This is a genomic window from Helicobacter sp. T3_23-1056 (genome assembly GCF_053654535.1).
On sequence record NZ_JBSIUU010000007.1, the window covers coordinates 1 to 115,069 of the forward strand.

Genomic DNA, 115,069 nt, shown 5'->3' on the forward strand with positions numbered 1-115,069 from the left:
TGAAAACAAATAGAGGTATTTCGGGCGTTGCCCTCAATATGACAAGCCAAAAACAAAACCTCAATATGACAAAAAGTAGCACACCAAAAAACCCCTAAAACTAGCCATTTTTAGCATTATAGCAAGTGTCGCTTTAGACGCATTAGTAGCCTTAGATTTGAGTGGCTCTATGAGTGCTAGTGCCGTGCAAAGCCGACTTAGCCTTACAGACTCTACTTACAATCTAGGCACAAAAGATAGCAAACTATATGTGGGGGCTGGCAATGTAACTAATTCATTTAGCAACCTTGCAAATATACATTTTGCCAATGTCTCTGCTACTAGCACGGATTTTATTTTTGAAGCGACAAATGTTAATCGCAACATTTATGTAACGCTAGATGGTGGCTCTAGCATACACTCTCTCACGCTAAAAGGCATAGGAATAGGAGATGTAAAAATCAGTGGTGGTGCAAATATCAGTAATGGACTCATACTAGATAGCACCACAGCGATAACCTCTCTTAGTATCACAGGTGCTGGGAGTTTTGTAAGCCAAATCACTAGCGGTAGTGGATGCAAGTATGCCAATAATACCACCACTGGTTGTGGCAAGATTGAAAGAATGGTGGTGGGAGATGCTGGTGTATTTTTGCCATTTATTGGGAGCAATTATATTAAAGCAGATATTACAAGCAACCTAACGATAAACTCTGTACCTCTTACGATAGATTCTAGCGACACTGCTTGGAATCAAAAAGCCACAACCGATGCGATGAAAGGACAACATATCACCATAGTCAATACGACAGAAGCAGATGTCAATATAATCACGCTAGGAAAAGGAAGTGTATATCTCTCTATCGGTCCAAACGCAACAAGAGGGGGGCAGTATAAGTATCAAAATCTGGTGCTAACAGGCGATGGAGACTATTACAATCCCGCTCAAGCAGCCGCCACTTCCAACTACGAAGCTATCACAGCAGCACCCGGCGTGCGTATAGAGAGAGGGAAAGATAGCTTTGTCTTGCAAGCAGATGTCGCCACAAGCTATGGTGCTTCTATGTATAGGGCTTTGGCACTAGGATATATGAGACGAAGCACGATGACGCAAAATCTACTAGACACAATGACTACCAAAACATTTCATAGCGATAGATACTACAATCAAGAAGTCGAGTTAAGGCTTTTGCAATACGATATGAATCGTCTAACAAATCGAAACTCCAAATTTGCCAAACACGCCCGCAAAAAAAACCAAAAAGAAATCGACAAAATGCGAGAAAAAATGGCAAGGCTAACTTTGGAGCAAAGCAAGGGACAGCACCTAGACAAAAGCTATAATAATTTTGAGCTAATCGATGAACTTGATGTGATATTTATCCCTTACACAGGCAGGCGCGATTGGAGGCTGTTTGCCCTATCCTATGCGACACATAGCTATGTGGATTTGGGCAATGACACCGCTATGGAATACGCAGGTGGCGCACTCTTTGGCATTCAAAGAAATTTGCGACTAAATGGAATCTTTGGCGGATATGTAGGCTATGAATTTGCCCATACTGATACCACTCTTGTAGGTGCACCCACACAAGTGCAAACAAACTCACTTCAAATAGGTGCAAACTATTACAAAGCCTACGCTGTGCCTGCAAAAGTGTGGGAAGGATTTATCAAGGCAAATATTCGTGGCGGGGTTGATTTGCCACGATTTAGGTTTGAAGCAGGCGGCAAAACAAATACGATAACTTCTAATAGCCCTGATTCTAGCGTGCCTCTTATGTGGAGTGTGGGCGCAGAAGTCAAAGGCGGGATAACTTTCTATCAATACAAACGAAATAGCTACCTAAGCCCTGAAATTTCGCTTAGCTATGATTTGCTATCTAGTCTAAAAATGAAATTTGAAAAACCTATCATCAATGTCGATGGGGCAAACTTTTTCCCACTAGGCGCAAATGAATACTACAAAAATATTTATTGGAGTTTGCCTCAGCTAGGAGCTTCGGTGCGCTACTACAAAATCTGGGGCAATACATTTCGCACCAACATAAAAGCTGGCGTGCGATACAATATCATAAACACACAAAAAGCAGAATTGAGGATTGGAGAGAATTTCACCGATGTCGGCACAATAACCCTGCCCGCTGTATATGGAAATCTAGCGTTTGATTTTGTGTGGATGATAAAGAAAAACCACGAGCTATCTTTTGGCTATGATGGGCTTTTCTATGCAAGCACATTTGAAAAAACCACTAATGCGTATGGCAAAAAAATCGCTACAAATGATTGGTTTAATGGCGTAACTACGACTTTAAACTTCAAATACGCGTATTGGTTTGGCGGAAGCGACTATGTAACCGACAAAGACGGCAATGCCGTAGCACGCTCCATAGCCGAGGGAGGCAAGAAAAAATCTAAGTCCAAAAAATCTAAGAAAAAGGTTTATTACATTGATGGGTAAGTCTTTTTCCCCTATCTCTTTGCAGAGAGGTTAGGGGTTGGGTTTTTTAGATTCCACCAATGTCATTATAGGCAATGATTCCGCCTCCGTCATTGCGAGATTCTAGGCGTGGCAATCCACTTTGTAATAAAAACAAAAATAGATTGCCACGCATTAGATTTTGCTAAAACGCAAAATCTAATTGCTCGCAATGACAAACTAGGTAGCGTTATTTGCTCCGCAATGACGGCAATGCAAAGTCTTTCAATGACAGGATTTCCCCCTCCCTTAGCACGAGAGAGGCTATGGGAAGTGTTTTTTATCCTAATAAGCATAAGCTAACTATCCAAAATCCTAATCCTTGTCATATTGAGGGCGTAGCCCGAAGTATCTCAAAATCTAAAAATGTAAGTAGAGATATTTTGCTCTCACGCGCTCAATATGACAAAAAAAATCCGTCATTGTGAGATTTTGCGACTTTGTTAAAAGTTGCAAAATCGTGGCAATCTATGTTTGCTATTGCGTTTTTTTGTCGTGGATTGCCACGCTCGTTTCACTCGCTCGCAATGACGATGGGAGGGTGGATTGCCACGCATTAGATTTTGCAAAAAACGCAAAATCTAATTGCTAGCAATGACAAAAGCAGAATCATTGCTTACAATGACAGCGGGGTGGATTGCCACGCGTTGCGTTGCAACGCTCGCAATGACGATGGGAGGGTGGATTGCCACGATTCTAGCCTTTTTGACAAAAGGCTAGAATCTCGCAATGACGGTAAGTTCTTTTTCAAAAAAAAAAAAAAAATAGTTAGTTTTTGTGGTGGGGATTTTTGTGATTTTGCGTAGATTCTAGCTTTTTGTGCGTAGTTTTTAAGAAAAACCTAGAATCTACGCCGTGCAAACAATAAACATAAACAAAATACAAGAAAGCACAGAAAACAAACAATAACATAACATAACAAAACATAACAAAACATAACAAAACATAACAAAACATAACAAAACATAACAAAACATAACAAAACATAACAAAACATAACAAAACATAACAAAACAAAGCAAAGCAAAGCAAAACAAAGCAAAACAAAGCAAAACAATGCAAAACAAAGCAAAAGACAAACAACAAAACAACACAAAAGACAAACAAAAAACAAAATGCAAAATGCAAAAAAAAAAAAAAAATACAAAACAATGCAAAACAACACAAAAAAACGAAAAATACAACAAAAAACAAAAAAAACGAAGCATAAAAGCAAGCACAAAAACAGCGCACAAAAGGCAAAAAAAGCAGCCTTTCATACGCGGTTTGTGCGTGTTTTTGCGTGGATTTAATGCGCCACTGCTTCGCTTATGCCTATGCCACTTTGGGCGCGAAAATCTTGTGCGGGGAATCCATCTTTATCGATTTTAGCTCGCTTGCTAGAATCTGATTTTGAAATCGCCCAAATTGCGATAAAAGTGAGAGGCATAGAAAAAATCGCGGGGTGATTGTATGGGAAAATCGCGCTCTCAAACCCTAGCACACTTACCCACACGCTAGGGCTTAGTAGCACAAGTGCTAGCACGCATACAAGCCCGATAATCCCGCCATAAAGCACGCCATTTGTAGTCAAGTTTTTCCAATAAATGCAAAGCAAGATTATGGGGAAATTCACACTTGCTGCGATTGCAAAGGCAAGCCCCACCATAAATGCGATATTTTGTCCCTCAAAGGCTAGCCCTAGCACAATGGCTAAAACGCCGATTCCAATGGTTGAGGCTTTTGTTACGCGCATTTCGGTTTGTGGGTCGCATTTTCCATCTTTGCAGACATTGACAAACAAATCGTGGCTTATCGCTCCAGCACCAGAAATCGTAAGCCCCGCCACCACCGCGAGAATCGTAGCAAAAGCCACTGCAGAAATAAAGCCTAAGAAAATATCGCCACCTAGCACTTTTGATAAAAGCACAGCTTCCATATTTGGCGGGATAAGGCTTTTGCCATCTTCGCTGATAAATTCAGGGTTGCCTAGCAAAAACGCAATCGCTCCAAAACCGATGATAAAGGTAAGAATGTAGAAATACCCGATTAGCCCTGTGGCGTAAAATACGGATTTTCGGGCTTCTTTAGCATTTTTGACCGTGAAAAATCGCATAAGAATATGGGGCAGTCCTGCTGTGCCAAACATTAGCGCAAGTCCTAGTGAAATCGCGCTCACAGGGTCTGGCAAGAAAGTGCCGGGCTCCATTATGGCTGCGCCTTTTGAGTGGTTTGAGATAGCCATCTCAAAATATCTATGCAAATCAAATCCGCTCATATACAAAATCATTATCGCCATAAATGTCGCTCCACCTAGAAGCAAGCAAGCCTTTATGATTTGCACCCAAGTGGTGGCGTGCATTCCGCCAAAGGTTACATAGCAAATCATTAGCACGCCTACGATGATAATCGCATAGGAATAAGGCAGTCCAAAAAGCACTTGGATTAGCCCGCCTGCGCCTACCATTTGGGCGATTAGATAAAACATAACCACGCTTAAACCAGAGATAGCCGAAATGGTGCGCACCTTTTTAGAATCTAAACGATAAGCGATAATATCTGCAAAGGTGTATTTGCCTAAATTGCGGAATTTTTCAGCGATAAGAAATAGCACGATAGGCCACCCTACCAAAAATCCAACCGAATAAATCAGCCCATCAAAACCATTTGCAAACACAAGCCCTATGATTCCAAGAAAGCTCGCCGCACTCATATAATCCCCCGCTATTGCGATACCATTTTGCATTCCCGTGATATTGCCCCCAGCGGTGTAAAATCCCTGCGCAGAGGTGGAAACTTTGCTTGAAAAATAAGTGATTCCAAGCGTGGCTAGGACAAATACTAGAAACATTCCAATAGCAAAGTAGTTGCGCTCGCCTTGCGTGAATCCCGCCGTATCAATCCCCGCCGCATTTGCAATGCCAAAAACTCCAAATATGCCAAATAATATAAATGTTTTCATCTTGCACCTCCGTTGATATTATGTCTCATTGTGCTTTGTGTGTCGCCTGCTATCATTTCTTCTAGCGCACCGCTATCTTGCAAATCCTCGATGATTTCGTTTTGCTCTTTATCAAAGTATTTGTTTGCAAAAAGCGTGTAAATGCCCGTGCTAGCGATAGATACCACGATGATTGTGATACCCCACAAAATCCCTAGCGTAACCGAGCTAGGTCCTAGCCGATAGCCTAGCATTTCGGGGAAAAATCCCACGCTCAAAACAAACGCATAATAACAAACCAAAATCACAAGCGAGAGAAAAACACAAAATCTATTTCTAAATGAAACAAATTTGTAAAATCTCTTTTTAGCGTCTTGCGCACTTGCTACTTTTCTCATTGTTTCTCCTTTTAGTGTTGGATTTCGCTTTAGCTTTTTGGCATAAAGCTTGATAAAGTTTAAATATTTTTTAACTATTTTGCAAAAAAATGCAACAAAAAATTGACAAAAAAATCATAAATGTTTCTAAAAGTAATATTTTTGTGTAGATTTTATTTATTTTTAATGGGTTTTGGGTAGTTTTTGTGAAGTTTGGTTTTTGGATTTTAGCATTGCGAATTTTGTGTGGTATTTATATAGATTTTTATGTGGATTTTGGGGTTTTTAGATTTTGAGTTTTTTTAGATTTTGGGGAGAGTTTGGAGGGTTGATTGTTTGGTTTGATTTTGTCGCTATGGGTTGCCACCCATTTTTATCTGCTCATTTTTTTGCCCATTTTTGCCCATTTTTTTACATTTTTGCAAAAAATCGCAACTTTTTAAGCAAAAACAAAAAAAAAAAAAAACGCATAATGCTAATCAACTAAATCCATAAAAAGATTTAGCAAATTCGTTGCAAAGGAGCAAAAATGACAAAAGAAATCAGTTTGCAAGAGTTGGATTCTCTTGCTGTGCAGGTAAAAGAGATAGATAAGTCTATGGCGCGAGTATTGATGGATATGGGCGTGCCTAGAGACATTGCCTACACGATAGATGAGTTAACCGACAAAGCAATCATCATCGGCAACAAACTCTATGACATAGGCAAAATCTTGTTGCTAAAAATCATTGAGTTTATCAAGGCAAATCCAAATCTTTCCGCAGGGATAGGATTGGGGATATGTATCGCCGCTTTTAATAGCGTGTTGGTTGGTATTGTTCCTTTTATCGGTGTGTGGTTAGCTCCCCTTGTAGCAAAACTTACCGCTTTGCTATCTATTCCACTAGGTGCAATAGTAGGTGCGTTACTTGATAAAAAAGGCGAAAACACTCCGCAAAACATAGAAGAGATGTTAAAAATGCCAAAAGGCTCTATTGTATCAGGCGCGATAGAAGCATTAAAAAAATTATGTCAGCTGTTTGCGGATATTTTTCAAACGCTCAAAAGCGAAATCAAAGAAGTCAAATAAAGGATAACAAATGGCAAAACTTACCAAAGAAGAAATACAAGAACAAATAGAAAAAGTCAAAAAAGAAAGAGAAAAATTGCAAGGCAATAGCTTTCAGACAAATAGCGCGCAAGCTATCGGCATAAGTGCTGGAACTGCCGCAGGTGCTGCGATAGGCGCGAGTGTGGGTGCAGGGGCGGCTACTGCTGCTGGACTAGGCACAGCCACAATCGCAGGCTCAACTACGCTAGCTAGCGTAGCAAGCACGATAGGGCTAGGCGGACTTGCTACGGTTACCGCACCTGTGTGGGCTGCGCCCGCTGGGATAGCAGCAGGTGCAGCAGCACTAGGCTATGCTGGATACGCGCTAATCAAATGGGCAGGATTGGGTGCAAAAAACGATAAAAGAATGGCAAATGACCGCAAAGAAATGGAAAAAGAGGTGCTAGAGCTACAACGACAGCTTGAGGAAATGGAAGCACAAGAAGCACAGCGCAAAATCCAAAGCGCGTTTTGTAGCCTAGCACTTTGCAAGCATATCATACGCGCTGATGGCATAGAGGACGACAAAGAAATAGCAAAAATGCTTGAACATTTTGATGATGGGAGTATGACGCAAGAGGAAATGTGTAATGTCATAAAAACATACTATGACATCGATATAAACGCAGAGGGAGCGCAGGTAGAAAATCTATGCGCAGAGCTAAAAATCCTGCTAGATAGTAGCGAAATCCAAAAGCTACTAAGCACGCTAAAAGGCATCATAGAAGTCCCACAGCAAAATAAAGAAGCGGGGTTTGCTAGCGCGATAAAATCTATGATAGGCAAAAACAAAGCCAAAGAAAAAGAGCTAGAATTGTTTAGCAAGATAGCTTTGCTAATGGCTTAAAAAGGCTAAGGATTTGCTATCTCGCATAAGATTTTGCGCAAAAAATGCAAAAAAAGCAGGGCTTAAAAGCAAATCTTGCAAGCCCTGCAAGCCCTGCAAGTCTTGCAAGATTTGCGATGAAAAAGATTTTGCGGTGGAAAATCTTTGCGATAATCGATTTTTTGGCGTTTAGATTTTGTGGTGATGGATTTTTGTGGCGTTTAGATTTTGAAGTTAAAAATCTTGCATAAATATCATTTTTTGCATTTTGTTTGTATTTTTTATCGCTTTTTTCGTTTTTATCATTGCTTTGTGTATCGCGTTTTTTATCGCGGATTTAGCACAACGACTTTGCGCCAAAATCTAATAAAATCAAAATATCGCAAAACCTCACAAAAAACCACGCAAAAAAATATCGCAAAAATTCACAAAATCCCAAAAAAAAAAAAATCGCAAAAATAACGCAAAATCTCACGACAACCAAACAAAAATCTAAGATTTTTGAAGTTTTCAAAAAATGTTTGGCTTTTTTTGCCTCTTTTTTTGCCTAATGTTTTTTAGATTTTTGGGATTCAAACTCTTGGGCTAAAAATTTTGCCGTGTAGCTTTTAGATTTTTTAGCGTTTTTGATGATGTCTGCTACCTTGCCACTATCAACTACCCTCCCACCTTTTGCCCCGCCCTCTGGTCCCATATCGATGATATAGTCTGCATTTTTGATTAAATCCAAATTATGCTCCACCACAATCACGCTATTTCCTAGCTCCACTAGGTGATGAAGCACGCGCGTGAGTTTGTCCACATCGCCAAAATGTAGCCCTGTGGTAGGCTCATCTAGCACATATAGCGTGCGTCCTGTGTCTTTGCGACTTAGCTCTTTTGCTAGTTTGATTCTCTGTGCTTCGCCACCGCTTAGCGTTAGGGCGTTTTGCCCTAGCTGGATATAGCCTAGCCCGACATCTTGGAGGGTTTTTAGCTTTTGGTAGATTTTGGGGATTTTGGCGAAAAACTCGCACGCGCTATCCACGCTCATCGACAAAACTTCGGCTATGGATTTTCCTTTGTATTTGATAGCTAGGGTTTGGGGGTTGTATTTCGCACCATTGCACAAATCACACTTCACCATCACATCGGGCAAAAAGTGCATTTCTATGCGGATTTCGCCCTCGCCTTGACATTTTTCACATCGCCCGCCTTTTAGATTAAAACTAAAGCGCGACACGCCAAAACCTAGCATTTTTGCTTCTTTGACTTGGGCAAAAAGTGCGCGGATTTCGTCCATCGTGCCTGTGTATGTGGCGGGGTTACTTCTTGGGGTGCGTCCTATGGGCGTTTGGTCTAGGTAGATGACTTTGTCTAAATGCTCTAGCCCTAGTATTTCTACGCCATCGCATTTTTTGATTTTCCTAGCGTTGTTTAGGATTTCTTGTGCGACAGGGAGGAGGGTTTGGAGGATTAGAGAGCTTTTGCCAGAGCCACTCACGCCCGTTACGCAGACAAAGTTGCGTAGGGGGATTTTGACACTTAGATTTTTTATGTTGTTTATGGTTACGCTTGAGATAGTTAGCCACTCTTTTTGTGGGCGATTTTGCGGGTAGAAAATGTTTTTTTTGCGATTGATATAGTCCGCTGTGAGCGTGCTTGCGTCTAGCATACCGCTCAAATCCCCGCTATAAATCACCTCCCCGCCTAGATGCCCAGCCCCCGGTCCTATATCCACGATAAAATCCGCGTTTAGTATCGTCTCTCTATCGTGCTCGACTACGATAACGGTATTGCCTTTTTCTTGCAAGTTTCTAAGGGTTTTTATGAGCTTTAGCGTATCTCGCTCGTGTAGCCCTATACTAGGCTCATCTAGCACATACATAACCCCTGTAAGCCCGCTACCGATTTGGCTTGCTATGCGGATTCGTTGCGATTCGCCACCGCTTATGGTGCGTGCGTCTCTGCCAAGTGTGAGATATCCTAGCCCCACATCGACTAAAAAAAATAGCCTCTCTCGTATTTCTTTTAAAATCGGCTCGGCTATCATCATTTCTTGCGCATTTAAGTGGGCGAAATTTGCCTCATTTGCAAAAAAATCATAACTCTCTTCAATCGGCATATCGATGACTTCGCCTATGCCTTTGGTAGAGACTTTTACGCTTAGGGATTCTGGTTTTAGCCTATGGGCTAGGCATTTATCGCAAGGCTTCTCACTCATAAAATCCGCCAAATCCCTCTCATCTCTAAACATATCGTGCGCTATGGCTAAAATCCCCTTCCATTCGCGCCTTAGCTTGCTACCTCGCCATTCAAAAAGCACTTCTTTGCCACTATTATAAAGCAGAGAATCTTGCTGTGCCTTCTCTAGCTCATCAAAACTAGATTTTATATCAATCCTCTCCGCCCTGCAAAACGCCCGAAAAAGCTCGGCATAATAGCTACGATTGTAGCCAAAAATGACTTTTATGCCACCTTCTAGCAATGGCAGGGAAGTGTTTAGAATCTTTTTTGTATCAAGCGTATATGTGCTACCTAGCCCGCCACACACTTCGCACGCACCTTTGGGAGAGTTGAAACTAAAGCTAAGTGGCTCTAATGGCTCAAAGCTCACTTTGCAATCAAAACAGGCAAAATGCTCTGAATAATGCACTAATTTAGATTCCGCGCTAGAATCTATGCGGGATTTTGCGTGGGCTTGCAAATCGTTTTGGGGAGAATTTTTTTTGGAGATTTTGGAGATAGATTCTTTGGAAATGGATTCTTTGGGGGCAAAATCTGTGGGGGCGGATTCTTTGGATTCTATGCTGTATTCGATTTCGACTTCGCCATAGGATTCATTTAGGGCTTTTTCTACCGCTTGGGCTAGTCGTGTCTTGTTTTCTTGCGTGTTTGTAAGCCTATCGATTATGACTTTTATGGTGTGTTTTTTGGATTTTGCTAGCTCGATTTCCTCATCAAGCCTAGTGAGGACGCCATTTATCTGTGCACGCACAAAGCCTTTTTGTCGCAAGTCTTGGAGTTTATCAGCAAATGTCCCTTTTTTTTCACGCACGATTGGGGCTAAAATCATCATTTTTGCATTATCTGGCAATGCTAACACTTGCGAAATAATATCGCTTGAACTCATCTGCGAAATAGGCTTGCCACAAAGATGACAATGCTGTTTGCCTACTCTTGCATACAATAATCGCAAATAATCATAGATTTCAGTAATCGTCCCAACGGTAGAGCGCGGATTTTTGGAAGTGGTCTTTTGGTCTATGGCAATCGCTGGGGTAAGCCCCTCGATTTTATCGACTTCTGGCTTGCCTACCCTATCCAAAAACTGCCTAGCATAGCTTGATAGCGACTCGATATATCGCCTCTGCCCCTCTGCATAAAGCGTGTCAAAAGCAAGGGTTGATTTGCCACTGCCTGAAAGCCCTGTGAAAACAACAAGCTTATTTTTGGGGATTGTTAGATTTAGATTTTTTAGGTTATTTTCTCTTGCGCCTATGATATGGATACAATCTTGCATTTTACTACTTTTCTATTTTTGTTTTATTTTTTTGGTGGGTAGATTTTGTGCTTTTAAATCTTGCAACGCTTGTTTTAAATCGATTTTGCATAGAATCTATGTTTAGATTTTACTCGATGATTTTTGGCACTAAGAAAAAATCATCTTTGGTGCTTGGAGCATTGCTTAGCACATCTTTTGCCACGCTTGGTGCGACATTTGATAAAGTGATTTCATCAGCCCTTAGCGGTGTTTTTTGCGTGCTTTGCAAGATTACAGAATCCGTATCCACGCTATTTAGATTTTCGACAAAATCCAAAATCTCACTTAGATTTTGCTCTACTTTTTCTTTTTGTGCCTCATCAATCTCTATCATCGCCAATCGTTGCAACTTACCCAAAAGCGCGTCATCAATGTGCATTTTTGCTCCTTATTTTTAAGCTATTTTGCGTTATTTTTCTAGCGTTTTGCGCGTTTTTTATACCATTTTGGAGGTTTTGACTCTAGGGCTGAGCCCTCAAACATATCATCTACATCGACCCCTTTATCTAGCTTTCCTCCCCACGCTTCCAAATCCTGCCTAAAAGATTCTGCATCAGAAAACATACTGCCCATACTCTCTATCGCGCTCACATCCCATTTGTTTAATGGCTGGTTAAAGGATTTTGCCCCTGCAAACATAGAACTCATATCCTCCACATTTTCGACATTCCACGAATTTAATGGCTGGTTAAAGGATTTTGCCCCCGCAAACATATAAGTCATAACCTCCACATTACTCGTATCCCATTTATCAAGCGGTTTGTTAAACGAACTTGCATTATGAAACATCGCGTGCATTCGCTCGACATTGCTGACATCCCAATCGTTGATATTTTGATTAAACGATTTTGCCCCTTGAAACATAAAACTCATATTTTCTACATTGCTCGTATCCCACAGCTCTATCCCGCTATAATCGCGATTTGCAAGCACATCATCGCCTTTAAGCCCCTGAATAGCAAAAAGCGAACTCATATCAGTTATCTTGCTTGTGTTGATTTCGCCTAGATTTACATTTGCCTTGCGCACAAGCTGCATTAGCTCGTTTTTGGTTTTGGGGAAATATTTATATTTTTTTGTGGCTTTGGTGGCTGCTTGTTGGCTGGCATTTGATTTTGGGTTGATTTTAGCCACTTCGCTTGCGATTAGGGCTTTTATCTCCTCGATATTGCATTTGCACGCACAGCCACTAAACCCAAATGCTAATAACAAAGTAAATAACATTGTCCATATTGTCCTTTGATTTTGCTTCATTTTCTCTCCTTTTTTTTCGCTTTTTTTAGCTTTTGTTGTTTTTCCATCAAAGTTGTCGTTGTGGCATTTCTAACATTTCTAAACGATATGCCTTTGCCATAATCATTAAATATCATTGCGATATTTTTATGTGAATCTTATGGCTTTAAAGCCTTTTATTATAGTCAAAAAATCTAATCCTTTGCCTACCCTCAAATATTTTTCCTCACATATTTTTCAAGCATATAGAGATTTATTTACGATTTTGGCTAGATTTTCTTTTGGGTTAAATCGTTGCGACTTTTTTGCAAAGTAGATTATTTTTTGCGTGCTTTTAGCATATCTGCGATAAGAAAAGCTAGCTCGATAGCCTGCGTGGCGTTTAGTCTTGGGTCGCATTGGGTATTGTAGCAGGTGGCTAGATTTGCCTCTGTGATGGCTTGAGAGCCACCGACACATTCTGTTACATTATCGCCCGTCATTTCTAGATGCACGCCCCCAGCGATGCTACCCTCTGCTTCGTGGATAGCAAAAAACGCTTTGATTTCGTTAGCGATTTTATCAAATGCGCGGGTTTTGTAGCCGTTGTTTGCTTTTATGGTGTTGCCGTGCATCGCATCGCTACTCCATAGTATAGCCCTGCCCTCTTTTAGCACCTCTCGCAGTAGCTTTGGAAATCTCTCTTGTAGCACGCCATCGCCCATTCGCACGATTAGATTTAGCCTACCCTCTTCATTTTTGGGGTTTAAAATATCACAGATTCCTAGCACCTCATCTTTTGAGGCATTTGGTCCTATTTTCACGCCCACAGGATTTTCCACCCCGCGCAAAAACTCCAAATGCGCCCCGTCCAAATCCCGCGTGCGCTCGCCTATCCACAGCATATGCGCAGAGCAGTCATACCATTTGCCACTTAGGCTATCTTTGCGCACAAGCTGTTCTTCGTAGTTTAGTAGCAAGGCTTCGTGGCTTGTGTAAAATTCTGTAATCTTTAGCGCAGGGGTATTAGCAGAATCTATCCCGCAGGCTTTCATAAAATCCAATGCTTTGGTAATATCCGTGGCTAGCTCTTCGTATTTTTGCCCTAGCGCGTTGTTTTTGACAAAATCTAGATTCCACCGATGCACTTCAGCTAAATCCGCTAGCCCACCGCTAGCAAACGCACGCAAAAGATTTAGCGTAGCGGCACTTTGATGATATGCTTTTAGCATTCGTTCAGGCTGTGGCTCTCGCTTTTCTTTGCTAAAATCTAGCTCATTTATAATATCCCCGCGATAGCTTGGCAAACTCTTGCCATCTAGCTCCTCAAAATCCGCACTTCTAGGCTTGGCAAACTGCCCCGCAAGCCTGCCTACTTTGATGATAGGACAACCCCCCGCAAATGTCAAAATCGCGCTCATTTGGATAATCACTTTAAACAAATCGCGGATTCCGCTTCCGCTAAATTGACTAAAACTCTCCGCACAATCCCCGCCTTGAAGCAAAAACGCCTCGCCTCTTTGGGCTTGCTTAAATCGCTCTTTTAGACTTCTAGCCTCGCCTGCAAATACAAGCGGAGGGTATGAGGCTAGCTCTTTTTGTATGGATTCTAGTTTGGCTTTGTCCGTGTAGGTTGGGTGCTGTTTTATGGGGAAATCTCTCCAGCTTGTTTTATCCCAGCTTGGGCTAGATTTGCCTGCGCTTTTAGCAAAATCTTGTTTTTTGGTGGAATCTTTTTTTGGCATATTTACTCCTTTTAGTCGCTTTTTTCACGCTATGTTTGGCATTAGTCGTGTTTTTTTATTAGCTCTATGTTTGGCTAGCATTTTATATTTGGCAAATGCAAACACAAATCATTGATTATAGCAAATGTCCTAGTTTGGCTTTTTTGGTGGCTAGATATTGCTCATTGTGCTTATTTGCCTGTATGATTATCTCACTTCGCTTCACTTTCACAAAGCGCGAAATCGCCTCAATCTTTTTAGGATTATTAGTAAGCAATTCTACTTCCTTTATCCCATAATACTCCAAAATCCTCCCCACAATCCCATACTCCCTATCATCGCTACGAAATCCTAGCGCGATATTTGCCTCCACCGTGTCATAGCCTTTGTCTTGCAGGGCATAGGCATTGACTTTGTTAAAAAGCCCGATTCCCCTGCCCTCTTGACGCAAGTAAATCATTAGCCCACCTTTGCCATCTTTATCGCTTGAAGCGATTTTTTGCATAGCTAGGGTTAGCTCTGCGCCACAATCGCATTTTTGAGAGCCAAACACATCGCCTGTCAAACACTCCGAATGCACTCGTAGCAGTGGCACAAACGCGCTAAAATCGCTATATTTTGCATTTGTATCTTGCGTGTTTTCATTCTCATTTTGGGCTAAGATTTTGGCTAGATTTTGGCTTAGCGCGACTAAATGCTCTTTTTGATTTTGCAAAAATGACTGAATCACAAAATCCCCAAACTTCGTTGGCAACTTTGCTTGAGTAGAAATATCTAAATCCATAAAAATCCTTTTTTTGTTTTAAAAACAAGTGATAAAAATAATAAAGCCGTGATTTTAGCACAAATAAAACATAAAATCCAAACTCTAATCACTATAAACACACCTTATAAAACGCAACAAACACACGAAAATCTAAAATCTAAACTTTTATTTTTACCAATAAATCCGCTTTGTCCAAAGGTTTGCTAGAGTCCAAGAGTCCAAGTAAAAAATTCTCTTGCTAAAGAAGGGGGTTTTAAAACTTCGGTGTGCAAAAAACAATCAAAAAACAAAGATAAAAAATAATGGTAAAAAGATAAAAAAAGTAACAATAAAAAGCAACCATAAAAAACGATAATAAAAAACGATTATACAGCGGGTAAAATATAAAGTGGTTCGCAAGGCGAGGTAAAAAGCGAAATATCTAACTTGCAAGGGAATCGAAAATCAAAAGAATAATCAAAAATCAATTTGGCTTGTTTTGCGTTCGTTTTTTTTGCATTAGATATTTTTTCATTAGATATTGTTGGATTAGATTTTTTTGTGGATATGATTTTGGATTTTCTTTTAGATTTTGTTGTGGCAACACTAGCGCAGTCAATAGATTCCGCACAATCAGCAGACTTCACAAAAATCGCAGAATCAGTAGAATCCATAAAATCCGCAGAATCAACAGAATCTATACAATGATTTTTATCCATATTTTCCGCCACATTCAAAGCAGTTTTTTTAAAACCAAAATCTTTATCCAAAAACACACATTCTATGCCCTCATCTTGCTTTATAAAATACCTTTTCCCATACGCAAAAATCGCCACATCACCAAGCAGGGCGAAACTATCGCAACTATGCAGTTTCACGCCCTCCACCACCGCTAGCGTATGCAAAAAAGTATGCGCTAGCTTTAGCGCGCTTAGATTGCCCGGACCGCGTGCATAATACACCGCCGAAATGTCGATTCTTTTTTCTTGCAATTCACACTGCATACTATGCAAACAATCCAAAATCTTGCCCTCTTTTTTTGCCTCAAAACAAAGCTCCCTATCTTTATATAGAGCATAATACATAGGTGAGTTTATGCAAAGCAATGCAAGCTCGTATATATGCTTTTTTGTTTTTGCAGATTTTGTAGATTTTGTCATTTGGGTTGCCTTTTTGTGCGTTTATTTTTGGAGTAGATTTTGATGATTTATGGGTATTTAAGTGTGCGCAAAATTATTGTTGAAAGATTAGTTTTTTAGCAAGATTCCATCATTATCTAGCTTTAGCTCTAGCACGCGAAGTTTTTTAAATCTATCGCTTAGCTCGCTAAAAAGTCGCTTAGAATCCTCCTCAAAACATAGATTTAAAAAGCTAGAGCCACTACCAGATAGCGTGCTTAAAATCGCGCCATTTGCTAGGGCGCATTTTTGCACGGCAAATAGCACGGGTGTAGCGCGCATCCTGTTCTCTTGGTGGAATCTATCTCTGCTAGCATAGCGCAAAAAATCCCATTTTTCTTGCATTATAGAGGCGACTAGAAGTGAGGCGTGAGAGAGGTTATACACCGCGTCATTAAAGCTGTATTTTTTGGGTAGGCTTTGGCGAGACATTTTTGTAGAAGTGCTTCGCTCTGGGATAACAATCACCGCACGCAAATAATCAGGCATTTTGTGTTTAATATGCAAGACTTTTCCCCGCTCTTTGCCCTCGCCTAGCATTGCGATATTTAGCCCGCCAAATGTCGCAGGCGTGATATTATCAGGGTGATGCTCATAATACAACGCCTTTTGCACGATACAATCCCTATCAAGTGGCAAATCTAACGCCCTATATGCCGCGCTAATCGCGCCTATGATGATAGCAGAGCTAGAACCCATACCGCGCGAAATGGGAATCTTATTTTGAAACACAAAGCGATATTTTGGATTTTCATCGCCACCGCTTAAGATTTTTATGGTTTTGTAAAACACCCTAACAAACATATTATCCGCGATAAATCGCTTTACCCCAGCCCCCTCGCCATAAATCTCTATGCTTGTCTCTTTTGCAGGTTGCAAGCAAAACTCATTGCGAAAATCTAGGCTAAGCCCTAGCACATCTAAGCCTGAACCTAGATTTGCGCTCGTAGCTGGCACGGTGATACAAAAAGCAGAATTTATAGGCATTTGTGGATTCTCCGTCTTGATTTTGGGTTTTTTCGCGGGTGGCGTTTCGCGGTTTTTGCATTTTTTTCACATAGTTTTTGGTTGCAATAAAATCTGTAAAAATATCATAAAAATAGGTAAAAAATGTAAGCCAAAATAAACGCACATTATAACGCATTCTTTTACAAATCTTAGATAAGATTGACAATATCTAAAAAATCTAAGGATACAAATGAAACACAAAACAAACATAACACCTAGCAAAGATTCTAACGCAAAATCTAACACAAAATCTATGCCCACGCAAAAGCGCGTAATTGCCACACCAAAGCGCGTAATCGCCACAAACGAAGCATTATCCCTCATAGAAAATTTACAAAGCCAAAATGGCGAAATCATATTTGTCCAAAGTGGTGGGTGCTGTGAGGGGAGCGTGCCGATATGCACGCTAAAGAGTGATTTTATACTAGGGGATTGTCATATATTGCTAGGAAAGATTGGCGGGGCAGATTTTTATTTGCACCAAAGTTTGCAAGAATACTACAAAAGCACACAGCTAATCATCAACGCAAAAGAGGGAAATGGCAATGAATACTCCCTAGAATACGGCAGTGGCTTTGCTTTTGAGCTAAATCTTAGGCTTTTTAGAGATGAGGAAGTAGCGATTTTGGGTAGTTTTGGCTAGTTTTATGAAAATGGCTAAAAATTTGGATAATTTATAAATTATGGTATTGTTTTTGCTAGCTAAAACGCATAAAAAACCTATAAGGAACTACACCAAATGAGGCTAAAAAAACTTTTAGCGATATGGGCAAACGCGCTTTTTGCTACGCTTTGTGTGGCGTTTGGGGCTAGCGAAGTGCGCGAAGTGCGGATTGACAATGCGCCTGCAAGTTCGTTTGCAGATGGATTTAGGCGCGGGCTTATCTATGGACACGCAGGGCTACTTTTTCAGCAGTCCATCGGCGCAAACCCATACTCTACTTATGGCGACATAAATCTAAGTCTAGGCTATGAGACAAGGCGATTTATGGGGTATAAATTTGGCGCAGAAATGTGGATAGTGCCAAAACTATACGAAGCAAATGCGGGGGATTTTGCCCGCTCGCAGACTTATTTTGAAGTCCCACAGATTTATGCGGATTTTTACAATGAATATGAAAATTTTGGCGGAATCATCGGGCGATTTAAAACCGATGAAGATTGGATAACAAACTACACAGAGGGTTTAAGCGCAAGCTATGATAGAGTCAAAAATCTATCGCTAAATTTTACTTGGGCATTGCGAAACGCGTTTTTTACAAATTATTTTGCGCAAAATTTTCAAAATTTTGGCGACTATCAAAGTGGCAAAATCGGTGGCTTTAGTGGCGGGGCGTTTTTGTTTCGCGCAGATTTTGCTATCCCAAAAGCCGCTATCACGCTAAGTCCGTATCTTTATATGGTGCCAGATTTTTTTGTCGCACCGGGGCTAAAAACAAAGCTAGATTTGCCTATCAATCAAAAACTTTTTTTTAGAGCGTTGATTCATCTAACTTCCTATGTAGGCGTAGGCAAACAGGCTAGCTCCACAAGTGGTGGGGGTGGGGGAATCATTTGGGGGGAGGCACAGATTGATTGGGGGAGGTTTGTGCTAGCGGGGCAAGAGTGGCAGAGCTTCCTTACCGCAGGGGCAGGCATCATAAACACCCCTAGCAAAGGTGCGCTATACATTGATAGCTTTGGGCAAAATACGCCATTTGAGAGGGCTGATGGCATTTTTTATTACAATTCCACCACGCCTTATGCGTTTGTCTCGGTAAATCTATGGAAATATGTAAGTTTATATGGGGCGTTTCGCACAAGTATTGTTTCCAGCAATGAAACCGTGCTAAATTGGGAAGGCAGAGTGGATTTTCGTCCTATCAAAAATGTCTTGCTAGGGGCTAGCGCAGTAGGTGTGAATAATTCTATAAATATACGAAACAATCGCGCTGTGCCAACTAGATTTGGTCCAAGCGGGGACTATACGATATTTCGCGGGTATGTGGAGTATAAATTTTAGATTTTGCGAAAAACGCTGTTTTGTTAATACGCGTTTTTTTAAGAATATTCGCAATGTAGCTTTGTTTGTTTTGTAGAGCAAAAATGCAAGGCTAGATTTTGCAAGATTTGGATTTTATAAGGTTTTGATTTTGCAAGGTGAGATTTTGCAAAGTGAGATTTTGAAAGGTTAGTTTTTGCAAGACAAAGTTTTGCAAAAACAGATTTTACAAGGATAAAAATGGAAAAATTAGTCAAATTTTACAAAATCTATGCGATAGCCTTAGTCGCACTCATCGCCCTAGCTAGCGTAATCTATCGCATTATAAACGGAGCTACTGAAGTGGGATTTGGCGGAATGTTGGCGTTATTTGGGCTGTTGCTGTGGTTGCCTATATTTGTGTATGGGACTTTTGTGTATTTGCCAAGCAGAATCTACAAAAAATTTCAATGCACAAAAGAGAAGCAAAGAGATTTCATCGCATTTGAAAACACCGCGTTTGAAATGCTTTATTATTTGTGTTTGTTTGTGTTTGTATTTGTCGCAGTAGTCGTGATAAAGGGGATTTTGTAGGGGTTTGTAGGATTTTATAGAATTTTGCTTTTTTGATTTTATGCTGTTTTGTCGTTGTGAGATTTTGTTAAAAAGGCGCGAGATTTTTGCAGGCAAATTTGTAGCAACCTATTTTGTGTCATATTTAGCGAATTATGTCTTTTTGCGCTAGATATATTTGCTCGATTTTGTATGATAAATCGCCTATTTTTATGATTCTCTCTCAAATCTCTTTTGTCAATTCTTTTTGGGCTACAAGACTTGCATTTTCAAGCAAATACAACGAAATAATCCGCAATCACGGGAATCTAAAAGGACTAAAAAAACAAAATGCCCAAAAGCAAATCAACAAAAAAATCCCCCTAAGATTCGCGCGACAAAATGGCAAGGCAGTCTTTTATTATTTCTTTTTTGAGCGTCTGCCACACCAGCCATTCCACCCTGTGCTATGGCTTATTAACACCACTGCTATAGTTTTTTCTTGGCTTTTTGCTTGTGAAAATCCAGCAAATGTATAGCGTATATCCCTCCCCGCATCACGGCTGCATCGTGAGCCAAAATGTAGCATTTCCCCACTTATAAAATCCGCATTAGAGAGGGTTTTTATCTTTTTATTGCCTCGCATTGCACGATATTTTGTTGTTTCAAAACATTCTTTAGAATCCCACAAATCGTCCTCTTCAGGCTCTTTTCTGCTATCGTAGCTCCACGCACCTTTATTTTTTGCGATGATTTTTGCCAATAGTTCATCTCTAAATGGACTATCACTCATTTCTATATCCTCGTAAAAATATATGCTATATAGTGCGTCTTGAAAGTTTTGTGCCTCGTTAAAAATATAAATTTTTGCCTTTGCATTATGTATCGTGCGACATTCATTAGAGTAATTTACCCAAAAAACGCGTATCGCACTAGGCAGAGTTATTTTTAGATTTTTATTTCCCGCGCTTATTCCCAAAATAGCTTTCGTTTCGCTAGATTCTCTCTCAAGGTAGTTGCTCAATCTTTTCTTTAAATAATCTCTTTTTTCATCATCTATAGCATCGATAAATGTATCTAGCAATTTTTCGTTGTGCGAGTCATCGCTCACAGGGAGTGTCAGCTCACGCTCTAGACATTCCTCCAAAAGTGGAAGTTGAGATTCTAATAAAGCATTAGAATCTAGCGCGGTTTTCATCTGTGATAGACACTTTTTGCCATTTTCCAAAACATTTGGCAATTTTTGGGCTTCTAGCTCTTGCAAGACAAGGCAACAAACTATCATTACTACAAATCGCATAAAAACCTCCATTCACAGCTGATATGGCGTATCTTGATATACGCAAAAATTCAGCCAATTTGCAAATATCACACTAGAATCCGCCCGCCAATCATAGCGCACCGCGCCATTTGCATAAAAATAATTTATCGGCGCGCTAATCTCTATGCCCTTTGCCTTGTCGCGCTCATATTCGCCCTGCAATGTGAGTTTGCCATACTCGGGGTGTCCTAGCATAAAGATGTCTTTTTCATCTTTTAGCACGCTTATGCCAGATTCCGCGCCTTTTAGCAAAATGTCTAAGTTTGATTCACCCGCCACGCGCTCCGCCACCGCTTCATCTACGCCACTATACCTTGAGTGCGGGATTTTCACAATGTCGCCTAGCCCCGATAGTAGCACATTTGGCGTGATGATGGAGTGCTCATAAATGCCTGAAAGCTTCGCGCTAAGCGCGACTTTTGGGACTTTGTGGAAGTGATAGAGCCCAGCCATCGCCCCCCAGCATAGATAGAGCGTAGAAGTGCATTTAGCGCGTAAAAAGTCCATTATCTCACACAATTCAGCCCAATACTTCACTTCCTCAAACTCCAAATGCTCGATAGGCGCACCCGTGAGTATCGCACCATCGAAATTGCGCTCCCTCACGCGCTCAAAATGCACATAAAATTTATCCAAATGGCTTTGTGGCGTATTTTTCCCCACATAGCTTTGCGTGGTAAGAAGCGTGATATTGATTTGCAAAGGCGAATTTGCCAAAAGCGATAAAAGCTGATTTTCGGTTTGGATTTTGGTAGGCATTAGGTTAATGATGAGAATCTCTAGCGCGCGAATGTCTTGGTGCTTGGCACGCGCCGTATCCATCACAAACGCGCTTTTTTCTAGCTCACTAAACGCAGGAATGTCCTTTGGGATAATAATTGGCATCGTTTTAACCTTTTTGTTTTATTTGGCTTGCGAATCGCTGATGATTTCTACAAATTTTGCCCACTCAAGTTTAAAGCTAAACGCAAAAAGCGCGATTAGCGGGATAATCACAAGCAGACTAAAATATGTCATACCAAGCCCAAAGCTAAGCCCAAAGCCCTGCAAAATCGATGGCTTTTTAGCGATGATTTTGTTTGCAATGTAAGAGAGATTCATTTGCCTTGCTCCTTGTCAATTTTTATGAGATTATAAAATACATCTGAATCTCTTACTTTATTTTCTAACTCGCCACAATTTTGGATATTGCGTATTATTAGGTATTTGGTAGGGTCATAGCCTTGTTCTAATTCTCTACTTATTGCATATCCACACACATCAAACTTTTCTTCAAGTATTATTTCAAATGAGCATCTCTTGTCAAAAAAAACAAGGCTATTTTTTGACTTCTTTTCATATAAATATGATTTGTTTTTTGCGCCATAAACTGCATTACCTTGTAAAAATGTCTTGTCATTCTCTTTTATTGTTATTTTATTCACTGATGACTCTTGTAGCTCTATTACTACTTCTATATTGTTTGTTATGGATTTGTAAGTGTCTGTATTGCCATAAAACATAACTTCCACACCAAACGCCACGCCACACGCCAAAATCACAAATGCTAGTAGTTTTTTCATCGTGTTTTTGCTCCAAATCATTTAAAAAGTTGCGAATGTGTGCCGATTCGCAATAGTCGAATTTCATCATTTTCAATCAAATAAATCACTAGCTTATCGCCACCGATATGAAATTCCCTAGCATCTGCATATTCCCCTTTTAGTGCGTGGTCATTTGCGCTTGGTGGCAGTGGTTTATCATTTGCTAATAATGAAAAATATTCCACCATTTTATTAAACTCGCTATCGCTTAATCGCACCTTTGATAAGTCATTGATAAATTTTTTCTCGCGTTTTAGATTCATCGCTTATGCCTTATTTTGTGCTTTTATTGCCTCAAATTCCGCCCTTAACTGCTCCAAAGTAAAACTCTCTAAATTCTCGCCTTTTCGTGCGTTTTCTATCGCCTTTTTGGTTTCCTCATTTGGTATCTCGCTTCTACCTTGCAAGCTAAATGGTATCGCATTTTCGCGTATCACAGCTTTGGCAAATACATTAAACGCAGAGCTAAGATTTAGCCCCATATCGCTTATGATTCGCTCAAATTGCACCTTGTCATCTTTATCCATTCTAAAAGTTACATTTATGGTTTGGGGCTGAATGGATTTTGTTGTTTGTATTGTTTGCATTGCAATCTCCTTATATTTGCTTTAATTTGAAAGACAAACAAGGCATTATGCCATAAATTTACTTAATTTATGGCAGTCTATATGGCGTTTGATAATGCAAAATCCAAATAGATTTTACAGCCATATTTTACAGCTCAATAGCGCGTTTTAAATCCGCGATTAAATCATCAGCATTTTCTAGCCCTACGCTTATGCGGACATCTGCGGGGTTGATTCCTGCGGATTTTAGCTCTTCGTGAGATAGTTGAGAATGCGTGGTGGAAGCTGGGTGAATGATTAAAGATTTGCTATCGCCGATATTTGCCGTAATCGAAAAAAGCGTGAGATTATCGCAAATCTTTAGCGCGTCCTCATAGCTTTGCGCTTCAAAGCTAAAAAGCCCGCTAGATAGCGAATCTGCAAAGTATTTTTTCACCCTTGAATGATACGGGCTAGATTCTAAGGCTGGGCAATCGACTTTTTTGATTTTTGGGTGGGATTCTAAAAATTTGGCGACTTTTAGGGCGTTTTCACTATGTTTTTTGATTCTAAGGGGGAGGGTTTCTAGCCCTTGCAAATGTATCCACGCCACTTGTGGGGCAAGTGTAGCACCGATATTTCTTAGCCATTCTGTGATGATGCGAATACTAAAAAAGGGCAAAGGCAAGTGCGAGTAAATAAGCCCGTGATAGCTCTCATCTGGCGTGTTAAAGGCTGGGTAGCGTGGATTATCTTTTAGCAATGGGCTTAGGCTTTGCCCCTCGATAATCGCCCCGCCAAGCCCGCTCCCTGCGCCGTTAATGTATTTGGTAAGGCTATAAACAATAATATCTATGCCATACTCAAACCCGCGAAACAAAAACGGCGTCCCGACGGTATTATCACAAATCGTAGCGATTTTGTGGCTTCTAGCGATAGATACGATACCCTCCACATCGGGGATAGAAATCTGCGGGTTTGATAGCGACTCAAAAAATATCGCCTTTGTCTTAGAATCTATAAGCGGCTCTAAAGTGCCCAAATCATCGACATCAAAGCACCTAGCCTCTATGCCAAATCGCTTTAGCGTATGCACTAGCAAGGTCTGCGTGCCACCATAGATTTTGTTTGCATAGATGATATTATCACCTGCTTGGGCTAGGTTTGCAAAGGCGTAAAAAAGCGCGGCACTCCCGCTAGAAGCCACCGTGCCAAAGCTCCCGCCCTCTATATCAGCTAGCCTGCGCGCTAAAATGTCGCAAGTAGGGCTTGTAAGGCGAGAGTAGATATTGCCTAGCTCTTGTAGTCCAAAGCGCGCTGCTGCTTGAGATAGGCTCTCAAAGCTATATGCCGCACTTTGATAAATCGGCACGCTAAGTGTGCGCTCTTTGTCGTAGTTATACCCTGCGTGGAGGGCAAGCGTCTCGGGGGCGTAGTTACTATGAGGTAGATTTGGCATTGTTGCTCCTTTTTGGTGTTAGATTTTGCGCTTTTTTAGCGGTTGCAAGCTATTTTTACGCGTTTTGTTGCGCTTTTTTGTGATTTTGCGCGATATAGATTCTGTGCGAAACTTTCGCGTAAAAACATTTTTGCAAAATCGATTTTTGCAGATAATGATTTTGCAAAATTTTGATTTATGCGTTTGAAAATATAGCATTAAAAATTAACAAACACAATATGTGTTTGCAAAAAATCACAAAATTTTATCAAATAAGCAAAATCATAAATCCCCTAAAACACAATCGTCTTATTCCCGCTCACAAACACCCTATCGTGTAGCACCAAATCAAGCGCGTGGGCAAACACGGACTTTTCCACATCTCTCCCCGCTTTTTGCATATCGCGCCAGCTATATGTGTGGTTTATGTGGATAATGTCTTGAGCGATGATTGGTCCTTCATCAAGCATATCGGTTACAAAATGCGCGGTCGCACCGATGATTTTCACGCCCCTTTTATGCGCTTGTTTATAGGGGTTTGCGCCCACAAACGCGGGCAAAAAGCTATGATGAATGTTGATGATTTTACCCGCGTAATGCGCCACAAAATCAGGGGACAAAATCCGCATATACTTCGCCAAAGCAAGCAAATCAGGGGAAAATCTATCGATAATCTCACGCAGCTTCGCCTCGTGCGCTTCAGGGCTCACCCCATCACTATCCACCCAAAAAAACGGGATAGCAAACCGCTCCACAAGGCTAGCTAAGTCGTTGCGATTTGCTATCACAGCCTTTATCTGTGCGTTTAGCTCGCCACTCTCTTCGCGCAACAATAAATCCCCCAAGCAATGATTTTCCTTAGTCGCTAAAATTATGAGCGATTTTTTTGCCTGCGTTTTTAGCGCGATATGCGCCCCGCGTGGCAAAATGGATTTTAGTTTATTTTGTATTTCGGTTATGATTTTGCAATCTAGCGCGGATTCTAAATCTTCCCCCTCCCTTGCGGAGGGGGCTAGGGGGTGGGTAGATTTACCGCTAGATTCCGCAAACTCCACCGCAAAGCAAGTCCGCAGGAAAAAGAGATTATGCTCCCTATCGACATATTCATCTTGCCGCTCGATATTTGCGCCCGCCTCATAGAGCACACGCGAGATTTGATACACCAGCCCCGCGCTATCATTCGTGGCGATTAGCAATGTATAACGCATCTTACGCCCCTTTAAATTTTAAATTCTAGAATTTAAACCCTGCAAACGCGCTTTTATTTAAGAGCGTGAGATTCAATAATTTTCCTCCAAAGTGGCGTTGTAAATGCTATACGCAATCGCGCAAAACGCCAAAAAAATCGCCCCAAAAATTACATATTCCATTATTTATCCTTAAAATCAACACTTGATACGCGATTATATCGAAAAATTATAATATCGCATTTATCGTAGCGGGATTTGCGCGATTTTGGATTGTATTTGCAAGGATTTATGCAAGGTTTTTATGACTCGCTCAAAGTGCGCATAGTCGATATTTTCGCCTTTGTGAGATTTCAAATACTTATCCAAAACAGCGTAGCCACCGATTTTATACTCCCACACTTCCGCGCTCACATTCTCAAAATACAAACTTGCATTGACAAAAAGCCGTTTAGATTCAGCATTGTAGGCGATTTTTTCTATCTTTTCATTGCGCTCATTAAGTAGCGTATTTTCACCCACACTAGAATCTAACTCATTATCCCTTAGCAAATGCAAATCGACTAGCTCACACCCAAGCGCACTTAATGCCAAAAAGTCTTTTTTGGACTTTACAAATGGCACTTTTGGGAAGTCGATTTTCAAAAAATCCACATATTTTTCTCTGTAATCTTTGTGATAAAGCACGGCGTAAATATATCCCAAAATCACTTCGGGCGCGTAAGATTCGCCGTATTTTGCGTCAATAAATGCGCGAAATTCGGGTGTAAAATTTTCGATTTTTGAATCGGATTCAATTAGGTAAAGTGGGAAAATATAGCCATTGCCCGTATTTCCTCCGCCCATTAGCGAAAAATCTACTAATGAATTAGTTATGCTTACATATTGCCAACTACCTTGAATCTTACTTTGTCTCGCTACATTTAACCCCACATTTTCATTTTGTGGATTGCCACGATTTGCCTTTGGCAAATCTCGCAATGACGAATCGGAGGGCAAAAAATGCTTCATTACTTCGCCACGCGGCATACAATGAAATCCCTTTGATTTGCCTGTGTAATATGTCCAGCGCGAATCAAAAGGGCGGTATTGAATCTTTATGTAATTGTTTGGATTATTGTTTGTGCTTTGCAATTCTTTTTGTGCGTATTCCACTTTCCAATCTCGCGAATCTTTTAAATCAAATTCTTTTCGTGCGGATTCACAATCCAAATTCATAAATTTTGTAATGTTGTTTTTGAGTTCTTGTAAGGATTCTTGCGAATCGGTTTTTGAGATACAAAAATCATCTCTACCGCTTACAATGCCCACGCTAGAAACCTTAAAAATATCCTTTACACTTATGCCCTTTTCATATTCAGCGCGTAAGGATTCATTTTGCGGGATAAAGAGATAAAATGGTGCTTTTGGTGCAAGTTCGCTCCACGCGATAGATTCAAGCCCATTGCCTTGCAAAAAGGCGTATTTGTCTTTGCGCTTGCCGTATAAATCGTAATGATAAAGTCGCGCTAATTTATCGTCATATTCAGCCTTTTTCCTATTGTCATTCTGAGCTTTCGTAGAAAGCGAAGAATCTCTATCATTTGATTTTTGAGATACTTCGCTACGCTCAGTATGACAAATAATAGTGGATTGCTTCGTTGTGTTCGCTTCGCTCACACTGCCTCGCAATGACGGGGAGTGGGATTCGTCATTGCGAGAATTTGCATTGCTCTCCACGCCGTCATTGCGAGAATCCGCGTTAGCGGATTCGTGGCAATCCAAATCTTTGTCATATTGAGCTTGTCGCGAGATAAGCGAAATATCTCTATTTTGTGCTTCTTTGAGATTCTTCGGTCGCTTCGCTCTCTCAGTATGACAAATAATAGTGGATTGCTTCGTTGTGTTCGCTTCGCTCACACTGCCTCGCAATGACGGGGCGGGTGTGGATTGCTTCGATTCACTGCGTGAATCTCGCAATGACGAATCAGGGCTTTTTGATTTGCCTCGCAATGACGGATTGTTTTTCGCGCCTGTTTTTACAAACACACTGATACACACGCCTTGCATAATGTCAAAGACATTGTCATCTTTATTGCCATCGGGGGCGACTTCTTTTTTGCGTGCGTTGCCGTGCAAATCTAAAATGTAGATTTTATCAAAGGTGTTTAGCAAATGATAGCGCATACCGCGAAATGTGGGATTGTCTAAAAAGCTATTGTTGCTGATAATAGCGATAATGCCACTATCTTGGGACTCGATTTTTGACTCGGCGAATCGAATGAATTTCACATAATCATCTAAAAGCCATTTGGGATTTTTCTCATTTTGGAGCTTACGCGATTCATAAATGCCCCTAAAATCCTTTTGCTTTGCCTTATCGCTTGGGTTTGCAAAATAGGATTTTATGATGCGCTGTGCTTCGCTGTTTAGATTCGCGCTATTTGGCTCTAAACCATAGGCGATTTTGACTTCGTCCTCATATAGCCCTTTGTTTGCACTCGCTCCGCTATATGGCGGATTGCCTGTGATGATTAAAATCTGCTGTTTTTTTAGATTTTGTGCGTCTGAAGACTCTTGGTTGAGTTCATACATACCTGCAACAAGGTTTGATTTTTCATTTTGCTCATCTTTGGCTGATTTGGCGTAGATTGTATTTGTAAGCAAAATATTTAGTTTTTCGTATTTATCTACCACCTTGCCTGTTTTTTCGTCTATAACTTTCACTATGCCTAATGGGGCGTTAAATTCCTCTTTGAAAGATTGTGAGATTTTAAGGTGTGCGATTGTGTAAGGGGCGATAAGATACTCAAAGCCACTGAAACGATTTAGTAGATTTTTGGGCGCATAATTAAGATTGTCTTTTTTAGCGGATTCTAACGCCTTGCGAAAGGCTTGTAGCAAAAATGTCCCTGTGCCTGTGGCAAAATCTAAAAGCGTGATATTGTCATTATTTAGTGCGCTGCCTAGTCCTTTTGCTTCGCCAAAGTCGCTTTTAAGCGTAGTGTCAATCGCATTTATGATAAAGCTCACAACCGCAAATGGCGTATAATACACGCCACGCAATTCGCGCAAATGCGGGTCGTATTGGCTTAAAAAAGTCTCATAAAAATGCAAATACGGGTCTTTATGCAAGTAGTCGCCAATCAAATCTTTATCCGCGATTTTGTTTAGCTCTATGGTAATCTGCGCTGGGTCAATGTGATTTATAATGCTTAAAATCTCTTTTATAAGCCATTTTAGCGAATCTAACTCATCTAAATTATCCAAAAATCCGCTCATAGCGCGAATCAGCGGGAAGGATTTGGGGATAAACTTTTTGGCATTGTATAAATCGATAAATTCGCCTTGCGTGGCGTTTGGCTCTGTGGAGTTGTTTAGCCGTGCTAAAAAGAGCGCGTAAGTGAGCGTTTGAGCGAAAGAGTCGCAAAAGGACTCAAAATCCAAATCCTTGTATAAAATATCTCTAAAATTTTGATAAAGCGTGGAGATTTGTGGATTTTGCGGGTTTTCTATGAGATTGTCTTTGATAAGTCGTGTGCGCTGTGCTAGGGTAGAAGCAAACTCCAACGCGCTAATAATGGGCTTTGGCGTGGAGCTAAAAAAGAGCGCGAAAAAATCTAAGATTTCGCTTTGTTTTGATACTAGGGCGGATTTGTTTTTGAGAATTGCTTGAATCTCATTTAGGGCGCAAATGGTGATTTCTTGGGTAATGATGATTTTGCCTTTGTCATCTTTGGCGATGCGTAAAAAGCGCAGATAATCGGTGAGAATGAGATTGTCGCTTAGCGTGAGATATTTGGCGATTTGGGCTTTTGGATTTTGATTTGATTCATCGATTAGTCGCGCTAAATCCGCATTCACGCGCTTATTTTCAATGTAGCCTAGTGATAAGCCGTTTTGTTGAATAAGAAAATCTGGCGCACCTGCCTTGTTTTCGCTTTTGTCATTGTTTGGCTCGTGGATAATGGCAATTTTGCTAAAATCTTTGTGGCTTTGGGTTAGATTTTCCAAAATCGCCTTAAATAAATTCTCCAACGCGCTTCGGTGTGTGTGCTCTTTGTCGCTCTCTTTTATCCCGCAAATCGCGGTTAAATAATCGTGTAAAATCTGCATTTGTCCCCTTATTTAGCCCTTTAAATTTTAAAATTTAAATCCCAAACTTCGCGCGATTTGACGCGATTAGCGCAACGAAAGCCCGCCAAATCCCTCAAAAATAGTGCCAAGCACGATACTCGCACTTGATTGCGCCAAGCTCTCCATAAAGGATTCAAATTTATCTTTTTGTAGCCACCGCTCTTGCTTGACTTGACTTAGGGCTTTTAGCTCATCTATGGCGTTTTGCTGTGAGCCTAGCGCGTCTATTAGCCCTAGCTCCAAAGCGGATTTTGCTGTGAAAATCTTGCCCTCTGCAAATTTAGCAGAATCTTCGCGCTTTAGCCCGCGCGCCTCCACCATATCACTCACGAAAGTATCATATTCCTCGTTTATGAGATTTTGCAAAAATTCGCGCTCTTTCTCGCTCCACGCGCGATAAGGCACGCCGATTTCTTTATACTCGCCTGCTTTTAGCACGGAGGGTTTGTAGCCGATTTTGCCAAGCAACTCTTCAATATTGCCCCCTGCGAAAATCACGCCTATGCTCCCTACCAAGCTTCCGCGATTTGCATAGATTTTGCGCGAATACGCCCCTGCGTAATACGCCCCACTCGCCATAGTGCCTTGCGCGTGGGCGACTACGGGGATTTTGGCATTAAGATCTTTGATTAAATCCGCGATTTCCACACTCGCACCCACCGCGCCACCCGGAGAGTCAATCACAAGCAGCACGCCTTTAATGGTGGGGTATTTGTTGATTTGCTCGATTTGCTTGCGGATAGCGTTTGCATCTAAAATCGCACCTTTTAGCTCGATTTTAGCAAGGTTTGGAATCTGCATAGGCTCGCCTTTTGGGATAATAATCAACGCCACGATAAACAAAAACACAAAGGTTTTAAAATATTTGGTAATAAAATCTAGCGCACCTATTATCGCCTTGCCCATCGCCCTACCGATAGGACGAAACACTTTATTAAAAATCCATATTTTATCAAAATACATTTGCACTCCTTATGACATATTGATAAAAGCCTTGTTTGCACCAAAAGCCACAAAATCTAATCTATCTGCCTAAAAAGCAGTCCCTGCATATCTCGTATCGCCCTCTCTAGCCCCACCATAACCGCCCTAGAAATGATACTATGCCCGATATTTAGCTCGCTAATATGCGGAATCTCTACGATACTTTTGACATTTTGATAGTTTAGCCCGTGTCCAGCAAACACGCCTAGCCCTAGCTCTTTTGCGATTTTGGCACAGGAACTAAGTGCTTGGATAGAATCGCTTAATTTGGATTCTAACTCCTCGTGGGTCAAAGTGAGGTAGTTTAGGGCGTTGTGCGTGCGCTCGATATTTGAGTAGATGGCTTCATAGATATTGGAGTATTCGCCTGTGTGTAGCTCTACGCCTAATGCCCCGTATTGCTTTGATAGCTCGATGGATTCTAGCTCGGGGTCTATAAAAGTAGAGACAAAAATCTTGCGTGCGTTAAACTCTTCAATGATTTCTTTTATGTTTTGAGAGCGCATATTTAGCCCGCCCTCTGTGGTTAGTTCCTCGCGCTTCTCTGGCACAAGCGTTATTTTAAAAGGTTTTAGTTCGCATAGCAAATCTACGATATGCTCATCGCAAGAGCATTCGACATTTACAGGGATATTTGAGCTAGTGATGACACGCTCGACATCATCATCTTGGATATGCCTGCGGTCTTCTCTCAAATGCAAAGTGATTTGCTCAACCCCGCAATTTTTGGCGATAAATACCGCTTCTAATGGGTCTGGGTAGTTGATTTTGCGGGCTTCGCGCAGTGTGGCTATGTGGTCGATATTTAGCCCTAGTGCGACTTTTCTAAACATAGATTCTCCTTTTGTTTGGGGGTTTTAGTTTGGATTTTGCGCTTTGAAAATAGAGTGTAATTCTAGCGCAATTTGTTGTTGGTTTTTGTTAGTGGGTGGGGATTTCAAAAAATCTAGCATAATGGCTAAATGCTCCGCGCTAATCCCCCCTACAAAGCGGAAAATCTCCTCCCCCTCTGCGTCCAAAAACATAAGCGTGGGCGTAGCACGCACCCCTAGTGCTAGGCTAAAATTTTTTTGGGTGGTTAAAAATGGCGCGGGATTTTGTGATGATTGATTTTGTATGGAGGGTTGATTTTGTGGATTTTGCGTGGCGTTTTTTTGTGCTAATGTCTTGGCGAAAAAAGGCAAGTTTATCTGCATAGATTCTTTGGATAAAATATTGATAAAATAGGCTTGGTAATGGGATTTTAGGGTGTGTTGGAGGGGGGTTGATTTTGCGATATGTTGAGAGATATTTTTGCAAGGTTTGCAAAAAGGCGAGCCAAAAAATAGCAAAATCGGCTTATGTGTATCGTGCCACAAAATCTCTAAAGAGGATTTAAAAACGCTAGATAGGCTAGAATCTATCTCGCTAGAAAAAAGCACAAAAGGACTTTTGGCAAAATCATTTGCGGTAGAATCTTGCGCATTTTGCGTGTTTGGGGCATTTTGCGTTTTTTGTGCCTCTTGCTTATCTTGCGCGTATTGCGATTCTTGCGTTTTTTGCATTTCTTGGGTTTTTTTAGTGGTGGATTTTGTATCTGTGTGATTTTGTGGGTGGCTATCATTGCAAGCGTTAAGCACGCACAACGCTACCAAAATAAAACCTAGCAAATGCAGGCTAGCTATGGTTTTTTTGTATGGTGGCGATTTGGGTAGGCGTGCAAAAAACATAGTAGCTAAATGGTGGTGCTAATGGCGCGTGATTAGGTTTTGTAATGAATTATCTAGCTGGGCTAGATTTCGCACTTCTTCGATTAGCCTGCCTCTTTTGTCAAAAAGATATATGACAGAGCTATGCTCTATGGTGTAGTCTAGCGCGGAGTCTTTTTGCTCTATCTTGCGTGAATGCACGCCGTAAGTTTTTTTGATTTTTTCTAGCTCATCTAGCTCAAAAAGCAGTCCATAAGAGCGGGCATAAAAATGCTTAGCATAGCTATCTATATCGCTTAGACTATCGCGCTCTGGGTCTAGCGAGACAAAAAGCAGGACAACTTCGCTAGAATCTTGCAGTTTTTCTATGGCTTGTGCGACTAACTGCAAAGTATTTGGGCATACATCTGGGCAGGATAAAAATCCAAAATATATGATTTTATATTTTCCATCAAAATTTGACATATCTACGATGCCCTGCATACTTTTTGCCCCGCTAAATCCATAAGAATGGCTTTTTTGCAAACTCCAATACGCAAGCCCGCCTAAAAATAAAAAACTAAGCAAAATCCCCAAAGCGCGAAAAATACCTGAATTTGGATTAGATTTTGGAGGTTTTATAGCTTCTGGCATTTTTACTCCTTATTTAAATCTTAAAGCCTTGTTTGTGGTTTGCGATAATGTCGCTACAAATGCAAGCGACATTATAGAATTATTGCAAAATCCTACCGATACATATCAAAATCTACCGCAAAGCCCAAATCCCGCCCCTCATCATAAAGTTTTAGGCTATATTCCATCACTTCTTCTATACACACAGAGGGGATAAACTTCCCATCATAGCGATTGTTGCCTGATTTTTTAAAAGTGATGATAGTTGTGCCCATATCCATATTTAGCCCTACTAGTCGCCCCTCTAATGCCCGAAAATCCGCCCCCTCCACACGAAAAGTGATGGTTTTTAGCGGACGCACGCTTTTGGGTATCATCTCTACAGTAACTGCTAAGGGGTCATTATTTGGCATAAGCACTTCGGTAGAATCCGCCTCTTTTGCCTCTTTTGCGCGGGTGCGGCGCGCTTGTGGCGTGTCGCCTGCTAGTTTTAAATCACACACCCTGCGATTTAGCAAGCAATTTCGCTTCGGCTTGTCATCTTCTTCGTTTTGTTTGGCGACTTTTTGGCTATTTTTTAGCTTTTGGCTGACATTACTTATAGAATGTGCGATAGATTCTGCGGAGGCGTCAAACGAACCATTGCGAATCGCAAATATCACAATCGCACAAACAATCATAATGCCCGCAATAATGGCAAATTTGTTGTTATGACTCAATAAAGCTCCTTATTTCACGCTTTTTGCGCCGTGATAATCGCTAAAACTTATTAACAATCTTAAATCCTTTTGGTTAATTAAAGTTAATCTATCCTTTGTAATTATTGTATTTTGGGCGTTATTTTTTGTGCTTTTTCGTGGCTTTTTTGTATTTTGTCGTAGTTTTTAGGTAACTCTTTTGCTTAGTTTTTTTTTTGCTTAACTTTTTTGCGCAATCCTAGATTTTATAAGATTTTTTAGTGGTTATGGTGGTGTGGATTTTGTGGCATTTGACTAGAATCTAGCATAATCCCAAGCTGTTGCAAATGCTTGCTAAGCTCTTTTCTAGCGATGATTTGGGGCTTTATCGTGGTGGTGATTATTTCGCTACCTTTTGCAAATCTCAAATCTAGCCTTGCGACATTGCCCGCTTTTAGCGCGGATTTTAGCCCTACAAACATTATGTGATAGCTTTTTGGCTTTAAAATCAGGCTAGATTTTGGCTCTATGACAAAAGATTCTACTTTTTGCATTTTTGATACGCCGTTTGAATCGCTTGTGGTTTGGTGCAATTCTGTGGCGTTGCTTATGTCGCTAGTGGCAGAATCTAGCGTGATAGATTCATCGCTTAGATTTTCTATTTTGCCAAATGCCGCGCTCATATTGTTGTTTGGGACATTTTCTACGATATAGAGCGTGATTTTTAGCGGTGTTTGCTTTGTCTGCGTGCTTGTAGCGACTTTTGATGTTGAAGTTTGTGTGGCTAGATTTTGTGTGGCTAGATTTTGGGATAAAAAGCCTCCTAGCGACATTGCCAAAGCAGTGATGATTTTATAAGCGGTTTTTTGCATAATGGCTATCCTTTAATGTGTTTTGAAATGTTTTTTGCAATGTTTTTTGCCTTAGATTTTTGTTTGCCTTAGTTTTTTTTTGGCTTAAAATAAAAAGTGCTTGCGCTAGATTTTATTTGCGATTTTAGATTTTGGGGGGTTTGATTTTTTAGATTTTGTGGTGGATAAAATCGCGCGTGTTTGACTACAAACATTTAGAATCCAATAAATCTAAAAATCCCTAATCCCCGCCAAAATACACAAGCGCAGAACCCCAAGTAAATCCCCCGCCAAACGCATCAAGCAACAACAAATCACCCTTTTTTAGCCTACCCTCGCCATAGATTTCATCGATCGCCATAGGGATACTCGCAGCCGAAGTATTGCCATATTTTTGCACGGTTAGCACGATTTGGCTCTCTTGTAGTTTTAGCTGCTCTCCCACAGCGTTTATGATTCGCAAATTTGCTTGATGCGGGATAAAGTGCGTAATATCTTTTGATGAAATATGATTTTTGCTTAAAATATGCTCCACATCGGCGATTAGCGTTCGCACGGCGTATTTAAAAACCTCATTTCCCCTCATTTGTAGCTTGCCATTTGGTTTGATTTCGCTTCCATTTAGAGAGCAAAGATTCCACGCATTTTGGCTAGGCTTGCCATCTTTGTTTTGAGGTGTCATTAGCAAGTCTGCGTATTTGCCATTTGCGCTTAGATGCACATCTAGGATAGATTCTCTCTCTTTGCTAGTGCGTGATATGATAGCTGCCCCCGCGCCATCGCCAAAAAGCACGCAAGTCCCCCTATCACTAAAATCTAGCACCGAGCTTACTTTTTCTGCGCCTACGATTAGGATATTTTGATACACCCCTGATAAAATAAAACTTTTTGCAATGCTTAGCAGGTAGATAAAGCCCGTGCAAGCCGCGCTTATATCAAATGCGGGGGTATTTTGTATGCCAAGTTTTGCGCTTATTAGGCAGGCATTGCTAGGCATAGCGGCAAAATCTGGGCTCAAAGTCGCACAAATCACCAAATCAATATCGCTAGGCTCTAGATTTGCCCTTTTTATCGCAAGTCTAGCAGCCTCCACGCCCAAATCGCTACTGCCTTGAGAATCTAGCGCGAAGTAGCGCGTCTTTATCCCTGTGCGCTTTTGTATCCACTCATCGCTTGTATCTAGCGTCTTTTCAAATTCACTATTTGGCACGCATTTATCTGGGGTAAAAGAAGCAATCGAGCGCAGGGAAGCATAATACATTTTTGTCCTTTGTAGGGTTTGTGTCTTTGTGTTGGTAAATCACTTAGATTCTAGTAGATTCTAAGCCAAATGACACTTTTTGCAAAAATAAAGTTGCGATTTTAGCATAAAATTATTGAAGAAGTGTTTTTGTAGATTTTGTTTTGCATTTATTTGTGCGATTTAGCAAACAAAATCTCAACTTCATCAAATCTTAATATCTTGCGCCACACTCATTAGTATTTCTCCAAAATCAAACCTTGCTTATATTTTGACATTTTATTTTATTGAGTCGATTTTGGGCTGTATTTTTTGGTATTTTTCTACCATTTCACAAGCCCTTTTCTCCCCCGCATCGCAATCCCTAGTAGCGATTGCCAACGCTTTGTCTAAATATCGCTGCACTTGTGCTTTGTCTATTTTTTGCAATGTTGTAGCAAATTTTTTAAGCAAAGCGCGCTCTAAATCATTTTGATGTTCTTTTTTTTCTTGCGATTCTATGTCTCGCTTGCCAGCGGCATACAAATCAGCCAACCTCGCACAGCCAGAAGAGAAGTCCAAATCGCAGGCTTTTTGCAAATATAAAAATATTTTTTTTGCCACACTTAATACGCGCGATGTATTTTTTTCATCGAGCCTAATCTGATAAAAAATCATACTAAAACACGAAGCTCCATATCCGCTATTGCAACTTTTTTCTAAAATCGCCCTTTCTTTATCCATTGCGTTGATATTCTGTTCAAATAAATTAGAAGCTATCACAAAAGCTCCAATGCAGTATTTATTATCTCCACGCTTACACAAATTATGCCAATCTTTCAAAACCTCTCTGCATTTTTTCTTATTTGACTCTTTTTCATAGCAAGAATAAACCTCTTTGTCTTTTGCCTCAAACTCATCGCTATCTAAAAAATGTTGCGCCTCCCATTCGCTTGAGATTTTGGGCAAATCCGCATTAGAATTTGTGTTTTTATTAGCAGATTCTGCATTTGCGCTAAAAACGATTGCTAAAACTAGCGATAAAATTGATTTTTTCATTTTTTTTCTTTACAATAAAAACTGAAAATTTCGCAAAATTTCAAAACGCGCAAAATCTATCTATAAATTTCACAACATCTATTTTGCAAAATCTACAAATGCTTTTTCTATGCGCTCGCACACTTTGGATTCTAGGGCTTTTAGTGCTTGATACACGGCGCATTCTATGGCGCGCTCATTGCTTTTGCCGTGGCTTATGATTACGACTTTATTTACCCCTAGCAGTGGCGCACCGCCGTATTCTGCGTAATCTAGCTTTTTCTTTAGCACATTAAAAGAGCCTTTTAGCAAAATCCCCCCTAAAATCTTTATGGGAGAAGTTTTTATATCATCTTTTAAGATTTTGCTTACCGCGCTTGCCACGCCTTCGGCGGCTTTTAGCACGAGATTGCCACTGAAACCATCGCACACGATAACATCTGTGCTACCATTAAAAATATCGCCACTCTCTACATTGCCGATGAAAAATGGATAGTTTTTTAGCAGTTTAAACGCACCTTTTGTGAGTTCGTTGCCTTTGGATTCTTCTTCGCCATTTGCTAGCAAGCCTACGCGCACATTTTCATAGCCCATCACAGAAGTTGCGTATTCATTGCCCATTATGGCAAATTCTAGCAAGTATTCGCTTTTGCAATCCGTATTTGCCCCAGCGTCTAAAATCATACTTGGCTTATTAGTCGTAGTCGGCATAAGCGTGCAAATAGCAGGACGGGAGATGCCTTTGATTCTGCCGATTCGCATCGTAGCCAAACTCATCGTAGCCCCGCTATGCCCGGGCGATACAAGCGCGTCTGCCTCGCCATTTTTAACTAGCTCTGTGGCGACAAATATGGAGGAATCGTTGCGTTTTAGTGCTTCTGTCGCGCTTTCTTCCATACGAATATAATCGGTGCAATGTTTGATTTTCACGCGGGATTTTAGCGCGTTTGGTAGGGTTGAGATAAGGGGGGATATTTGGCTCTCATCTCCTACCAATATCGCTTCAAACTCACGCTTTTTGATAGCATCTAACGCGCCTAAAACGATAGGTTGGACACCTTTGTCCGCGCCCATTACATCGATGGCTACTCGCAACATAAAATCTCCTTATTGTGCTGATTACGGTTGTGTTGGTTACGCGCTCGTAATTTTGGCTAGTTTTGTGGATTGTTTTTTGTGTGTCCTGCTTGATAGATTTTACGCCTTTGTCTATACTTGCATTTGGTTTGCACTACACTTGCACTTGGCTCACGCACTTGCAAAATCACAAAACTAGCTCAAAAATACTTCGCTTATGACACTTAGCTTAGGGCTTTGGGTTATTACGCCTCTTGCTATGTTTTTTGCTCCGTGTTGTATTCTGTGTTATGCTTGGATTCTAAAAAGATTCTAAAATCTAGCTTAAGAATTTTGCGTATTTAGCCTTTGTATTTGCCACTAAATTTATTCACTTGGTGGGGCAATTTCCAGCTTCCGTCTTTGTCTTTGATAGGTTTTGCAAGCGTGATTTTGTAATGAGTTCTGCGCTTTGCTGCTCTTGTCTTGCTTACTCTTCTTTTGGGGACTGCCATTTTATTCTCCTTTGTGATGATAGTCTAGTTTGATTGATTCGATTTCACTTTGCAAGATAAAATCTAAATCAATAAAGCCATCAAAAAACTCGATAACATCAAATGTCTCTAAGTTTTGGCTTTGTGTATCCCATAACCCATCTGAAATATACAAAACCAACTCTTCATCTAACTCTTTTTCATACTCCTCGCCACTTATATCGCACACTAGCTTGATTTTGCCCTCCAGCCTGCCTTGCAAGATAAAAAGTCCTCTTTTGCCTTGCCCTGCTTCTTTCAGCTCTCCGCATAGTCTAACCCCGTCTCTTTCTAGGCTAAAAGATTTTGGTGTGGAGGATATTTTACGCGCTTGGATTCTCATTTAGATTTGGCTATGGCAAAATCTTTCACTAAAATCGCTCAAAAAACGCTAGCTTAATTTTAAAAATCTTAAAATCTAGCAAATCTCACGCGAGCTAAAGAAAAACGCGATTTCGATTTTGGCATTTTCTAAACTATCACTGCCGTGCACAGCATTTGCATCGATACTTTCAGCAAAATCCGCTCTAATCGTGCCTTTTGCCGCTTCTTTTGGGTTTGTAGCACCCATTAGTTCTCTATTTTTTGCTACGGCGTTTTTCCCCTCTAGCACCATCACTACCACAGGTCCGCTAACCATAAACTCTACCAAATCTTTAAAAAACGGACGCTCTTTATGCACGGCATAAAATCCTTGCGCATCGCTTTTGCTTAGCTGAAGTTTTTTCATCGCTGCTATACGCAAGCCATTGTCCTCAAATCGTTGCACTATCTTGCCTATCACGCCTTTTTTTACGGCATCTGGCTTGATGATTGATAAAGTCTGCTCCATAATTTCTCCTTACCATAAAGTTACTTTAAATTGCTTTTGAAGTTGCCTTTAAAATTGCCCTTGCAATAAAAATGCAATAAAAATTTGCAAAAAAGTAATTTGTGATTATAATGCGCTTATGCTTAAATAATAATAAAAAATTGCTTTGATAAACTTGCTTTAATCATAGAATCTAGCTAGATTTTGGTATAATGCCGTTTTTGCGACATTTTCACATTAAATATACAATAGATAAATGCACGACACAAAATCTTAACATAAATCCTAACAAAGGCATAAAAAGCAAATGCAGCACACCCCTCCGCAAAATCCAAATAACCAACCAAATCCAAATGAAAATCTAACTTCAACCCCCGCTACACCTGCTAGCAACATACCTCAAACCATTTTAGTGCAAGATTTTATAAACCCTGCTAAATCCCTTAGCAATATCGCAAATCCGCAATCTAATTCCTTAAAATCCATTTTTGATTCTGCTGTATTGCCACCTGCTATGTCTGCTAATGATTCTACGCAAAAAGCCACTACACCAGCGCAAAATGCCAAAAGCGAAATAAGAATCATAGAGGGAGAATCTTTGAGAAAAGATTTTGGCAATGAAGTGAGAATCAACCAAAATGAGCGCGATGAATTGTTTGCCATAGAGGCGATACCAAAAGATGAGGGGCTAAATGTGCGCTACCTAATCTACGCATATTTGGGGCTTGGGACATTGCTACTAATATGTATGCCAAAGATATGGCTAAGTAGCGCGATATACTACACAAGCCGTGATATAAACAAACTTCAAACCCAAAGAGATTTGCTCCAAGAAGAAAACAAACGCTTGCAAAATGAGCGCGAAAAGCTAAAATATCAATATCTAAAGTTAAATTCTCAACCCCAAAATCCACGCTAAGTAAAATCTAAGCAAAATGTGGATAAAAACAGCAAAACCACTCAAAATCCAAACGCAAAATCAAAAATTACGCATTTAGATTCTAAATTTTTACTAATTTCAACATAATTTAAGAATATTTTCGTTAAAAAGCACCATTTGTTTTTATGCTTGTTCATAATGCCTAAAATCCACCAAAAAAAAAAGGAGTGCAAAATGAGTTTGTTAATCAATGATGAATGTATAGCTTGCGATGCGTGCTTAGAAGAATGCCCAAATGACGCGATTATCGAAGGTGAGCCAATCTATCGCATAGACCCTGATTGCTGCACAGAATGCGTGGGGTATTATGATGAGCCAAGCTGTGTAAGTGCTTGCCCAAAAGATGCGATTATGCCAGACCCTGATAATGCAGAGAGTTTAGAAGAGCTAAAATACAAATACGAACAACTAAAAAATAAAGAATAAAAGATATAATACGCCATTATTGCTCAAAATCAAACTTAGCATAAAATCATAAGGGGTAAAAATGGCAAAAGTAACCGCAGTCATTGACATCGGCTCAAACTCCGCTAGAATGGCGATTTATGAAAAAACAAGTCGCTATGGATTTCGTCTCATATATGAGAGCAAATCTCGCGTGAGGATTTCGGAGGGTTGCTATGAAAATGGTGGGGCATTGCAAGAAATCCCTATGCAAAGGGCTATTTCAGCGTTACGAGAATTTAGAGCGATTGCCAAAGAGCACAATGCCAAAAAACTCTTTTGCGTAGCGACTTCTGCGATAAGAGACGCACCAAACAAAGCACAATTTTTAGCGCGCGCAAAAAAAGAGAGTGGCATAAATATCAAAGTCATTGACGGAGAAAAAGAAGCGTGGTATGGCGGAGTGGCGTGCGCAAATCTCTCCCACAACAAAACAGGCATAACTATCGATATAGGCGGGGGAAGCACAGAATGTGCTATCATAGAAAATGGCGTGCTAAAAGATTTAATCTCCCTAAAACTTGGGACGATTAGGCTAAAAGAACTATTTTTTGACCATAACAAAAATATCGATTTGGCAAAAGAGTTTATTTCAAAAGAGTTAGAAAAATTGCCTTCGATTTTTAAATGTGAAAATGTATTTGGGATTGGCGGGACGATTCGTGCGATAGCCAAAATGATAAGCAGGCAGGCAAAATACCCCATAAAAACCATTCACGGCTATGAAGTAGAAGTAGCAAAAATGCGCCCCCTTATCCAAAGTATCTACAAAGCAAAAGAAGATGAGCTAGAGGGGCTAGGCGTCCCTCTAGATAGAAAGGACAATATCAAAAGCGGTGCGCTGATTTTTTCTATGCTTTTATCACATTTTGGGGCAAAAAATATCACTGCTAGCGGTGTGGGCGTGCGTGAAGGGGTTTTCCTTAGTGATATGTTGCGCACCCAAAGACATAGATTCCCAAATGGAATCCTGCCATCTCTTGTATCCTTAAAAGATAGATTTGGTATCAATGAAAAAGTCGCCAAAAACCACACTAGACAAGCCCTAGCCATTTTTAGTGCGTTAGCCCCGCTACATAAGCTAGGCAACGAATACACAGCCTATATCAATGTCGCTTCACAGCTTTGTGATATTGGGAGTTTTCTAAATTTTTATGGCAAGTCCGAGCTTGGCGCGTATATATTGCTAAATGGGCTTGATTATGGATTTTCGCACACCCAAAGAGCGGTGATTTGCCTGCTAGTGCAGCATTTAGGCAAGCAGATTCCCAAAGATTCTGCCATAGCGCATATTAGCGAGATTATGCCACCGCTAGAATCCCTGCAATGGCTTAGCTTTATTTTGTCCCTAGCCCATACACTATGTGCCACAGGGGAGGAAAAACTAGCTTATACCTATGCTAGAGAATCCCTCCAAATCCATTGCAAATCGCCACTATATCTTGCTAGAGAGGATATTTCTAGGCTGATTCCGCCTGCCAAAATGAGCGTAGAATTTATCACAGGCTAGAATTTAACTAGATTTTAACTAGGATTAAAATGTCGCAATCCACGCAAACAGCTAAGCAAACACACAAACAAAATCTAAATGCAAAACTAAAAAAACTTGCTATGTTTTGCAATGGCAAGTTTTTGGATAGCTTTGTGCGTGGGTTTGGGTTTATATTAGCGATTATGCCACATTGGCTGTTTTTGGGATTTGTCAAAGCTCTAGGCAAGCTAATGTCATCACTAGATAAAAAATCTCGCTACGATGATGCCAAAAAAAACCTTGATTTTATCTATGGCGACAAACTTAGCGAGGAAGCAAAAAAATCCATCATCAAGCGGTGTTATCAAAACTTTGCATTTGTCATACTAGAATCTATCCGCGTAACCAAAATCCCATACGACAAGCACAAAAAACGATTTGAAGTCATAGATGAGCGTTATTTGCTAGAATGCTTGGATTCTAAAGGTAGCGCGGTGCTTATCTCTGGGCATTTTGGGTATTGGGAGGCGATGGCTACATTTTTGCCACCGCGCTATCGCAAATGCCAAATGGCAAGTCTAGGGCGACTTACAGGGATAGATTCTGTGGATTCGCTAATCATCTCAAGGCGGGAATTTCAAGGGGTAAAATTTATCAACAAAGCTGGAGCGTTTAAGCATTTACTACGACTATATGGCGGGGGAAGCGCACTAGCAGGGATACTCACAGACCAAAGTATCAACAAAAACGAGGGTATAGAAGTAGAATTTATGGGCAAAAAAGCCACGCACACGCCCATAGCGTCTATCTTATCGCGTAGATTTGAAGTGGGAATCGTGCCTGTGTTTATTGATTTTGATGAGGATTACACAAAGTTTTTTGTGAGGTTTTATCCGCCTATTTTTACGCCACGCACGCAGGATTCTAGCGATGATATTTTGCAAGCGACACAAGCCCAAGCCCATATCACAGCCCAAGTGATAGATATAAATCCTAGCAGTTGGTTTTGGTTTCATAGGCGTTGGAAAGATTTTTATGAGGATTTGTATTAGGATTTTGGGTTTTTTGATTTGCGTGGTTTGATTTTGGGTGGGAAAAATATTTGAAATTTTTGATATTTCATTATGTTGGGTTTGGATTTTGCAAATGTTTTTACAATGGAATCTAAATGGATTTTAAATGAGATTTTGTGGTTTTTGTGGAGTTTTTGGCAGAGATTTTGCAAAAATCGCACTTTTTTGCACAAAATCTTTTCCCAAAATCACATAAAATTTGCTATAATCAAAGTTAATCTTTCGTAAATGAGAGATAATTTTTGCTAAGCTACTTAAATTGTTGATATATTCAAATATTTTTTGCATATATTTGCATTTAAGCTAGTGAAGCGATTTTACACAGCATAAAGGAGCAAAAATGTGTGTGAATGTTTTTAAAGGGCTACAAGTAGTAGGTAAAGGTGTCTCTCTAGCGGGACTAGTATGCGGGGTGATGCTAAGCTCATCTTTGCTAAATGCTGCGCCACAAGATGCGAAAACAAAAGCAAAGCAAGCCACAGGCAATATGTCTGCTGACCAACGAAAGAGGGCAGAAGATGGTATGCGAGCGGTGCAAAGACGAGAGAGCTTCAATGAAGCTACCCTAGAAAAAGGCAAAAGACGCTACAAATCTTGCGCGATTTGCCACGGCTCAAAAGGCGATGTAACAGCTCCAGGGCAACTAGAAGGTAGGACTATCCTTGATAGAGACTATGCAGCACTTGTAAAAGAACTGCAAGACTACCGAGCGGGCACAGCGGATAATGGCGGACTAAATGTCATAATGACCGTGAATATGGATGAATGGACTGACCAAGAAATCCAAGATGTCTCTGCGCATATCAACGCTTTGCGCGCTGAATACAACCAAAAAGCAAAAGCAAAAGCTGGCGGAGCAAAAAAGAAGAAAAAGAGAGATGACGATGATGAATAAGCGTCTTGCTTAGATTTTCGTTTTTGATTCTTTTTGCATAGCGTGCTTGCGCTATGTGTTTTGATAGCTACAAATCGCGTTTGTGATTTGTAGCTATTTTTTTTGACTTTTTTAGATTCTGCATTTGACTTCTTTGCTTTAAGTGAATACTTCATATTTGTCCCATTTATACAATATCTTTGCATAAAATTCTTTCATAATATTTTTGCATAATGTTTGTGTGCAATATTTTTATACCACTTCTTTGACTTGCTACAAAATCCAAACAAAAAACACTTCCAAAATCAAAATCATACGATTAAAAAAAAATCCCCAAAATGTGTAAAATCTACACAATGACATAAAAATTTGCAAAAAAATTGCCAACTTTAAGCAAACCAAAAAAAAAAAAAAACGGCAAAATTTTTTTACCAAAATCTTTTGCCAAAATCTAAAGGGCAAAAAATCTACAAAAAAATCTAAAGGATAAAAAATGAACACTACACAAAATCCACATAAACACATTGAAAAAATCAAAACAAATGCGTTAGCAAAAGCGCACATTTACACCAAAAAAATGATAAAAAATGTCGTAATATTTGTTTTTGTGGCATTATTTGCTACGCTAAATATAGCATTATCACAAATCAATGACTCCGAGCTAGAGCGCGAAATCCAGCGACTAGAAAAGCAAAAAAAGATACTAGAGCTAAAAAAGCAAAATAAAAAACTCCAAAAAGAGCTAGATGATGATTCTAGCCAAACGCCACAAAAAGCGCAAAATCAAACTTCCAAGCAAAATCCACAAAATCAAACCCCATACTACGCGCCCAACCAATCACAAAAACCAAAAAGGCAAGTGATTTATGACGAAGATGAGGACGATGATGAAAACACCTACACAAGCACAAAGACAGAAGTGCAAGGCTTTATCCGCGTTGATGGGGGGTATCATATCGGGATTTATATGCTAGGCGTCCCACAAGTCAATCTCGAACTAGGGCTAAATATCAATGAAAATGCGAGGGTTTTTCTAGGTGGTAGCTATGCGTGGGGCAAATATAAGCAATACGATCAATACATCGCAAATGCTTATATAGGGATTGGGTGGATTCCTATACTTTTTGATAGTCCTGTGAGATATGTGCTAGATTCGTATTTGGGTGCGACTTTTGGGCGCGTGTATCTACAGACAGGTAGCTCGCTAGAAGGCTATAAAACATATAGATATAGTGGTAGCGGATTTTTAGCGGGATTGCGCACGGGCATTGCGTTTGACATAGGGTCTCACGCGCAACTAGAGATTGGCACTAGGATAGAGGCGTCTCTTGGGTTGTTAAATCTTGTGGTTACGCCTTATGGTAGCTTTACATTTGTGTTTTAATGCGTTTTTTAATGCGTTTTTTATGTTGGTAGATAAAGGAATCTAAATGAAGTGTTTATCGCATTTTTATGTCTATATTTTTGGCATTGGCGTTTGTTTGGGTGGGGGTGTTATGCTTAGCGGTTGTTTGGATTTGAGCGGGACGCTTGTAGCACAATCACTCCCTCCAAAAACCAACAAATCCATACATTTTCCAAAAGAAAAACTAGGCTTTAGACTAAATGAAAATAGCTCACTAGGCGAAAATCCGCAAGATGGCAGAGCCAAAATCTGTCTTGCTAGCTTTTTTGATAACACAAAAATGGCTTTCCCTGTGTATTTTGAATACAACCCACAGCTAAGCAAAAACGGCACATACACCCCAAATGAAGCAAAAACTCAAGGTAGTTTTGGAGAGATGAGTGGCAGGGGCGGATTTTGCATAGAAGTGGCTAGCGGGTATGATTTGAGCGTATTTACACTTGGAAAATATCCTAGCTTTGTGGTATTTAGCCCCGCAAAACATATTGCATTAGAGGGGATATAGTAGGTGGGGATTTTTCACAATGGCTAAGTCTATCTTTTTCTACAAGGGCGCATTGTGAGTATTTCTTTGCTCAAATGAAAAAAAATCAAAAACACAAAAAGGGGAAATAACAAATGTCGTTAGATTTTGGTTGCAAAAATTTTATTGGGATTTTATTGCAAATTTTATTGGTGGGGTTATTTGCATTTTGCGTTGTTGGCTGTAAGCAATTAGTCGATGATACGGAAGAGAACAAGACTTGCAAACAATCTTGCTGGGATAGATATTTTTCTCAATATAGTGGAAGTGCTTGGGAAACAGCTTCTCAAATCAACTCTTGCACATTGAGAGAATGCGGCTGCTACTACTATTCCTGCAAAGATGAATAAGATTTTTATATCATTAGCTAAATGTTGTAAGCATTTAGTGTGTCATTTTGGTTTTGCTAGATTTTTGATTTTGGATTTTAGCTCGCTTTTTTTTGCGTGGCTTAATGTCTGCTTTAGCGTTATCATCGCCTATTTTAAAATTTTGCTTTTTTTTAAAAAACTAGATTTTATAAAAATGACAAAATCATAGACAAAAACAGCATAAAGATTCTATAAATTTATAAAAATCAGCAAATGACATTTAGCAAAATCTACCACACGCTTGCGATGATTTTGATTTTGTTTGATTTGGTGCGTTTTTCTTTTTGGGTTTGTTTGGCGTTTTTGGCGTGGGATATGATTTTTGCGTCTAGCTCGCTTTGCGATAGATTGGTATTTTTAGATTCTTTTGAAAATGCAAAATCTTTGGCAGATTCTTGCGAAGCGATAGAATCGCTAGATTCTTGTGTGGTGCTTGTGTTTTGATAATATTCCTCAACTAGCGCGTTTTCATCGCTTTTGCCCATATCGATAAAAGTAAGTCTAGCTTTGGCACAATGGCTTTTGTCCCCTTTGCATAGCCCGAAATAAAAATCAATGCTTAGGCTACTTTTGTCCTTGCTCCATTCATACGCATAGCCATATCGCACATCTAGTGGCATCTCATACAAGATGGCATAGCTATGACTCTCCATAGGCAAGACGCGCTCCAAAGCATAGCCAGATTGTTGGTGGATTTTGCCGTATTTTTTGCGGTATAGGTGGTAGGCGGTGGGTATGTCTTTTGCCTCTATGATGATGATTTGGGTTTTGCCTCGCTCGGTGCATTCGCTACTTTTGGTGGCAAATCGCACCTCACAATCCAAATATCCCGCGGATTCCCACTGCCATTTGCCCCATTTATCAGCATTTGCAAGCACTGCTACGCTACTTGCAAAGCACGCTACAAATACCAAAAAAGCTGTTTTTATCAATCTATTTATGCCTCTTGCCATTTTATCCCCTGCTTGCTTTTTGTCAATATGTTTGGCAAACTTTGATACTTAGCAAAATCTACTTTGCTTTTAGCGTATTTTCTATCCTAGCGCATAGCTCCAAAATCAACGCCTTTTTTAGCGAAAAGCTATTGATATTTGCCACCAAATACGCACTAGAATCCAAGATTTTCTCGCACTCTAAGAGGTTGTTTGCCCTCATCGTATCGCCCGTCTCTACTATATCTACGATACCATCACATAGCCCCACAAGCGCGGCTAGCTCGATAGAGCCATATAGCTTTATCACATCGACAGGGATTGCTTTTTGAGAGAAATATTTTGTAGTGATATTTGGCATTTTGGTGGCGATAGTGATTTTGGGCTTTGAATAATCAATCGGCTTATCCGCGTGTGCGCCCACTACCACGCGACATTTGCCTATGCCTAAATCTAGTAGTCTTACCACATTGTAGGGCTGCTCTTCTAGCACATCTAGCCCGACTACGCCTATATCTGCGGCTTGATGATATACATAGGTAGCGACATCTTGGCTTCTCACAAGCATAAAGCAAAAATCGCCTTTTTGCAAGATTAGCTTCCTATCATCAAACTCAAACTCTCCCCCAAAAATGCGCGAAAAAAGCCCCAAAGTATCTTTGGCTATGCGCCCTTTTGGCAATGCGATATTTAGCACACTAGCTCCCAAAAACTACTCCCAATCCAAATCAATAGGGGCTTCTTCTAGCTCTTGCATCGTCTGCGCTCTGCGCCGTTTTTCTAATGCCCTCTCAATAGAGATTCTCATACCGCGAAAAACCATTGTCTCATCATAAATCGCTTGAGCAAAAAACTTCGCCAAATACTTCCCATCGCCACCTGTGAAATACGCTTTTTTTGAGCCGATTGTGTTTTGGATTGTCAAAATGATACTTTTTAGCATTCCATAAGTGATTCCATCTTTGGTATTTAGTGGCAATTCTTTTGGCTCATAAGTGAAATTTATCCCCCCAACTAGCAATGGCGAAATCCTCCCATACGCGCCTATCATTTCATTAAACCCCGGCAAAATATAGCCACCTTGATGACGCCCACCGCTCATCACATCTACCGTGATAGCTGTCCCCGCATCGATTATTACGCCATCGCGCACGCACAGACACGCAGCCTTTCTATCCACGCCAAGCCCCATATATTCGGTAGGTAGCTCGATTATGGATTCCAAATCATAAGTGGTTTTAAAAGTCTTTGTTAGGATTTTTTCGTTTTCTGGATTTACGCTAATGTAGTAAATCTCTTCGTTAAACATTCGCCTATGTAGTGAGCGAGGGAGCAGGTGGGTTACTTTCCCATTGCTCCAAAAGTGAAAATGTGTGTTACCTATATCGCATAATAGCATAGCTACCCCTTTATTTAGATGTTATAAAATCGGCAATTTTGGCAAAATCAAAGTAGTATTTGTTGTAATAAAAAATATTTTTGGTGTAAAAATTTAGTTTATTGCCTAGCATTTTACCAAAGGAATCTTGTGCTTGATAGACTTTGTGAGTGAAATCATCGACATTTAGCGCGATGATAAAACTGCCATTTTTTTCATAAGTATAAAGCGTGTTGTTTGAAAAAGCCATACCCTCTAGGCTTGCGTATTCAAATTTTTTGGTATTTACTTCTCGCAAAGTATGGTCTAACTGCGCTATCTTGCCATCTAGCGTGAGTGCGTATAAGTAGCCATTATAAAATGCAATATCTTTTAGCTCCTCTGCGTAGCTAAACTGCTGTGCTGATACAATGCTAATTAGCTTTTTGGGCGTGGCGGCAAATATGCGCAAATCATCGCCTTGCAAATAAATAATGTTGTTGAAAAATTTTTCACTTGAAACAATGATATTTCTTTGTGTTTCGTAGTTTTGCGTGCTAACGACTAAAATCCTGCCATCAAGTGTGGGAAACACCACCAAAGAATCTAAAAATAGCGGAGCGGCGATAAGCTGATTTACCGCTAGCACTGCGCTACCTTTTTGGCTAAATAGGGATTCTTGTGCGATTTTTTTGCTATTTTCTTGCGGATTTTCTTGCACATTTTCTTGCGCAGATTTTGTCGCTAAATCGTGCGTAGATTGATTTTGGCTAGAAGTTGCAAAATCTATGTTTTGCGTTTTGCTAGAATCTGCGTTATCAAAATCACCCCTCTCAAAATCGCCCCTGCCAAAATCGCTTCCGCCAAAATTACCCCCAAAATCGCCCCCAAGAGAAATGATATGGCTTGTGTTATCAGTGGTTACAAACGCAAGTAGATTTTCCCTCAAACTCGCACTGATAGCGCAGCCCTGTATTTGAACTTCGATTTGCTCTTGCGTGCAGGCGGTGTTTTCTTCTTTCACGGGGCAAGTCCCGCCTTCAAAGGCGTTTTCATCAACCAAACTAGATTTTAGTAGCAAAATCTCCCCGCAACCTTTCGCAAAAATATAATACCCGCCAGATTCGTTCAAAAACTTCGCGTTTTTGGGGATTAGCTCTCGTATTTGCTTGTTTGCAGGGACAAATCCACTTTGTGTCAAAAGAGAGCCATCTTTTAGCGTGGCGACATAGCGATTATTTTGGGCTATGGGCGTGGGGAAAGATTGTGAGAAAATAATCTGCCCATCGATATTAGCAGGCGTATAAAATTTTTTGGAGCTACACCCAAAAAACAAAACGCACGACAAAGCCACAAAAATAAACCCAAATATATGCTTACAGCGCGCAATCTTTGCAAAATCTACGACAAAAATACGCTTTGATAAATTGCTAAAATCTTTCATCATTTGCACCATTTTGTTATTTGGATTTTTGCTCGCTAGGCTTTGTGGCAAAATCATTGCTAGATTTTGGGCTAGATTCTTTGTCTTGCGGTGTTTCAAGCTTGATAGATTCTAGCTTTGTGGATTGTAATGATATTTTATCTATGCCATAATGCTCCATTTGCCTAGCGATAGAATCTAGGCTAGATTCGCTAGACACACTTTTTAGCACCTCACGCGCTTTGGCAATATCGTTATTTTTAAAAAGCAAATACGCTTCTTGGATTTTGGCAAAATCTTTTAGAGAATCTGTATCTTTTTTGTTTTTGGCATTGCTATATATGGCATTTAGTGCATCTTTGTCCTCTTTTAGAGAGGCTAGCTCATATTGTGCGATTTGTGCGATTAGCTCATTTTTGGATTCTTTTAGCCCCTCTAGCTCTTGCATTCGCTCTTCTTTTTGGCTTGATAAATTTGCATAGACAAATGCGTCATAAAGTTTTGGGGCTTTTGATTTTAGATTTTCGCGTAAGATGGTGTTTTGTGGCGATACAAGCAGTTCATCATAGATTTGGCTAATCTCTTTTGCATTTTTTTCCTCTACATAATCGCTAGCTACGATAAATCCTACCCAAAGAATGATGATAGAAACAATCCCAAGCAATACAAATTTGTATTTTTTAAAAAGCCTCTCTATCTTAAAAGCATTTTCTAATAGCTTCTCATCATTTTGAAATTCACTTTTTATATGTTCTAAATCCTTGCTTAGCTTACTCACTTTTGCTCCTTTTTGTTATTTTTGGTGGTCAAATCACCGCCAATGCCCTATTTATCAGCCCCGCCACTAGATTTGCTACCAAACCCACCGCTACTGCCAAATCCTTTTGCCCCTCGCTCGCTTTGTGCTAGCTCATCTACTTCGACAAAATCCACCTGCCTCACTCTTTGCACCACTGCTTGAGCGATTCTATCGCCTTTGTGGATAGCAAAATCCTCTTTGCTTAAATTGATTAAAATCACCATTATTTCCCCACGATAGTCGCTATCAATCGTCCCGGGCGTATTTAGCACGGAAATCCCATTTTTGATAGCTAGCCCAGAGCGGGGGCGCACCTGTATTTCATAGCCTTTTTCTATCTCAAACGCTAATCCCGTGCGCACTGCCACTCTATCGCCCGCTTTTAGCACCACCTCATCGATAGAATGCAAATCAAAGCCCGCCGCCTCTGCTGAATGATAGCGCGGGATAATCGCTTCATCGCTAAGTCTTTGCACTTTTAACATAGGGGTATTTTTGCCAAAATCCATTATGATTCTCCAAAATCTATATTCTGCTAAATCTTACTTAAACTTACCCAAATCTGACTCAAGTTTTACTCAAATCTCACTCAAAATCAATGGGCTTATACGAAATGCTTAAAATCTCAAAATCACACTCGCCACGCGGAAGAGTGATATTTACCTCATCGCCTACTTCTTTGTCTAGCAATGCTTTTGCGATGGGCGAACCATACGAAATAAGCCCTCGCGAAGAATCACTCTCAATGCTCCCCACAATCGTATAAATGGATTTTTTCTCACTATCCAAATCCAAAATCTCAACCGTGCTACCAAAACTTACTTTATCGTGTGGCAATTTTGCAGGGTCGATTATTTGCGCATCGGCTAGCATCTCACTCAAATCTTTTATCCTAGCGTCAATAAAAAGCTGTTTTTCTTTTGCTGCGTGGTATTCAGCATTTTCTTTCAAATCCCCGTGTGCACGGGCAATATCGATTTCTTTGATGATATTTGGACGCTCGACTTCTTTTAGATTTTTTAGCTCGGCGCAGAGTTTTTGATGTCCATATTGTGTGATTGGCTGCATAAAATTCTCCTAAAAATATGAGGGGATATAATACCAAAATTTGTTAATTCATTAACATATTTGCGACATTTTGCGCACTTCCATAATATTTTTTTGAATGCTTTTTTGCTAGATTTTTTTCCGTAGAAATGTTTGAAATATTTTTGGCACTCATATTTTTTGCATTTTTTGCGCTAAGGTAAGCCCAAAGCTTTTTTGCGCTAGCGATGAAATGCCCATCTTTTGCTCTCTCTAGCTCGCATTCAAACGCGTTTAGTAGATTTTTGGCAGTCATATCGCTTTGTATTAGCTCTTGGTGCATTTTGGATTCTCCTCTGCCAGCCTCCTCGCCACAAAGGGCGTTGTAAAAAATATTTGCTAGCCCTATGTAGCGTAGTTTGACAAATGTCCTAGCGATAAGATAATCTAGTGTCGCGGCTTTGTAGCAAAGCACAAAGGGAGTGCCTAAAAGGGCTGCTTCTAGCGTGGCAGTCCCAGAGCAGATGAAAGCAAAATGAGCTTTTTTTAGAGAATCTTGCGTATCAAAACTTAGCTCAAATCCGCTTAAATCGCCATATATCAGCTCTAATTCCTCTCTACTTTTATCCCCAAAAAACGCAGGGACAACAAGGATTTTAATAAAATCTTTTTTTGGATTTTGTTGTGGATTTTGCGCGGTTTTGGTGCAGTTAGTTTTTGTGCAAGCGGTTTTTGTGGTGGTTTTTGTGGCAGTCGAGTTGGTAGCATTCGCCAAATTAGCCAAATTAGCAAAGTTTGCAAAGTTGATAAAGTTTGCAGATTTTGCAGATTTTTTTGTCGCTACTTTTGTGGATACTTTTTTTGATACATTGCAAAAATCATTGCTAGATTTTAGCATTGTTGATTCTAGTGCGTTTGCCACCTCTCTAAAAGTAGGGAAAATCCGCGCTATCTCTCCCCTCCTAGAGCCCGGCATAAATGCAATGCGCATTGCGTTTGACTGCGTGGTGTCTTGATAAGATTTGGTAACTTTTTGTGTTAAGCCTTGTTTTTGAGCTAAATTTTGCTTAGATTTTGCCTCTTTTTGTTTGGATTCTCTTTGCTCTATCGCTCCAAAATCTAGCTCATCAAGCAAAGGGTGTCCCACAAAGCAAATTTGTTTTGATTTTCTAGCTTTGGCTGAATAATACCCCACCTCAAAAGGCAAAATCGCTAACAATTTATCAAATACCCTCTCTAGCACCTTGACACGCCACTTTTTCCACGCCCACACTTGAGGCAATATGTAGTAATAAATCGGCGTTTTGATTCCACTAGATTTGATTTTTTTGGCAAGCGGGATATGAAACGAGCTAGAATCTAAAAAAATGATTTTATCAGCCTCTTTTGCGATTTTTAGTAGTTGGCTTTGTGCGTGCAATATAAAAAAAATCTTTTTTGCCACATCGACAAAGCCCATTATGGCAAAATCCTGCGAGAAAAATAATGGCTTAAACGATAGGTGTTTTTTGATGAAATCATTTGCTTTTTTAGCAAAATCTAATTGCGCAGAATTTTGTGTAAAATCTTGCGTAAAATTCTGTGCAAAATCGATTTTTGCAGAATCATTGTTTGATAAAGTATGGCTAGATTTTGTGCTAGTTTTTACGCAGGTTTTAGTGCTAGATTTCGTGCAAATTTTATTGTGAGTTTTTGCAGAGGATTTTGCGTGAAAACCCCTTTGCAAACTCCCTTGCAAATCACAAGATTCCCCCTCCAAAAAAATCGCAAATTGTTTTGCCACTTGTTCTTGTAAGTTTTTATCAAAAATCCCTAACAATTCGATTTTGCCCTCTATGCGCTCTATTTGCGTAGTATTTTGTTGTGGATTTTTTTTTGTTAGTAGGATTTTATCGCTTTGATTAGATTCTTTTGCGCCGTTTTTTTCTTGCGTTTTGCCCTGTTTACCCTGCTTGTATAGGTTTTTTAGTATGCACAAAACCACTTCTTTTGCGTGTAGGTTTGAGCTTGGTTCAAGTGCGCTAAATAGGATTTTCATTTGCTATCGCTTTTTAGTTGATTTGGCATTTTTTAGGCGTATTGTGAAAGGCAAAAACCACAAATTGTATAATATTTTACTTAATTTTTTTGCTTTAACATTGTATTTATGTTCTAGGGGATAAAAATATTTATTAAATTATGCTAAATTATCGATTAAATCCTGCCTTATAAATGGCATATAACAATACTTAAAGGACAAATAATGGAATTTGAAGCGAGCCTAAAAGCTAAAAATCTAAAATCCACTCCACAGCGCATCGCAATCCTACGCGAAATCCAAAAAAATGGGCATATCGGCGTAGAAGACATTTATCAAAATATCAAAAAACATTATCCGTGCATATCGCTTGCCACCGTGTATAAAAATGTCGCCACGCTAAATGAGGCGGAGATTTTGCGCGAAATCAAAGCCCCCACACAAAAGCAAAAATACGAGCTAGCCTGCGACAAACACATACATGTAAGCTGCGATAGATGTGGCAAACTCCAAGATGTCTATGCCGATGTAAATGCGCTATCTAGCGAATGCAAGCAAAAAACGGGGTTTGATTTGTTTGATATTTCTGCGGTATTTATCGGCGTATGCCCAGAATGCAAGGCAAAAGAAAAAAGCATATAAAATACTTGCTAAAACTTCCATATAATACTAAAAAATATTACTTCTTTATAGCTCTCATTTTATTTTAAGATTAAGGTTTGCAAATCCCCATTTTGCCAAAAGATAATCATTATTGCGGGCGCAATGTGTGTTTAATGCTTGGACGCACGATAGTGTTGCGATGATTCTTAACTTTGAGCGATTTTGGAGTGATTTTGTATCCTAAGTGTGAATCAATCCACTTGCACTGATTACAAATCCTGCGAAATATCCCGTCCCACTTTGCCTTTTCTAAGCTTCGCGCCCTATAATGCTATGGCAAAAAAATCACAATTTCCACTAATGGCAATTAGCACAAACACCATAGTGAGAATCGCTATTTAGATTCTAATGATTCGTCATTGCTAGGCAGCGTGTGCCAAGCAAACACAACAAAACAATCCAAAAAATATCACAAACTAAGAATTTTTATTGCCGCCATTGCGAACGCAACTTGTTGCGCGTGGCAATCTATGGTTTTTATCATTGCAAGAATTTGCGTTATCGCCATTGCAAACAAATGTTTTTCCGTCATTGCGAGCAAAAATGAGCGTAAGCGAGTTTTTGCGTGGCAATCCAAATCTTTTTTATCGATTGTTTCGGCTTTTTTAAAGCCTTGCGATAAGAAAGCAATGTTAGATTCTAGTGAATCTTGTAATGATGATTTACTAGAATCTAGCGTGTTTGAAGTTGTGCGTGAAGTCGCCCCCCCCCCCCCCGTTTTCGCGCAAAGTCGTGCAACGCTAAAACGCAAAATCGCTTTTGCTAAAAAGTAATTCACAATGATTGAGCCAAGCATTATAGGTAAATATGCTACTTTCCAAAATGCGTAGAAAAATAGCGATGAGAGAATTAAAAAGATTTTAGCCCAAAGAAAATGCGCTCTAAATTTCGCATTTTTTAGCAAATGAAACACTATCCACACAATAGGCAAAAATGCAAAAATAAAAGCAAATGATGAGAAAAGCATAGACGAGTCCTTTGAAAAAAATATATGAAATTTTGCAAAAATCAAAAGCGTGATTTTAGCAAAAAATGAGCGTGATTTGCAATGCAAATCAAAACAAACCTAATTGTAAAATCTTTGTAAAATCTGCTTTTGTAAGAGATTTTGGATAAGAAAAAAGGCTAAAATTTCAACAAATCCTACTCATACCAAAAAGAGCAAAAATAAAAATGGAGCAAGATACAATGCTAACGCACAATATAGGACAGAATCTAACCCAAGCGCATAGTCAAAACGCGCTACAAAATAGCGCGCAAGAGAGTAATCCCGCGACAAAAAAGACGCAATATAACGCTCAAAATCTTGTCTATATCCTAGAAGATGACAAAAATATCGCCGAGCTTGTGGCGTATGCGCTAAAAAATAGCAATCTAGATTCTGTAATGTTTGAAAACGCGACTAGCCTTTATAGCGCGCTAAAAGCGCAGATTCCCCAAGTGCTGATTTGTGATATTATGCTACCAAATGAAAATGGGCTATCCGTGATACAATCGCTCAAATCAAACCCCAAATACAAAGACATCGCTATCATCGTGCTTAGCGCACTAGGAAGCGAATATGACAAAGTAAGCGGGCTAGATTTGGGCGCAGATGACTATCTCACAAAGCCATTTTCTGCCCTTGAACTCATCGCACGCGTAAAGGCGCAAATACGCCGAAACAACGCCTCCCCACAAAGCAAAATCTTGCAATACAAAGGGCTAAAAATACAGCCAAACTCGCATAAAATCAGTGTCGATGAGCAAGAATGCCACCTCACAAACAAAGAATTTGAGTTGCTTGTTTTACTTTTCACCCACCAAAATAATATTTTTAGCAAAGATGAACTGCTTGAATCTATCTGGGGATACAGCGTGGAAAACACGCGCACGGTGGATATGCACATAAGCTCACTTCGCACAAAGCTAGGGATTTATGGCAAATGTATCACAAATATTCGCTCTGTGGGGTATCGATTTGATGAGGTTTTATAAACGCTCTGTGGAAAAGAGTAGCCCAAGCACTCATAGCCACAACGCCCAAAATCTCATAACCCCCCAAAGCCCCAAAAATCACGCCAAAATCCACCCCACGCCACAAAGCAATCAGCAAACCAAACATAGCCCAAATACCCAAACAAATCTTAGCCAAAATCCCCATACAATCTACAAGCCAAAGAGTTTATCGCGCAGGCTTGTGGCGTGGATTTTTGGGCTTATCGTAGCGGTGCAATCTCTTAGCATACTCATTAGCGCGGTGTTTTTGCACCAAGCGCATAGAGAGGAGCAATTTAGCGAGCTAGAACGATACGCAAACAAACTCGCAATATCGCTAGAGCAAAGCCTAGCGCAAAATTTCTTTTTTGACAAGCTAGATTCTCCCTATCGCGTGAGTTTGATTAGGCTAAATGGAGAAGTGATTTTTGATAATAGGCTTAGCATCGCAAGCCTTGATAATCACTTAGAGCGCGAGGAAGTGCGAAATCTACTGCAAGGCAGGGGCGGTAGGGCGGTGCGCCTTTCAGATTCAGAATTGAGAGAAAATCTGTATTTTGCACGCTTTGTGGAGGTGGATTTGCCCATAGATTTTCAACCGCAATCCACGCCACAAACGCTCATTTTACGCATTAGCACGGAGAAAGATTCGCTTTTTGTCGTGCTCAAAGATTTTGCCCCGCTTTTTGCCACACTGCTAGTTTTTAGCGCGATTGTTAGCGTGGCTCTTGGCTTTTTGCTTGCACGCAAAATCTTGCACCCTATCAAAAATATCGATTTGTCCCACCCCATTCGCACCAATCCCTACACCGAGCTCCACATTTTTATGCAGCGCATCTCCAAGCAAAAAGGCAAAATCAAAAAGCAATTAAAGCGCATAAAGCAGGGCAAACTGCGCTTTGAGCTTATCACGCAAAATATGAATGAGGGCTTTTTAGTCCTTGATAGTGCGGGCAATATCACGCAATGCAATGAGAAAGCGTTGCAGATTTTGCGCTTAACGCCAAATATACAACATATCAATATTTTTGCGTTTTTGCGTGAGTTTGGCAATGCGGTGCAAAATAGCATAGATTCTGGAAATGAAGCCTTTGAAATCAGCATAAATGAGTATTTTTGCCACACGATTTGTATGCCCATTTTTGTGAAAAACAGCCTTAAAGCGATAATGATTTTGCTCTTTGATAAAAGTGCCCAACGCGATATTTTGGCATTGCGAAAGGAATTTAGCGCAAATGTAACCCACGAGCTAAAAACGCCTCTATCTGTCATACTCACAAGCAGTGAAATGCTCTGCAGTGGGCTCGTGCAAGAGCGCGACAAAGAGGAATTTATCGCCAAAATCTACGCAGAATCTAAGCGACTTTTAAAGTTGGTTGATAAGATTTTGAAAATCTCATTTTTGGATAACGCGCTTGATAAAAATGGCGGTGAAAAAGAGCGCGTGAATCTCGCAAGTGTCATAAAGCAGATTTTGCCAAATATTGAAAATTTGGCGCGTGAAAAGGGGGTAAAATGTGAGTTTGTGGAGTGCGGCGAGATTGCGGAGCTTGGGGAGTGTGTGGGGCGTGAAATGGGGACACAAGAGATTTTGGGAATCCCTGCGTTGCTTGAAGATATGGTGTATAATTTGTGCGAAAATGCGATTAAATATAGTGGCGAAAATGGCGTGGTGAAAATCATTTTGGGGCGCGAAAAAGATTTTAAGAAAGATTTTGAGAGTGGAGGAAGTGGCGAGAAAATGGACAAGACTTTGGGCGAAAGTGGCGCAAGTAGTGATGATGGCGTGGTGTTGCGCGTGGTGGATAATGGCATAGGAATCGCGCCAAATGAATGTGAGCGAATCTTTGAGCGATTTTACTGCGTGGATAAGTCGCGCTCTAAAAATTTGGGTGGCAATGGCTTGGGACTTGCCATAGTCAAGCGCATCGCTAAAATCCACAACGCCACAATCGCCGTGCATAGCGAATTAGGGAGGGGAAGTGAGTTTGTCATCACATTTTCAAAGATGGTGTAAATGCCTTAATCTACCTGCTTACAAACTGCTAAAACTAACAAATTCTCAAGCCCCCAAAATCTTAAAAAGTGGGTTTAATCTTTTTTATTTTTGGTTCTCAAAAATAAAAAGTTAAAGCATAAAAACATTTGATAGCAAAATCTAAATTTTTTTGCCATAGTTGCGCTATTTAAAGCCTCCATTTAAAACTTTGTGGGCTTTTTTTGAAAGGCTTAGATTTTGACAAAAATCTTATTTGTAGCAAATTTTGTTGTCATTGCGCGATTCTAGGCTTTTGTGAAAAAGGCTAGAATCGTGGCAATCTATATTGCTAAAATCACAAAATATGTTTTTTTTGAATCTGTAAAGTGTGGATTGCCACGCTCGTTTCACTCGCTCGCAATGACGGATATTTCTTTGTCATATTGAGCGTTAGCGAAATATCTCTACTTACATTTTGAGGTTTTGAGATACTTCGCTTACGCTTAAGTATGACAATGTTTTTTTGTTTATGGATTGCCACAAATCTGCTTCGCTACGCTTTGCAGATTCTCGCAATGACGGATATACCCACCCCCCTAGCCCCCTCCGCAAGGGAGGGGGAAAATTTTGGCAATTCCGCAAAGGGAGGGGAAAGAGGCAAAATGCTCTGCAAAGTAGGGGGAATTTTTATCGTCATTGCGAGAATTTACGAAGTAAATTCGTGGCAATCCACACTTTACAAATTCAAAAAAAAAAAAAAAAACATATTTTGTGATTTTAGCAATATAGATTGCCACGCAAGTCTTACGACTTGCTCGCAATGACGGAACTTTTGACAAATCAGCTCGCAATGACGAAAAAAACCCACCCCCTTAATCCCCCTCCGCAAGGGAGGGGGATTTTGGATTTTGCTTGCGCAACTGCGCCTACTCGCGCTTACGCGCTGAATAGCTACTTCGTAGCTGCGGGCTTGTGCCACGAATTTACTTCGTAAATTCTCGCAATGACGGATATTTCGTTATCATATTGAGCGTTAGCGAAATATCTCTGCTTACATTTTGAGGTTTTGAGATACTTCGGTTTCTTGCGAAACCTCAATATGACAATGTTTTTTTTATTTATAGATTGCCACGAATCTACGCAAAGCGTAGATTTGCACAATTTTGATTTTGTAGTAGAGTTTTTGTGTGGTTTATGGGGGTTTTTATGTGCTATGATTTTGTCGGCTACCAAATCCACCAAAATCCACTAAAGCGTTAAAATCCACAACTTCAATAAAATCTATGACAACTCCCCAAAACTCCCCAAAACAACTAAATTCTTTAAGAATCTAAAATCTAAAAAACCAAAAATTAGCCAAATTTTACAATCTAAAAATCCCACAAAAAACCCACAAAAAAAACCTCTAAAAAAAACAAAAAACTCTAAACCCAAAACCTCTTAAACTCAAAAAAAAACCTCAAAAATCCAAAAAAATCCGCATAGATTCTAACGCAACCAACCCCCCAAAAATCCGCTATCTGTTGCCAAATCTTGCCAATGCCATCTCTAAATCCTCTTTGGTGTCTATGCCTATGCTTTGGCTTTGCACGATTGCCATTTGGATAGTCTTGCCCTGATAGATTGCGCGGAGTTGCTCTAGCTTTTCGATATGCTCTAGCGGGCTAGAATCTATGTCATTTGGTAGAGCGCAAAACTCACGCAAAGACTCCACACTATACCCATACACCCCTAGATGTCCATAATATGTCGCGCTATTTTGTAGATTTTGTGCCTTGTCTTTGTCTCGCCAAAATGGAATCACAGAGCGCGAAAAATAAATCGCTTCATTTCTAGCGTTTAGCACCACTTTGACAAGGTTTGGATTGTGTGCTTCTTGCTCGCTTATCTCTTTGGCACAGCTTGCCATAAAGGGAGGATTTTTGCCATTTGTTTTTTGCATTAGATTTTGCAAAGTTTTTATCACGCTAGATTCTAAAAACGGCTCATCAGCTTGGATATTTATGATGATTTCATCGCTTTTTAGCCCTAGTTTTTGCGCAGCTTCATTGCACCTATCTGTCCCGCTTTGGTGGTGCTTTGCGGTTAGCACGGCTTTTTGCCCCGCTTTTTTGCAGATATTTAGCACCGCTTCATCATCGCAGGCTATGCAGACTTCATCGACTTTGCTCGCATTTTTTGCGGTTTTTATTAGCATCGGTTCGCCTTGTATGTCGGCTAAGATTTTATTAGCAAAGCGCGTGGAGGCAAGCCTAGCTGGGATAATTATCATTTGTTGCTCCTTGTTTTTTGTGGTTGGTGGATTTTATGCTGGATTTTGTTTTTTAGATTTTGCTATCATAGCCCGCCAAATCTCCGCACCCTCTTGCCAAAATCAATGATGATTTTTTCTAGCTCTTCTGTGTAAAAATCTGGGAAAAAACTTTTGCTAAAAAATAGCTCTGCATAGCTAGCCTGCCACAAAAGGAAGTTTGACAATCGCTGCTCCCCTCCCGTGCGGATAAGCAAATCCACACTAGGCAAACCGCAAGTATCCAAATTTTGCTCGATAAGCGATTGGATTTTGGCAGAATCTAGTTTTTGTCGTGGATTTTTGGGTGGATTTTGGCTTAGATTTTGTTGGATTTTGGCAAATGCGCGGGCTAGCTCATCTTTTGAGCCATAGTTTAGGGCTAGGGTTTGGGTTAGGTTTTTGTAGTTTTTGGTGCTAGATTCTAGGTGTTTGATTAGGCTTTGTAGTTCGCTACTAAACGCGCTTATATCGCCGATAGCGCGGAATCTTATTTGGTGTTTGTGATATGTTTTTGCCTCATTTTTTAGGTATTTGCCAAGTAGTTTTAGCAAAAAATCTACTTCTTGTTTTGGGCGATTCCAATTCTCTGTGGAAAACGCATAAAGCGTAAGATAAGCGATATGATTTTTGGCACACCAAGTAGTGATTTCGCGCACTCTTTTTGCCCCCTCTTTGTGCCCAGCTTTGCGTCCTTTGCCACGATTTTGCGCCCACCTGCCGTTGCCATCCATTATGATAGCTAGATGAGATAGATTTGGGCTAGTAGCTAAGAGGGGGTTAGATTTTGACATTTTGTGCCTTTTTTGCTTTTTAGATTTTATGCTTTTTTGCGTGTCGTGGCAGTCGTGGTTTTTGTAAATGCGCATTATATCTTTAATAAAAAAACACTTTTTCCGCAAAGACAACGCACAAACATTTGGCACGCAAAATCAGAAATGATGATATTTGCTAAGCAAGCACTTTTGCCAAACGATGATTAAAAAAATGTTGTCATTGTAAATAATGCCCTTGCAAATAATGAAAGGCTAAATTATGCGCAAACCTCAAAAAAAAGTCTAAATTTACCTAAAATCTAAAAAAACAAAAAAATCTTAAATTATGTCTTGTATGATGAATAACAATTTTTCGCAAAATCTAGCATTTAGTGTAGGTTTAGCAGTTGCCACACTCTCTCGGCGCGAATCCCCCTCCCACCTTGTGCTGCCTTAAACTCCTCGCTTAGTAGCATATCTCTATTTGTTTTTTCATAGCTTTTATCGGTTTTTGCTAGCTCGTCCATTTCGCTTTGTGCGCGTTTGTAGAGGATTTTGCGTGCAGTTTTTGCGTGCAGTTTTTGCTCTTTTAGCGCGTCGGCATACTCGCGCACGCTATCAGTATTTTTGATTTCTAGGGTGTTTGGATTTGCTTTTTTGCCCTCTAGCGCGACTTCTGGGAGGATATTTGTATAGTCTTGGCTAAACACATTTTTGCCATTAAAATTTGCCCCCTCATATAGATTTTGCATTTTTTCATAGATTTTTTGAGATTCTTGCTCGATAGCCTGCATCGATTCATCATTTTCATTTTCCTGTGCTTCCTCTAGCTTTAGGGCTAGTTTTTCATAGTTTTTTTGGTATTTTTGTAGGCTATTTAGCGTTTTTGTCATTAGCTCTAGTTCGCCTAGCGCGATATTTATCGCGTTTAGGTTATGGTTTGTCGTATTATAAGATTTTTTGATAGAATCTAAATTTTCTAATGAAGCAGGTTTTGTTTTGAAAGATTCTGCGGATAGCGTTGGTCTTTGCGCGATTTTATCGCTACTTTGTGGGTTATCTGCATTACTTGTATTTGGGCTTATATTTGGCTCATTTATGCGCAATGGCTTAGAATCTGCTTTGATTTGCATTTGCTCTCCAAATAGATTTTGGTTATAAATGTCTTTGTGCTAAGTCAAAATCTAATTTTGCCCCGCACAATTTGCACAACTCACACAGCCCCTGCACAGCCTGCACAAAACACATTTATCATAGCGTTTGTTGCAAAGTCTATTCCATATCTTGTTCTAGGTATTTGGTGTGGATTTTGGATTTTAAGAAATCCGCATTCCCCATCATTTTGATATGAAATGGAATCGTGCTTTTGATTCCCTCTATCTTAAATTCCCTCAATGCCCGCTTCATTTTTGCAATCGCTTTGTTTCTATCCTCGCCCCACACGATTAGCTTGCCTATCATCGAGTCATAAAACATAGGGACGACATAGCCCGCATAAGCGTGGCTATCAAGCCTCACATTTGCGCCACCGGGCGTTATCCATTGGGTGATTTTGCCAGCACTTGGGTAGAATTTTTCAGGGTCTTCGGCGGTGATTCTGCATTCTATGCTGTGCCCGCTAAATGTGATTTCCTCTTGGCTTGGGAGCTTTTCGCCCTCCGCGATTCTTATCATCCACTCGACTAAGTCAAGCCCGCTTACCATTTCACTTACCGTGTGTTCGACTTGCAAGCGCGTATTCATCTCCATAAAGAAAAAATCTTTGTTATTAGAATCTAGCAAAAACTCAAATGTCCCAGCCCCCACATAGCCGATATGTTTGGCGGCTTTGACAGCGGTTTTTAGTAGATTTTCGCGCACCTCGGGTGCTAGCACCACAGCGGGGGTTTCTTCGATTAGTTTTTGTTGCCTGCGTTGTGCGGAGCAGTCGCGCTCGCCTATGTGTAAAACATTGCCGTGTTTATCGGCTAAAATCTGCACTTCGATGTGCTTTGGCTTGTTGATAAATTTTTCCATATAAATCGTGCCATCGCCAAACGCACTCAAAGCCTCGCTTTCAGCGGCAAGATAGAGGTTTTTTAGCAGGCTTTCATTTTCCACGATACGCATTCCCCGTCCGCCACCACCTGCTGCGGCTTTTAGGATTACAGGGTAGCCGATTTTTTGGGCGACTTCGTAGGCTTGATTATAGTCTTTTAGCGCACCATCGCTACCCTCTATCACAGGCACTCCCGCGTCTTTCATCACATCTTTTGCTTTGGATTTATCGCTCATTAGCACCATCACATCGCTACTAGGTCCTATAAACTCCACTCCGTGATGAGCGCAGATTTCGACAAAATGTTGATTTTCACTCAAAAATCCATATCCCGGGAAAATCGCGTCCGCATCGACTAAGGCTGCCGTGCTCATAATCGCAGGGATATTTAGATAGCTCTCGCTTGATTTTGCTCCGCCTATGCAGATTTTGACATCGGCTACATCAAGATAATGCGTGTCTTTATCCGCAGTAGAATAAATCGCAATGGCTTGCTTGCCCATCTCTTGAATCGTGCGTATGGCACGAAGCGCGATTTCGCCACGATTGGCTATGAGGATACGGTCTAGCTTTTTGGGCTTAATGGTTTGTTTTGCTTGTGGGGTGGATTTTGCGTTTGTGCTAGCTTTTGTCGTGCTAGATTTTGTGGGATTAGATTTTTGGTTTGGTGTAGATTTGCTTGTCATAGATTTTTCTTTGGTGGATTTTGTGGGGGTTTGGTTATGTGCCAATGTGCTGGCTTTGTCTTGGCTAGTTTGCTTCATTTATAGTTTTTCCACTTTGATTAGATGGCTTCCATACTCCACAGGTTGCCCATCATCTGTTTCTATGCTTAGGATTTTGCAGTCAAATTCTGCTTCGATTTCATTCATTATCTTCATCGCTTCGATGATGCCGATAGTCTGCCCTTTTTTAATCGTATCGCCCACAGCGACATAAGGGGCTGCCTCTGGGCTAGGACGATGATAAAATGTCCCAACCATAGGCGAGGTGATAAAATCACCACTTTTAGAGTTGGACTGGCTTTGGGTAGGTGTTTCATTTGTGATGGATTCTTGTGGCAAAGTCTGCGTAGGCTGTGCTACTTGGGTAGGAAGTGTGGCTAGCGGGGGTGGCGTGGGCTGCGCGGTGGGGGTCGATGGAGTGTAGCTTTTGTCTAGTTTTAGCTCAAAATTATCTTCTCTAAGGCTTAGTTTTGCTATTTGACTATTGTTAAAAATCTCAATAAGTCGTTTGATGTCTGCTAAATTCATCAAAAATCCTTTATGAAGCAAAGTAAATCTTGTATAATAGCATATTTACAAAAATAAAATGGTTAAAACGATATTTTAAACGATTTAAACCGCAAAATAGCAATCCAAAATACAACCAAAACCACCAAAAAAAAGGATAAAAATGGGGCTAAAATCTGATAAATGGATACGACAAATGAGCCTAGAGCACGATATGATACAGCCATTTTGCGAAAAGCAAGTAGGTAAAAATATCGTATCTTTTGGGCTCTCAAGCTATGGCTATGATATTCGCGTGGGAAGCAAGTTTATGATATTTAGCAATGTGGATTCTATGGTGGTAGACCCCAAAAATTTCCACGAAAATAATGTCATCACCAAAGAGGCAAAAGATGGATTTTGCATAGTCCCGCCAAACTCCTTTGCGCTCGCACACACGGTGGAGTATTTTAAAATGCCACGCGATACGCTCGCAATCTGTCTAGGCAAAAGCACTTACGCACGCTGTGGAATCATCGTAAATGTAACGCCTTTTGAGCCAGAATTTGAGGGGCATATCACTATTGAGATTAGCAACACTACGCCACTACCTGCCAAAATCTATGCAAATGAGGGTATCGCTCAAGTGCTGTTTTTTCAAGGTGATGAAATGTGTGAAGTGAGCTACAAAGATAGAGGTGGCAAATATCAAGGACAAAGGGGAATCACACTCCCTAGAATCTTAGAGAAATAATCAAAAAGAGGCGGATTTGCGGGGGGATTTTGTTTTTTAATAGATTTGGTTTAGGCGTTTGGGGGGAGTAAAGAAGTAAAAATAGTGTTAAGCAAAAATTGCAATCAACTTTTTAAGTTTTTAAGTGTAAAAAATCTAAATAAAATTTTTTAACATTTTTAACACTTGTTTGATTTTGCGTCTACCTATGTCTAAAAGTTATGCCAAATGCAAAGACATTCGCCCTGCGATTTTAGAAACCTTAAAACTTAGCAAAAAAACTAGCAAAATCTTGCAACCTAGCAAAACAGATTTTGCAAACTTCACCAAAACTTCACTAAAATTTGGCTAACTTTTGGCTACATTTTGCCAAAACCACAGCCATAACGCTAAGATAAAAATCTTAAAGCATTACGACTTGGATTTTAGGTTTATAAAGCCCGATACAAAGACTGCTTAAAGGTGCTTATTTTTTAAGTTTTTTAAGCTTAGATTTGCCTTTTTTGGCGACCTTTTTGATATGCTTCAAAACCGCTTCTTCGATAAACGCGCTTTTAGCCTCTGCATTTTTTGCAAAACTTTTGAAAAATGCTTCGATTTTTGCAAGTGATTTATCATTGACTTTGAAAGACAAATCTTTTTTGACTCTCTTCGCTACTTTTGCTACGACTCTTTTTGCGCCTGCCTTTGCTTTTGCCAAAGTGCGTGGCTTTTTCGCGCTTGCTTTTGTGGTGCGTGAGGCGGGTTTTTTGCTAGCTGTTCTGCTAGAGCTTGTTTGTGCTTTTGAGATGATTTTTTGAGCTTTTGGGCTACTTTCGATTTTGTCAATCTTGCTGATTTTGCTTCGTGTGTTTGCCATTGTGTCTCCTTGTGTCTTGGTTTGGGGGGATTAGAACTAGCTTTGTGCTATTTCTTTTTCTTAGAATTTGAAGATTTCAAAGTCGGCAAATCCCCGATTTTTGCAAACTCTGCAAATACTTCTTCAAATTCAGCCTTAGCTTTCGCATCGCTGTATTCAGAGATGCCTAGCCCCTCGCTAATGGCTCTCTTATACGCAATGCGCTCTTTTAGCACGCTCTCTAAAAGATAAAAACCATCTTTTACCCCAAGATTTTTTTGAATCTTTTCGATGGTTTTTTTGTATTCAAGCAAATCTTTGCCCAAAAATACATTCGTGCTAATTTTATTCATCAAAATTAAGATTTTTACTTCATCATTTATATCTTTGATTTCGGTTAGTGTTTGTAGCATTGTTTGCAACACATCTACATCAAGTTGAGAAGGCGTGGTAGGCAAAATGATAGAATCCGCATAAAGCATCGCTTTTCGCGATTCTTGGCTATCGATACCGCCTGTATCGATGATGATATATTCATACAATTCCAAAAATTGTTTTAAGGATTCTGCGATATTGCCTGTGCGATTTGAGAGGGTAAAATATTTTAGATTCTTTGTGGAGTTTGATTCGGCTTCACGGATATTTGTAAAAGTCTCGATGCTTTTTTGAGGGTCAGTATCCATCACAAGCACTTTGCTAGAAAATTCTAACAATTTTACCGCTAGATTTATGGTTATCGTGCTTTTTCCAGAGCCACCTTTTTGGTTAGCCACAGTGATGATATTGGCTTGGTGCATATTGCTTTTTTTAGCCATTTTTGTTTGCCTCCTTCATCTTGCAAACTATTTTACAAACCATTTCACAAACTTTCATTTCAAACTCCACGATTAGAGCAAACTTTTGATTAGAAGTAATATATCTTTTTTCATTTAAAAAAGCAATATTTAAACTACAAAAAATAAAAAATTACACATCATAAGTAACCATAAGTAACAAATGCAATGTGCATAAAATCTAAAACAAAATCTAAAAATAAATGATTTTTGTAGTATAAATTTTGGTGTCAAAATGCGCGCAAAAAACACGCGATTTTCATACGCTAAAAAATCACAAAAACAAAACTCTTTGCAAAAAAAACTAACAATTTTTTGCAACAACCAAACTTTAAAAAATCTAACTACGGATTTAGCTCTTTATAATGTTCTAAATACACTTCTTGCATTGTTTGCTCTAATGCTTTATACCAATCTTGTGCATTGTTTATCGCTTCATTTAAGCCATTTTGCGCTTCATTTAAGCCATTTTGTGAGCTATTTTTTGAGTCATTTTTTGAGCTAGTATTTTTTGTCGTTTCATTGCCAAAAAATATATTTTTGCTTGGCATTTCATTAGCATAAAAAGATTCTAAAAGCACCATTCTAGCGACATTGCTTCGCGCTTCAAGTGGGGAAGTATTATAGACTTTGCGAGTGTTGATTAGCACGATTGGTTGGATTTTTAGGTTAAATCTTTCTGCTAGCATTTTCGCACCTGCTTTAAATGGCAAAAACTTCTCCCTTCCTCTCCCCCTAGTCCCCTCAGGAAATATCACAATAGGGCGTTTTTCATCGATTTTTTCTTTTGCGATTTTTAGTAGCCACGCTAAGCCTCTTTTATCCTCCCTATCTAGCAAAATCATCTGTGGAGCGCGCAACGCATAGCCATAAAGCGGAATCTCTCCTAGCTCTTTTTTTGCCACCCAGCAGATATTTTTGGGGTGATATGCCTCAAGGCAGAGTATATCTGCAACACTTTGATGATTCATAATGATAAGCGTAGCACTCTCATCAAATTCACCGATTTTTTGCAATTTTATGCGCGATAGCCAAAAAAAGATTTTGCAAGTCCTGCGCGCGCTAAAGGCATTGTCTTTGTGGGTAGTGAAAAAAATCCCAACCATAATGCACGCTAGCCCCACAACAATTACAATCGTTTCATATATTCCTTTTGCTTTATAAAATATTTCTTTTATTAACCGCATTTTTTCCCTTTTAAAAAAATATTTTTGATTTTAGTAGTCTTAAGATTTTGCAACGATTATTCGACATCATCTTGTTTTACCCAGCCGACTTTTTCTTCGGGGGTAATGATTTTATAATATCCGCTGTATTCGCCTATGATTTTGACTTCTATGGGCTTTGTGGTGGTTTCTAGCAAAGTAGAATTATGCGTTGGCAAAATCCAAATATGCTTATTTGGGCTTACAACGCCACTTTTGCTATATAGCATATAATGCAACAAATACGCAAAAATCCCCACTGCCAACACCCAAAAAACATACCGAAGCGGTGGCTTGCAAATAAAACCTATGCCCACACAGATAATCCCTAGCACCGCTATGCCAAGCGCAGTGTAGAGCAAGTAAGTATTTTTTGGTTTTAAGTCCTCTTGAAATTCCGCATTTTGCGCATTTGGAATCGCAGGAAAGCGAATTTCTTCAAAACGATTGCTACTTAGAGAAAAATACTCAAAGCTAACTGATTGGATATTTTTGGGGATAAGGGCATAAAAAATCGCGCTAGATTCTGCATTTGTGAAGTTTGACCGTTCAATCCCTTGTTTTTCGACACTTGGGAGTTTAAAATCCTCCAAATTTGCATTTCTTGCATTTATCTCAAACGCCACAAGATTATGCTCTTCATCATAGCTCCTAGCCTTATATGCTCCTAGCTCTAGTCTATCTGCGACTACGCCTACATATCGTTTGTTTTGGTGCAAATCAAGCGCATTTATCGCAATAGATTCTACCAAAAACGAATCAATCACCCCGCCATCTTGGCTAATAGCATTTACTTCAAAGGCTGGGATTACCGCATTTGAGGATTTAATCTTAAACACATAAGTAATGCTATACATATCATCGCCTTTTTGGGCTGATTCTAGGCTTTTTTGCCACACTTCAAGCGGATTTTGCAAAGTGATTTTGTCTGTGGAGGTTTTGTCTTGAAACGCGCTTTGGCTCAAAGTCGCACCATTAAAAAACAGCGCATTGTAAGTGATGGGGATTTTTTGCCCCACATAGATAGTCTTGCCTAAAAATGCTTCATTTGTGGCGTTTTTGACAAAGAGTAGTTTTTCATCAGGGTTTGCATAAATCGCGGAGGAATTTAGCGGATTTTGCGGGGCGTTTATGTTTTCGCCCTCGCTTCCAAATCCTCCCACACCCTCATCATCATAAGAGTCTTGAGGCATTTGCGATTCATCAAGATTTAGTTGATTTTGGTTTGGTTGATTTGGCATATCTTGCTCTAAAATCTGCTCCAAAGTTAGCTCATTTTGATTTTGTGGATTTTGCGGGGGTATTGGATTTTGTGTATTTGGCGAGTTTGATTCATTTTGTGCGATTGCTATATGTGGCACACTTGCGATATTTGCAAATATCAAAAATGCGATTTTGCATATTGCTTTATGAGATTTATGAGAGAAGTTTTTTTGTTTTGTCATTTTTACCCCTTTTTTACCCCTAATGTTGTTTAGTGTTTATAAATAGATTCTAGCATTTTTAGCCCGATTTGGCTGCCTAGTAGATTTTCGCACGCCCTCTCTGGGTGAGGCATAAGCCCAAAGACATTTTTTTTCTCATTGCATATTCCTGCGATTTGCCCCACAGAGCCGTTTATATCGCTTTCATACCTTAGCAAAATCTGCCCATTTTTTTCTAAATTTTCTAGCTCGCTTGGCTTGCAGTAATAATTGCCATCTGCGTGTGCTATGGGGAGAGTGATGACTTCGCCTTTTTTATAATCGCGCAAAAAAGCATTATCCGTATTTGAAATGATTAGATTTTGGTTTTTGGAAATAAAATGCAAGTCTTTATTGCGTTTTAGCGCACCTTGCAAAAGTTTTGCCTCTGTTAGGATTTGAAATCCATTGCAGATGCCTAGCACGCGACCGCCTTTTAGGGCAAAATCTTTTATCGCTTCCATTATGGGGGCAAACCGCGCTATCGCCCCGCTACGCAGATAATCCCCATAGCTAAACCCCCCTGCTAGCACGACTAGGCGCGTATCTTTGGGTAGGATTGTATCTTTGTGCCAGATTATCTTGCAAGGCAATCCCAAAATCTTTTCATACACATATTGCATATCAAATTCGCAGTTTGTCCCTGCAAATCGCGCTATGGCTACCATTTTTATCCTTTTTTGTATAAATATTGCAAATCTTAATCTAGCAATTCGACTTTATAATCCTCTATCACGGGATTTGCTAGCAAATCATTGGCAATTTGCGTGGCTAGATTTTGTGCTTTTTTTTCATCGCATTTTCCAAAATCTAGCGTGATTTGTTTTGCCATACTTACGCTTTGTATTTCATCGATATTAAATGATTTTATCGCATTTGCGATAGCCTTTGCCTGCGGGTCTAGCACGCCTTCTTTTAGCGAAATGATTACTTTTGCCCTCATTAAATATTCCTTTTTTTAAGATTTAAAAGCGAAAATCTTAGCCTTGAATGCGATGCAAGATTTCCTCATAAGCCTCTTTTAGATTGCCTAAATCTTGGCGGAATCTATCTTTATCTAGCTTTTTGTTTGTCGCTTTGTCCCATAGCCTGCAACTATCAGGGGAGATTTCATCAGCTAGCAAAATCCCTTTTGTGCTATGCCCCCCCTCTATCTCTCGTCCAAATTCTAGCTTAAAATCCACTAGCCTTACCCCGCGCTTATCAAAAAAATCATACAAAATTTCATTGACTTTGAGAGCTTTTTCTCGCAAAATCGCTAAGTCATTTTTGTCATTTATGATTCCCAAAATCTCGCAATGCTCATCATTTACAAGCGGGTCATTTAGCGCGTCATCTTTATAATAAAACTCCACTAAAGCAAAAGGCAAAACCTTGCCATCTTCTATGCCTAGTCGCTTAGACAAAGAGCCTGTGGCGATATTTCGCACGACTACTTCAAGCGGGATAATCGATACTTTTTTGCAAAGCATATTGTTTTCATCAAGCCTAGTGATAAAATGGCTAGGCACGCCCTTTTGTGCCAAAATCTCAAAAAGTGCGGAGCTAATAAGGCAATTTAGCGAGCCTTTGCCAGATTCGCTACTTTTTTTAAGCGCATTAAATGCGGTCAAATCGTCTTTAAATTCTGCGATGATATGGTTTGGATTTTCCGTAGCGTAGAGTTTTTTGCCCTTGCCCTCATAGAGTAGATTTTGTTTGGTGGGTGGATTTGTAGTAGCGTTTGTAGCGGGGTTTGTGGCGTGGGATAAATCATTGCTTGGCATAGATTGTCCTTTTTTATGTGGTGTGTTTTGTGTGGTTTTGGTGGGATTTTGGTTTTGCAAAGCGTGGGCTTGCTTTGATTTATGTTTGATTATGTTTTATTGTGGGTGCAATTTTACACAACAAACAAAAACGAGATTTTAGCATTTTTTAATCTTGTTTTGCTTAAAAAGGCGATTTATCTAAAATACTTATGCAAAGTTTTGTGCTACAATCTTACATTTTTAAGCACGATTTTAAATCGCTATTTAAAAACTTGAAAAACTTAAAAAAAAACGCAAAACAAAAAAAACTGCAAAAACCAAAAAAGCGAGGCAATATGCCAACTCTGCATTCTGCGTATCCTAACGATGATTTTGCTATATCTGCAAATATGTCTAATCAATCTAGCGAAATAGATTATGAGCTAGATTTTAGTGGAGTTAGCTTGTGGAGGGATTTTTGTGAGATAATCTACCCAAATATAAACACTAGCGACAATCAAGACAATGATTCTACACATTTGACACAAAATCTACAAAATACACAAGATTCACAAAATCCACAAGACTTAAAAGACTCACAAAATCCACAAAATTCACAAAAAAACCCACCAAAACATTCGCCAAAAGATTCACCAAAAAACTCAAAAGAAATGCAAAGCATTTTACAAAATCCACAGCAATTAGCCATTATCCTAAGCACAAATACGCAAAATTTTGATACTTTTGCAAAAAGCGATATTTTTGCTAGCATTTTGCAAGATTTTGCACAAAATATAAGCCAAACTATAAACAAGGATTTTAAGCAAGATTTTACGCTAAAAAACGATTCTCCACCAAATCTTGCCACACTTCAATCTATCCAAAAGCACATTTTATCACATCTAAGCCCACTGCGTCTTGTGGCACTTAGCCCTTATATCTTGCGATTAAACAGCGCAAATCTTCTAAGCATAGCTCATACTCGCGCACTTTTAGAGCTATTTGAACGCCACGCCAAAAAGCACAAATCACACCAAAATCCAAGCAAAAAATCCCTAAACCTAAAATCCCTCCAAAGCGAGCTACACTCTCTTATAAAGCAACTAGAAACCATCGGTATTTCTAAAATCCATTCACAAGCCCTAGATAATATCTTGCAAAAAAACGCCAATCAATCATTTTCTATCGGTATCACAGGCGTGCTAAGCGCGGGGAAAAGCACTTTTTTAAACGCGCTTTTGGGGAGGGAGATTTTGGGCACTAGCACGATACCAGAGACGGCAAATCTTAGTATTTTGCGCCCGATTATGCTAGATAACGCACAAAACAAAAAAGCAGATTTTGCAAGGGTGCATTTTTGGAGCAAGAAAGAGTGGGCAGAGTTTGAAACCTGCGATAATCAAACTAGCCAAAATCATATATCAAGCAATATGAGTGAATTTGTCCGCGCTACAAAAGAGGCTTTTGGAGATAGGCTAGAAGCTCTTTTGGCACAGGGACAAAAAGACATAGACATACGCGAATTGCGCGATTATACTTCGGCAAATAGCCCTACAAAATATTGTAATCTAATCAAAAAAGTCGAGCTTTTTATGGCATTGCCTTTTTTGCAAAATCAGCACGCAAACAAAGATTTTGCTAGCACAAGTAGCGATATTTATGCAAGTAGTCATAATGTGGAGATTGTGGATACCCCGGGGCTTGATGACCCTATAAGGGCTAGGGAAAAAATCACGCGTGAGTTTATCTCTCATTGTGATTTGCTGATACATATTATGAATGCTAGCTGTGCGGCTACGCAAGTGGATATGGATTTTATTTTAGAGTCGCTTTTGAGTTTGCAAGTTAGCCGACTTTTGGTGGTGCTTAGTCGCTCAGATTTGCTTAGCCAAAAAGAGCTAGAATCTAGCCTTGCTTATACGCGAAATTCTTTGGCAAAAGAGCTTACAAAAGCAAGGTTTGATGGCGATATAGACGCGCTTTTATCACGCATAGATTTTATCCCTCTATCTAGCTTTTTTGCGCTAGGCTATACAAGCAACAACGCCCAAATCATAGCCCAAGCTAGCGCAAAAGGCTATGACAAAGAAAAAACAGGTATCACACAAGTGCAAGACTACCTAGATAACGCCCTGCTAGGGGAAAATAGCCAAAAACAAAGAGATATTTTGTATCGTGCGTATAGGAGCGTTAGCGCGATAGTTTCAGCAGAGATTGAAGAAGTGGGGATAAAGCTATCCCTTAGCAGTGCGTCAAAAGATGAGCTAGAATCCATAATCCAATCCACAAAGACAAAACAAGAAAATCTAATGCGCTCTTTTGAAATGCAAAAAAAAGAATTTGGGATTCTTAGCGATGAGCTAGAATCTTATCTTTTGGGGCTAGAAAAAATCATCACCACAAGCCTGCACACTCACAAATCCCGACTAAATAGCCTAATATATGATGATATGCTATATGAAACCTCGCGTGGCAATGCCCCCACAAAAGAGCGGATACAACAAATGCTAGGCGTGCAAGTGGAGGATATAAGCTCTGATTTATCCCGCGAATATCGCTACAAAAGCGCGCAAAAAATCGCTAGCTTGCAAGCAAACATAACAAGCGCAAAAATGGATTTGCTAGAATCTAATACAAAAAATGAGCTAGATTCTGCGGATTTGGCGACTAAAAAAAGTGATTTATCTACAAATAATTATGTGGGTGCAAGTATGCAAGATGAGGTTTTAAGCGACATAAAATCCTCTCTAGTGGATAAAACAAATACCCTTATAAACAAATACAAAAATGCTTATAAATCCACGCTAGAAGCGGAATTTAGAGATAAGCTAGATAGTGTGATTGGCGATGGATTTAGCCTGCTAAAAGAGGCTATTTTACAAAACAACGCAAGTATAAAATCCTCTCTTTTAAGCGAGTTTGAAGCGATTTTGCAAGCAAATCTACAAAGCATAAAATCTAAAATCGCCTCCATAGAATCCACCCTAAATCAAAGCCTAGAAATGATAAAAAACACGGATTTAGAAACCCTAAAAGAGCAATGCAAGACAAAAGATAAAGCACTAAAAGATATTTATAATGAATTAGCGATTATCACAAAGGCACTGCAATGAATAAGCGCGATTTACCAACAATAAATAATGAAAATCTTTTAGAATCTTTCATACAAGAATGCCTAAATTTAGGGACAAATAATCCATTACAAAAAGAGATAAATGCCACAAGATACGCGCTAAATCAAAGTCAGCTTTTGGCAGGATTTCCAAACGATTTTGCAGATAAAAATAATGCAAGCACGCAAAATCGTGTGCAAGATTTTTCAAACAATTTTTCAAACAATTTTGCGCACGATTTTACGCGTGATTTTTCACAATCTGCGCAAGAAATGATTTTGCAACGATTAGAAAAATCCACGCAAAAAGAGCAGCTCTCCCATCTAAAAATTGCAATCATTGGGCAGTTTTCAAGTGGCAAAAGTAGCTTTCTAAACGCGCTTTTGGGAGCGGAGATTTTGCCTAGTGGGGTGATACCTGTTACGGCAAAGGTGTGTGAAATCGCTTATGGAGAACATAGCGATTTTAGCCAAAATCTAGCCCAAATTTCCTCACAAACAATAACGCAAACAACAGCACAAAATCCGCAAAATCCACCACAAAAACAAACGCAAAATCTACAAGATTCACAAAATCCATCTCAAAATTTGCGTCAAAATCTAGCACAAAATCCACCTCAAAATTTACTGCAAAATATTTTCCAAAATATTCTCATAGAAGTGCATTACAAAGATTTTAGCATAGGCTTAAAGCCATTATCATATTTGCACCAAATCGATAGCATCGAAAACGCCACAATATCGCATTTTAGGTTACTTGCACCGCTAGATTTGCTAAAAAATATTACCTTTTTAGATACCCCGGGGTTTAACTCACAAAATCAAATCGATACCGATACCACAAATGCGATTTTAGAAGAAGTCGATGGAATTATATGGCTATCGCTAATCGATAATGTAGGCAAGCAAAGTGAAAAAGATATTTTAGAATCCCATCTCAAAAAATACTCCGCCAAAAGCCTATGTATCCTAAACCAAAAAGATAGGCTAAAAAATGACAACGAAATCGCCACAAGTCTAGCATACGCAAATAGCGCGTTTAGCGGATTTTTTGCGCGTATTATCCCTATTTCTGCCAAAGAAGCTATTGACTCTCATAATGCCAAAAATGCCAAAGAAAAACAACGCTTATGGGCTAGCTCAAATATGCAATCCGTGCTAGATTTTATCCACGAAGAATTGCAAGAAAAAACCACCGCGATAAAGACAAAAAAAGTGTTGCGCTCTTTAGAATCTTTGCTTATCAAAGAGGCTTTTAGGGTGCATAGAGCCACCCAAGCTAGAATCAGCCTAAACCAACACTTACAAACAAAAGCCGCCCTAATGCGATTTTGCGCAAATCAGAGCGATTTGCAAGCTAGATTTGACACGCTTTTCCCACAGCTAAATGCCAAACTTGATAGCCTAGCGCAATATATTTTTAATTCCCAAGTGCTAAAGCAAATCCCATATCAAACCACGCACAAAAATGCGCTAGGACTAAGCAAGAGGATTTTGGGACAAAAATCGGTAATGATGCTAGAAAAAGACACGCTAAAAAGCGAGCTAACCAAAAGTGAGAATCCATTTTTTAGAGATTTCATCAAAATCGGGTTTATGATAAATGATTTTGGAAAATATTTTAGGGAGTTTGTGCGTGCGCAACAAAGCGAGTTTGAATCTATGCTAGAAGCGTGGCTACACAAAATCAGCGCGTATGAAAATATACACATTAAGCAAGATTTTGCCACACAGGATTTTGGAAAGCTAGTTTTTGCAAAACGCGATTTTGAAAAGCAAGATTTTTTGTCCGCACAAGATAAAAAAGAAGCGTTTGAAAAAGGGCAAAAAAATAGCAAGGCAAATGAAATAGATTTTGCAAAAATGTCTTTGTCATCATTTATTGATTCTATCTCAAAAGAATATTTGCTATTGCAAGAAGAAGTATGCCAAAATCTACAAACAGAGCTATCAAACCTAAAAAATATCCTAACACTCCAATACCAAAACACCATCGAGCTAACGCTAGAAAGCCTTGATAATAAAATGACTTACGCGCTTAAAAAGCATTTAGAAAATCCAAGCGATTTTGAGCCCTTTAGCCTAAGCCTTGAAAATGTGCGCGAATGCTTAAATCAAGGCTTGCATTTTTTGCTTTTCCAAGACAAATTATTGCTAATAAATGCACTATATAAAACCTCAATTTTTAGTTTAAGTGAAAAAATAAATGATTTTTATGAAGCAAAATATCCTACTTTGCTATCCCAAATCAACGCCCTTCAACAATCTAAAAAACGACTTTTAGATGAGCGACATAGGCTAAAAAACTATCCGCACAAAGATTTTTTACACAAAGATTAAAAATGCAACATCATATCCCCGTCTTGTTACAAGAAGTAGTCGATATTTTTTCCCCCAGCGTTTATGAAGTCGGTATGGCAAAGCAGGGTGGCAAATCCCCTGTGATAATTGATTGCACATTAGGGCTAGGGGGGCATTCTATCGCACTTTTAGAGCGATTTTGCGAGCTAGAAATAATCGCTATCGACAAAGACATAAACGCCATAAACATAGCCAAAGACAAAGCCAAACAAGCAGGATTACACAAAAAAATCCACATTTTGCAAGCCCCTTTTTCGCGTGGATTAGCAGAGGCATTTGGCTTAGCAAAATCGCTAGATAAACGCGTAGTTGGGATTTTGGCAGATATTGGGGTAAGCTCTATGCAGCTTAATGATGAGAATCGTGGATTTTCTTTTGGCAGTGGCACGCTAGATATGCGTATGGATTTATCCCAGCACAAAGATGCAAAATATGTGCTAAATCAATATAGCGAATTTGAGCTAGGGCGCGTGCTGCGCGAGTATGGCGAGATAAAAGAGTATAAAAAAATGGCACGACTTATCAAAGGGCATACAAAATCTAGCGGTGGATTTAGCAGTGGCAAAGATTTTAGCGAATTTTTGCGCGCAAATTTCCCAAAGCCAAGCAAAATCCACCCTGCAACTTTAGCATTTCAAGCGGTGCGAATGGAGGTAAATAACGAACTAGGCGAGCTAGAATCCCTGCTAGCTAGGATACAAAGCGCATTTAGCGATAATCTCACAAAAAATGCAAGAGTGGCGATTATTAGCTTTCATTCGCTTGAAGATAGAATGATAAAAGAGGCTTTTAAGCGGTGGGCTAGGGCTTGCGTGTGCGATACAAACGCGATGAAATGCCAATGTGGAGGGGACAATGCAAAAGGGGTGATTTTAACCAAAAAGCCAATAATCCCAAGCCCACAAGAAACCAAGCAAAATCCACGCGCCCGCAGTGCCAAACTCCGCGCCTTTGAATGCAAATAATATGTTTTTTAAATCACCTATTATTTGCTTAGTATGACAAGCGGTGTCGCTTTTTGCAAGCAAATGAGGTTTTGTAAAGGTAGCATTTGTGTGGTAATCTAAAATCCCCCTCCCTTAGCACGAGGGGGCTAGGGGGTGGGTTTTTTGTCATTGCGAGAATATTAGATTCTAGTTAGAATCTAATATTCGTGGCAATCCAACATTTTATCGTCATTGCGAGCGAGTGAAACGAGCGTGGCAATCTATTGTTTTTATCATTGAAAAAAATTGCATTTTTGTCATTGCGAGCGGATTTGTCAAAAGTTCCGTCATTGCGAGAATCTGCGAAGCGTAGCGAAGCAGATTCGTGGCAATCTATCGTTATAAAATGCAAAAACACGATTTTGACAAAAACTAAATAAATAGATTGCCACGCCGTGCAAGCACGGCTCGCAATGACGGATTTACCCACCCCCTAGCCCCTCGTGCTAAGGGAGGGGGAAAATTTTGGTAACTCCGCAAATGTAGGGGGGACAAAAGGCAAAATGCTATGCCAAAATGCTATGTAAAGTAGGAGAAATCTTTATCGTAATTGAGAGCTAATTTGTCAAAAGCTCCGTCATTGCGAGAATTTACGAAGTAAATTCGTGGCAATCCACACTTTACAAATTCAAAAAAACATATTTTGTGATTTTGATGATATAGATTGCCACGCTCACTTCGTTCGCTCGCAATGACGGCAGGTGGTGTTGCTTTGTGAGATGCTTCGGTTTTTGTAATAACTTAGTATGACAAATAATAGTGTTTGGATTGCCGCGCATTAGATTCTGCAAAAATGCAGAATCTAATTGCTTGCAATGACGGAAACAGAATCATTGTCCGCAATGACGGAATTTTCTTTGTCATATTGAGGTGTTGAAAAAGCCGAAATATCTCTGTTTTTTATTGATATTTTGAGATACTTCTTAGCTGATAGCATTAGATTTTGGTTAAAAATCCCCCTATTTCTTTTTAAGCTAGAGTGCTTCACTTAGCAAAATCACATTTTAGCACATCACGCTAGCGATGGTTTGCAATCTTTACAACGAAAAAAACAACAAAATCTAAGCGCAAGTATTATTTGCTAGCGACTTCACTTGGGATAATGTTTGATTTTTGTTGTGCCTTTTGTGCGGCTAGATTTTCGATTCCATCCATTGTTTTAAACATTCTCTCCCATCGCAGTGAGTATCTTTGCTTTGGCTCAAAGTATGCGTTTGATTCTACGCTTTGGGTTAGGTTTATGCTTAGGTAGATAAACCACGGAGTCCCTATGATATTTGAGTATGGCACACTCCCCCAAAAGCGCGAATCCTCACTATTATTGCGATTATCCCCTACCATAAAGTATTCATCTTCATCAATTTTTTTGTAAAAATACTCCACGCGCCCATTATCGATGATGGCTTCCATAGAGATTCCACGATATTGCGCGCTAAAGCTATATGGCGAGCGTCCATCTTGCCTTGCTTCATTGTAAATGCTTGCCATTTGATAAAAAGAGGATAGCCCCTCATCATAGCTTATGCCAAAATGCTCTTTAGAGTAGGGCTCTAGCACAAAGAGTTTATCCCCTCTTTGCACCATTTCATAGCCATTGTAGTGTTCTTTGATATAGTCATTTCCTTCACTTGGGTGCAGATACATTCCACGCGGTGTGAAAAGCACCTCATCGCCACCTTTGGCAAATGCCCGCTTTATGTAGTGGTCGGTTTTTATGCCGAGTTTTTCTAAATGCGGAGGGATAAAAATCACTATATCGCCTCTTTTTGGTCCCTCAGCTTTGATTAGATGTCCATTGCCAAAAAAATCTGGCAAAATCGGGGTATTTACCCAAGGAAGTCGCGGTATAGGAATCCCATAGACATATTTTTTGGCAAACAAAATATCGCCCTCATAAAGCGTGCCAACCATAGAGCGAGAGGGAATCACAAAGCCTTGCGCGACAAAAAATATCACAAAAAGCACGAGCAATATCGTCCCCGTCCAACTAGAAAAAAAGCTATAAATCCCTAGTAAAATCTTTTTTGGCAATGCGGGATTTGGGGTGTCTTGCGTAGATTTTGGGTTAGATTTGTCGTTGGTATTCATTGTTATCCTTTCTTTTTTTTGGTTGTTTTTGGGGTTGTTTTGGTTTTATGGATTTTGGATTTTGTATGCTTTTAGGGTGTTTGCTAGCAGGGCTGCTATCGTCATAGGTCCTACTCCACCGGGCACAGGCGTGATAAAGCTAGCTTTTTTGCTTACTTCTGCGAAATCCACATCTCCGCACAATAAGCCATTATCCAAGCGATTTATGCCAATGTCTATGATGATTGCGCCTTCTTTGATGTGCTCTTTTGTGATTAGATTTACTTTGCCAACCCCCACGCATACAATATCCGCCGTGCGTGTAAAAACGCCAATATCACGCGTAAAAATATGGCAAATACTAATAGTCGCGCCTGCATTTAGCATAAGCTGGGCTAGTGGCTTGCCTACGATGTTGCTAGCCCCGATGATAGCGACATTTTTGCCTTTTAGCTCGATATTATAGGCTTTTAGCAATTTCATAATCCCTAGTGGCGTGGCGGGAGAAAAACTTACCTTTTGTGCAAGATTTTGTATGTTGATTTTGTCTGTTTTTAGATTTTGGTTTTGTAGCGTGCTATTTTTGCAATCAACCCCGCTTGCAAAATCATCAAAATTATCACCAAACCCGTCATCCAATCCATCATAAAATCCGCACTGCACCCTGCCTACATTTATGGGGTGAAATCCATCGACATCTTTATGCGGGGATATGGATTCTAAAATCTTATCGGTGTCAAAATGCTTTGGGAGTGGCAACTGCACTAAGATGCCATTCACACTTTTATCAGCATTTAACCTAGCTATTTCGTGGAGGATTTTCCCCTCTTCTACTTCCTCGCCAAATCGCAACACTTCGCCTATGATACCGACATTTTCACACGCTTTTGCTTTCATATTGACATAGGCTAGGCTCGGAGCGTCCGCTCCCACGAGGATAACCACTAGCTTTGGTTTTTTGCTAAGGGCTGATACTTGGAGTTTGAGGGAATCTTGGATTTTTAAAGAGAGAGATTTGCCATCTAAGATAGTCATCAAATGCCTTTTAGGTGTTTTTGTAGTAGATTTTGGTGTGTTTTGTGCTATGTGAATCTATGTAGGGTTAGATAAAAGGTGCTATTATAATAAAAAAATATTAAGGCTTTGACTATGAAGTGCATATCTTTTGACAAAACTTTGAAAAAACTAGCTAGCAAAATGCCTAAAAACATAGCTACTTTTGGAGCTTTGTGCGCGATTTTTGGCGTGTGGCAAATGACTAATGCAACATCAAATGCGCAAACAAACACCCCTCCAAATGTAAAACCAAATGCAGAATATATCCCACAATCCGTGCTAGAATCTAGCACAAAAGAATCTAGCACGCTAGATTTGATGATAGATACACAGCCACAAAAAGCACAAGACGCCATAAATCAATCTAATGAGGCAAATGACAAATCCACGCAAGAATCTAGCAAAGAAGTGATTAGAGAATCTAACAAAGAAGCGACTAAAAAAACCGCTAAAGAGTCCAAACCAGCCCAACCCCAAAAAGACACAAAATCCACGCAAAAATCTACAAACGACTCTAAACAATCTATTCAAAGCGAAAGCAAATCAAACATAGATTTTGGCAAAGAAAATCATAGTCTAGCAAATGAACATCGCAATGATGAAAGCTTCATAACCCCGCAAGAATACGGCGCAAGCCTATATGAATACCCTCGCGGAATCGGCTGTATCAAATGCCACGGAAACATAGGCGAAGAAACGCTACTAGCCACCTACAAACACAAAGGCAAACAAAAAACCCTCCTAGTCCCTCGTATCAATAATTTAGAGTTATCGCATTTTAGAATCGCTCTAAGCCAAGATAATGGCATAATGCCAAAATACAACCTCACAGATGAAGAAATCCAAGCGATTTTTTTATACATTAGCTCCAAAAACCCCACAAGAATCAAGTAGATTTTGATTTTGGCAATGTTGTTTTTGTTTAAGAAAAAACGAAAATTTTTACCCCGAAATAGCATAAAAAGCGGAGGATCCCGTGCTTTGTTTTTTGTATATTTTTTGCGATGGTAAAAAATTGCAAAGCGTGTTTTAAAATGCGTTTATGATATAATACTAAGAATGTAATTTTTGCATTATATTGTCGCAATAGTATTAAGCAAGTAACAAAAAAATTAGTTTTTGAAAAATGATTAGTTTTGTTTGTAAAGGAAAATGGTTATGAAATATTTGCTAAAAAATAAAGACAAAGCTGTGTTGGAATTTGATGTAAGCACGAAAGAATCTTTTATCCAAACATTGCAAGAAACAACCTATACAAATGAAATTAGCAATATAAAAATTATAAATGAACCTTTGTTACCAAAAAGTATCAATTCACAACATTTAATAAATTCATTAACACAATGGATAGATGGACGCAAAGCCCCCAAAAATAGAGAATTTATAGATGAAATCATCGCAACATATAGTCATACAAACAAAAGAGAGGGGCTTATGGATTATATTGATATATCATTAGGATTATCGCTTAATGATTCTTATTGGATTGTGCCAGCAGATTCTGATTATGAGTGGAAAAAATACAATCTCTACGCGAATGAATTTGATAAAGCACTTGAATTAGTCGCTTTTAGTGGTAATTCACACAAAGCAAATGGTATCACAAGCTCGCCTGAATACACCACAAATGGAATGCTAAAAAAGTGTTGGCATAGAGAAAATGGACAAATTTATCTTTACAAGGGCTGTGTAAGCGCAAATTATAAACAATCCAATGTCGGCAAAGAGGCATATAGCGAATACTATATGGCGCAAGTTGCAAAAGCATTAGATTTTAAGCATACACCTTATGATTTAAGAGAGTTTCACGGACAACTTGTAAGCACTTGCCCTATTTTTACTAATGAAAATGAGGGATATATGGCTATTTATTATTTGTTGGATAAACAATCTTTACAAAAAAGAGGATTAGAATCTATTGATTCCTTGTCAAATGTATATGGCGTAGAATCTTTGCAAAATTTAATGCTCTTTGATGGAATTATTTGCAACAAAGATAGACATTTAGGCAATTTTGGAATGATAATTGACAATAACACAAATGAGATTTTGCGCCCAGCACCAATATTTGATAATGGATTTTCGATGATAAATTTTTTGCGTGAAAATGAACTCAACAACATAAAAGAATCTATCAAAAAATATCAATCAAAACTTTATATAAGTTTTGATGAACAACTAAAGTTATTTACACAACCACGCCATATCCCAGCCCTAGAAAAACTAAAATCCTTTGAATTTACAAAACACAAAGATTTTAATCTGCCTGATATTTGGCTAGAATCTATCCAAAAAGCAATACAAGAAAGAGCGCAATTAGCCTTAGATTTTTGTAATCAAAAATATAAACGCAACAACAAAACCTAAAATACGACATAAAATCTATTGAGCGCGTTGAAAAATTTTTGAAACTTTGCGATAAGGTGGGAGTAAGCAATATTGATTTAAGTCATAAAAAGTGTGAAGTAGATTTTGCAATGCAGGCATTTAGGCAGGAAAAAATCCCAAAAGATTTAATCCAAAACATAGAATCTAAAGGCTTGAATAATGTTTTAACAAAAGGCAAAAGTAGATAATTTTTATCTCTTTTGGCTTTTGTTTTTATCTTTTTTATCTCATTTCTAACTTAATTCTATCTTAAAAAAATATTGCTATTAAGCAATATTTAAGAATTAGATTTTCCTATTTTACGATATTACACAACTTTTTATCCCTTAATCTTACTCAAAAATTGTGTGTTTTTTTGACCTAAAAATTGCTACACAAATAGCAATTTTTTTTCGTTATATTTTTGCAAGATTTTTATCCAAAAATCAAAAAACTTGCAAAAAACGCGAAAGGTAAAAAATGGACAACACACAAGAAATACAAGAAACACAAAAATCACAAAATCAAAGCACAAACGCCCAACACATAGATGAGATTCTAGCAAATATCGAAAAAAGCAATAAAGCAAGAGTTTCTATTGAGAGAATCGATAAAGAATTAGCAAAAGAGGCAAAAGAACATAAAGAACTTTTGGCTAAGTTGCAAGCTAAAGAAACTAAAATCCAAAAGCTATACGCCCAACGCCAAGAACTACTAAAATAGTTTTTTTTGATTTAGGATTTTCTTATGCGCTCTAAAATCTTAGAAGCTCTTTTGGGTAAATTAGACAAATATCTCACAATGGATATTAACGAAATATGCTTTAATAAGGAAAAAGAACTATGGATAGGCAAAGATGGGCGTTATGAAAAAATCATAGATGAGGAATTAGATGAAAGATTTTTGCTAAATTTTTGCGAACAACTTGCAACGGCAAGAAATTTGTATTTTAATATCAACATTCCGCATTTATCCTGCGCAAATCCCTGATTCTCGCTACCGCGTAAATGCTTTGCACCCAAGCGTTACTACAAATAACGAAATATCTATCAATATAAGAATCCCTAGTGATAAAATTTGCCCACATATTTGCCATCATTTTGGGTTAGATTTTGTGGTTTTGGTGGTTGGGCGTGGATTTTGCGTGGTGTTTTTTTTTGGATTCTTGTTTATTTTAGATTTTGTCTTGCTGGATTTTGTATTATTAGATTTTGTTTTGGGCGTGTTTTTTGTGCTTTTTTGCGCGCTCTTTGATTAGTTTTTGTCTTTTGGCAAGCTCTTGCATATCTTTTGCCTCATCAAACTCATCTACAATCTCATCGCCTAGCAATGTCTCAAGCACATCTTCAAAGGTTACAATCCCCATAAATTGCTCATACCTATCTAGCACGATAAAAAGCCTTGAAATCTGCTCTTGCTTGTAAGAATCTTTTGACTTTTTGTCATCATTTTGGCTTACAAACAAATGCAACAACTTCAGCACCGAAATATTATATGGCACAATATCCACAGGCTTTGTAAATTCCTCCACCATTTTATCCCCATCGCCTTGCACGCTAAGGGCTAAAATCTCTTTAGAATCCACCACCCCCAAAATGCAATCAATACTATCACCCTGCACCACAGGCACGCAAGAATGATGAGTGATGCGCTTATGTTTGGCAGCGTCTTTGATTTTTTCATCGCTTTTTAGCGTAAAAACCACGCTTCTAGGGGTTAGTATATCGATGGCTTGATAATTTTTTAGCGTCAAAAGATTTTTGACAATATGCGTTTCTTTCGCACCTAGTGAGCCACCTTTGTTGCCCATTTCGCTAGCTGCTAGGATTTCGCCTCTTGTGGTTGGGATTTTTGCTCCGTGCGTGAGAAAATGTGTGATACCCTTTGCTAGCACGACAAAAGGAAATGTGATTTTTAGCAAATATCGCACGCAAATAGCCACGCTCGGCGCAAACGCACGCCAATAAGTGTTGCCCAAAGTCTTTGGGAAAATCTCTGTGATATAAATCATCGCTACGGCAAAAATACTCGAAGCGATAAACTGCCAATCTTCGCCATAAATCTCTGTAACCTCTATCCCAAATCCCGTAGAGCAAGCCGTTACCGCAAAGGTATTTAGCACCAAAATCGCGCCTTCCGCTTCCTCGATATTAGATTTTAGGTAGCGCATATAGCCACCTACTTTTGGGTGGGTTTTTTCATAAGATTCTACAAAAGAAGGCGTGGTGCTAAGAAATACGGATTCTAAAATAGAGCAAATAAAGCTAAAAATAATGGCAACACAACAATAAATGATAAGTAGCGTCATCGTTATTCCTTTTTAGATTTTGGTTGGATTTTAGTGTCGTGATAGATTGCCTACGCCTAGCACGGCATTTAGCGCGTCTTCTAGCGTAACGATGCCTATGTAAGCCCCCTGCTTATCTAGCACGACAAACAAATGTGCGTGTCGCAGGATAAAAAGCCTTAGTAGCATTAGCACTTGTTTGTTTTCTTGCACGGTGTTAAATGGCTTTGCAATGCTTTTTAGAATCTCTTTTTCTTTGTTTTTTAGATTTGAGCGCAAAATATCTTTGCGATACGCGATAGAGGTGATTTGTTTGGCAGAATCCATTAGCGGTATGCGTGAGTATTTGCGCTTTTGGGATTGGGCTAGGGCTTGTGTTAGGGTTAGATTTTCATCAAGGGTAAAGACTAGATTTTTTGGCGTCATTATGTCTTTGACACGGATAGATTTTTGTCCGATGATATGCTCCAAAATATCCATTTCTAGCGCGTCTAGTGAGCCACTTTTTTCGCCAAGCTCCATAATGGACAAAATCTCATCTCGGCTGATTTTTTCTACACCATTTTTGCGGAAAAAAAATGTAATCCCACGCGAAATATACACAAACGGAAAGGCGATATAATACATTATGATTAAAGGGTAACAGCAAGGCAAAATGAGCTTTTTCCAATACAGCGCGCCAAGGGTTTTTGGGATAATCTCTGCGACATACAAAATGCTTATCGTCATCACAATAGCCACCACTCCAGCCCACTCCTCGCCAAACACCTCCACAGACTGCGCTCCCACCGCTGCTGCGCCCATAGTGTTGGCAAACATATTGATGACAAGCACTGCGCCCACAGAATTATCAATATTTGCTTTTAAATGCTTTAGGATTTTGCCTGCTTGAGTGAGTTTAGCACTTGCCTCCACAAATGGCGTAGTCGCGCTAAATAATATCGCTTCAAACACCGAACAAGCCCCAGATATAGACACGGTAGCAAGAAAATAAATCACTAGTAAAGTCATACTAAAAAGCCTTGTTTATGATGAGGTTTTTTGCAAAATCTAAACATAAAGATATTTAAGAAGTTTGATAAAAAGTGTTACATTATGTTGGCAATGCTTTAAGTATCGGCTATTTGGAGAAAAGTTATACCAAAATCAAATATGCTAGCCAAAACAAAAATATAAAATCCCCCCACAAGTCCAAATCAAAAGCCCAAATCCAAAATCTTAAATCAAACGCCATAAATAGATTCTAAAAAGTTGGCTTCAAAACGCATTACAAAATAAAAACCCCCCTCCTAAATCCCCTCTCTTTAAAAACGCTATACTTTTGGCAATGGCGTAACTTCAGGGATAATGCCACTCAAAAACAACGAAATAATAAGCGTCCAAATGCCAATCAAAATAATAAATCCTAGCGAATATTTAAATGTGAATTTAAATAACTCCGCTTCTTTGCCGACTAGCCCCACCGCTGCGCACGCTATAGCAATGCTTTGCGGGCTTATCATTTTGCCCACAACTCCACCTACGGAGTTTGCCGCTAAAAATAACGCTTCGCCTACGCCTAGCACGCCAGCACTTGCTTGCTGCAATGTCCCAAAGAGTAGGTTTGAGCTAGTGTCGCTACCTGTGATAAATACGCCAATCCACCCAATCACAGGGCTAAAGAAATTAAACGCATCGCCCGTTTCAGCAAAAGCCCTTCCTAGCGTTTCGCTCATCGCGGAATTTTTAGAGATAAAGGCAAATGAAACAACAAGCCCTATGGTAATGCAAGGAATCGCCATTTCTTTTAGCGTATCCCAAAAGCATTCCGCTGCGTCTTGTGCTTTGATTTTAAGAAACCAAATGGTAAGAAACGCCGCAAGCAAAATCGCACTTCCAGCCTGCAAAGCGATAAGATTGATAGGCAGGCTAAGCCCCACAGGCTTGCCATTTGTGCCAAGCAAAGTCCAGCCAAGAGAATTAAAGTTAATCGTAATTTGCGTATAGCTTAGCACACCTACTAGCTTATAACCGATGATTTCTTTTGCTTCGTTGAAAATAGGCAAGACATTGTGCCAAAAATCAGGTTTTGGCAATGCTTCTCCCGCAGATTCAAACATTATAGGATTGCCAACTTTAAATAGCCCTTGAAACCACGGCTGCGTCCAAAGCACGATACAAATAATCAGCAAAATAAAAGGTAACCACGCCTTAAACACCTTGCTAAATTCTAGGCTTGCGACTTTGAAATCCTTTTCATCATCAAGGCGGAAAATATTGCTAGGTTTCCATATTTTGAGAAATAGCGTGGTGCAAGCAAGAGAGACGATAGCAGAGGCTATGTCTGGCAACTCTGCGCCTAAATAATTTGAGCTTAAAAATTGTGTCGCTGTGAAGCTAACAGCTGCGACTAAAATCGCAGGGAAAGTCTCTTTTACCCCCTTAAAGCCGTCCATCAAAAAGACGATGAAAAATGGCACGGTTAGGCTTAGGGGGACAAGCATTCGCCCCACCATTGCCGCTACGGCTTGTTGCTCTATGCCTACTAAGTTTGTCATCGCAATGATAGGAATCCCAACCGCACCAAATGCCACAGGCGCGGTATTTGCAATCAAACAAAGCCCCGCTGCATAAAGTGGCTTTAGCCCTAGCCCCACAAGTAATGCCGCCGTAATCGCCACAGGTCCGCCAAAACCTATCGCCCCCTCCAAAAATGAGCCAAAGCAAAATCCTATCAAAATCACTTGGATTCTGTGGTCTGGCGTGATACTCATCACGCTTTGTTTGATGACTTCAAAGCTACCTGATTTTACAGAGAGTTTGTAGAGGAAAATCGCTGCGATGATAATCCACGCTATGGGCCACATACCTTGCGCAAAGCCCTGCACGAAGCTAGCACCAATAAGCGAAAAAGGCATATCATACGCAAAAAACGCCACCAAAGTCGCCACAATCACGGTGATAAATCCTGCTTGATAGCCCTTTAGCTTGAAAGCAAGCAAGCATAGCAAAAAGCACGCGATTGGCACAAATGCAAATAACGCGCTAAGCCAAAGGTTGTTTAGAGGGTCGTAGTGTTGTATCCACTCCATAAAATCTCCTTTTTGTTGGATAAAATAAAAAGCCTTTTTATTGTATATTGTTTTGTGTTAATAACTCATTAACTTCGTGCATAAAAATATGCTAAATGTGTAAAATCGTAGCAAGTATAATTAAAATGCACAAAAATCGTGCAAATAGCAAAAAACAATATGCAAAATAAACAAGGACAAATTTTAAGGATACATTTGGAAAGTAAGTAAAATAAAAAAGTGGATTTTTGGGAAGTTACTAAAAAGCAAGACGCAACAAAATCTTAAAATCTAGCGTCAAATAAATAGCGTAAAATAATGCCAAACAAAATGTCAAATAATGCAAAATCGATTTTGCATTATTTGTCGTGGCTTAAAGTGGATTTTGTGTTGATTTGTGTGGCTAAAGATTTAAAACGCATTGCGTGGTTAGATTTTATCAAATACAACCACGCAAGATATTTTTTTTCAAAAACGCATTTTAAGAAAGCTGGGCATTTACCATCCAAATAGCTTTTTGTAGCCCTGATATTTTATCATCGCAATACGCAGTGGTTACTCTATCGCCCTCTTTTTCTGCTAGGCTAGCTAGTGTGTCAAAATCTTTTTCAAGTTGTTCATAGATTTTTAGCACTTCTTTTAGCGTTTCTTTTGAAGTGAAAGAAGTCTTTGTTTCTTCTTTGATTTTGGTAATTTTTAGAGCCTCGCTAAGCGTTACCACAGGTGTGCCACCAAGCTGGGCTACTCTCTCTGCCAAATCATCAAACATATCCGCAAACTCATCATAAATCTCTTCTAATGCCTTATGCGCTTGTGGGAAATCGCTTCCGCGCACATTCCAATGATAATTATGCACTTTCATATATAGCACGATGCTATCTGCTTGCATTATCCTAAGCTGCTCGATGACTTTTGAAGTCTTTTTGCTTCTTGTATTTTCTTTCATTGTGTCTCCTTTTTGTGTTGATTTTGGGTTAATAGAAAATCTTAAAGCAAGGTTATTGTAGCCCTAAAAGGTAATGTTATGATATAATGCTTTGATAATAATAAAAGTTCCTAATAAGCGGTGTTTCTAATTTTGCATATTAAAATCCGTATCAAAGGGATTATCAAAGATTATCATTTATAACATTGTTAAATAACGCATATAAGGGCGTTCTTAATCCTTATATCATTTTTGATTTTTCTATTTCATATCAAATTAGAAAAAGTCAAAACATAAGATTAACAAATAAAAGTTAATGCAAAAATAAAAGATAACCTCAAATTTGAGTGTATCCAAAAAAGGATACGGATTAAACGCATACCCCCTTTTGTTTTATTGTAGTTAAAACATAGCCTAGAATTAACAAAAAGGGGCTAAATTTCGTTGATAATAATTTAGTAATACTAACATAGCATTAAAACAAAAATAAGGCTAATTTTTGATACTATTTTGTTATGAAAACAACAATTTTCAAAACAAACAAATATCACACAACAAAAAAATCTCAAATTTTACCCTTATAAAGTCCCTTATTATCGTTATTTCTAAGACTTAATAAGCCCTCGTTTTTGCTTAAGGGGGATAACTAATTATTATCAACTCACTATCGCATTTAAGGGCTTTATAAGCATTTTCGTATTAAATTTTCATAAATTCCCTCCAAAAAATGAAAATTCTAATTGATAAATTCCTCTAATTCTAAACTTTTATTGTAGAAATAGCTAGCACACTTTGAATCTACTTTTTCAAAGAATCCCTCTAAATCATTACTATAATCTAATAACAAATCATTACTCATAATAAAGATTCTATTCTTTGTTTGTTGTGGATTCTCGGCTATGTTTAGCCAGAATTTTTTGCTATCCCTTGAATCCTTACTAGCATAGCAATAGACATAATAGTCCGTGCCGTTGTAAGTTTTCCAAAATAGCCACTTTGAAAATGTGCTATTGATTCCTTTATCTAATACATTATTAGCTAGAAATTCCTTGTAATTTTCAAAATTTCGTGGTTTAAGCATATAAGAAACATAAGAGTCTAATTTACCATTTTTACCATTATTAACCATTTCAAGCAATAAGGCTTCTATTTGTTTATCCTCAACATTTACAAATTCACTTAAAGGCTTCTTATCGCATATTGCAAAATCTAAACCTTTATAATTTGTAAAGAGTGTAACATTACCATTATTGCAACTAATCTTATATTTTTCATTATTGATTTCTAATGGTGTAATTTCGATATTAACGCCTTGTTTTAAGCATTCAACTATTTCACTAATCAACATTTGAATCCTTTGAAACCTCGTTGTTAATAAGGTTTGTTTTATGTTCTTTTATAAGTTTTAATAAAGCATTTTTGAAAATTTCATATTCTGCATTAGCTAATACTTTTATATGAAAAAATCCCAAATCCTCCGTTTTATAACCCTCTTTTGTATCTTGTATATGCCTTATTTCTAATGTTCTATTTTTGCCAAAGAATACAAAAATCCCTTGCATTTCATTATTATCTAAAGCACTTATTTTTAGTGTAGGTTTCCACACATTTTCATTTTTCTTTATAAGCTCGTATAACGCCCTAAGCGTTATTTTTCGCTTATTATTTGTTTTCTTTTTTTCTTTTATTTCTACCATTATTATTTCCTTTGTGGCGTTATGCCGTAGTAGAAAAAGAGGTGGATATTAAAACTGCAAAATAAAGCATTTAGTAATATCCCCCTCTTAATAATAAGTTGTAACTTTTTCTAATTACCACTTAAAACTTTGCTTAAGTCCCTTAAATGCTAGCTTTATAAGGCTAGATTAAAATGTTAAAATTTTTGTAGAGGGAGGTTTCCTAAAATTTCAGGGGGATAATTTAGAAACGCATATCCAACTCTACATCTAAATCGTTTATATCCGTTGTTTGTGGTTTGAATCCCCAAAATTTTTCATTTTCAATTTTCTTTATTTCAACACTTAAAACGGGATTTAGACTCTTATCAAAAATCAAAAATTTATCATTAACCACATTAAAGCCGTGCATAAAATAATCTACAAATAGGTTTTTATCGAATATATGATTTTCAAAACTTTGTGCTAAATGCTTAAGAATATTTGTTGCTATTTCTCCAAAAAAAGAATCATTCAATAACGCCTTAAACTCATTTGTTAGCATTTTGAATTCCTCACTATCTTTATCCAAACAACACATAAAAGTTATATCCCTAAACAAATAAGCCTTAAGGCTATTGAATAGAAATTTATCATTCTTTGCATTACCTTTATAAGTTGTTAATTCCTCTTTGATTTTATGCAATAAAGCATAATCATAGCAATTTCCTACATTTTGAAACATACTGCATAAATTGCCAAAGTAAGTCCTTGTTATGTGGTTTTTGGTTTCTTTTTTGTGCTTAGTAGCTTTATATGTTTGATATTGTTCTATAAATGGTTTTTTTGCTATATCAAATTTTTGTTGTGTTTTGCTATTATTTGATAATAAGGCTTCTTTTTGTAGTTGTGTTACTTCAAAGGGGATAAAAACAAAATCATTTTCCACTTTGATTCTACCTCTAAATCTAATATCAATACCATAATCATTCTTTAATAATAAGTCTTTTATTTCACGCACTCGCTTAATAATAAACCTGCTAATAAAGCTAACCGCAATAATTTCATCACATTCAGTTTTATTATTTTCATTCTTTACTTGCCTATAATCCCTACTAAAACATTCAAATCTAAGATTCAAACATTCACAATTTCTACAACAATCAAAAACCACATATAAATGTTTGCTTAAGGCTAAGAATTGTTGATATAATGCAAAATTGTTTTTTGTTTTTATTTCGATATATTGATTATTCCAATCTTTTAAGCATTTTCTAGCTAAATTATAATAAGCTAATAAGTCCTCTTTTGTAAGTGTAAAGCTAGAAACCTTTTTGTCGTGGTCTTTACGATATTTTTTCTTATCCTTACAAATCCTATTAACCATTTGAGAAGTTAGCATTTTATTTGATTCTACATTATCATTATATGCTTTTAATAGCGTAACAATACAATTTAATTTACTTTGCATTGTAGAATCCAAACAAAATTCCTCTAATTTAGCTTCAAAATCATTTTTCTTTTTTTGTTTTGATATTTCTTTTTTCATTTTATTGATTGTTGTTGTATAGCTTCTTTTTGTGTTAATTTTTATTTTTCTAGCATTTATTTCTTTACTAACAACTTCAAAGAAATAATCACTAAATGCCTTAGATTCTCTTTTTGTTGTTGCTTTATTATCTTTGATTACCTCAACATTCAATCTTAAATTGTTGAGGTATTCTCTCATTTGATTATTATCTAATTTGTTTATAGATTCAAATGATTCAGTTTTGATTTTAATGTTGTTTGAATCATAAAAGCCAACTTTATTCTTTAATATTGCAAACTTTATCCCCGTATCAGTTATAACAAGTTTGCTTTTTGTTACTTCTTTTTTCCTTACTAGATTTTTGAATCTTGTTATGGTTATATTCTTACTCATTTTTATATCCTTTTAATTTTGATTTAATATTTTTTTCTTTTTTCATTTTATTTTCCTTTTGTTTATTTTATTATGAGTTTTCATTTTATATTCTTTAATCTTAAGTGAAAATAAATCCCCCCAAAAAACAACTTAATTTTTTCTATTCAAAAGCCCTAAACACCGCATAAAAAACACCAAAAAAAAAATTAAGCCAAAAATGAAAATTTTATTTCCTTGTAATGCCCTATTTTGCGTTGTTGGTTAATAATATGATAAAATACCGCCTTTGTTTTGCAAATTTTGTGTATTGCAAAGTAGTTGCGAAGTAGTTGCAAAGTGTTTGCAAAGTAGTTTTGCAAAATCATTTTTAGGATAGTTTTAGACATTTCAAGTTGGCTTTTTTGTTTATAATAAGGACTTGTATGGAAAATCTTATAGAATCTTTTTTAGCATTTTTTGGGATTGTAGATGTTGCTTTGTCTAAAGATTTGTTTGTTGTGTTAGATAGTTTGGCGATTTTATCGGTGGTGTTTGTGGCTACGATTGCAAGTAGGTTTGCCCCTTTTGTGATTTTTGCCAAAGCAAATGTCCCCAAAAAACTGCTTAGCTTAGGCAATGCCCTCCCCCCTGCAATGATAGGAATGCTACTTGTGTATTGCTTCAAAGACATAGATTTTGGCATTTCGCCTTTTGGGGCAAATGAGCTAGCTGGCATCGCATTAGTAGTGCTACTTTATATTGTTAGTAGATTGGGCGTGTTGTGCGTGATTGGCGGGACGGCTGGGTATATGGCATTAGTCCAAAGCGATGTGTTAAGCAAAATCTTTGGCTAAATTTTTAAGCCATATTAGCGATTTTGATATAAGCAAACAAAGAATAACACTAGATTTGCTACAATAAAGGGATTTTACTTTTTTACCAAAATCTAACCAAAAACTAAGGAGACAAAATGTCAAAGCTACTATTTGGAGTGAGCGATACAGAGGAATGTAGGCGAGCGATAAAGACGATTATTCGATTGTTTGGGCATAGGCAAGAAGTGGAGCTAACGCTGCTTCATGTAACGCCTGAAGTGCTTGTGTATGCGGAGAGCGGGATTGTGGATTATGGCACGATAGAAAATATCGAAAAAGAAAAATCAAATGAGATTTTAGAAGAATTTGAGCTGACATTTAAAAGTGAGGGGATTTCGTGCAACAAAATCTTGCGCACGGGAAATCCTGTCGATGTGGTGATGGAAATCGCGGATAAATACGACTTGCTAGTTATCGGTGCTAGCGAGTCATCGCTACTTCATAGAATCTTTAATTCTCATCAAAATAGCATTGTAAATTCTTCGCCTATCCCCGTGCTAGTGGCAAAATAAGATCTAATAACCAAAATCTAAAAATTGATAAATGGTAATCAAGCGATGAGAGAGTTTTTTTCACTTAAAGCATTGTTTAGAAATCTGCTTGCTTGTGGCTTTGTGTGCGGGGTTTGTAGCACGCAAGGATTTGGGCTAGAGTTTGGCACGATGGGCAATGTCTCTGCTGGTATGGGTGGCGCAGGCGTAGCGGTGAAAAACTCGCCTTTCGCGCTTTATTATAATCCCGCGCTTTTAAGTGCTGAAACAAAGCGCGTGCGATTTGGCTACTCACTGGGGCTTGAAGTGCGTGAAAAAAACCTCGATAAAATCGTAGATATAAATCTAGGCGGATTAAATTCTAGCAATCTTACCTCTACCACAGGGGCGGATTTTAAGTCTATCCAACATAATTTAGAAACGCTAAAAAGCGCGCTTAGCCAAAATGCGTTTAATCTCATTAGCCAAAATGGCGTTACTTTTCAGTTTGCCCCTGCGCTTTTGCGAGGTAGTATCGGCACATTTGGGGTAGGGTATTTTGCTTCATTTTATGGTGGCTCATCTATCAGGGCAGATGCCAATAGAATGGAGCTGATTTTGAAATATTCTAATGGCGGACAAGGGGTGGCTGGCGGGGAGGCGTATTGCAAGGTGGATTTTAATGGTGGTTGCACTCCTAGCGATAAGGCAACTTATGAAAGTTCATCACTTCAGCATTCTTTAGAGAAAGGCGATGCTCATAGCATAGTCACGCAAGGATTTTTGCTAAATGAGATTCCCATAGGCTATGCCTACACTTTTTATACCAAGTATGTAAATATCAATCTAGGCATTAGCGGTAGGCTAATCAGTGCTAGCCTAAATAAACAAACCACATTTTTATCAAACAACACAAATCTAGGCAACGAAGCAAAAAATTTTGCCAATAAAGGTAACTTTGAAACAAAGGCAAATTTTGCCATTGATGCGGGGACTATGCTAGAGATTGATTTGCCAGATTTTCGCTACCTTACTTTTGGCTTTGTGGCAAAAAACATAAATAGCCCCAAATTTACCTACTCAAATGGTGGCGAAGTGCAGATAAAACCGCAATTTCGGTTAGGCGTAGCCTATAATCAAAATAACCTTGTGTTTGCCATTGACGCGGATTTGAATCAAAATGAAATGATAAGCCATAGCAATCAAAAACCATATAGCCAAATGATAGGCGGGGGGCTAAAGATTGACTTAAAAGCATTTGATATTCGCGCAGGGCTTATGAAAGATATTCGCCAAGATGATGGGATTATAATCACTACGGGGGTAAATATTTTAGGATTTTTAGACATCGCTATGCAATGCGGCACAGAGCTAGCACAAACCCAAAAATGGGGCTCTTTTCCGCGCTATCTTAGCTTGAAAGTGGGCGGGAATTTTTCTTTTTAGATTTTATGGCGTTGGTAGTGTGAAAATATTGCAAAGATAAAAACTTGCAAAGATTATGATGAAATTTGGCTTAAAGGAGTTAAAAATGAAGCGCGTAGTAGGTTTGGTATTTGTTGGCTTTGTATCAAGTGGGATTTGTGCGCAAAAAGAAGCACAAATCAAAGGAATCCCCCCAGAAGTATTCGCACAAGCAAGGCTAGAGCAGCAAATAAGCGCACTTCAATTAAACAAATATTTGCGCCAAGAGCTAGCAAACAAAGTCCAAAAAATCCGCGATTTTCGCTCGGAGCTAGAGATAGAGCGCAAAATCTTATTGCTAAAACTCCGCGATAATGAAATCGCTATCACGGCTAGCAAACGCGCTGAAAAAGAAGTAATAAAAAAAGAAGAAGCAAACAGGATTGATAAAATCTACAAAGAGCTAGGCTTGCCAAACCCAGCAAACGCGCAAAATAACCAAAACAACCAAAATCCTAAAAATTCGCAAAAACAAACAGCCTCTATGCAAATGCCTTAATCTTTTCGTATTTTTATCTTGCATTTTTGCATTTGGCTTAAAATCCAAATTTATAGATTTTGATTTTATCAAACCTAGATTTTGCTTGCAAGATAAAAGCAAACTAAACAAGACTAAAAAATGATTAAAAAATACTATGTGGCAAAAGTGGCAAAATCACATAAAATCATTATCTAAAAAATCAAACGAACATTTCATAACGCCCTAGATTCTAAAATCCAAAATCGCATCGTGCAATTCGTTTGTTTTAAAAGAGATTTCTTTTGAGGCTTTTTGCATTTGCGTATTGATATTTGCTAGCTCTTTGACATACATATCGATTTTGCCACTATTGCCGATGAGCGCGGATACATTTTCATTGACAAGATTTGCCATAGCAGAGGATTCTAGGGATTTTTCTAATGTCGTGTTTATCGCTTTTTGGAGTGTGTCTATATCGCTTTGCATATTTTGTGAGCCCTCCACTAGCTCTTGCATAGATTCTAGGCTCTCATCTATTTGGGTATTTACCTCATCGACTTGTTGGAGTATGCTTTTGGTAAATATGCTCGTCTCATTGATACTTGTTTGCGTGCGCTCGGCTAGCTTTCGCACCTCATCTGCGACTACGGCAAACCCTCTTCCGTGCTCGCCTGCCCTTGCTGCTTCGATAGCCGCGTTTAAGGCTAGCAAGTTTGTTTGCTCGGCGATTTCAGTTATCATTGATAGCACTCGTTGGATATTTTGCGCTTCTTTGGCTAGTTGCTCGATTTTGCTTGCGTTGTTGCGCTCTTGTTCCATAGATTCTTGGATTTGGGTGGATACTTTGTGGATTACTTCTTTGGTAGATTTTGCATTTGCTATGGCAAGCTCTAGCTCTTTTTTGGTAGCTTGCAAGATTTTGATATTTTCATCTAGCATTTGACTAGATTTTTGCCCTAGCTGTGTGTTTTCTTGGCTTATGGATTCTATCCTTTTAGAGTTAGAATCTAAGCAATTAGATACGCCCTCCAAAATCTGCACGGCATTTTTGTTGGATTTTATCGCGGATTGTATCCCTACAAAAACCTTGTGGATAAAGCCCAAAAATACATTCACAGATTTTGCCATCAGCCCTATACAATCTTGGCTTTTTGCCTCCACGGTCTCATTTAACGCCTTGTTATTAGTGATAAAAACTAATTTATGATTGACTGCATCAAGGTTATTTAAAATATTTTTGGTTACAAACACGCAAAGCAGCACGCTTGCAATCACAACAAACGCATCTATACACAATATCGCCCAAAATCCCCTCTGCTCGGCGGAAATTTTTGATTGCAAGACATTGGTTATGTTGCGCGTGATTTTGTCCTCTACTTCTTTTAGGCTATCGATTTTTGCTGTGATGGTATCCCACCATATTTTTGCTTCGATTCCGTAGTTTCCGCTTGTGTGGTTGGATTTTATCACTTCTCGTATAGAATCTACTTTTTTAAAGCTATCTTGTTTTGTCGCATTTTCATAAATCACCCTATCATCACTATCTCCAAAATCTAAAAACGACTTTTCATACACTTCTTGTTTGGTTAGCAGGCTTATAAACGCATTAAATTGTGCTTGCGTGGCAGGGGAGTTTGCGCTAAGCATAGCATTGCCTGTGGCTCTCTCTAGCCCCGCATATTCTTTGGCATACAAAAAATTCGTGTAGCTAAACATCAGTCGCAAAATATGAGAATCCCTCACAAGATTTGTAGATTTTGTGATGCCATCTAATAGCGTGGCTATGCTTTTTGTATAATACCCAATAGTCGGCGCAATAAGCGGTGAATCGCTTTTTAGGGAATTATCAGCATTGCTTCTAATGGTAGTTAGATTATTTAGCGCGTCAAATCCGCTTTGCAAATCAACGCCTTTTAGAGAATCTTTATGCGCTGAAACCGCCTTTTTTAGCTCATCTAGTGCCAAATCCGTGCTATTTCTTTGGGCGTTTAGCTCGCTAGAAAATTTACTCCCTTTGCTTGATAGAAACCCAGCACTAAGCCCGCGCTCTTTTTGCAACTCGTGGATAAGGTTTGAGACTTTTGCAGAAATGTTGATTTGCGTAAAAAGTGATTGATGAGCGTTTAAGGAATCTTTGGTGGATTTTAGCGACATAAACACCAAAAACAACACACGCAAGAAGTGGAAGCAGGGCTAGACTTAAGATTTTGCTTGTCAAAGAAAAGCGATTTAGAATGTTCATATTTTACCTCTTTAGCATTTGAATTACGAAGTGGTAAAATCATATCATAATTTGGCGTTTTTTTTTTTTTTGTAATTTTTGTTTTTGTTTGATTGATTGCTTAAGATTTGCTACAATTACGCCCAATAACTTTAGGATTGTAAGGATACTCCAATGCAGACAGAAAAAAACGATTGCCCAAAAAGTGGGCAAAAAAAGCGAGTGTTGATAAAGTTTTCAGGGGAAGCGTTGGCTGGGGAGAGTGGCTTTGGCATAGAGCCTAGTATCCTAAACTACATAGCAGGCGAAATCAAAGAGCTGCTAGAAGCAAATATCGAAGTGGGAATCGTCATTGGCGGGGGGAATATTATACGAGGGGTTACCGCCGCACAAGGTGGAATCATACGGCGCACAAGCGGGGATTATATGGGTATGCTAGCCACTGTGATAAATGCTGTGGCAATGCAAGAAGCACTAGAGCATAGCGGGCTAGATGTGCGCGTGCAAAGCGCGATAGAAATCCAAGAAGTATGCGAGACTTACATTTATCGCAGAGCAATTAGACATTTAGAAAAAGGGCGAGTTGTGATATTTGCCGCAGGGACGGGAAATCCATTTTTTACCACCGATACGACAGCGACTCTGCGGGCGGTAGAAATCGGCGCGGAATATGTCATCAAAGCCACAAAAGTCGATGGTGTCTATGACAAAGACCCCAAAAAATACAAAGACGCAAAAAAGCTAGATAAAATGAGCTATGATGAGGCGTTGGCAGAAAATATCAAAGTAATGGACGATACGGCTATCGCACTTGCTAAGGACAACAAGTTGCCAATCGTAGTGTGCAATATGTTTAAAAAAGGAAATCTAGTCGCTATCGTGCGTGATAATGCTGGAATCTGCTCGGTGGTTGGGTAGTTTTTTGGTTAAGTTTTGGTTAAAAATGTAGATTTTGCTAGATTTTATGTGTGGATTTTGTGATGGGATTTTGTAAGGTGGGTTTTGAAGTTTTTGTGATTTTAAGGAGTGGCCGGGAGAGAGGGATTCGAACCCCCGGAGGTGTTACCCTCAACGGTTTTCAAGACCGCCGCTTTCAACCACTCAGCCATCTCCCGCAGTGTTATTTAAGCGAAATATAAAATCTATTAAAAAAGTCAAGTAAAGATTTGGAGGCGACACTCGGAGTCGAACCGAGGAATGGAAGCTTTGCAGGCTTCTGCCTTACCACTTGGCTATGTCGCCATTTTTTGAAATCTTTTGCAAAATCCAAAATGCCAAAAACAATTTTTAGATTTTATTTGGGGTGGTGGTGCCCGGAGTCGGACTTGAACCGACACGGAAGCAATATCCGAGGGATTTTAAGTCCCTTGTGTCTACCATTCCACCACCCGGGCATTTATTATAAAAGAGCGTAAGGCTAAGACTTTTATGCAAAAATTTGCAAATTTCATAAAAAAATGGAGCGGGAAACGGGGATCGAACCCGCGACCCCAACCTTGGCAAGGTTGTGCTCTACCACTGAGCTATTCCCGCATTTACAAAATCCACAAAATCTAAAATCAAAAAACACTTGCAAAATCCACTTTGCAAAAATAAAGCTGTAATTTTAGCAATGCTTTATGAAAAAATCAAGACTAAAAGCATATTTTTACGATTTTTGACTACAATATCGCTTTGATTTTATGATGATTTTGCGTGGCATTTGCACGCCGTATTTGCGTCTTATTTTTGGGCTTATTAGCGACTTAAAAATATATTTGGCAAGCATTAAAACCGCTAAATATTTAAGCATTTTATAAGAAAGCATTACGCATTAGAAAATCTTAGAAAAAGCATTGTGGAGAGCGAGTTATGCAATTTGAACCTTATCCTTTTGAGAAACTAAACAAACTGCTAGAAGGCATAACCCCCGCAAAACCAGCTAAAAAACTAACCATCGGCGAGCCGCAATTCCCCACCCCAAAATCTATCCAAAAAGCCCTGATAGATTCTGCTGATGAGCTTCGCTACTATCCCGCTTCAAAGGGCGAAGATTATCTAAAAAAAAGCATTTTAGATTTTATATGGCGTAGGTTTGGAGCAAGGCTAGATTTTAGCCAAATGCTCCCCACATTTGGCACACGCGAAGTGCTGTTTAATTTTCCTCAATGGCTCTTTGCAAACATAAAAGCCCCCGTGCTAGCCCACCCAAATCCATTCTACCAAATCTATGAGGGCGCAGCCAAAGCAAGCGGTGCAAAAAGCATTTATATGAATCTAACGCCAGAAAATGGCTTTAAACCCACGCTTAGCAAAGAGCAAATGCAGCTAGCAAACCTTGTGATTTTAAATTCGCCAAATAACCCCACAGGCATAGCCCTAAGCCTAGAAGAGCTAAAAATATGGGCACAAAACGCGCTAGAATATGATTTTGTGCTTTTAAATGATGAATGTTATAGCGAAATCTATCAGCACACGCCCCCAGCTTCGATTCTCCAAGCCTCACTAGAAATCGGCAATAGCGATTTTAAAAATATTTTGGCAATCAATTCGATTTCTAAGCGTTGCTCTGCCCCGGGTTTGCGTAGTGGATTTATCGCGGGGGATAAAGCGATTTTAGAGCCTTACGCGCTTTATCGCACTTATGCGGGGCTAGCTATCCCCCTGCCATTGCAGAGGGCTGCAGCTATCGCGTGGAGTGACGCGAAAGAAGCAGAATCTATCCGCCAAACTTACGCACAAAATCTAAGCCTAGCCCAAAGCCTTTTTCCAAGCGCAAATGTCGCGTCTTTTAGCTTTTATATGTGGCTTTTTGTGGGAGATGATTTGGCGTTTGCTAAGCAGCTTTATGCACAAAGTGGGCTTGTAGTATTGCCGGGGAGTTTTTTAGGTAGAGAGGGGGCAGGCAGGGGATTTGTGCGCGTGGCGTTAGTCTATGAACCTAGCATTATGCGCGAAATGCTAGAATCCCTGCTAGCGTTTTATGAGACTTATACAAATTCGCGCGCTCACAACCTAAAAAGCGCGATAAGTGCCAATCTAGCCTCCCTCCCTCCGCTCTCAACTGCAAAAGTGCATTTTATCGGTATCGGTGGCATAGGCATTTCAGGGCTTGCCAAATACCTAAAAGCGCAAGGCGCGACTATCAGCGGTAGCGATATAGCCCACTCGCCCACCACGCATTATTTGCGCTCTCTAGGTGCAAATATCACTATCCCACACGACAAAAAGGCAATCAAAGACCAGCATATCATTATCCACTCCGCCATCATTAAGCAAGATAACCCAGAAATCTTGCTAGCACAAAGAAAGCATATCCCCGTGCTATCGCGCAAGCAAGCATTAAGCCTAATATTAGATTCTAAACGCGTATATAGCGTGTGTGGCGCACACGGCAAATCCACCACAAGTGCTATGCTAAGCGCGATTTTTAATGAATATGGAGCGATTATCGGGGCTGAGAGCAAAGAGTTTCACTCAAATGTGCGCGAAGTCTCAAGCCAAAGTATCGTCTTTGAAGCTGATGAGTCTGATAAAAGTTTTTTAAATTCAAATCCATATTTTGCCATCGTGCCAAATGCTGAACCAGAGCATTTAGAGACTTACAACCATAATGTAGATGAGCTTCATAGCGCGTATAGGGAGTTTCTTTGCAAAGCAAAAGTGCGCGTTATCAATAAAGAAGATGAATTTTTGGCCAGATTTTCAAATGAGGCAAAATCTAGCCAAGATTCTAGTCAAAATTCTAGTAAAGATTCTAATAAAAATACTAGCCACAAATCAAACAAAAATCCGCACGACACAGCGCACGACAAACGCCAGCACAAAGACTACTTGCCCCATATCGCGCTTTATCCATCAAAAGATATTAGCGATATTTCATACACGCTTAAAAATGACGAGCCATATACAAGATTTTGCCTAAAAGATTTGGGGGTATTTGAAGTGTGGGGGTTTGGGGAGCATATCGCGCTAAATGCCTCTCTAGCCATACTTGCCGCCCTAGAATCAAAAGCGCGTGATTTGCTAGAATCTAGCCCAAAATCTAGCGCAGATTTTGCCACAAAAGATTCTAGCTACAAAGATTTTGTCGAGTATGCCAAAAAGCTAGATAAGGCTAGCAAAGAAAAAATCCTGCAAGAAATACGCACAAATCTAGCCAATTTTTGTGGAATCAAAAAGCGATTTGATATTTTGACAAAAGAAAATCTAACCATTATCGATGACTACGCACACCACCCCACCGAGATTTTAGCCACGCTAAATTCGCTAGAGATTTATGCAAAATTGCGCAACATAAAAGAGATTTGTATCATTTGGCAGCCGCATAAATATTCACGGCTTTTTGACAATCTAGGGGCGTTTCAGCAATGTTTTAGCACAAAATATCGCCTTGTGATTTTGCCTGTGTGGGCTGCGGGCGAGGAAGTGCGCGAAGTGGATTTTGGCTCACTTTTTGCGCACGCAAAGCCAACGCTAGCCACCCGCATAGCGCGCACAAATGACGCCATCACAATCTTTGAAGGCACAAATCCTATCGATAGCATCAAAAAAGGCATAGTCATAGGCTTTGGTGCGGGCGATATTACCTACCAACTTCGCGGTATGAAATAAACCACAAAAAGGTCTCTAAAATGATAGAAATTATCTCAATATGCGTGCTTTATGTCCTGCTAGTCGCACTTGGCATTAGCATTTTGCATAATGCCACGATTTCGCTTGTGAAAAAATTTTTCATAGGGCTTGTTTGGATTTTGGCACTTGGGCTATCAGCGGTGTATAACTACCAGCAAATTTCCCCAGATAGCTTTTTTTTGGAGCTTGAGGGAGCGTTTAGAGAGGGCAAGACGCTAAATTGTGAGGGGTTTTTGGTAAATAAAAGCGACTTTAATCTAATCGGGCAAACCTCTATGCTAATCGGCAAAAATGGCTCTCCTACTAGCAATATCATAATCTCACTAGAAAAATGCCAAATCATAGTCCCCACAGAAGCCAATGATGAAGAAGAAAGCATAGACGGACACAAAATCGAAGATATACAAAGGGATTAGGGCTTTATTTTATGCAGTTTTTGACTTGCATTTTTGTGATTTTAGGCATTTGGCAAAATCTATACCCCAAATCCTAAACAAAAAGCGATAAAATATCAGCACATAAACCAAAAATATTAAGGCATTTTTTGGTGTTTTTTAGATTTTGTGCCAAAATCTAGTTTGCGCAAAAATCTAAGCCAAATTTTTGTAAATAAGGTTTTTTTGAAGCAAAGATTTTTGCTATTTTTGCAAAATCTAAAAAAAGCAAAATCTAGCACAAAAATCTAACGCACAAAAATCAACCACATAGCCAAATCCACGCACAATGCAACCAAACAACAAAACAAAAAAGGAACATCTAAAATGGATATAAAAAAACGGCTTATTGCATATATTGTCCCGCGTGTTGGGTTTTTGCTGACTTGGATTTTGTATGGCTTAAATAAAAATCGCTTTTTTTTGCACGAGAATTTAGAAAATGAAAATATCCTCATTTGCTTTTGGCACGGAGAAATGCTAATGATGCCGTTTTTGTATCGTAGATTGCGCTCAAAGCCAAACACGCATAATGTCCATATCATTAGCTCTAGCCATTTTGATGGCGGGCTTATCGCGTCTATGTGTGAGCTTTTTGGTATGAAAACCATTCGTGGTAGCACCGATGTGGGAGGCAAAAAAGGCGGAGTCCTAGCCCTAATGCAGTCCATAAAAGCACTAAAAAATGGCGCAGACATAGGTATAGCGATGGATGGACCACGCGGACCATATCATCATATAGCCGATGGGCTAATAATGATGGCTCAAAAAAGTGGCAAAAAAATCAGTTTATGTCGTATCGTGCCTAGACGATTTTATGAGTTTAAAACTTGGGACAGATTTTGCTTGCCCCTTCCTTTTGGAGAGATATGCTATTATGGATTTGAGGGTTTTAGGCTAGATTCTAGCCTTAGCATAGAGGAAGCAAGGCAGGTGCTAAAACAAAAAGTCGCACAAATTGATGAGATATTGAAAAATCCTACCCAAAATCCAAAATCCCAAAATCCACGAAAAAAAGGATTTTGCCCAAATCTATCTTAGGGTTTAAACTATCGCGCAAAATCGCGCAAAGCGCATAAAATCTAAGCCCAAATAAAAACCACAAATAAAACAAAAGGACACCAAATGGGAATCATACATTCGCTTCTCTCGCCTTTTTTTAGCAAAGTCTTTATCTCTATCAATGTCGATGCGCTATCGTGCGCGATAAAAGTCGTGCGCATCAAAAAAGAGCGCACCATAGAATCTTTTGTCAAAGAATTTAAAACAGGAGAAAACAAAATCCCAATGGACGCGGTAAAAATCGTGCGCAAATACCGCAGAAAATACCCATTTACCTACATAAGCGTGCTTTTAAAATCCCTCGCACAAGGCGTGGTAATCCAAAAAAATGGCAAAGATTTTTTCCTAGCAAATGTCCGCCCACAAGAGTGCGAAATCATAACCGTTGGCACTTGCCGTGTGTTTGCCAAAAAAGCGTTGCTTAGGGATTATTTGCGTAAATATGACATTGTAAATGGGGTAGATTTTGTGTTTTCGCCATTTTTGCTTATCGCTGCAAACTCACTAAGCTACCCCACGCTTGGAAATAATCTTTATGTGCTACTTCAGCGCAGCAATATCGCCCTAATGGTTATCAATCGTCAGCAGATTTTGTTTTCAGGCTTTTTCCTAGCCCAAAGCGAAATCAGCGCGCTAAACCGCGAAGAACACCAACGCCCCACCTTGCATTTGCGCAATTTTGAGGATTTTTCGCTTGATGATGATTTTGATAATTTTCAAAAAATGGAGGGCGAAACCTCTATGGAAAATCTACAAACCGATATGTTTATCCCAAATTTAGAAGAGAAAAAAATCAATTATGATGATATGCCTCGTGCGATTGTGATTAGCAAAGTGTTGCTTGATGGGATAAAAGAGTATTACCAAAATCCATTTTATAATGGCGAATTTATCGATAGAATCATATTTTTGGACGCTTGCAAGCTAAGCGATGAGGCGTATGATTTTATCTGCAAAGAAGTGATGATAGAATCGGTAAAAAGGGATTTTGACTTGCCAACTTTGCTGGTGAATTTTGCTGTGCGAGAGCTTAGCCGCGAAGAATAGCAAAGTAAGAGGAATAGCAAGGCAAAAGTCATAAATTAAAAAGGCAAGCATAAGGAGAAAAACGATGAGGATTAGCTTTGTCCGCCCAAAAATAAAATATATTATTGCCAAAGTAACGAAAATTTGGTGGTTTTATTTTTTGGTTACGGCGTTTATCCTTGTGGGATTTTATATGTTTTTAAAACAAGAAATCATCAACTCCACCGCCCGCACAGAGGAATACCGCGAAAATCAAAAAATCCTCCGAGCGCGCATAGGGCTAACTGATGAATATTTTGAGCGACTTGTATTTGAAGCGACTTTGGTGCATAATCGAAGCGACAAAAACAATATCCGCCGTGATAAGCTAGCAGATTTACTCCACCTAATCCCCGATAAAATCACCCTGCATTCTGTGGAGCTAAACGAAAACTCCCTCACGCTAAAAGGCGTAACGCCATCAAAAGAGTTTTTCTACTTTGCGTTGCAAGACCCGCTAAAAGCAAATTTTGGACGCTCAAATGTGAGTTTTTACGCGCTATCAAATGGCTGGTATGAGTTTATCTCTGTAAGCACGAGCGTGCCTACAAGCCCCGCTTCTAGCACGCAAAGCCCACTTGCAAGCGATAGCACCAAATAGCACCAACAAAATAGCAAAGGAAAAAAATGCCACCAAATAGACTTCCTAAAAAGCCACAGCCACAAGAGGAATCACAAGGCTTTAACCCCGAGCTTGTGGTGCGAAATCTGATTTTTACGACTATTTATGTCATAGCGATTTTGTGGTTTTTTAGCACTTATATTATGCCTACGATGAAATCTTTTAAATCCCAATACATAATTGAGCGCAAAGAGAGGCTAATCTATGAGGAAATCGCTAGGGGCTATGGCGCGGCAAAACAAAGGCTTGATGATTTTGCAAATCTAAATGTCAAAGCATTATCAAAGCTAAAAAACGCCGACCCACAGGCAGAGACAAAAGCCCTTGTGGCAAAATTTTTAACCATAAAAGAGATGCGTAGAGTAAGCCAAAGTGAGATTCCAAATGAGGGCACAAGAAGCGTAACTTTTGCTTTTAAAACCCAAACAAAAAGCGTGGATAACATTTGGAAGCTAATTGACAAGTTAGATTCTCTTAGCTCAAGTGCAGTGATAAATCTCCCCATACAAATCAAAAAAGTCTCTATGCAATCCCAAGTCTATGATATTTTGCTTCATATCGAAGTGCGGCAAAATACCTTTATCCCAAATGAAGAAACCCAAGCGATTTTGCACGAGATAAAAGAGCAAAGTCGCTACTAATTTGTTTATTAAAAAGCGCGTTTAGCGCGTATATTTTCACACTAAGGACAATGATTTTGAATAATAAAAAATCCTCTTTTTTTTTCATTTCGCGCTTTTTTGCATTGGTGCTAAAAGGTATTCACAATGCACGAGAGCATAACTACAAAGCAAAAGATATATTGATATTTGCCTGCTATGTGTTTATCGTGCTATTTTCGCTTCCTAGCGCGATAGAGGCTATCTCAAGCGTGCAAAATCCACAAGATTCTACCCATATTCTAAATTATGTGATGATTATTTTTGTGCCTTTGGTGCGATTGGTAGTGGAGTTTGGGGCAAATCTTGTGGGGCTTTGTGTGCTGTTTATTTGTGCGATTTTGAGTGTGAAATATAAAATTTTGCAAAACTATATCGTGCTATTTGTGCTGTATATGGCGTGTGCGTATCCTAGCTTTTGGCTTTTGGGAGAATGGAAAAATATGCCTAGCAATCTTTTAACCATCGCAAATAATGATTTTTTAGAATTGTTGCGTCTTGTTTTTGCCAAAAAGGCATATTTTATGGCGATTTTTATCTATGCTAAGCGCGTGTGTTATATATTTTTGTTGTTCGCGCTTTTTGATTTGGCTTTTTTTGTGCTAAAAAATCGCGCTACTTACGGATTTTGTAACGCGCTTTTAAAATCTGTGCCTAAAATCGTGTGGATAAATCTTATATTTTCATTCGCTCTATGCGTGGCTACGATAGTGGCGTATATGCTTTGTGCTGATGAGTTTATATGGCTATCGTGGTTTAGAAGCATTTGCTTTATTTTTGGATTCTAAGTTATTGATTTTGGATTTTACACACCCCAAAAAATAAGGAATATAATGAAAAATCATCTAAACCCCGCCAAATATATTTGCAAAATCTACATTCTAGTGTTTTTGCTAGCGTTTTTATGCGTTGCTAGCGCAGACGCATTTCAAGGCATACTAGGCACAAACGCCTACTCTCTAGCCTCACAAAAAAAATGGGAGGTGGATTCTATGATGGTGGGGGATTATGAAATAGTCGTGCCAAACCACATACCAAATGCGTATCTAAATTTTAGCGGAGGTTCAGTCTCTGGGGTTGTTGGGTGCAATCATTTTTTTGCTAGCTACCAAATCGCAGGTGGGGGCAAAATGATAATCATTGAGGGCGGAGGGCTCACCAAAAAATCCTGTGCCTCTGCACAAGAAGAGCAACTTGAAGCGATTTTTATCAAAAACTTTATCGGTAAATTTATGGTGCGTGGAAATGATGAATATATCGAGCTTTTGGGAGAATCTAGTTTTAGTATCCGTCTTTTCCCCTCCATCACGCTATAGCCTTAGATTTTTAGATTTTATTTCATTTTAGGCTACAAGCAAAATCAAAACAAGCAGAAAAATCCACAACCCCCTACGCTTTCATTTCCAAAAATTCCTCTCTTTGTAGATTTAGTTTTTCAAATAGCCTATCATCACTGCTTGGTGCTGAATTTGTCGTGGTAAGCAATCTATCGCCATAAAATACCGAGTTTGCACCCGCAAAAAAGCACAACGCCTGCATTTCTTCACTCATTGCTTTTCGTCCCGCAGATAGCCTTATATATGAGGTTGGCATTAGGATTCTAGCGAGGGCTATGGTGCGGACAAAGTCAAATTTATCCACTTCGGGCGTATCTGCCAAAGGAGTGCCCGGGATTTTTACAAGCTGGTTTATCGGCACGGATTCTGGTGGGGTTTCTAGGTTTGATAGCAAAAGAAGCATTTTGATTCTATCATCATTGCCCTCACCCATACCGAGTATCCCTCCCACGCAGAGTTTTAGCCCCGCTTCACGCACATTTTTTAGCGTGCTTAGCCTATCCTCAAATGTGCGCGTAGAAATGATATTGCTATAAAAATCCTGCGAAGTATCGACATTATGATTATAAAAATCTAGCCCCGCTTCTTTTAGCTTGCTAGCTTGGTTTGTATCTAGTAGCCCCAAAGTCGCGCAAGTCTCTAGCCCTAGCCCTTTGACTTCGCGTATGATTTGACAAACTTCGTTTAATTCCTCATCATTTGGACTTCGCCCACTCGCTCCCATACAAAATCTAGAACTCCCCGCTTGCTTTGCTTTTTTGGCAAGGGACAAAATCTCATCTTTATCCATAAATTTTGCTTTTTGCACGCCTGTTTTATAATAGCTTGATTGCGCGCAATAAGCGCAGTTTTCGCTACAAGCCCCTGTCTTTATGCTAAGCAGTGTGCTTGTTTGGATAATGTTTGGGTCAAAATGCTCTAGGTGGGTTTTGTGCGCTTGATAAAGTAGCTCCATAAATGGCTTATAAAAAATCTCTTTTGCTTGGGAGAGAGTCATCGCTTGTTTCCTTAAAATTTGGGATAAATCTATCGCTAAATACGCTACAAAAAGACAAATCTTGCATTCAAAATCTGCATTCAAAATCAAGGCAAAATTATAACGACATTTTGTCCTTTTGCGACTTTTGATTTGTCATATTGATAGCTAAGTCCAAATTTTTCAAACTTTGCGTTTTTGGATTTTTTATTTTTGTCATATTAAGCATAGCGGAAATATCCCTATTTGTATTTTTTAGATTAAATGTTGCTGTCATTGCGAGCGGATTTTGCAAAATCCGCGTGGCAATCTAGCAATCTATTTTGTTTTTTATCGTTTTAGATTGCCACATAGATTTGTAAAATCTATGCTAAAACAAAATAAAGAAAATGTCAAAAAAGTGAAAAAAGTTAAAAAAAATATCCCTTTTTCATACTATAATAAACGGCATTGCAAAATCTAAACAACTTCACAACAATAATAAACAATAAAGCGAATAACGCGTCCGCTAAATCATAAGGAGAAATAATAATGGAAAAACATTTTGATGTGGCAATCATCGGTGGCGGCGTCTCGGGCAATGCGCTATTTTGGACACTTAGCCAATACGCCAACATAGGCTCTATCGCCATCGTAGAAAAATGCAACCGCCTAGCCAAAGTAAGCTCCAATGTCAAAGCAAATTCACAAACCATACACGATGGCTCGATAGAGACAAACTACACTGCCGAAAAAGCAAAAAAAGTCCGCCTCTCTGCCAAAAAAGTCGAAACCTACGCCCTAAAACACAACTTACAAAACAAAATCATTTTCCAAATGCAAAAAATGGCTATCGGCGTGGGCGAGCGAGAATGTGAGTTTATGAAAAAACGACATAGTGAGTTTTTAGAAGTTTTCCCTGATATGCAGTGGTTTGAAAAAGAGCAGATAAAAGAGCTAGAGCCCAAAATCATACTAGGCAGAGATGGCATAAATGATAGACCTGAAAATATCGTAGGTAGTGGATACAAACAAGCGTGGTGCGGAATGAATTTTGAGCTTTTGAGTGAGGATTTTGCTGCGCGCGCGCTAGAAAACAACCCCAAAAACAAAGTATTTCTAAACTTTTGGGTAAAAGAAATCCGCAGAAATGATGAGGGATACTACCTCATATCTAGGAGCGGGGAAGCCATCAGCGCGAAATTTGTCCTAGTAAATGCGGGTTCTTACTCACTGATTTTGGCACAATCTATTGGCTATGGAATGAATCTAGGCTGTTTGCCTATGGCTGGGAGCTTTTATTTTGCGCCCACGCTACTAAAAGGCAAAGTCTATATGGTGCAAAATCCAAAATTGCCATTTGCCGCACTGCACGGCGACCCAGACATAAACGCAAACTTTCGCACACGCATAGGACCCACAGCCATTGCTATGCCAAAGCTAGAGCGCAAAAAGCATTGGTATAGCGGGCTAAGCCTAAGCGAACTTAGGCAGGTGGATTTCCATAGGGAAGTGTTTGGGGTGCTTTTTGATTTGATAATGGATAGTGAAATTCGCGCTTATGCGATACGAAATATGATTTTTGAGTTGCCTTATTTTGGCAAAAGATTGTTTCTAAAAGACGCAAGGAAGCTAATCCCATCGCTAAATCTAGAAGACATACAATACGCTGAAGGCTATGGCGAGGTGCGCCCACAAGTAATCGATAGGACGGCAAAAAAGCTAGAACTTGGAGAGAAAAAAATCATCACAAACAAAGGCATAACATTTAATATGACGCCTTCTCCCGGTGCTACAAGCTGCCTGCAAAACGCCCTTGTCGATGCGCAAGAAATCACTGCTTATTTGGGCGTGAAATTTGACAAAGAGCGATTTTTAGCGGATTTGTCCCCAGAAGAGCTAGAATCCAAATAGATTTTTTTGTATTTGACAAAAGCCTTGTTTGGTAAAAAGCCCTGCTTTGCGATATTTGGCGTGAGCGAAAACAATTTTATGTTGTTTTGGATTTTATAGGTATTTTTCTATTTGTGCTAATTGAGGTAAGTATCGCCGTCATTGCAAGCGTTGCAGTGCAATGCGTGGCAATCTATGTGTTTGTAGTGGTTTTTGATTTTTTGTGGATTTGGTTTTTTTGGCAGGGTTTTGCGTTATTTCCCCCTCCCTTGCGGAGGGGGCTAGGGGGTGGGTTTCTCTAGATTCTACCGCCGTTATTGTAAGTGCTGATTCTGCTTCCGTCATTGCAAGCAATTAGATTTTGCGTTTTTAGCAAAATCTAATGCGCGGCAATCCACCCCCACGCTGTCATTGTAAGCATTGATTCTACTTTCGTCATTGCGAGCGAGTGAAACGAGCGTGGCAATCCACAAAAGATTTTTGTCATACTGGGCGAAGCGAAGTATCTTTAAAATTAAAAACTCAAACAGAGATATTTCGCGCTCACGCACTCAATATGACAACGAAAATTCTGTCATTGCGAGCAAGTCGCAAGACTTGCGTGGCAATCTATAACAAAAAATTACAAAAAGGCGTTATTTGGCTTTTTTAATTGTGGATTGCCACGATTCTAGGCTTTTTAACAAAAGCCTAGAATCTCGCAATGACGAATAAACGCCTTAGACTTCGGGCTTAAAAGTCTTTTAGTATGGTAATCATTTTGTATTGCAAAATTTTTGCAAAAAATTCGCAAGATTTTACAAGATTTTGCAATGCCAATATTTACAATGCCAATAAAAAAATAAATAAAAAACAAAAAAAATAAAAAACGCAAAAAATCCAAGAGTTGCTTCAAAGAGTTATCCAAAAATCTTAAATAGCACAACCACAGCACAAAAGCACTTAGACCACACAAGATTTTATTCAAAGGATAGCTTAAACCCAAGAGAGAGAGAAAATGGGTTTAATCCTACCTTTTGTATTTTGATTCTAAAAAATACAAACCTAAGGAGTGAAAAACATTTTAAGAACAAAATCTAAATGCTTTTGCCATAGTTGTGCTATTTAAAACTTCCTTTTAAAACTTTGAGATTTTGCTTCTAAAGGCTTAGATTTTGACAAAAATCTTATTTGTAGCAAATCTTGTCGTCATTGCTAGCGTTGCAGGGGCAACGCTAGCAATCCACATAAACCCACTTTCTTGCGGAGTAGGTTTGGGGTGGGTAAATCGTCATTGCGAGCGAGTGAAACGAGCGTGGCAATCCACGAATCAATGCAAAAACCATAGATTGCCACGCAGTTTAGATTCTAAAGAATCCAAACTGCTCGCAATGACGGAGGTTTCTTTGTCATATTGAGTTTTCGTAGAAAACGAAATATCTCTATGTGTAGATTTTAGAGATACTTCGCTTCGCTCAGTATGACAAGAAACCCACCCCCTAACCCCTCCGCAAGGGAGGGGGAAATAAAAACCGCTCCAAAAGCCTAAGTCTTGCTTATTTTTATAACCCAAGCCTAAAACACTAAAAATCAAATAAGCCTAAGCCAAGTCTAAAACCTAAGTTTTGTCCCCCTCCATAAGTCAATTCCAAGCCCAAATAAGACTACGCCTAAGATTTGATTCCCTCCATAAACCAAACTTAATCCAAAATAATCAGTTCATAACTCTAAGCCCCTCTCCATAAAACCCCAAGATTTACCCACCCCCTAACCCCCTCCGCAAGGGAGGGGGACTAAGACTTACCCATCAATGTAATAAACCTTTTTCTTAGATTTCTTTCCTTTCTTTTTCTTTGACTTAGATTTGGATTTTTTAGACTTGCCGCCCTCGACTACGCTTCTAGACACTGCGTTGCCGTCTTTATCGGTTACATAGTCTGTGCCTCCAAACCAATAGGCATATTTTAGATTCACAGTCGTTGTGATTCCATTAAACCAATCTTCTGTATGCAAGCCATTTTTCTTCTCAAAGCTAGAAGCAAAGAAAAGTCCATCATAGCCCAAACTTAGCTCGTGGTTTTTCTTTATCATCCATATCATATCAAAGGCTAGATTCCCATACACCTTTGGCAAGCTGATATATCGCGCTGTGTAGTCCTCTTGCCCTGCTAAGCTAAAGCTACCTAGCTTTTGTTTATTTAGTATGTTGTATTTGATTCCAGCTTTGACATTGGTGCGGAAAGTATTGCCCCAGATAGCATAGTGTCGCACGCTAAGCCCCACTTGAGGCAAGTGCCATAGCACAGAGCCGTATTTCTCATCGCCACCGATAGGATATAGTTTGGTGCTATCAGTTGGGATAAACGGCTTGTCAAAGCGCATTTTCACACCATAAAATGTATCATAGCTCAAGCTAATATCAGGTGCTATGTAGCTATTTCGCTTGAAGTTATAAAAAGTAACCCCACCTCTTAGCTCTGCGCCACCGCTAGCCACTAGAGGCATAGAGATGCCCTTTTCGTTAGATTCAATGGTGTTTAGTTTGCCCGCAGCTTGAAATCTAAATTGTGGCAAATCCGCGCTCGCTCGAATATTTGCTTTGATAAAGCCTTCCATCACCTTTGCAGTGATTGCAAAGGATTTGTAGTAGTTTAGCCCTACTTGCAAAGAGTTGTTGTAGATATTTGTCTGTGAGCCTCGCAAATATGTATCCGTGCTTGCAAACTCATACCCCACATACCCGCCAAAGATTCCGCTTTTGCGCAAGTTTCTTTGTATGCCTAGTATCGCACCCCCTGCAAACTCCTGCGTCTCATTTGACGCGACAAATCCATAAGTATGGCTAGCATAGGGCAATGCAAAAAGCCTCCAATCCCTGCGTCCATTATAAGGGATAAATATCGCATCTAGCTGGTCGATAAGCTCGAAGTTATTATACCCTTTGTCCAAATCCTGCCCCTTGCTTTGGTCTAAAGTAAGTTTGGCGATTTTCTCACGGACTTTGTCGATTTTGCGCTCATTTTTTCGCTTTTGTTTGTTAAATTTGGAGCTACGATTAGTAAGCCTACTCATTTCGTATTGGAGCAAGCGCAAATCCACTTCTTGGTTGTAATACCTATCGCTATGGAAAGTTTTGGTAGTCATCGTATCTAGGATATTTTGCGTCATCGCATTGCGCCGTAGGTTAGACATTATAGCGGCTCTATACACATCGGTGATATAGGCATCTCCACCATCTGGCTCTAGACGAAAACTCTTGCCGTTATTGGTAAAGATAAGCTTTGTGCCTCTACCGCTTCTATCCTCTGCATCTAGGGCGATATGTCGTTTGGATAGAGAAGTGCCTATGGCGGTAGTGCCTGATACGACTAGGTTTTCTAGCTTATATTCGACAGTTCTATCCGCGCCATCAGAAATATATATAGTGATAGAGCCCGGCGATGCGCCCATACAAGTAGCGGTAGTGCACCCACCTGCGATGGTGATATGCTGTTCTTTTCTGCTACCATTATTTACGGTATTCCAATCATTACCACTAGCAATCGTAACGGATGCGCCATGGATTAGCAGGGTATTTACGGTGTTTTGTATATTTGTATTGCTTATGGGG

Annotated in this window: 120 protein-coding genes, 4 tRNA genes and 4 pseudogenes (1 of these 128 cut by a window edge); 50 read left to right on the top strand and 78 right to left on the bottom strand. The window is 39.3% G+C overall.

What is annotated here, in order from left to right; translation table 11 throughout:
• The first annotated feature begins 157 nt into the window (after positions 1–157).
• The 3 genes from ACWIUO_RS04745 to ACWIUO_RS04755 all read left to right on the top strand — a co-directional run bounded on the left by ACWIUO_RS04745 (position 158) and on the right by ACWIUO_RS04755 (position 3,264).
• Positions 158–2,440 (top strand): hypothetical protein, encoded by a 2,283-nt coding sequence (locus ACWIUO_RS04745; RefSeq protein ID WP_454176776.1) that lies wholly within the window; start codon positions 158–160, stop codon positions 2,438–2,440.
• A gap of 212 nt (positions 2,441–2,652) precedes the next feature.
• A complete protein-coding gene (locus ACWIUO_RS04750) occupies positions 2,653–2,886 on the top strand; it encodes a hypothetical protein (RefSeq protein WP_454176777.1) in 234 nt (77 codons plus the stop codon).
• Positions 2,887–3,021: 135 nt separating this feature from the next.
• The gene (locus ACWIUO_RS04755; RefSeq protein ID WP_454176778.1) at positions 3,022–3,264 is read left to right on the top strand and encodes a hypothetical protein; all 243 of its coding nucleotides are present in this window, start codon (positions 3,022–3,024) and stop codon (positions 3,262–3,264) included.
• A gap of 482 nt (positions 3,265–3,746) precedes the next feature.
• Here ACWIUO_RS04755 and ACWIUO_RS04760 read toward each other — a convergent pair whose 3' ends face one another.
• Positions 3,747–5,399, bottom strand: a complete 1,653-nt coding sequence (locus ACWIUO_RS04760) for a cation acetate symporter (protein WP_454176779.1) — start codon at positions 5,397–5,399, stop codon at positions 3,747–3,749.
• Positions 5,396–5,776 (bottom strand): DUF485 domain-containing protein, encoded by a 381-nt coding sequence (locus ACWIUO_RS04765; RefSeq protein WP_454176780.1) that lies wholly within the window; start codon positions 5,774–5,776, stop codon positions 5,396–5,398. Before ACWIUO_RS04765 ends, ACWIUO_RS04760 begins: the two co-directional genes overlap by 4 nt.
• Positions 5,777–6,284: 508 nt before the next feature.
• Between ACWIUO_RS04765 and ACWIUO_RS04770 the strand changes: the two genes are divergently transcribed.
• From ACWIUO_RS04770 to ACWIUO_RS04780, 3 genes are read left to right on the top strand one after another with little or no spacing between them, the layout of a single operon-like run.
• Complete coding sequence (locus tag ACWIUO_RS04770) at positions 6,285–6,824, top strand: hypothetical protein (RefSeq protein ID WP_454176781.1); 540 nt, start codon at positions 6,285–6,287, stop codon at positions 6,822–6,824.
• A gap of 10 nt (positions 6,825–6,834) precedes the next feature.
• Positions 6,835–7,692 carry a hypothetical protein gene (locus ACWIUO_RS04775; RefSeq protein ID WP_454176782.1) on the top strand — a complete coding sequence of 286 codons (858 nt, stop codon included), beginning with the start codon at positions 6,835–6,837 and terminating at the stop codon, positions 7,690–7,692.
• A 44-nt stretch (positions 7,693–7,736) separates the two neighbouring features.
• Complete coding sequence (locus ACWIUO_RS04780; protein WP_454176783.1) at positions 7,737–7,922, top strand: hypothetical protein; 186 nt, start codon at positions 7,737–7,739, stop codon at positions 7,920–7,922.
• Positions 7,923–8,218: 296 nt separating this feature from the next.
• Here the strand turns inward: ACWIUO_RS04780 and uvrA are convergent, their stop codons facing one another.
• The 7 genes from uvrA to thrB all read right to left on the bottom strand — a co-directional run bounded on the left by uvrA (position 8,219) and on the right by thrB (position 17,040).
• Positions 8,219–11,173, bottom strand: a complete 2,955-nt coding sequence (uvrA, locus tag ACWIUO_RS04785; RefSeq protein ID WP_454176784.1) for an excinuclease ABC subunit UvrA — start codon at positions 11,171–11,173, stop codon at positions 8,219–8,221.
• 109 nt (positions 11,174–11,282) lie between these two features.
• Positions 11,283–11,573: an Asp-tRNA(Asn)/Glu-tRNA(Gln) amidotransferase subunit GatC gene (gene gatC / locus ACWIUO_RS04790; protein WP_454176785.1), complete on the bottom strand. Its 291-nt coding sequence runs from the start codon at positions 11,571–11,573 to the stop codon at positions 11,283–11,285.
• Between the two features lie 38 nt (positions 11,574–11,611).
• On the bottom strand, positions 11,612–12,448 hold the full coding sequence (locus ACWIUO_RS04795; RefSeq protein WP_454176786.1) for a BspA family leucine-rich repeat surface protein: 837 nt from the start codon (positions 12,446–12,448) through the stop codon (positions 11,612–11,614).
• Positions 12,449–12,744: 296 nt separating this feature from the next.
• On the bottom strand, positions 12,745–14,151 hold the full coding sequence (locus tag ACWIUO_RS04800) for a class II 3-deoxy-7-phosphoheptulonate synthase (protein ID WP_454176787.1): 1,407 nt from the start codon (positions 14,149–14,151) through the stop codon (positions 12,745–12,747).
• 115 nt (positions 14,152–14,266) lie between these two features.
• Positions 14,267–14,914, bottom strand: a complete 648-nt coding sequence (gene ribA / locus ACWIUO_RS04805; RefSeq protein ID WP_454176788.1) for a GTP cyclohydrolase II — start codon at positions 14,912–14,914, stop codon at positions 14,267–14,269.
• A 347-nt stretch (positions 14,915–15,261) separates the two neighbouring features.
• On the bottom strand, positions 15,262–16,035 hold the full coding sequence (locus ACWIUO_RS04810; RefSeq protein WP_454176789.1) for a hypothetical protein: 774 nt from the start codon (positions 16,033–16,035) through the stop codon (positions 15,262–15,264).
• 87 nt (positions 16,036–16,122) lie between these two features.
• Entirely contained in the window at positions 16,123–17,040 is a 918-nt protein-coding gene (gene thrB, locus ACWIUO_RS04815) for a homoserine kinase (protein ID WP_454176790.1), read from the bottom strand.
• 211 nt (positions 17,041–17,251) lie between these two features.
• Here thrB and ACWIUO_RS04820 point away from each other — a divergent pair, with 211 nt between their 5' ends.
• The 3 genes from ACWIUO_RS04820 to ACWIUO_RS04830 all read left to right on the top strand — a co-directional run bounded on the left by ACWIUO_RS04820 (position 17,252) and on the right by ACWIUO_RS04830 (position 19,615).
• Complete coding sequence (locus ACWIUO_RS04820) at positions 17,252–17,704, top strand: DUF779 domain-containing protein (protein WP_454176791.1); 453 nt, start codon at positions 17,252–17,254, stop codon at positions 17,702–17,704.
• A 96-nt stretch (positions 17,705–17,800) separates the two neighbouring features.
• A complete protein-coding gene (locus ACWIUO_RS04825) occupies positions 17,801–19,063 on the top strand; it encodes an Opr family porin (RefSeq protein ID WP_454176792.1) in 1,263 nt (420 codons plus the stop codon).
• A gap of 219 nt (positions 19,064–19,282) precedes the next feature.
• The gene (locus tag ACWIUO_RS04830) at positions 19,283–19,615 is read left to right on the top strand and encodes a hypothetical protein (RefSeq protein ID WP_454176793.1); all 333 of its coding nucleotides are present in this window, start codon (positions 19,283–19,285) and stop codon (positions 19,613–19,615) included.
• A 379-nt stretch (positions 19,616–19,994) separates the two neighbouring features.
• Here ACWIUO_RS04830 and ACWIUO_RS04835 read toward each other — a convergent pair whose 3' ends face one another.
• The 22 genes from ACWIUO_RS04835 to ndk form a co-directional block, all read right to left on the bottom strand.
• Complete coding sequence (locus ACWIUO_RS04835) at positions 19,995–20,873, bottom strand: hypothetical protein (RefSeq protein ID WP_454176794.1); 879 nt, start codon at positions 20,871–20,873, stop codon at positions 19,995–19,997.
• A 12-nt stretch (positions 20,874–20,885) separates the two neighbouring features.
• Positions 20,886–21,779, bottom strand: coding sequence for a homoserine O-acetyltransferase/O-succinyltransferase family protein (locus tag ACWIUO_RS04840; protein WP_454176795.1), 894 nt, complete (start codon positions 21,777–21,779; stop codon positions 20,886–20,888).
• Between the two features lie 18 nt (positions 21,780–21,797).
• The gene (locus tag ACWIUO_RS04845) at positions 21,798–21,995 is read right to left on the bottom strand and encodes a hypothetical protein (RefSeq protein ID WP_454176796.1); all 198 of its coding nucleotides are present in this window, start codon (positions 21,993–21,995) and stop codon (positions 21,798–21,800) included.
• Positions 21,992–22,456, bottom strand: a complete 465-nt coding sequence (locus ACWIUO_RS04850; protein WP_454176797.1) for a hypothetical protein — start codon at positions 22,454–22,456, stop codon at positions 21,992–21,994. Before ACWIUO_RS04850 ends, ACWIUO_RS04845 begins: the two co-directional genes overlap by 4 nt.
• Positions 22,457–22,473: 17 nt before the next feature.
• Positions 22,474–22,740 carry a type II toxin-antitoxin system RelE/ParE family toxin gene (locus tag ACWIUO_RS04855; protein WP_454136203.1) on the bottom strand — a complete coding sequence of 89 codons (267 nt, stop codon included), beginning with the start codon at positions 22,738–22,740 and terminating at the stop codon, positions 22,474–22,476.
• A gap of 3 nt (positions 22,741–22,743) precedes the next feature.
• Positions 22,744–23,064 (bottom strand): type II toxin-antitoxin system RelB/DinJ family antitoxin, encoded by a 321-nt coding sequence (locus tag ACWIUO_RS04860; protein ID WP_454176798.1) that lies wholly within the window; start codon positions 23,062–23,064, stop codon positions 22,744–22,746.
• A gap of 127 nt (positions 23,065–23,191) precedes the next feature.
• Positions 23,192–24,481 carry an O-acetylhomoserine aminocarboxypropyltransferase/cysteine synthase family protein gene (locus tag ACWIUO_RS04865; protein WP_454176799.1) on the bottom strand — a complete coding sequence of 430 codons (1,290 nt, stop codon included), beginning with the start codon at positions 24,479–24,481 and terminating at the stop codon, positions 23,192–23,194.
• A 272-nt stretch (positions 24,482–24,753) separates the two neighbouring features.
• Positions 24,754–25,668, bottom strand: a complete 915-nt coding sequence (gene purU, locus ACWIUO_RS04870; RefSeq protein ID WP_454176800.1) for a formyltetrahydrofolate deformylase — start codon at positions 25,666–25,668, stop codon at positions 24,754–24,756.
• Positions 25,669–25,890: 222 nt separating this feature from the next.
• Positions 25,891–29,736, bottom strand: a complete 3,846-nt coding sequence (locus tag ACWIUO_RS04875; RefSeq protein WP_454176891.1) for a type ISP restriction/modification enzyme — start codon at positions 29,734–29,736, stop codon at positions 25,891–25,893.
• Positions 29,737–29,808: 72 nt separating this feature from the next.
• Complete coding sequence (sppA, locus tag ACWIUO_RS04880) at positions 29,809–30,711, bottom strand: signal peptide peptidase SppA (RefSeq protein WP_454176892.1); 903 nt, start codon at positions 30,709–30,711, stop codon at positions 29,809–29,811.
• A gap of 71 nt (positions 30,712–30,782) precedes the next feature.
• Complete coding sequence (locus ACWIUO_RS04885) at positions 30,783–31,580, bottom strand: pyridoxine 5'-phosphate synthase (protein ID WP_454176801.1); 798 nt, start codon at positions 31,578–31,580, stop codon at positions 30,783–30,785.
• Between the two features lie 24 nt (positions 31,581–31,604).
• Positions 31,605–32,456, bottom strand: coding sequence for a thioredoxin family protein (locus tag ACWIUO_RS04890; RefSeq protein WP_454176802.1), 852 nt, complete (start codon positions 32,454–32,456; stop codon positions 31,605–31,607).
• A gap of 18 nt (positions 32,457–32,474) precedes the next feature.
• A complete protein-coding gene (locus ACWIUO_RS04895; RefSeq protein ID WP_454176803.1) occupies positions 32,475–33,068 on the bottom strand; it encodes an SCO family protein in 594 nt (197 codons plus the stop codon).
• Positions 33,069–33,160: 92 nt separating this feature from the next.
• Positions 33,161–33,766, bottom strand: coding sequence for a hypothetical protein (locus ACWIUO_RS04900; protein WP_454176804.1), 606 nt, complete (start codon positions 33,764–33,766; stop codon positions 33,161–33,163).
• A 236-nt stretch (positions 33,767–34,002) separates the two neighbouring features.
• Positions 34,003–34,596: a copper chaperone PCu(A)C gene (locus ACWIUO_RS04905; RefSeq protein ID WP_454176805.1), complete on the bottom strand. Its 594-nt coding sequence runs from the start codon at positions 34,594–34,596 to the stop codon at positions 34,003–34,005.
• A 68-nt stretch (positions 34,597–34,664) separates the two neighbouring features.
• On the bottom strand, positions 34,665–34,790 hold the full coding sequence (locus ACWIUO_RS04910) for a hypothetical protein (protein WP_454176806.1): 126 nt from the start codon (positions 34,788–34,790) through the stop codon (positions 34,665–34,667).
• 26 nt (positions 34,791–34,816) lie between these two features.
• A complete protein-coding gene (locus tag ACWIUO_RS04915; protein ID WP_454176807.1) occupies positions 34,817–35,836 on the bottom strand; it encodes a beta-ketoacyl-ACP synthase III in 1,020 nt (339 codons plus the stop codon).
• Positions 35,837–36,094: 258 nt separating this feature from the next.
• A complete protein-coding gene (locus tag ACWIUO_RS04920) occupies positions 36,095–36,853 on the bottom strand; it encodes a hypothetical protein (RefSeq protein WP_454176808.1) in 759 nt (252 codons plus the stop codon).
• A gap of 78 nt (positions 36,854–36,931) precedes the next feature.
• Positions 36,932–37,927 carry a phosphate acyltransferase PlsX gene (gene plsX / locus ACWIUO_RS04925; RefSeq protein WP_454176893.1) on the bottom strand — a complete coding sequence of 332 codons (996 nt, stop codon included), beginning with the start codon at positions 37,925–37,927 and terminating at the stop codon, positions 36,932–36,934.
• 323 nt (positions 37,928–38,250) lie between these two features.
• Complete coding sequence (rpmF, locus tag ACWIUO_RS04930; RefSeq protein WP_454172018.1) at positions 38,251–38,403, bottom strand: 50S ribosomal protein L32; 153 nt, start codon at positions 38,401–38,403, stop codon at positions 38,251–38,253.
• A gap of 1 nt (position 38,404) precedes the next feature.
• Positions 38,405–38,764, bottom strand: a complete 360-nt coding sequence (locus ACWIUO_RS04935) for a hypothetical protein (RefSeq protein WP_454176809.1) — start codon at positions 38,762–38,764, stop codon at positions 38,405–38,407.
• Between the two features lie 75 nt (positions 38,765–38,839).
• Entirely contained in the window at positions 38,840–39,253 is a 414-nt protein-coding gene (ndk, locus tag ACWIUO_RS04940; protein ID WP_454176810.1) for a nucleoside-diphosphate kinase, read from the bottom strand.
• Between the two features lie 286 nt (positions 39,254–39,539).
• Between ndk and ACWIUO_RS04945 the strand changes: the two genes are divergently transcribed.
• From ACWIUO_RS04945 to ACWIUO_RS04960, 4 genes are all read left to right on the top strand, one after another.
• On the top strand, positions 39,540–40,151 hold the full coding sequence (locus tag ACWIUO_RS04945) for a hypothetical protein (RefSeq protein ID WP_454176811.1): 612 nt from the start codon (positions 39,540–39,542) through the stop codon (positions 40,149–40,151).
• Between the two features lie 195 nt (positions 40,152–40,346).
• The gene (locus ACWIUO_RS04950; protein WP_454172025.1) at positions 40,347–40,598 is read left to right on the top strand and encodes a YfhL family 4Fe-4S dicluster ferredoxin; all 252 of its coding nucleotides are present in this window, start codon (positions 40,347–40,349) and stop codon (positions 40,596–40,598) included.
• 61 nt (positions 40,599–40,659) lie between these two features.
• Complete coding sequence (locus ACWIUO_RS04955; RefSeq protein ID WP_454176812.1) at positions 40,660–42,126, top strand: Ppx/GppA phosphatase family protein; 1,467 nt, start codon at positions 40,660–40,662, stop codon at positions 42,124–42,126.
• 29 nt (positions 42,127–42,155) lie between these two features.
• A complete protein-coding gene (locus ACWIUO_RS04960; protein WP_454176813.1) occupies positions 42,156–43,139 on the top strand; it encodes a lipid A biosynthesis lauroyl acyltransferase in 984 nt (327 codons plus the stop codon).
• A 123-nt stretch (positions 43,140–43,262) separates the two neighbouring features.
• Here ACWIUO_RS04960 and ACWIUO_RS04965 read toward each other — a convergent pair whose 3' ends face one another.
• Entirely contained in the window at positions 43,263–43,448 is a 186-nt protein-coding gene (locus ACWIUO_RS04965) for a hypothetical protein (protein ID WP_454176814.1), read from the bottom strand.
• Positions 43,449–43,500: 52 nt separating this feature from the next.
• Between ACWIUO_RS04965 and ACWIUO_RS04970 the strand changes: the two genes are divergently transcribed.
• From ACWIUO_RS04970 to ACWIUO_RS04985, 4 genes are all read left to right on the top strand, one after another.
• Positions 43,501–44,055, top strand: a complete 555-nt coding sequence (locus tag ACWIUO_RS04970; protein ID WP_454176815.1) for a c-type cytochrome — start codon at positions 43,501–43,503, stop codon at positions 44,053–44,055.
• A 472-nt stretch (positions 44,056–44,527) separates the two neighbouring features.
• Complete coding sequence (locus ACWIUO_RS04975) at positions 44,528–45,418, top strand: hypothetical protein (RefSeq protein WP_454176816.1); 891 nt, start codon at positions 44,528–44,530, stop codon at positions 45,416–45,418.
• Positions 45,419–45,464: 46 nt separating this feature from the next.
• Positions 45,465–45,944 (top strand): hypothetical protein, encoded by a 480-nt coding sequence (locus ACWIUO_RS04980; RefSeq protein ID WP_454176817.1) that lies wholly within the window; start codon positions 45,465–45,467, stop codon positions 45,942–45,944.
• Between the two features lie 113 nt (positions 45,945–46,057).
• Positions 46,058–46,312, top strand: a complete 255-nt coding sequence (locus ACWIUO_RS04985) for a hypothetical protein (protein ID WP_454176818.1) — start codon at positions 46,058–46,060, stop codon at positions 46,310–46,312.
• Between the two features lie 251 nt (positions 46,313–46,563).
• On the opposite strand, the gene ACWIUO_RS04990 is transcribed toward ACWIUO_RS04985, so the two are convergent.
• From ACWIUO_RS04990 to ACWIUO_RS05025, 8 genes are all read right to left on the bottom strand, one after another.
• Entirely contained in the window at positions 46,564–47,286 is a 723-nt protein-coding gene (locus ACWIUO_RS04990) for a hypothetical protein (protein WP_454176819.1), read from the bottom strand.
• Between the two features lie 58 nt (positions 47,287–47,344).
• Positions 47,345–47,962, bottom strand: coding sequence for an ATP phosphoribosyltransferase (gene hisG / locus ACWIUO_RS04995; RefSeq protein WP_454176894.1), 618 nt, complete (start codon positions 47,960–47,962; stop codon positions 47,345–47,347).
• A 15-nt stretch (positions 47,963–47,977) separates the two neighbouring features.
• Positions 47,978–48,664: a type III pantothenate kinase gene (locus tag ACWIUO_RS05000; protein ID WP_454172040.1), complete on the bottom strand. Its 687-nt coding sequence runs from the start codon at positions 48,662–48,664 to the stop codon at positions 47,978–47,980.
• Positions 48,665–48,674: 10 nt separating this feature from the next.
• Positions 48,675–50,165, bottom strand: a complete 1,491-nt coding sequence (locus ACWIUO_RS05005; RefSeq protein ID WP_454176820.1) for a hypothetical protein — start codon at positions 50,163–50,165, stop codon at positions 48,675–48,677.
• Positions 50,083–50,823: a hypothetical protein gene (locus ACWIUO_RS05010; RefSeq protein ID WP_454176821.1), complete on the bottom strand. Its 741-nt coding sequence runs from the start codon at positions 50,821–50,823 to the stop codon at positions 50,083–50,085. Before ACWIUO_RS05010 ends, ACWIUO_RS05005 begins: the two co-directional genes overlap by 83 nt.
• A gap of 47 nt (positions 50,824–50,870) precedes the next feature.
• A complete protein-coding gene (gene dut, locus ACWIUO_RS05015; RefSeq protein WP_454176822.1) occupies positions 50,871–51,353 on the bottom strand; it encodes a dUTP diphosphatase in 483 nt (160 codons plus the stop codon).
• A 76-nt stretch (positions 51,354–51,429) separates the two neighbouring features.
• Positions 51,430–51,912, bottom strand: coding sequence for a transcription elongation factor GreA (greA, locus tag ACWIUO_RS05020; protein WP_454176823.1), 483 nt, complete (start codon positions 51,910–51,912; stop codon positions 51,430–51,432).
• A gap of 43 nt (positions 51,913–51,955) precedes the next feature.
• A complete protein-coding gene (locus tag ACWIUO_RS05025) occupies positions 51,956–53,908 on the bottom strand; it encodes a lipid-A-disaccharide synthase (RefSeq protein ID WP_454176824.1) in 1,953 nt (650 codons plus the stop codon).
• Positions 53,909–54,112: 204 nt separating this feature from the next.
• Here ACWIUO_RS05025 and ACWIUO_RS05030 point away from each other — a divergent pair, with 204 nt between their 5' ends.
• Positions 54,113–54,529, top strand: coding sequence for a Fur family transcriptional regulator (locus ACWIUO_RS05030; RefSeq protein WP_454176825.1), 417 nt, complete (start codon positions 54,113–54,115; stop codon positions 54,527–54,529).
• A gap of 430 nt (positions 54,530–54,959) precedes the next feature.
• On the opposite strand, the gene ACWIUO_RS05035 is transcribed toward ACWIUO_RS05030, so the two are convergent.
• Positions 54,960–55,517 (bottom strand): hypothetical protein, encoded by a 558-nt coding sequence (locus ACWIUO_RS05035; RefSeq protein ID WP_454176826.1) that lies wholly within the window; start codon positions 55,515–55,517, stop codon positions 54,960–54,962.
• 206 nt (positions 55,518–55,723) lie between these two features.
• Between ACWIUO_RS05035 and ACWIUO_RS05040 the strand changes: the two genes are divergently transcribed.
• Complete coding sequence (locus ACWIUO_RS05040; protein ID WP_454176827.1) at positions 55,724–56,527, top strand: response regulator transcription factor; 804 nt, start codon at positions 55,724–55,726, stop codon at positions 56,525–56,527.
• Positions 56,469–58,544 carry an ATP-binding protein gene (locus ACWIUO_RS05045; RefSeq protein ID WP_454176828.1) on the top strand — a complete coding sequence of 692 codons (2,076 nt, stop codon included), beginning with the start codon at positions 56,469–56,471 and terminating at the stop codon, positions 58,542–58,544. The genes ACWIUO_RS05040 and ACWIUO_RS05045 overlap by 59 nt, the downstream gene beginning before the upstream one ends.
• Positions 58,545–58,860: 316 nt before the next feature.
• Here the strand turns inward: ACWIUO_RS05045 and ACWIUO_RS05050 are convergent, their stop codons facing one another.
• Positions 58,861–59,046 (bottom strand): hypothetical protein, encoded by a 186-nt coding sequence (locus ACWIUO_RS05050; protein WP_454176829.1) that lies wholly within the window; start codon positions 59,044–59,046, stop codon positions 58,861–58,863.
• Here ACWIUO_RS05050 and ACWIUO_RS05055 point away from each other — a divergent pair.
• Positions 59,021–59,329: a hypothetical protein gene (locus ACWIUO_RS05055; RefSeq protein WP_454176830.1), complete on the top strand. Its 309-nt coding sequence runs from the start codon at positions 59,021–59,023 to the stop codon at positions 59,327–59,329. The genes ACWIUO_RS05050 and ACWIUO_RS05055 overlap by 26 nt on opposite strands.
• A gap of 8 nt (positions 59,330–59,337) precedes the next feature.
• The gene (locus tag ACWIUO_RS05060) at positions 59,338–59,499 is read left to right on the top strand and encodes a hypothetical protein (RefSeq protein WP_454176831.1); all 162 of its coding nucleotides are present in this window, start codon (positions 59,338–59,340) and stop codon (positions 59,497–59,499) included.
• Here ACWIUO_RS05060 and ACWIUO_RS05065 read toward each other — a convergent pair.
• The 6 genes from ACWIUO_RS05065 to accB form a co-directional block, all read right to left on the bottom strand.
• Entirely contained in the window at positions 59,457–59,744 is a 288-nt protein-coding gene (locus ACWIUO_RS05065; RefSeq protein WP_454176832.1) for a hypothetical protein, read from the bottom strand. The two genes, ACWIUO_RS05060 and ACWIUO_RS05065, sit on opposite strands and share 43 nt — an antisense overlap.
• Positions 59,745–60,021: 277 nt before the next feature.
• Entirely contained in the window at positions 60,022–60,777 is a 756-nt protein-coding gene (kdsB, locus tag ACWIUO_RS05070; protein ID WP_454176833.1) for a 3-deoxy-manno-octulosonate cytidylyltransferase, read from the bottom strand.
• Between the two features lie 65 nt (positions 60,778–60,842).
• Positions 60,843–61,589, bottom strand: coding sequence for a di-trans,poly-cis-decaprenylcistransferase (locus ACWIUO_RS05075; RefSeq protein ID WP_454176895.1), 747 nt, complete (start codon positions 61,587–61,589; stop codon positions 60,843–60,845).
• 350 nt (positions 61,590–61,939) lie between these two features.
• Complete coding sequence (locus tag ACWIUO_RS05080; RefSeq protein ID WP_454176834.1) at positions 61,940–62,683, bottom strand: hypothetical protein; 744 nt, start codon at positions 62,681–62,683, stop codon at positions 61,940–61,942.
• Between the two features lie 139 nt (positions 62,684–62,822).
• Complete coding sequence (locus ACWIUO_RS05085; protein ID WP_454176835.1) at positions 62,823–64,352, bottom strand: acetyl-CoA carboxylase biotin carboxylase subunit; 1,530 nt, start codon at positions 64,350–64,352, stop codon at positions 62,823–62,825.
• Positions 64,353–64,841: an acetyl-CoA carboxylase biotin carboxyl carrier protein gene (gene accB, locus ACWIUO_RS05090; RefSeq protein ID WP_454176836.1), complete on the bottom strand. Its 489-nt coding sequence runs from the start codon at positions 64,839–64,841 to the stop codon at positions 64,353–64,355.
• A gap of 142 nt (positions 64,842–64,983) precedes the next feature.
• Here accB and dcd point away from each other — a divergent pair, with 142 nt between their 5' ends.
• On the top strand, positions 64,984–65,553 hold the full coding sequence (gene dcd, locus ACWIUO_RS05095) for a dCTP deaminase (protein ID WP_454173369.1): 570 nt from the start codon (positions 64,984–64,986) through the stop codon (positions 65,551–65,553).
• A 187-nt stretch (positions 65,554–65,740) separates the two neighbouring features.
• Positions 65,741–65,884, top strand: coding sequence for a hypothetical protein (locus tag ACWIUO_RS05100; protein ID WP_454176837.1), 144 nt, complete (start codon positions 65,741–65,743; stop codon positions 65,882–65,884).
• 114 nt (positions 65,885–65,998) lie between these two features.
• On the opposite strand, the gene ACWIUO_RS05105 is transcribed toward ACWIUO_RS05100, so the two are convergent.
• From ACWIUO_RS05105 to purC, 7 genes are all read right to left on the bottom strand, one after another.
• Complete coding sequence (locus tag ACWIUO_RS05105; protein WP_454176838.1) at positions 65,999–66,391, bottom strand: hypothetical protein; 393 nt, start codon at positions 66,389–66,391, stop codon at positions 65,999–66,001.
• 47 nt (positions 66,392–66,438) lie between these two features.
• A complete protein-coding gene (locus ACWIUO_RS05110; RefSeq protein WP_454176839.1) occupies positions 66,439–67,185 on the bottom strand; it encodes an AAA family ATPase in 747 nt (248 codons plus the stop codon).
• Between the two features lie 362 nt (positions 67,186–67,547).
• The gene (locus ACWIUO_RS05115) at positions 67,548–68,390 is read right to left on the bottom strand and encodes a 1-acylglycerol-3-phosphate O-acyltransferase (protein ID WP_454176840.1); all 843 of its coding nucleotides are present in this window, start codon (positions 68,388–68,390) and stop codon (positions 67,548–67,550) included.
• A 56-nt stretch (positions 68,391–68,446) separates the two neighbouring features.
• Entirely contained in the window at positions 68,447–69,853 is a 1,407-nt protein-coding gene (locus ACWIUO_RS05120; RefSeq protein WP_454176841.1) for an SH3 domain-containing protein, read from the bottom strand.
• 29 nt (positions 69,854–69,882) lie between these two features.
• Entirely contained in the window at positions 69,883–70,539 is a 657-nt protein-coding gene (purQ, locus tag ACWIUO_RS05125; RefSeq protein WP_454176842.1) for a phosphoribosylformylglycinamidine synthase subunit PurQ, read from the bottom strand.
• 32 nt (positions 70,540–70,571) lie between these two features.
• Positions 70,572–70,814 carry a phosphoribosylformylglycinamidine synthase subunit PurS gene (gene purS / locus ACWIUO_RS05130; RefSeq protein ID WP_454176843.1) on the bottom strand — a complete coding sequence of 81 codons (243 nt, stop codon included), beginning with the start codon at positions 70,812–70,814 and terminating at the stop codon, positions 70,572–70,574.
• Between the two features lie 37 nt (positions 70,815–70,851).
• Positions 70,852–71,637 carry a phosphoribosylaminoimidazolesuccinocarboxamide synthase gene (purC, locus tag ACWIUO_RS05135; RefSeq protein WP_454176844.1) on the bottom strand — a complete coding sequence of 262 codons (786 nt, stop codon included), beginning with the start codon at positions 71,635–71,637 and terminating at the stop codon, positions 70,852–70,854.
• Positions 71,638–71,954: 317 nt separating this feature from the next.
• Between purC and ACWIUO_RS05140 the strand changes: the two genes are divergently transcribed.
• Genes ACWIUO_RS05140 through rsmH form a run of 3 tightly spaced genes read left to right on the top strand, consistent with a single transcriptional unit; the run spans position 71,955 to position 78,036 of the window.
• Positions 71,955–74,711, top strand: a complete 2,757-nt coding sequence (locus tag ACWIUO_RS05140) for a dynamin family protein (RefSeq protein WP_454176845.1) — start codon at positions 71,955–71,957, stop codon at positions 74,709–74,711.
• Entirely contained in the window at positions 74,708–77,050 is a 2,343-nt protein-coding gene (locus ACWIUO_RS05145) for a dynamin family protein (RefSeq protein ID WP_454176846.1), read from the top strand. The genes ACWIUO_RS05140 and ACWIUO_RS05145 overlap by 4 nt, the downstream gene beginning before the upstream one ends.
• A 2-nt stretch (positions 77,051–77,052) precedes the next feature.
• Complete coding sequence (gene rsmH, locus ACWIUO_RS05150) at positions 77,053–78,036, top strand: 16S rRNA (cytosine(1402)-N(4))-methyltransferase RsmH (RefSeq protein ID WP_454176847.1); 984 nt, start codon at positions 77,053–77,055, stop codon at positions 78,034–78,036.
• A 172-nt stretch (positions 78,037–78,208) separates the two neighbouring features.
• On the opposite strand, the gene ACWIUO_RS05155 is transcribed toward rsmH, so the two are convergent.
• The 5 genes from ACWIUO_RS05155 to ACWIUO_RS05175 all read right to left on the bottom strand — a co-directional run bounded on the left by ACWIUO_RS05155 (position 78,209) and on the right by ACWIUO_RS05175 (position 81,159).
• The gene (locus ACWIUO_RS05155) at positions 78,209–78,487 is read right to left on the bottom strand and encodes a hypothetical protein (protein ID WP_454176848.1); all 279 of its coding nucleotides are present in this window, start codon (positions 78,485–78,487) and stop codon (positions 78,209–78,211) included.
• Between the two features lie 190 nt (positions 78,488–78,677).
• A complete protein-coding gene (locus ACWIUO_RS05160) occupies positions 78,678–78,836 on the bottom strand; it encodes a hypothetical protein (RefSeq protein ID WP_454176849.1) in 159 nt (52 codons plus the stop codon).
• 23 nt (positions 78,837–78,859) lie between these two features.
• Positions 78,860–79,045, bottom strand: coding sequence for a hypothetical protein (locus ACWIUO_RS05165; RefSeq protein ID WP_454176850.1), 186 nt, complete (start codon positions 79,043–79,045; stop codon positions 78,860–78,862).
• Between the two features lie 86 nt (positions 79,046–79,131).
• Positions 79,132–80,145 carry a signal peptidase I gene (gene lepB / locus ACWIUO_RS05170; RefSeq protein ID WP_454176851.1) on the bottom strand — a complete coding sequence of 338 codons (1,014 nt, stop codon included), beginning with the start codon at positions 80,143–80,145 and terminating at the stop codon, positions 79,132–79,134.
• 45 nt (positions 80,146–80,190) lie between these two features.
• Positions 80,191–81,159 carry a bifunctional 5,10-methylenetetrahydrofolate dehydrogenase/5,10-methenyltetrahydrofolate cyclohydrolase gene (locus ACWIUO_RS05175; RefSeq protein ID WP_454176852.1) on the bottom strand — a complete coding sequence of 323 codons (969 nt, stop codon included), beginning with the start codon at positions 81,157–81,159 and terminating at the stop codon, positions 80,191–80,193.
• Between the two features lie 114 nt (positions 81,160–81,273).
• Between ACWIUO_RS05175 and ACWIUO_RS05180 the strand changes: the two genes are divergently transcribed.
• The 5 genes from ACWIUO_RS05180 to ACWIUO_RS05200 all read left to right on the top strand — a co-directional run bounded on the left by ACWIUO_RS05180 (position 81,274) and on the right by ACWIUO_RS05200 (position 84,537).
• Positions 81,274–82,074 (top strand): c-type cytochrome, encoded by an 801-nt coding sequence (locus tag ACWIUO_RS05180; RefSeq protein ID WP_454176853.1) that lies wholly within the window; start codon positions 81,274–81,276, stop codon positions 82,072–82,074.
• 264 nt (positions 82,075–82,338) lie between these two features.
• The gene (locus tag ACWIUO_RS05185; protein ID WP_454176854.1) at positions 82,339–83,547 is read left to right on the top strand and encodes a transcriptional regulator; all 1,209 of its coding nucleotides are present in this window, start codon (positions 82,339–82,341) and stop codon (positions 83,545–83,547) included.
• 38 nt (positions 83,548–83,585) lie between these two features.
• A complete protein-coding gene (locus ACWIUO_RS05190) occupies positions 83,586–83,756 on the top strand; it encodes a hypothetical protein (RefSeq protein WP_454176855.1) in 171 nt (56 codons plus the stop codon).
• Positions 83,757–84,027: 271 nt separating this feature from the next.
• On the top strand, positions 84,028–84,270 hold the full coding sequence (locus tag ACWIUO_RS05195) for a hypothetical protein (RefSeq protein WP_454176856.1): 243 nt from the start codon (positions 84,028–84,030) through the stop codon (positions 84,268–84,270).
• A 24-nt stretch (positions 84,271–84,294) separates the two neighbouring features.
• The gene (locus ACWIUO_RS05200; protein WP_454176857.1) at positions 84,295–84,537 is read left to right on the top strand and encodes a hypothetical protein; all 243 of its coding nucleotides are present in this window, start codon (positions 84,295–84,297) and stop codon (positions 84,535–84,537) included.
• A 214-nt stretch (positions 84,538–84,751) separates the two neighbouring features.
• Here ACWIUO_RS05200 and ACWIUO_RS05205 read toward each other — a convergent pair whose 3' ends face one another.
• Together ACWIUO_RS05205 and ACWIUO_RS05210 are read right to left on the bottom strand one after the other, a co-directional pair.
• Complete coding sequence (locus ACWIUO_RS05205) at positions 84,752–85,855, bottom strand: CNNM domain-containing protein (RefSeq protein WP_454176858.1); 1,104 nt, start codon at positions 85,853–85,855, stop codon at positions 84,752–84,754.
• 30 nt (positions 85,856–85,885) lie between these two features.
• Entirely contained in the window at positions 85,886–86,845 is a 960-nt protein-coding gene (locus ACWIUO_RS05210; RefSeq protein WP_454176859.1) for a CNNM domain-containing protein, read from the bottom strand.
• A 74-nt stretch (positions 86,846–86,919) separates the two neighbouring features.
• Between ACWIUO_RS05210 and ACWIUO_RS05215 the strand changes: the two genes are divergently transcribed.
• Complete coding sequence (locus ACWIUO_RS05215) at positions 86,920–87,081, top strand: hypothetical protein (RefSeq protein WP_454176860.1); 162 nt, start codon at positions 86,920–86,922, stop codon at positions 87,079–87,081.
• A gap of 66 nt (positions 87,082–87,147) precedes the next feature.
• On the opposite strand, the gene ACWIUO_RS05220 is transcribed toward ACWIUO_RS05215, so the two are convergent.
• From ACWIUO_RS05220 to ACWIUO_RS05240, 5 genes are all read right to left on the bottom strand, one after another.
• Complete coding sequence (locus tag ACWIUO_RS05220; RefSeq protein WP_454176861.1) at positions 87,148–88,905, bottom strand: L-lactate permease; 1,758 nt, start codon at positions 88,903–88,905, stop codon at positions 87,148–87,150.
• A 460-nt stretch (positions 88,906–89,365) separates the two neighbouring features.
• Positions 89,366–89,830: a Dps family protein gene (locus ACWIUO_RS05225; protein WP_454176862.1), complete on the bottom strand. Its 465-nt coding sequence runs from the start codon at positions 89,828–89,830 to the stop codon at positions 89,366–89,368.
• Between the two features lie 715 nt (positions 89,831–90,545).
• Positions 90,546–91,157 (bottom strand): hypothetical protein, encoded by a 612-nt coding sequence (locus tag ACWIUO_RS05230; protein WP_454176863.1) that lies wholly within the window; start codon positions 91,155–91,157, stop codon positions 90,546–90,548.
• Positions 91,147–91,506, bottom strand: coding sequence for a hypothetical protein (locus ACWIUO_RS05235; protein ID WP_454176864.1), 360 nt, complete (start codon positions 91,504–91,506; stop codon positions 91,147–91,149). The genes ACWIUO_RS05230 and ACWIUO_RS05235 overlap by 11 nt, the downstream gene beginning before the upstream one ends.
• A 223-nt stretch (positions 91,507–91,729) precedes the next feature.
• The gene (locus tag ACWIUO_RS05240) at positions 91,730–93,388 is read right to left on the bottom strand and encodes a hypothetical protein (protein ID WP_454176865.1); all 1,659 of its coding nucleotides are present in this window, start codon (positions 93,386–93,388) and stop codon (positions 91,730–91,732) included.
• Between the two features lie 404 nt (positions 93,389–93,792).
• Between ACWIUO_RS05240 and ACWIUO_RS05245 the strand changes: the two genes are divergently transcribed.
• The 4 genes from ACWIUO_RS05245 to ACWIUO_RS05260 all read left to right on the top strand — a co-directional run bounded on the left by ACWIUO_RS05245 (position 93,793) and on the right by ACWIUO_RS05260 (position 96,657).
• Positions 93,793–94,203, top strand: coding sequence for a branched-chain amino acid transporter permease (locus tag ACWIUO_RS05245; protein WP_454176866.1), 411 nt, complete (start codon positions 93,793–93,795; stop codon positions 94,201–94,203).
• 116 nt (positions 94,204–94,319) lie between these two features.
• The gene (locus ACWIUO_RS05250) at positions 94,320–94,736 is read left to right on the top strand and encodes a universal stress protein (RefSeq protein ID WP_454173401.1); all 417 of its coding nucleotides are present in this window, start codon (positions 94,320–94,322) and stop codon (positions 94,734–94,736) included.
• Between the two features lie 45 nt (positions 94,737–94,781).
• A complete protein-coding gene (gene traF / locus ACWIUO_RS05255) occupies positions 94,782–96,140 on the top strand; it encodes a conjugal transfer protein TraF (RefSeq protein ID WP_454176867.1) in 1,359 nt (452 codons plus the stop codon).
• An 85-nt stretch (positions 96,141–96,225) separates the two neighbouring features.
• Positions 96,226–96,657: a hypothetical protein gene (locus ACWIUO_RS05260; RefSeq protein ID WP_454176868.1), complete on the top strand. Its 432-nt coding sequence runs from the start codon at positions 96,226–96,228 to the stop codon at positions 96,655–96,657.
• 204 nt (positions 96,658–96,861) lie between these two features.
• On the opposite strand, the pseudogene ACWIUO_RS05265 reads toward ACWIUO_RS05260, so the two are convergent.
• Both ACWIUO_RS05265 and ACWIUO_RS05270 read right to left on the bottom strand, forming a co-directional pair.
• Positions 96,862–97,371: pseudogene (locus ACWIUO_RS05265) on the bottom strand (methyl-accepting chemotaxis protein); the annotation flags it as partial.
• 609 nt (positions 97,372–97,980) lie between these two features.
• A pseudogene (locus tag ACWIUO_RS05270) lies at positions 97,981–98,772 on the bottom strand (nitrate- and nitrite sensing domain-containing protein); the annotation flags it as partial.
• Positions 98,773–99,013: 241 nt separating this feature from the next.
• Between ACWIUO_RS05270 and pyrH the strand changes: the two are divergent.
• Positions 99,014–99,757 (top strand): UMP kinase, encoded by a 744-nt coding sequence (gene pyrH, locus ACWIUO_RS05275; RefSeq protein WP_454176869.1) that lies wholly within the window; start codon positions 99,014–99,016, stop codon positions 99,755–99,757.
• A 109-nt stretch (positions 99,758–99,866) separates the two neighbouring features.
• Here pyrH and ACWIUO_RS05280 read toward each other — a convergent pair.
• From ACWIUO_RS05280 to ACWIUO_RS05300, 5 genes are all read right to left on the bottom strand, one after another.
• A tRNA-Ser gene (locus ACWIUO_RS05280) sits at positions 99,867–99,954 on the bottom strand.
• 52 nt (positions 99,955–100,006) lie between these two features.
• Positions 100,007–100,081 (bottom strand) — tRNA-Cys (locus ACWIUO_RS05285).
• 65 nt (positions 100,082–100,146) lie between these two features.
• Positions 100,147–100,233: transfer RNA gene (locus ACWIUO_RS05290), tRNA-Leu, on the bottom strand.
• A 64-nt stretch (positions 100,234–100,297) separates the two neighbouring features.
• Positions 100,298–100,372 (bottom strand) — tRNA-Gly (locus ACWIUO_RS05295).
• A gap of 115 nt (positions 100,373–100,487) precedes the next feature.
• Positions 100,488–100,631: a hypothetical protein gene (locus ACWIUO_RS05300; protein WP_454176870.1), complete on the bottom strand. Its 144-nt coding sequence runs from the start codon at positions 100,629–100,631 to the stop codon at positions 100,488–100,490.
• A gap of 59 nt (positions 100,632–100,690) precedes the next feature.
• Between ACWIUO_RS05300 and ACWIUO_RS05305 the strand changes: the two are divergent.
• The 9 genes and pseudogenes from ACWIUO_RS05305 to ACWIUO_RS05345 all read left to right on the top strand — a co-directional run.
• A pseudogene (locus ACWIUO_RS05305) lies at positions 100,691–101,794 on the top strand (succinyldiaminopimelate transaminase); the annotation flags it as partial.
• Positions 101,795–101,890: 96 nt separating this feature from the next.
• A pseudogene (murC, locus tag ACWIUO_RS05310) lies at positions 101,891–103,432 on the top strand (UDP-N-acetylmuramate--L-alanine ligase); the annotation flags it as partial.
• 20 nt (positions 103,433–103,452) lie between these two features.
• Positions 103,453–103,869 carry a hypothetical protein gene (locus ACWIUO_RS05315; RefSeq protein ID WP_454176871.1) on the top strand — a complete coding sequence of 139 codons (417 nt, stop codon included), beginning with the start codon at positions 103,453–103,455 and terminating at the stop codon, positions 103,867–103,869.
• A 345-nt stretch (positions 103,870–104,214) separates the two neighbouring features.
• Positions 104,215–104,928 carry a lysophospholipid acyltransferase family protein gene (locus tag ACWIUO_RS05320; RefSeq protein WP_454176872.1) on the top strand — a complete coding sequence of 238 codons (714 nt, stop codon included), beginning with the start codon at positions 104,215–104,217 and terminating at the stop codon, positions 104,926–104,928.
• Positions 104,929–105,012: 84 nt separating this feature from the next.
• The gene (locus ACWIUO_RS05325) at positions 105,013–105,996 is read left to right on the top strand and encodes a hypothetical protein (protein WP_454176873.1); all 984 of its coding nucleotides are present in this window, start codon (positions 105,013–105,015) and stop codon (positions 105,994–105,996) included.
• A gap of 64 nt (positions 105,997–106,060) precedes the next feature.
• Positions 106,061–106,615: a hypothetical protein gene (locus ACWIUO_RS05330; protein WP_454176874.1), complete on the top strand. Its 555-nt coding sequence runs from the start codon at positions 106,061–106,063 to the stop codon at positions 106,613–106,615.
• Positions 106,616–106,641: 26 nt separating this feature from the next.
• Positions 106,642–107,277: a hypothetical protein gene (locus ACWIUO_RS05335; RefSeq protein WP_454176875.1), complete on the top strand. Its 636-nt coding sequence runs from the start codon at positions 106,642–106,644 to the stop codon at positions 107,275–107,277.
• 56 nt (positions 107,278–107,333) lie between these two features.
• Complete coding sequence (locus ACWIUO_RS05340) at positions 107,334–108,083, top strand: hypothetical protein (RefSeq protein ID WP_454176876.1); 750 nt, start codon at positions 107,334–107,336, stop codon at positions 108,081–108,083.
• A gap of 45 nt (positions 108,084–108,128) precedes the next feature.
• Positions 108,129–108,611: an META domain-containing protein gene (locus ACWIUO_RS05345; protein WP_454176877.1), complete on the top strand. Its 483-nt coding sequence runs from the start codon at positions 108,129–108,131 to the stop codon at positions 108,609–108,611.
• Positions 108,612–108,684: 73 nt separating this feature from the next.
• Here the strand turns inward: ACWIUO_RS05345 and bioB are convergent, their stop codons facing one another.
• The gene (gene bioB / locus ACWIUO_RS05350) at positions 108,685–109,629 is read right to left on the bottom strand and encodes a biotin synthase BioB (RefSeq protein WP_454176878.1); all 945 of its coding nucleotides are present in this window, start codon (positions 109,627–109,629) and stop codon (positions 108,685–108,687) included.
• A 510-nt stretch (positions 109,630–110,139) separates the two neighbouring features.
• On the opposite strand from bioB, the gene ACWIUO_RS05355 reads away from it, so the two are divergent.
• A complete protein-coding gene (locus ACWIUO_RS05355; protein WP_454176879.1) occupies positions 110,140–111,501 on the top strand; it encodes an FAD-dependent oxidoreductase in 1,362 nt (453 codons plus the stop codon).
• Between the two features lie 138 nt (positions 111,502–111,639).
• Here the strand turns inward: ACWIUO_RS05355 and ACWIUO_RS05360 are convergent, their stop codons facing one another.
• Positions 111,640–111,834, bottom strand: coding sequence for a hypothetical protein (locus ACWIUO_RS05360; protein WP_454176880.1), 195 nt, complete (start codon positions 111,832–111,834; stop codon positions 111,640–111,642).
• Between the two features lie 66 nt (positions 111,835–111,900).
• Between ACWIUO_RS05360 and ACWIUO_RS05365 the strand changes: the two genes are divergently transcribed.
• Both ACWIUO_RS05365 and ACWIUO_RS05370 read left to right on the top strand, forming a co-directional pair.
• Complete coding sequence (locus tag ACWIUO_RS05365) at positions 111,901–112,095, top strand: hypothetical protein (RefSeq protein WP_454176881.1); 195 nt, start codon at positions 111,901–111,903, stop codon at positions 112,093–112,095.
• A gap of 539 nt (positions 112,096–112,634) precedes the next feature.
• Positions 112,635–112,877 carry a hypothetical protein gene (locus ACWIUO_RS05370; protein ID WP_454176882.1) on the top strand — a complete coding sequence of 81 codons (243 nt, stop codon included), beginning with the start codon at positions 112,635–112,637 and terminating at the stop codon, positions 112,875–112,877.
• On the opposite strand, the gene ACWIUO_RS05375 is transcribed toward ACWIUO_RS05370, so the two are convergent.
• Together ACWIUO_RS05375 and ACWIUO_RS05380 are read right to left on the bottom strand one after the other, a co-directional pair.
• Positions 112,790–113,053, bottom strand: a complete 264-nt coding sequence (locus ACWIUO_RS05375; RefSeq protein ID WP_454176883.1) for a hypothetical protein — start codon at positions 113,051–113,053, stop codon at positions 112,790–112,792. The two genes, ACWIUO_RS05370 and ACWIUO_RS05375, sit on opposite strands and share 88 nt — an antisense overlap.
• 206 nt (positions 113,054–113,259) lie before the next feature.
• Positions 113,260–115,069, bottom strand: the 3' portion of a protein-coding gene (locus tag ACWIUO_RS05380; protein WP_454176884.1) for a hypothetical protein. It continues 1,490 nt past the right edge of the window; 1,810 of the gene's 3,300 nt are visible here — the last part of the coding sequence; the start codon falls outside the window, past its right edge; it ends in the stop codon at positions 113,260–113,262.

Coding starts and splice junctions, on each gene's coding strand:
- ACWIUO_RS05120 (WP_454176841.1), bottom strand. CDS start 69,853: ATGACAAAACAAAAAAACTTCTCTCATAAATCTCATAAAGCAATATGC.
- ACWIUO_RS05225 (WP_454176862.1), bottom strand. CDS start 89,830: ATGAAAGAAAATACAAGAAGCAAAAAGACTTCAAAAGTCATCGAGCAG.
- ACWIUO_RS05335 (WP_454176875.1), top strand. CDS start 106,642: ATGCCACCAAATAGACTTCCTAAAAAGCCACAGCCACAAGAGGAATCA.
- ACWIUO_RS04920 (WP_454176808.1), bottom strand. CDS start 36,853: ATGAAAAAATCAATTTTATCGCTAGTTTTAGCAATCGTTTTTAGCGCA.
- ACWIUO_RS04935 (WP_454176809.1), bottom strand. CDS start 38,764: ATGAGAATCCAAGCGCGTAAAATATCCTCCACACCAAAATCTTTTAGC.
- ACWIUO_RS04760 (WP_454176779.1), bottom strand. CDS start 5,399: ATGAAAACATTTATATTATTTGGCATATTTGGAGTTTTTGGCATTGCA.
- ACWIUO_RS05240 (WP_454176865.1), bottom strand. CDS start 93,388: ATGAGTAAGAATATAACCATAACAAGATTCAAAAATCTAGTAAGGAAA.
- ACWIUO_RS05200 (WP_454176857.1), top strand. CDS start 84,295: ATGCGCTCTAAAATCTTAGAAGCTCTTTTGGGTAAATTAGACAAATAT.
- ACWIUO_RS05140 (WP_454176845.1), top strand. CDS start 71,955: ATGCCAACTCTGCATTCTGCGTATCCTAACGATGATTTTGCTATATCT.
- ACWIUO_RS05110 (WP_454176839.1), bottom strand. CDS start 67,185: ATGGCTAAAAAAAGCAATATGCACCAAGCCAATATCATCACTGTGGCT.
- purQ (WP_454176842.1), bottom strand. CDS start 70,539: ATGGTAGCCATAGCGCGATTTGCAGGGACAAACTGCGAATTTGATATG.
- ACWIUO_RS05220 (WP_454176861.1), bottom strand. CDS start 88,905: ATGGAGTGGATACAACACTACGACCCTCTAAACAACCTTTGGCTTAGC.
- dut (WP_454176822.1), bottom strand. CDS start 51,353: ATGGATTTTGGCAAAAATACCCCTATGTTAAAAGTGCAAAGACTTAGC.
- greA (WP_454176823.1), bottom strand. CDS start 51,912: ATGCAGCCAATCACACAATATGGACATCAAAAACTCTGCGCCGAGCTA.
- ACWIUO_RS05315 (WP_454176871.1), top strand. CDS start 103,453: ATGATAGAAATTATCTCAATATGCGTGCTTTATGTCCTGCTAGTCGCA.
- ACWIUO_RS04965 (WP_454176814.1), bottom strand. CDS start 43,448: ATGCAAAAAATATTTGAATATATCAACAATTTAAGTAGCTTAGCAAAA.
- uvrA (WP_454176784.1), bottom strand. CDS start 11,173: ATGCAAGATTGTATCCATATCATAGGCGCAAGAGAAAATAACCTAAAA.
- ACWIUO_RS05080 (WP_454176834.1), bottom strand. CDS start 62,683: ATGCAAATCAAAGCAGATTCTAAGCCATTGCGCATAAATGAGCCAAAT.
- ACWIUO_RS05260 (WP_454176868.1), top strand. CDS start 96,226: ATGAAGCGCGTAGTAGGTTTGGTATTTGTTGGCTTTGTATCAAGTGGG.
- ACWIUO_RS05040 (WP_454176827.1), top strand. CDS start 55,724: ATGGAGCAAGATACAATGCTAACGCACAATATAGGACAGAATCTAACC.
- ACWIUO_RS04970 (WP_454176815.1), top strand. CDS start 43,501: ATGTGTGTGAATGTTTTTAAAGGGCTACAAGTAGTAGGTAAAGGTGTC.
- rpmF (WP_454172018.1), bottom strand. CDS start 38,403: ATGGCAGTCCCCAAAAGAAGAGTAAGCAAGACAAGAGCAGCAAAGCGC.
- ACWIUO_RS05000 (WP_454172040.1), bottom strand. CDS start 48,664: ATGCTATTATGCGATATAGGTAACACACATTTTCACTTTTGGAGCAAT.
- ACWIUO_RS04905 (WP_454176805.1), bottom strand. CDS start 34,596: ATGCAAAAAACCGCTTATAAAATCATCACTGCTTTGGCAATGTCGCTA.
- ACWIUO_RS04840 (WP_454176795.1), bottom strand. CDS start 21,779: ATGCCAATTATTATCCCAAAGGACATTCCTGCGTTTAGTGAGCTAGAA.
- ACWIUO_RS04975 (WP_454176816.1), top strand. CDS start 44,528: ATGAACACTACACAAAATCCACATAAACACATTGAAAAAATCAAAACA.
- ACWIUO_RS05075 (WP_454176895.1), bottom strand. CDS start 61,589: ATGTCAAAATCTAACCCCCTCTTAGCTACTAGCCCAAATCTATCTCAT.
- purU (WP_454176800.1), bottom strand. CDS start 25,668: ATGCGTTATACATTGCTAATCGCCACGAATGATAGCGCGGGGCTGGTG.
- ACWIUO_RS05085 (WP_454176835.1), bottom strand. CDS start 64,352: ATGAAGCAAACTAGCCAAGACAAAGCCAGCACATTGGCACATAACCAA.
- ACWIUO_RS05045 (WP_454176828.1), top strand. CDS start 56,469: ATGGCAAATGTATCACAAATATTCGCTCTGTGGGGTATCGATTTGATG.
- ACWIUO_RS05105 (WP_454176838.1), bottom strand. CDS start 66,391: ATGGCAAACACACGAAGCAAAATCAGCAAGATTGACAAAATCGAAAGT.
- ACWIUO_RS05230 (WP_454176863.1), bottom strand. CDS start 91,157: ATGTTGATTAGTGAAATAGTTGAATGCTTAAAACAAGGCGTTAATATC.
- purC (WP_454176844.1), bottom strand. CDS start 71,637: ATGCCAAGCAATGATTTATCCCACGCCACAAACCCCGCTACAAACGCT.
- ACWIUO_RS04955 (WP_454176812.1), top strand. CDS start 40,660: ATGGCAAAAGTAACCGCAGTCATTGACATCGGCTCAAACTCCGCTAGA.
- ACWIUO_RS04915 (WP_454176807.1), bottom strand. CDS start 35,836: ATGTATTATGCTTCCCTGCGCTCGATTGCTTCTTTTACCCCAGATAAA.
- ACWIUO_RS04850 (WP_454176797.1), bottom strand. CDS start 22,456: ATGAAAAAACTACTAGCATTTGTGATTTTGGCGTGTGGCGTGGCGTTT.
- kdsB (WP_454176833.1), bottom strand. CDS start 60,777: ATGATAATTATCCCAGCTAGGCTTGCCTCCACGCGCTTTGCTAATAAA.
- ACWIUO_RS04990 (WP_454176819.1), bottom strand. CDS start 47,286: ATGGCAAGAGGCATAAATAGATTGATAAAAACAGCTTTTTTGGTATTT.
- ACWIUO_RS05030 (WP_454176825.1), top strand. CDS start 54,113: ATGGAATTTGAAGCGAGCCTAAAAGCTAAAAATCTAAAATCCACTCCA.
- accB (WP_454176836.1), bottom strand. CDS start 64,841: ATGAATTTAGCAGACATCAAACGACTTATTGAGATTTTTAACAATAGT.
- ACWIUO_RS05355 (WP_454176879.1), top strand. CDS start 110,140: ATGGAAAAACATTTTGATGTGGCAATCATCGGTGGCGGCGTCTCGGGC.
- ACWIUO_RS05195 (WP_454176856.1), top strand. CDS start 84,028: ATGGACAACACACAAGAAATACAAGAAACACAAAAATCACAAAATCAA.
- lepB (WP_454176851.1), bottom strand. CDS start 80,145: ATGAATACCAACGACAAATCTAACCCAAAATCTACGCAAGACACCCCA.
- bioB (WP_454176878.1), bottom strand. CDS start 109,629: ATGACTCTCTCCCAAGCAAAAGAGATTTTTTATAAGCCATTTATGGAG.
- ACWIUO_RS04910 (WP_454176806.1), bottom strand. CDS start 34,790: ATGTTTGTAGTCAAACACGCGCGATTTTATCCACCACAAAATCTAAAA.
- ACWIUO_RS05100 (WP_454176837.1), top strand. CDS start 65,741: ATGTCTAAAAGTTATGCCAAATGCAAAGACATTCGCCCTGCGATTTTA.
- rsmH (WP_454176847.1), top strand. CDS start 77,053: ATGCAACATCATATCCCCGTCTTGTTACAAGAAGTAGTCGATATTTTT.
- ACWIUO_RS04775 (WP_454176782.1), top strand. CDS start 6,835: ATGGCAAAACTTACCAAAGAAGAAATACAAGAACAAATAGAAAAAGTC.
- ACWIUO_RS04780 (WP_454176783.1), top strand. CDS start 7,737: ATGCAAAAAAAGCAGGGCTTAAAAGCAAATCTTGCAAGCCCTGCAAGC.
- ACWIUO_RS04800 (WP_454176787.1), bottom strand. CDS start 14,151: ATGCCAAAAAAAGATTCCACCAAAAAACAAGATTTTGCTAAAAGCGCA.
- ACWIUO_RS04810 (WP_454176789.1), bottom strand. CDS start 16,035: ATGACAAAATCTACAAAATCTGCAAAAACAAAAAAGCATATATACGAG.
- ACWIUO_RS05250 (WP_454173401.1), top strand. CDS start 94,320: ATGTCAAAGCTACTATTTGGAGTGAGCGATACAGAGGAATGTAGGCGA.
- ACWIUO_RS04845 (WP_454176796.1), bottom strand. CDS start 21,995: ATGAATCTCTCTTACATTGCAAACAAAATCATCGCTAAAAAGCCATCG.
- ACWIUO_RS04865 (WP_454176799.1), bottom strand. CDS start 24,481: ATGCCAAATCTACCTCATAGTAACTACGCCCCCGAGACGCTTGCCCTC.
- ACWIUO_RS05235 (WP_454176864.1), bottom strand. CDS start 91,506: ATGGTAGAAATAAAAGAAAAAAAGAAAACAAATAATAAGCGAAAAATA.
- ACWIUO_RS05205 (WP_454176858.1), bottom strand. CDS start 85,855: ATGACGCTACTTATCATTTATTGTTGTGTTGCCATTATTTTTAGCTTT.
- ACWIUO_RS05320 (WP_454176872.1), top strand. CDS start 104,215: ATGGATATAAAAAAACGGCTTATTGCATATATTGTCCCGCGTGTTGGG.
- ACWIUO_RS05035 (WP_454176826.1), bottom strand. CDS start 55,517: ATGCTTTTCTCATCATTTGCTTTTATTTTTGCATTTTTGCCTATTGTG.
- ACWIUO_RS04950 (WP_454172025.1), top strand. CDS start 40,347: ATGAGTTTGTTAATCAATGATGAATGTATAGCTTGCGATGCGTGCTTA.
- ACWIUO_RS04825 (WP_454176792.1), top strand. CDS start 17,801: ATGAGGCTAAAAAAACTTTTAGCGATATGGGCAAACGCGCTTTTTGCT.
- ACWIUO_RS05325 (WP_454176873.1), top strand. CDS start 105,013: ATGGGAATCATACATTCGCTTCTCTCGCCTTTTTTTAGCAAAGTCTTT.
- ACWIUO_RS04895 (WP_454176803.1), bottom strand. CDS start 33,068: ATGCCAGAAGCTATAAAACCTCCAAAATCTAATCCAAATTCAGGTATT.
- ndk (WP_454176810.1), bottom strand. CDS start 39,253: ATGGAGCAGACTTTATCAATCATCAAGCCAGATGCCGTAAAAAAAGGC.
- ACWIUO_RS04885 (WP_454176801.1), bottom strand. CDS start 31,580: ATGTTTAGAAAAGTCGCACTAGGGCTAAATATCGACCACATAGCCACA.
- ACWIUO_RS04795 (WP_454176786.1), bottom strand. CDS start 12,448: ATGAAGCAAAATCAAAGGACAATATGGACAATGTTATTTACTTTGTTA.
- ACWIUO_RS05115 (WP_454176840.1), bottom strand. CDS start 68,390: ATGCGGTTAATAAAAGAAATATTTTATAAAGCAAAAGGAATATATGAA.
- traF (WP_454176867.1), top strand. CDS start 94,782: ATGAGAGAGTTTTTTTCACTTAAAGCATTGTTTAGAAATCTGCTTGCT.
- ACWIUO_RS05055 (WP_454176830.1), top strand. CDS start 59,021: ATGTTTTTTTGTTTATGGATTGCCACAAATCTGCTTCGCTACGCTTTG.
- pyrH (WP_454176869.1), top strand. CDS start 99,014: ATGCAGACAGAAAAAAACGATTGCCCAAAAAGTGGGCAAAAAAAGCGA.
- ACWIUO_RS04985 (WP_454176818.1), top strand. CDS start 46,058: ATGTCGTTAGATTTTGGTTGCAAAAATTTTATTGGGATTTTATTGCAA.
- ACWIUO_RS05145 (WP_454176846.1), top strand. CDS start 74,708: ATGAATAAGCGCGATTTACCAACAATAAATAATGAAAATCTTTTAGAA.
- ACWIUO_RS04960 (WP_454176813.1), top strand. CDS start 42,156: ATGTCGCAATCCACGCAAACAGCTAAGCAAACACACAAACAAAATCTA.
- ribA (WP_454176788.1), bottom strand. CDS start 14,914: ATGGATTTAGATATTTCTACTCAAGCAAAGTTGCCAACGAAGTTTGGG.
- ACWIUO_RS05245 (WP_454176866.1), top strand. CDS start 93,793: ATGGAAAATCTTATAGAATCTTTTTTAGCATTTTTTGGGATTGTAGAT.
- ACWIUO_RS05025 (WP_454176824.1), bottom strand. CDS start 53,908: ATGAAAATCCTATTTAGCGCACTTGAACCAAGCTCAAACCTACACGCA.
- ACWIUO_RS05330 (WP_454176874.1), top strand. CDS start 106,061: ATGAGGATTAGCTTTGTCCGCCCAAAAATAAAATATATTATTGCCAAA.
- ACWIUO_RS05185 (WP_454176854.1), top strand. CDS start 82,339: ATGAAATATTTGCTAAAAAATAAAGACAAAGCTGTGTTGGAATTTGAT.
- gatC (WP_454176785.1), bottom strand. CDS start 11,573: ATGCACATTGATGACGCGCTTTTGGGTAAGTTGCAACGATTGGCGATG.
- thrB (WP_454176790.1), bottom strand. CDS start 17,040: ATGCCTATAAATTCTGCTTTTTGTATCACCGTGCCAGCTACGAGCGCA.
- ACWIUO_RS04835 (WP_454176794.1), bottom strand. CDS start 20,873: ATGCGATTTGTAGTAATGATAGTTTGTTGCCTTGTCTTGCAAGAGCTA.
- ACWIUO_RS05345 (WP_454176877.1), top strand. CDS start 108,129: ATGAAAAATCATCTAAACCCCGCCAAATATATTTGCAAAATCTACATT.
- purS (WP_454176843.1), bottom strand. CDS start 70,814: ATGAGGGCAAAAGTAATCATTTCGCTAAAAGAAGGCGTGCTAGACCCG.
- ACWIUO_RS04820 (WP_454176791.1), top strand. CDS start 17,252: ATGAAACACAAAACAAACATAACACCTAGCAAAGATTCTAACGCAAAA.
- ACWIUO_RS04860 (WP_454176798.1), bottom strand. CDS start 23,064: ATGCAAACAATACAAACAACAAAATCCATTCAGCCCCAAACCATAAAT.
- dcd (WP_454173369.1), top strand. CDS start 64,984: ATGGGGCTAAAATCTGATAAATGGATACGACAAATGAGCCTAGAGCAC.
- ACWIUO_RS04830 (WP_454176793.1), top strand. CDS start 19,283: ATGGAAAAATTAGTCAAATTTTACAAAATCTATGCGATAGCCTTAGTC.
- ACWIUO_RS04770 (WP_454176781.1), top strand. CDS start 6,285: ATGACAAAAGAAATCAGTTTGCAAGAGTTGGATTCTCTTGCTGTGCAG.
- ACWIUO_RS05300 (WP_454176870.1), bottom strand. CDS start 100,631: ATGCTTAAATATTTAGCGGTTTTAATGCTTGCCAAATATATTTTTAAG.
- ACWIUO_RS04980 (WP_454176817.1), top strand. CDS start 45,465: ATGAAGTGTTTATCGCATTTTTATGTCTATATTTTTGGCATTGGCGTT.
- ACWIUO_RS04765 (WP_454176780.1), bottom strand. CDS start 5,776: ATGAGAAAAGTAGCAAGTGCGCAAGACGCTAAAAAGAGATTTTACAAA.
- ACWIUO_RS05160 (WP_454176849.1), bottom strand. CDS start 78,836: ATGCGCGGCAATCCAAACACTATTATTTGTCATACTAAGTTATTACAA.
- ACWIUO_RS04890 (WP_454176802.1), bottom strand. CDS start 32,456: ATGTTTTTTGCACGCCTACCCAAATCGCCACCATACAAAAAAACCATA.
- ACWIUO_RS05175 (WP_454176852.1), bottom strand. CDS start 81,159: ATGACTATCTTAGATGGCAAATCTCTCTCTTTAAAAATCCAAGATTCC.
- ACWIUO_RS05210 (WP_454176859.1), bottom strand. CDS start 86,845: ATGACTTTACTAGTGATTTATTTTCTTGCTACCGTGTCTATATCTGGG.
- ACWIUO_RS04855 (WP_454136203.1), bottom strand. CDS start 22,740: ATGAATCTAAAACGCGAGAAAAAATTTATCAATGACTTATCAAAGGTG.
- ACWIUO_RS05180 (WP_454176853.1), top strand. CDS start 81,274: ATGAAGTGCATATCTTTTGACAAAACTTTGAAAAAACTAGCTAGCAAA.
- ACWIUO_RS04945 (WP_454176811.1), top strand. CDS start 39,540: ATGCAGCACACCCCTCCGCAAAATCCAAATAACCAACCAAATCCAAAT.